This is a genomic window from Pseudomonas sp. Y24-6, assembly GCF_020295325.1.
Classification (GTDB): domain Bacteria; phylum Pseudomonadota; class Gammaproteobacteria; order Pseudomonadales; family Pseudomonadaceae; genus Aquipseudomonas; species Aquipseudomonas gregormendelii.
In genome coordinates this window covers 346,029-461,371 of record NZ_JACBXG010000004.1, presented here as the reverse complement: position 1 = coordinate 461,371, position 115,343 = coordinate 346,029, and the positions used below count along the sequence as shown (strand labels likewise).

General features: G+C 61.0%; 101 protein-coding genes, 4 tRNA genes and 2 pseudogenes (2 of these 107 cut by a window edge). 63 read left to right on the top strand and 44 right to left on the bottom strand.

All coding sequences use genetic code 11. The features are described 5' to 3' along the window. The 4 genes in view from HYI44_RS10855 to HYI44_RS10840 are tightly spaced (at most 24 nt apart) and all read left to right on the top strand, a layout consistent with a single transcriptional unit that may run on beyond the window. A protein-coding gene (locus HYI44_RS10855; RefSeq protein WP_225569396.1) for a type II secretion system F family protein crosses the window boundary here: on the top strand, positions 1–698 show its 3' portion. The gene continues 187 nt to the left of window position 1, outside the view; 698 of the gene's 885 nt are visible here — the last part of the coding sequence; its start codon lies off the left edge, out of view; it ends in the stop codon at positions 696–698. 1 nt (position 699) lies between these two features. Continuing rightward, positions 700–1,590 carry a type II secretion system F family protein gene (locus tag HYI44_RS10850; protein WP_225569395.1) on the top strand — a complete coding sequence of 297 codons (891 nt, stop codon included), beginning with the start codon at positions 700–702 and terminating at the stop codon, positions 1,588–1,590. Positions 1,591–1,614: 24 nt separating this feature from the next. Continuing rightward, positions 1,615–2,325, top strand: coding sequence for a tetratricopeptide repeat protein (locus tag HYI44_RS10845; RefSeq protein ID WP_225569394.1), 711 nt, complete (start codon positions 1,615–1,617; stop codon positions 2,323–2,325). Positions 2,326–2,336: 11 nt separating this feature from the next. Next, entirely contained in the window at positions 2,337–2,597 is a 261-nt protein-coding gene (locus HYI44_RS10840; RefSeq protein WP_225569393.1) for a DUF3613 domain-containing protein, read from the top strand. 73 nt (positions 2,598–2,670) lie between these two features. On the opposite strand, the gene HYI44_RS10835 is transcribed toward HYI44_RS10840, so the two are convergent. Together HYI44_RS10835 and HYI44_RS10830 are read right to left on the bottom strand one after the other, a co-directional pair. Next, complete coding sequence (locus HYI44_RS10835) at positions 2,671–3,462, bottom strand: response regulator (RefSeq protein WP_225569392.1); 792 nt, start codon at positions 3,460–3,462, stop codon at positions 2,671–2,673. Between the two features lie 118 nt (positions 3,463–3,580). Then, complete coding sequence (locus HYI44_RS10830) at positions 3,581–4,051, bottom strand: prepilin peptidase (RefSeq protein ID WP_225569391.1); 471 nt, start codon at positions 4,049–4,051, stop codon at positions 3,581–3,583. A 75-nt stretch (positions 4,052–4,126) separates the two neighbouring features. Between HYI44_RS10830 and HYI44_RS10825 the strand changes: the two genes are divergently transcribed. Together HYI44_RS10825 and HYI44_RS10820 are read left to right on the top strand one after the other, a co-directional pair. Next, positions 4,127–4,567, top strand: a complete 441-nt coding sequence (locus HYI44_RS10825; RefSeq protein ID WP_225569390.1) for a TadE/TadG family type IV pilus assembly protein — start codon at positions 4,127–4,129, stop codon at positions 4,565–4,567. Between the two features lie 14 nt (positions 4,568–4,581). Continuing rightward, positions 4,582–7,305: an ATP-binding protein gene (locus HYI44_RS10820; protein WP_412548478.1), complete on the top strand. Its 2,724-nt coding sequence runs from the start codon at positions 4,582–4,584 to the stop codon at positions 7,303–7,305. Here the strand turns inward: HYI44_RS10820 and HYI44_RS10815 are convergent. From HYI44_RS10815 to HYI44_RS10795, 5 genes are all read right to left on the bottom strand, one after another. Beyond that, positions 7,302–9,293, bottom strand: coding sequence for a pilus assembly protein TadG-related protein (locus HYI44_RS10815; RefSeq protein WP_225569388.1), 1,992 nt, complete (start codon positions 9,291–9,293; stop codon positions 7,302–7,304). The two genes, HYI44_RS10820 and HYI44_RS10815, sit on opposite strands and share 4 nt — an antisense overlap. A 220-nt stretch (positions 9,294–9,513) precedes the next feature. Beyond that, a complete protein-coding gene (locus tag HYI44_RS10810; RefSeq protein WP_225569387.1) occupies positions 9,514–10,071 on the bottom strand; it encodes a DUF4136 domain-containing protein in 558 nt (185 codons plus the stop codon). 53 nt (positions 10,072–10,124) lie between these two features. Continuing rightward, complete coding sequence (locus HYI44_RS10805) at positions 10,125–10,751, bottom strand: DUF4136 domain-containing protein (protein ID WP_225569386.1); 627 nt, start codon at positions 10,749–10,751, stop codon at positions 10,125–10,127. A 12-nt stretch (positions 10,752–10,763) separates the two neighbouring features. Beyond that, positions 10,764–11,513, bottom strand: a complete 750-nt coding sequence (locus tag HYI44_RS10800) for a methyltransferase domain-containing protein (RefSeq protein WP_122841626.1) — start codon at positions 11,511–11,513, stop codon at positions 10,764–10,766. Then, entirely contained in the window at positions 11,513–11,815 is a 303-nt protein-coding gene (locus HYI44_RS10795; RefSeq protein ID WP_045060320.1) for a MazG-like family protein, read from the bottom strand. The genes HYI44_RS10800 and HYI44_RS10795 overlap by 1 nt, the downstream gene beginning before the upstream one ends. A gap of 224 nt (positions 11,816–12,039) precedes the next feature. Between HYI44_RS10795 and HYI44_RS10790 the strand changes: the two genes are divergently transcribed. Together HYI44_RS10790 and HYI44_RS10785 are read left to right on the top strand one after the other, a co-directional pair. Beyond that, positions 12,040–12,333, top strand: a complete 294-nt coding sequence (locus HYI44_RS10790; RefSeq protein WP_045060321.1) for a hypothetical protein — start codon at positions 12,040–12,042, stop codon at positions 12,331–12,333. A gap of 28 nt (positions 12,334–12,361) precedes the next feature. Next, complete coding sequence (locus tag HYI44_RS10785) at positions 12,362–13,711, top strand: MATE family efflux transporter (RefSeq protein WP_225569385.1); 1,350 nt, start codon at positions 12,362–12,364, stop codon at positions 13,709–13,711. Here HYI44_RS10785 and HYI44_RS10780 read toward each other — a convergent pair. From HYI44_RS10780 to HYI44_RS10760, 5 genes are all read right to left on the bottom strand, one after another. Then, on the bottom strand, positions 13,705–14,580 hold the full coding sequence (locus HYI44_RS10780) for an alpha/beta hydrolase (RefSeq protein ID WP_225569384.1): 876 nt from the start codon (positions 14,578–14,580) through the stop codon (positions 13,705–13,707). The two genes, HYI44_RS10785 and HYI44_RS10780, sit on opposite strands and share 7 nt — an antisense overlap. A 212-nt stretch (positions 14,581–14,792) precedes the next feature. Then, positions 14,793–16,706, bottom strand: a complete 1,914-nt coding sequence (gene speA / locus HYI44_RS10775) for an arginine decarboxylase (RefSeq protein ID WP_122841623.1) — start codon at positions 16,704–16,706, stop codon at positions 14,793–14,795. Between the two features lie 214 nt (positions 16,707–16,920). Then, the gene (locus tag HYI44_RS10770) at positions 16,921–17,292 is read right to left on the bottom strand and encodes a translation initiation factor Sui1 (RefSeq protein ID WP_045060325.1); all 372 of its coding nucleotides are present in this window, start codon (positions 17,290–17,292) and stop codon (positions 16,921–16,923) included. A gap of 274 nt (positions 17,293–17,566) precedes the next feature. Further along, entirely contained in the window at positions 17,567–18,124 is a 558-nt protein-coding gene (locus HYI44_RS10765; RefSeq protein ID WP_045060326.1) for an NUDIX hydrolase, read from the bottom strand. 3 nt (positions 18,125–18,127) lie between these two features. Next, positions 18,128–19,195 (bottom strand): DUF2333 family protein, encoded by a 1,068-nt coding sequence (locus HYI44_RS10760; protein WP_122841622.1) that lies wholly within the window; start codon positions 19,193–19,195, stop codon positions 18,128–18,130. A 433-nt stretch (positions 19,196–19,628) separates the two neighbouring features. On the opposite strand from HYI44_RS10760, the gene HYI44_RS10755 reads away from it, so the two are divergent. The 13 genes from HYI44_RS10755 (at position 19,629) to HYI44_RS10695 (ending at position 36,393) form a co-directional block, all read left to right on the top strand. Further along, entirely contained in the window at positions 19,629–21,302 is a 1,674-nt protein-coding gene (locus HYI44_RS10755; RefSeq protein ID WP_225569383.1) for a response regulator, read from the top strand. A gap of 49 nt (positions 21,303–21,351) precedes the next feature. Then, positions 21,352–23,298, top strand: a complete 1,947-nt coding sequence (locus HYI44_RS10750; protein ID WP_225569382.1) for a methyl-accepting chemotaxis protein — start codon at positions 21,352–21,354, stop codon at positions 23,296–23,298. Positions 23,299–23,567: 269 nt separating this feature from the next. Further along, positions 23,568–24,020, top strand: a complete 453-nt coding sequence (aroQ, locus tag HYI44_RS10745) for a type II 3-dehydroquinate dehydratase (protein WP_045060330.1) — start codon at positions 23,568–23,570, stop codon at positions 24,018–24,020. Positions 24,021–24,068: 48 nt separating this feature from the next. Next, positions 24,069–24,527, top strand: a complete 459-nt coding sequence (accB, locus tag HYI44_RS10740) for an acetyl-CoA carboxylase biotin carboxyl carrier protein (protein WP_045060331.1) — start codon at positions 24,069–24,071, stop codon at positions 24,525–24,527. 17 nt (positions 24,528–24,544) lie between these two features. After that, the gene (gene accC, locus HYI44_RS10735; protein WP_045060332.1) at positions 24,545–25,903 is read left to right on the top strand and encodes an acetyl-CoA carboxylase biotin carboxylase subunit; all 1,359 of its coding nucleotides are present in this window, start codon (positions 24,545–24,547) and stop codon (positions 25,901–25,903) included. A 150-nt stretch (positions 25,904–26,053) separates the two neighbouring features. Further along, entirely contained in the window at positions 26,054–26,932 is an 879-nt protein-coding gene (prmA, locus tag HYI44_RS10730; RefSeq protein ID WP_122841618.1) for a 50S ribosomal protein L11 methyltransferase, read from the top strand. 30 nt (positions 26,933–26,962) lie between these two features. Continuing rightward, a complete protein-coding gene (locus HYI44_RS10725; protein ID WP_225569381.1) occupies positions 26,963–28,189 on the top strand; it encodes a DUF3426 domain-containing protein in 1,227 nt (408 codons plus the stop codon). A 185-nt stretch (positions 28,190–28,374) separates the two neighbouring features. After that, positions 28,375–29,385: a tRNA dihydrouridine synthase DusB gene (gene dusB, locus HYI44_RS10720; RefSeq protein ID WP_045060335.1), complete on the top strand. Its 1,011-nt coding sequence runs from the start codon at positions 28,375–28,377 to the stop codon at positions 29,383–29,385. Continuing rightward, entirely contained in the window at positions 29,382–29,702 is a 321-nt protein-coding gene (fis, locus tag HYI44_RS10715; protein WP_007907419.1) for a DNA-binding transcriptional regulator Fis, read from the top strand. The genes dusB and fis overlap by 4 nt, the downstream gene beginning before the upstream one ends. An 81-nt stretch (positions 29,703–29,783) precedes the next feature. Further along, entirely contained in the window at positions 29,784–31,391 is a 1,608-nt protein-coding gene (purH, locus tag HYI44_RS10710) for a bifunctional phosphoribosylaminoimidazolecarboxamide formyltransferase/IMP cyclohydrolase (RefSeq protein ID WP_225569380.1), read from the top strand. Between the two features lie 168 nt (positions 31,392–31,559). Beyond that, on the top strand, positions 31,560–32,855 hold the full coding sequence (purD, locus tag HYI44_RS10705; protein WP_225569379.1) for a phosphoribosylamine--glycine ligase: 1,296 nt from the start codon (positions 31,560–31,562) through the stop codon (positions 32,853–32,855). Positions 32,856–32,954: 99 nt separating this feature from the next. Continuing rightward, the gene (locus HYI44_RS10700; RefSeq protein ID WP_122841614.1) at positions 32,955–35,732 is read left to right on the top strand and encodes a hybrid sensor histidine kinase/response regulator; all 2,778 of its coding nucleotides are present in this window, start codon (positions 32,955–32,957) and stop codon (positions 35,730–35,732) included. A 64-nt stretch (positions 35,733–35,796) separates the two neighbouring features. Further along, positions 35,797–36,393 carry a MarC family protein gene (locus HYI44_RS10695; protein WP_122841613.1) on the top strand — a complete coding sequence of 199 codons (597 nt, stop codon included), beginning with the start codon at positions 35,797–35,799 and terminating at the stop codon, positions 36,391–36,393. A 26-nt stretch (positions 36,394–36,419) separates the two neighbouring features. Here the strand turns inward: HYI44_RS10695 and cobJ are convergent, their stop codons facing one another. From cobJ to cobG, 4 genes are read right to left on the bottom strand one after another with little or no spacing between them, the layout of a single operon-like run. Beyond that, positions 36,420–38,126, bottom strand: a complete 1,707-nt coding sequence (gene cobJ / locus HYI44_RS10690) for a precorrin-3B C(17)-methyltransferase (protein WP_225569378.1) — start codon at positions 38,124–38,126, stop codon at positions 36,420–36,422. Then, entirely contained in the window at positions 38,126–38,857 is a 732-nt protein-coding gene (locus HYI44_RS10685; protein WP_225569409.1) for a precorrin-2 C(20)-methyltransferase, read from the bottom strand. Before HYI44_RS10685 ends, cobJ begins: the two co-directional genes overlap by 1 nt. After that, positions 38,857–39,483, bottom strand: coding sequence for a precorrin-8X methylmutase (locus HYI44_RS10680; RefSeq protein ID WP_122841611.1), 627 nt, complete (start codon positions 39,481–39,483; stop codon positions 38,857–38,859). Before HYI44_RS10680 ends, HYI44_RS10685 begins: the two co-directional genes overlap by 1 nt. Beyond that, entirely contained in the window at positions 39,476–40,795 is a 1,320-nt protein-coding gene (gene cobG, locus HYI44_RS10675; protein ID WP_225569377.1) for a precorrin-3B synthase, read from the bottom strand. The genes HYI44_RS10680 and cobG overlap by 8 nt, the downstream gene beginning before the upstream one ends. A 259-nt stretch (positions 40,796–41,054) precedes the next feature. Here cobG and cbiE point away from each other — a divergent pair, with 259 nt between their 5' ends. From cbiE to HYI44_RS10570, 21 genes and pseudogenes are all read left to right on the top strand, one after another. After that, positions 41,055–42,266 (top strand): precorrin-6y C5,15-methyltransferase (decarboxylating) subunit CbiE, encoded by a 1,212-nt coding sequence (gene cbiE / locus HYI44_RS10670; protein WP_225569376.1) that lies wholly within the window; start codon positions 41,055–41,057, stop codon positions 42,264–42,266. Next, positions 42,259–43,356 (top strand): cobalt-precorrin-5B (C(1))-methyltransferase, encoded by a 1,098-nt coding sequence (locus HYI44_RS10665; protein WP_225569375.1) that lies wholly within the window; start codon positions 42,259–42,261, stop codon positions 43,354–43,356. Before cbiE ends, HYI44_RS10665 begins: the two co-directional genes overlap by 8 nt. After that, positions 43,353–44,069 (top strand): cobalt-precorrin-6A reductase, encoded by a 717-nt coding sequence (locus tag HYI44_RS10660; protein WP_225569374.1) that lies wholly within the window; start codon positions 43,353–43,355, stop codon positions 44,067–44,069. The genes HYI44_RS10665 and HYI44_RS10660 overlap by 4 nt, the downstream gene beginning before the upstream one ends. Before the next feature lie 83 nt (positions 44,070–44,152). Next, a pseudogene (locus tag HYI44_RS10655) lies at positions 44,153–44,254 on the top strand (transcriptional regulator); the annotation flags it as partial. Between the two features lie 94 nt (positions 44,255–44,348). After that, positions 44,349–44,747, top strand: a complete 399-nt coding sequence (locus tag HYI44_RS10650; protein ID WP_122841606.1) for a DUF2946 domain-containing protein — start codon at positions 44,349–44,351, stop codon at positions 44,745–44,747. A gap of 48 nt (positions 44,748–44,795) precedes the next feature. After that, positions 44,796–45,275 carry a copper chaperone PCu(A)C gene (locus HYI44_RS10645; protein WP_225569373.1) on the top strand — a complete coding sequence of 160 codons (480 nt, stop codon included), beginning with the start codon at positions 44,796–44,798 and terminating at the stop codon, positions 45,273–45,275. A 20-nt stretch (positions 45,276–45,295) separates the two neighbouring features. Then, complete coding sequence (locus HYI44_RS10640; RefSeq protein WP_225569372.1) at positions 45,296–45,742, top strand: DUF2946 domain-containing protein; 447 nt, start codon at positions 45,296–45,298, stop codon at positions 45,740–45,742. Positions 45,743–45,931: 189 nt separating this feature from the next. Then, on the top strand, positions 45,932–48,049 hold the full coding sequence (locus HYI44_RS10635) for a TonB-dependent copper receptor (protein ID WP_122841603.1): 2,118 nt from the start codon (positions 45,932–45,934) through the stop codon (positions 48,047–48,049). Positions 48,050–48,187: 138 nt separating this feature from the next. Beyond that, positions 48,188–49,564 (top strand): annotated as a pseudogene (locus HYI44_RS10630) (PepSY-associated TM helix domain-containing protein). 323 nt (positions 49,565–49,887) lie between these two features. After that, complete coding sequence (gene urtA / locus HYI44_RS10625) at positions 49,888–51,153, top strand: urea ABC transporter substrate-binding protein (protein WP_045060352.1); 1,266 nt, start codon at positions 49,888–49,890, stop codon at positions 51,151–51,153. Between the two features lie 156 nt (positions 51,154–51,309). Further along, a complete protein-coding gene (gene urtB, locus HYI44_RS10620) occupies positions 51,310–52,812 on the top strand; it encodes an urea ABC transporter permease subunit UrtB (protein ID WP_225569371.1) in 1,503 nt (500 codons plus the stop codon). Beyond that, on the top strand, positions 52,812–53,891 hold the full coding sequence (gene urtC / locus HYI44_RS10615) for an urea ABC transporter permease subunit UrtC (RefSeq protein WP_225569370.1): 1,080 nt from the start codon (positions 52,812–52,814) through the stop codon (positions 53,889–53,891). The genes urtB and urtC overlap by 1 nt, the downstream gene beginning before the upstream one ends. Continuing rightward, positions 53,888–54,757: an urea ABC transporter ATP-binding protein UrtD gene (gene urtD / locus HYI44_RS10610; RefSeq protein ID WP_045060355.1), complete on the top strand. Its 870-nt coding sequence runs from the start codon at positions 53,888–53,890 to the stop codon at positions 54,755–54,757. Before urtC ends, urtD begins: the two co-directional genes overlap by 4 nt. Before the next feature lie 129 nt (positions 54,758–54,886). Continuing rightward, entirely contained in the window at positions 54,887–55,585 is a 699-nt protein-coding gene (urtE, locus tag HYI44_RS10605; RefSeq protein ID WP_045060356.1) for an urea ABC transporter ATP-binding subunit UrtE, read from the top strand. A gap of 30 nt (positions 55,586–55,615) precedes the next feature. Further along, positions 55,616–56,455 (top strand): urease accessory protein UreD, encoded by an 840-nt coding sequence (locus HYI44_RS10600; RefSeq protein WP_225569369.1) that lies wholly within the window; start codon positions 55,616–55,618, stop codon positions 56,453–56,455. Positions 56,456–56,608: 153 nt separating this feature from the next. Further along, complete coding sequence (locus HYI44_RS10595; RefSeq protein WP_045060358.1) at positions 56,609–56,911, top strand: urease subunit gamma; 303 nt, start codon at positions 56,609–56,611, stop codon at positions 56,909–56,911. Positions 56,912–56,920: 9 nt separating this feature from the next. Further along, entirely contained in the window at positions 56,921–57,454 is a 534-nt protein-coding gene (locus HYI44_RS10590; protein WP_122841598.1) for a GNAT family N-acetyltransferase, read from the top strand. A 6-nt stretch (positions 57,455–57,460) separates the two neighbouring features. Further along, on the top strand, positions 57,461–57,994 hold the full coding sequence (locus tag HYI44_RS10585) for a GNAT family N-acetyltransferase (protein ID WP_045060360.1): 534 nt from the start codon (positions 57,461–57,463) through the stop codon (positions 57,992–57,994). Continuing rightward, the gene (locus tag HYI44_RS10580) at positions 57,994–58,299 is read left to right on the top strand and encodes an urease subunit beta (RefSeq protein WP_122841597.1); all 306 of its coding nucleotides are present in this window, start codon (positions 57,994–57,996) and stop codon (positions 58,297–58,299) included. Before HYI44_RS10585 ends, HYI44_RS10580 begins: the two co-directional genes overlap by 1 nt. 88 nt (positions 58,300–58,387) lie before the next feature. Continuing rightward, a complete protein-coding gene (gene ureC, locus HYI44_RS10575) occupies positions 58,388–60,088 on the top strand; it encodes an urease subunit alpha (protein ID WP_122841681.1) in 1,701 nt (566 codons plus the stop codon). Between the two features lie 210 nt (positions 60,089–60,298). After that, positions 60,299–61,426 carry a sensor histidine kinase gene (locus tag HYI44_RS10570; protein ID WP_225569368.1) on the top strand — a complete coding sequence of 376 codons (1,128 nt, stop codon included), beginning with the start codon at positions 60,299–60,301 and terminating at the stop codon, positions 61,424–61,426. A gap of 63 nt (positions 61,427–61,489) precedes the next feature. Here the strand turns inward: HYI44_RS10570 and HYI44_RS10565 are convergent, their stop codons facing one another. Further along, positions 61,490–61,795, bottom strand: coding sequence for a chaperone modulator CbpM (locus tag HYI44_RS10565; protein ID WP_122841595.1), 306 nt, complete (start codon positions 61,793–61,795; stop codon positions 61,490–61,492). A gap of 23 nt (positions 61,796–61,818) precedes the next feature. Then, positions 61,819–62,766 carry a DnaJ C-terminal domain-containing protein gene (locus HYI44_RS10560; RefSeq protein WP_225569367.1) on the bottom strand — a complete coding sequence of 316 codons (948 nt, stop codon included), beginning with the start codon at positions 62,764–62,766 and terminating at the stop codon, positions 61,819–61,821. Between the two features lie 194 nt (positions 62,767–62,960). Between HYI44_RS10560 and HYI44_RS10555 the strand changes: the two genes are divergently transcribed. After that, positions 62,961–64,235 (top strand): Hsp70 family protein, encoded by a 1,275-nt coding sequence (locus HYI44_RS10555; protein WP_045060365.1) that lies wholly within the window; start codon positions 62,961–62,963, stop codon positions 64,233–64,235. A 121-nt stretch (positions 64,236–64,356) separates the two neighbouring features. On the opposite strand, the gene HYI44_RS10550 is transcribed toward HYI44_RS10555, so the two are convergent. Together HYI44_RS10550 and HYI44_RS10545 are read right to left on the bottom strand one after the other, a co-directional pair. After that, the gene (locus HYI44_RS10550) at positions 64,357–65,370 is read right to left on the bottom strand and encodes an AI-2E family transporter (protein ID WP_225569366.1); all 1,014 of its coding nucleotides are present in this window, start codon (positions 65,368–65,370) and stop codon (positions 64,357–64,359) included. A gap of 243 nt (positions 65,371–65,613) precedes the next feature. Continuing rightward, entirely contained in the window at positions 65,614–65,922 is a 309-nt protein-coding gene (locus tag HYI44_RS10545; protein WP_122841592.1) for a PsiF family protein, read from the bottom strand. Between the two features lie 180 nt (positions 65,923–66,102). Here HYI44_RS10545 and HYI44_RS10540 point away from each other — a divergent pair, with 180 nt between their 5' ends. Further along, positions 66,103–66,990: a DMT family transporter gene (locus HYI44_RS10540; RefSeq protein ID WP_225569365.1), complete on the top strand. Its 888-nt coding sequence runs from the start codon at positions 66,103–66,105 to the stop codon at positions 66,988–66,990. 100 nt (positions 66,991–67,090) lie between these two features. Here the strand turns inward: HYI44_RS10540 and HYI44_RS10535 are convergent, their stop codons facing one another. After that, positions 67,091–67,981 (bottom strand): lipase family alpha/beta hydrolase, encoded by an 891-nt coding sequence (locus HYI44_RS10535; RefSeq protein WP_122841591.1) that lies wholly within the window; start codon positions 67,979–67,981, stop codon positions 67,091–67,093. 316 nt (positions 67,982–68,297) lie between these two features. Between HYI44_RS10535 and HYI44_RS10530 the strand changes: the two genes are divergently transcribed. After that, entirely contained in the window at positions 68,298–68,828 is a 531-nt protein-coding gene (locus HYI44_RS10530; RefSeq protein WP_122841590.1) for a ferritin-like domain-containing protein, read from the top strand. A gap of 58 nt (positions 68,829–68,886) precedes the next feature. On the opposite strand, the gene HYI44_RS10525 is transcribed toward HYI44_RS10530, so the two are convergent. Next, the gene (locus HYI44_RS10525) at positions 68,887–70,956 is read right to left on the bottom strand and encodes an AsmA family protein (protein WP_225569364.1); all 2,070 of its coding nucleotides are present in this window, start codon (positions 70,954–70,956) and stop codon (positions 68,887–68,889) included. A 388-nt stretch (positions 70,957–71,344) separates the two neighbouring features. Here HYI44_RS10525 and HYI44_RS10520 point away from each other — a divergent pair, with 388 nt between their 5' ends. From HYI44_RS10520 to HYI44_RS10490, 7 genes are all read left to right on the top strand, one after another. Next, a complete protein-coding gene (locus tag HYI44_RS10520; protein ID WP_045058950.1) occupies positions 71,345–71,857 on the top strand; it encodes a hypothetical protein in 513 nt (170 codons plus the stop codon). 157 nt (positions 71,858–72,014) lie between these two features. Then, the gene (locus tag HYI44_RS10515) at positions 72,015–72,647 is read left to right on the top strand and encodes a TetR family transcriptional regulator (RefSeq protein WP_225569363.1); all 633 of its coding nucleotides are present in this window, start codon (positions 72,015–72,017) and stop codon (positions 72,645–72,647) included. Between the two features lie 179 nt (positions 72,648–72,826). Then, the gene (gene ureE / locus HYI44_RS10510; RefSeq protein WP_225569362.1) at positions 72,827–73,327 is read left to right on the top strand and encodes an urease accessory protein UreE; all 501 of its coding nucleotides are present in this window, start codon (positions 72,827–72,829) and stop codon (positions 73,325–73,327) included. Beyond that, positions 73,324–73,998, top strand: a complete 675-nt coding sequence (locus HYI44_RS10505) for an urease accessory protein UreF (protein WP_225569361.1) — start codon at positions 73,324–73,326, stop codon at positions 73,996–73,998. Before ureE ends, HYI44_RS10505 begins: the two co-directional genes overlap by 4 nt. 9 nt (positions 73,999–74,007) lie before the next feature. Next, entirely contained in the window at positions 74,008–74,622 is a 615-nt protein-coding gene (gene ureG, locus HYI44_RS10500; protein ID WP_122841580.1) for an urease accessory protein UreG, read from the top strand. 31 nt (positions 74,623–74,653) lie between these two features. After that, positions 74,654–75,226 (top strand): HupE/UreJ family protein, encoded by a 573-nt coding sequence (locus HYI44_RS10495; protein WP_122841579.1) that lies wholly within the window; start codon positions 74,654–74,656, stop codon positions 75,224–75,226. 237 nt (positions 75,227–75,463) lie between these two features. Next, positions 75,464–76,591 (top strand): AGE family epimerase/isomerase, encoded by a 1,128-nt coding sequence (locus HYI44_RS10490; protein WP_225569360.1) that lies wholly within the window; start codon positions 75,464–75,466, stop codon positions 76,589–76,591. A gap of 112 nt (positions 76,592–76,703) precedes the next feature. On the opposite strand, the gene HYI44_RS10485 is transcribed toward HYI44_RS10490, so the two are convergent. The 8 genes from HYI44_RS10485 to HYI44_RS10450 form a co-directional block, all read right to left on the bottom strand. After that, positions 76,704–77,474: an SDR family oxidoreductase gene (locus HYI44_RS10485; RefSeq protein ID WP_225569359.1), complete on the bottom strand. Its 771-nt coding sequence runs from the start codon at positions 77,472–77,474 to the stop codon at positions 76,704–76,706. An 837-nt stretch (positions 77,475–78,311) separates the two neighbouring features. Further along, complete coding sequence (locus HYI44_RS10480) at positions 78,312–79,028, bottom strand: ABC transporter ATP-binding protein (protein WP_122841576.1); 717 nt, start codon at positions 79,026–79,028, stop codon at positions 78,312–78,314. Further along, the gene (locus tag HYI44_RS10475; RefSeq protein ID WP_045058939.1) at positions 79,025–79,897 is read right to left on the bottom strand and encodes an ABC transporter ATP-binding protein; all 873 of its coding nucleotides are present in this window, start codon (positions 79,895–79,897) and stop codon (positions 79,025–79,027) included. Before HYI44_RS10475 ends, HYI44_RS10480 begins: the two co-directional genes overlap by 4 nt. After that, on the bottom strand, positions 79,894–81,177 hold the full coding sequence (gene livM / locus HYI44_RS10470) for a high-affinity branched-chain amino acid ABC transporter permease LivM (RefSeq protein ID WP_045058938.1): 1,284 nt from the start codon (positions 81,175–81,177) through the stop codon (positions 79,894–79,896). The genes HYI44_RS10475 and livM overlap by 4 nt, the downstream gene beginning before the upstream one ends. A 3-nt stretch (positions 81,178–81,180) precedes the next feature. Beyond that, positions 81,181–82,095: an ABC transporter permease subunit gene (locus HYI44_RS10465; protein WP_045058937.1), complete on the bottom strand. Its 915-nt coding sequence runs from the start codon at positions 82,093–82,095 to the stop codon at positions 81,181–81,183. Positions 82,096–82,334: 239 nt separating this feature from the next. Further along, positions 82,335–83,468 carry a branched-chain amino acid ABC transporter substrate-binding protein gene (locus tag HYI44_RS10460; protein ID WP_122841575.1) on the bottom strand — a complete coding sequence of 378 codons (1,134 nt, stop codon included), beginning with the start codon at positions 83,466–83,468 and terminating at the stop codon, positions 82,335–82,337. Between the two features lie 364 nt (positions 83,469–83,832). Next, positions 83,833–85,116 (bottom strand): NAD(P)/FAD-dependent oxidoreductase, encoded by a 1,284-nt coding sequence (locus tag HYI44_RS10455; RefSeq protein ID WP_122841574.1) that lies wholly within the window; start codon positions 85,114–85,116, stop codon positions 83,833–83,835. Between the two features lie 154 nt (positions 85,117–85,270). After that, entirely contained in the window at positions 85,271–86,761 is a 1,491-nt protein-coding gene (locus HYI44_RS10450; protein ID WP_045058934.1) for an aldehyde dehydrogenase family protein, read from the bottom strand. 175 nt (positions 86,762–86,936) lie between these two features. Between HYI44_RS10450 and HYI44_RS10445 the strand changes: the two genes are divergently transcribed. From HYI44_RS10445 to nadE, 3 genes are all read left to right on the top strand, one after another. After that, entirely contained in the window at positions 86,937–87,848 is a 912-nt protein-coding gene (locus tag HYI44_RS10445) for a LysR family transcriptional regulator (protein ID WP_225569358.1), read from the top strand. 227 nt (positions 87,849–88,075) lie between these two features. Next, positions 88,076–89,302: a nicotinate phosphoribosyltransferase gene (pncB, locus tag HYI44_RS10440; protein WP_225569357.1), complete on the top strand. Its 1,227-nt coding sequence runs from the start codon at positions 88,076–88,078 to the stop codon at positions 89,300–89,302. 4 nt (positions 89,303–89,306) lie between these two features. Then, positions 89,307–90,134, top strand: a complete 828-nt coding sequence (gene nadE / locus HYI44_RS10435) for an ammonia-dependent NAD(+) synthetase (RefSeq protein ID WP_122841572.1) — start codon at positions 89,307–89,309, stop codon at positions 90,132–90,134. A 188-nt stretch (positions 90,135–90,322) separates the two neighbouring features. Here nadE and azu read toward each other — a convergent pair whose 3' ends face one another. After that, positions 90,323–90,769 (bottom strand): azurin, encoded by a 447-nt coding sequence (gene azu, locus HYI44_RS10430; protein ID WP_045061819.1) that lies wholly within the window; start codon positions 90,767–90,769, stop codon positions 90,323–90,325. A gap of 341 nt (positions 90,770–91,110) precedes the next feature. On the opposite strand from azu, the gene HYI44_RS10425 reads away from it, so the two are divergent. Together HYI44_RS10425 and HYI44_RS10420 are read left to right on the top strand one after the other, a co-directional pair. Continuing rightward, on the top strand, positions 91,111–91,698 hold the full coding sequence (locus tag HYI44_RS10425) for a TIGR00730 family Rossman fold protein (RefSeq protein ID WP_225569356.1): 588 nt from the start codon (positions 91,111–91,113) through the stop codon (positions 91,696–91,698). A gap of 68 nt (positions 91,699–91,766) precedes the next feature. Next, positions 91,767–91,955 (top strand): hypothetical protein, encoded by a 189-nt coding sequence (locus HYI44_RS10420; RefSeq protein ID WP_045061821.1) that lies wholly within the window; start codon positions 91,767–91,769, stop codon positions 91,953–91,955. Positions 91,956–92,138: 183 nt separating this feature from the next. Here the strand turns inward: HYI44_RS10420 and HYI44_RS10415 are convergent, their stop codons facing one another. The 11 genes from HYI44_RS10415 to rnr all read right to left on the bottom strand — a co-directional run bounded on the left by HYI44_RS10415 (position 92,139) and on the right by rnr (position 108,928). Continuing rightward, a complete protein-coding gene (locus HYI44_RS10415) occupies positions 92,139–93,029 on the bottom strand; it encodes a transglutaminase family protein (RefSeq protein ID WP_225569355.1) in 891 nt (296 codons plus the stop codon). After that, the gene (locus tag HYI44_RS10410; protein ID WP_122841570.1) at positions 93,029–95,515 is read right to left on the bottom strand and encodes a circularly permuted type 2 ATP-grasp protein; all 2,487 of its coding nucleotides are present in this window, start codon (positions 95,513–95,515) and stop codon (positions 93,029–93,031) included. The genes HYI44_RS10415 and HYI44_RS10410 overlap by 1 nt, the downstream gene beginning before the upstream one ends. 88 nt (positions 95,516–95,603) lie before the next feature. Next, positions 95,604–98,879, bottom strand: coding sequence for a DUF2126 domain-containing protein (locus tag HYI44_RS10405; RefSeq protein WP_225569354.1), 3,276 nt, complete (start codon positions 98,877–98,879; stop codon positions 95,604–95,606). A 277-nt stretch (positions 98,880–99,156) separates the two neighbouring features. Next, positions 99,157–101,460 carry a YgiQ family radical SAM protein gene (locus tag HYI44_RS10400; protein WP_225569353.1) on the bottom strand — a complete coding sequence of 768 codons (2,304 nt, stop codon included), beginning with the start codon at positions 101,458–101,460 and terminating at the stop codon, positions 99,157–99,159. Positions 101,461–101,644: 184 nt separating this feature from the next. Beyond that, a complete protein-coding gene (gene dnaB / locus HYI44_RS10395) occupies positions 101,645–103,039 on the bottom strand; it encodes a replicative DNA helicase (protein WP_045061826.1) in 1,395 nt (464 codons plus the stop codon). A 121-nt stretch (positions 103,040–103,160) separates the two neighbouring features. After that, the gene (rplI, locus tag HYI44_RS10390) at positions 103,161–103,607 is read right to left on the bottom strand and encodes a 50S ribosomal protein L9 (RefSeq protein WP_008035347.1); all 447 of its coding nucleotides are present in this window, start codon (positions 103,605–103,607) and stop codon (positions 103,161–103,163) included. 19 nt (positions 103,608–103,626) lie between these two features. Then, positions 103,627–104,520 carry a hypothetical protein gene (locus tag HYI44_RS10385; RefSeq protein WP_122841567.1) on the bottom strand — a complete coding sequence of 298 codons (894 nt, stop codon included), beginning with the start codon at positions 104,518–104,520 and terminating at the stop codon, positions 103,627–103,629. A 36-nt stretch (positions 104,521–104,556) separates the two neighbouring features. After that, positions 104,557–104,787 carry a 30S ribosomal protein S18 gene (rpsR, locus tag HYI44_RS10380; protein WP_002551829.1) on the bottom strand — a complete coding sequence of 77 codons (231 nt, stop codon included), beginning with the start codon at positions 104,785–104,787 and terminating at the stop codon, positions 104,557–104,559. A 28-nt stretch (positions 104,788–104,815) separates the two neighbouring features. Next, on the bottom strand, positions 104,816–105,238 hold the full coding sequence (rpsF, locus tag HYI44_RS10375; protein ID WP_003217491.1) for a 30S ribosomal protein S6: 423 nt from the start codon (positions 105,236–105,238) through the stop codon (positions 104,816–104,818). A 301-nt stretch (positions 105,239–105,539) separates the two neighbouring features. After that, positions 105,540–106,301 carry a 23S rRNA (guanosine(2251)-2'-O)-methyltransferase RlmB gene (gene rlmB / locus HYI44_RS10370; protein ID WP_225569352.1) on the bottom strand — a complete coding sequence of 254 codons (762 nt, stop codon included), beginning with the start codon at positions 106,299–106,301 and terminating at the stop codon, positions 105,540–105,542. Beyond that, positions 106,298–108,928, bottom strand: coding sequence for a ribonuclease R (gene rnr, locus HYI44_RS10365; RefSeq protein WP_205892005.1), 2,631 nt, complete (start codon positions 108,926–108,928; stop codon positions 106,298–106,300). The genes rlmB and rnr overlap by 4 nt, the downstream gene beginning before the upstream one ends. 223 nt (positions 108,929–109,151) lie before the next feature. Between rnr and HYI44_RS10360 the strand changes: the two genes are divergently transcribed. The 6 genes from HYI44_RS10360 (at position 109,152) to HYI44_RS10335 (ending at position 112,895) form a co-directional block, all read left to right on the top strand. Continuing rightward, positions 109,152–109,238: transfer RNA gene (locus HYI44_RS10360), tRNA-Leu, on the top strand. A gap of 166 nt (positions 109,239–109,404) precedes the next feature. After that, positions 109,405–109,491: transfer RNA gene (locus HYI44_RS10355), tRNA-Leu, on the top strand. Between the two features lie 166 nt (positions 109,492–109,657). Beyond that, positions 109,658–109,744, top strand: a tRNA-Leu gene (locus HYI44_RS10350). A 166-nt stretch (positions 109,745–109,910) separates the two neighbouring features. Beyond that, positions 109,911–109,997 (top strand) — tRNA-Leu (locus HYI44_RS10345). 322 nt (positions 109,998–110,319) lie between these two features. Beyond that, positions 110,320–111,330, top strand: a complete 1,011-nt coding sequence (locus tag HYI44_RS10340; protein WP_122841564.1) for an extracellular solute-binding protein — start codon at positions 110,320–110,322, stop codon at positions 111,328–111,330. After that, positions 111,330–112,895: an ABC transporter permease gene (locus tag HYI44_RS10335; protein WP_122841563.1), complete on the top strand. Its 1,566-nt coding sequence runs from the start codon at positions 111,330–111,332 to the stop codon at positions 112,893–112,895. The genes HYI44_RS10340 and HYI44_RS10335 overlap by 1 nt, the downstream gene beginning before the upstream one ends. Positions 112,896–113,018: 123 nt before the next feature. Here the strand turns inward: HYI44_RS10335 and HYI44_RS10330 are convergent, their stop codons facing one another. Together HYI44_RS10330 and HYI44_RS10325 are read right to left on the bottom strand one after the other, a co-directional pair. After that, a complete protein-coding gene (locus HYI44_RS10330) occupies positions 113,019–114,953 on the bottom strand; it encodes a methyl-accepting chemotaxis protein (protein WP_122841562.1) in 1,935 nt (644 codons plus the stop codon). A 149-nt stretch (positions 114,954–115,102) separates the two neighbouring features. Then, positions 115,103–115,343 carry the 3' end of an adenylosuccinate synthase gene (locus HYI44_RS10325; RefSeq protein WP_225569351.1) on the bottom strand. Its footprint extends 1,049 nt past the window's final position, so 241 of the gene's 1,290 nt are visible here — the last part of the coding sequence; the start codon falls outside the window, past its right edge — the gene reads right to left on this strand; its stop codon occupies positions 115,103–115,105.

Below are 115,343 nucleotides of genomic sequence, written 5' to 3'. Positions count from 1 at the left end.
GCCTGGGGCGCCCCACGGACCGCCTGGGTATCTGGCTGGCGCTGTGGGTGGTGTCGATGCTGATGGGTTCTGCCGTCGCCAGCTGGGCCGGTTTCCTGCTGTTGCTGGTGGTGCCACCGTTGGCGCTGCGGGTGTATGTGTCCTGGCGCTACCGCCGGCGGATCCACCGGATCGTCGAGCAGTTACCCCAGATGCTGGACCACACGGTACGCAGCCTGAAGTCCGGTCGTACCCTGGCGGACGCGGTGATGGGCGCGATCGACGCCAGCGAGGATCCATTAAAAACCGCCATGGGCAGGGTTCAACGCAACGTTCAGTTGGGCGTAAACCTGCCCGACGCCGTGAATGACTTTGCCGAGCTGTATGAGCAGGACGAACTGCGCATGTTCGCCCTGGGCCTGAAGGTCAATCACCGCTATGGCGGCAACGCCAGCGAGCTGCTGGAGAACCTGATCAAACTGATTCGCGAGCGCGACCAGGGGGCTCGCCAGTTGCGTGCACTGACGGGTGAAACCCGCATGACCGCCTGGGTCCTGGGTTCGCTGCCGCTGATCCTGGTGAGCTATTTCATGATGAGTAATCCCGGCTACATGCTGGGGATGTGGAACGACGAGGGTGGACGGCAGATGCTGATCATCGCCGTGTGCCTGCAAGTCACCGGTTGCCTGGCGCTGTGGCGCATGTTGCGGAGCGTGTGAAATGGCCGTCGCGATGATTGTCAGCTCGTTGTTGCTGCTGGGCGCCGTGTTATTGATGTTCGCCAGCCTGCTCGAGCGCCACCGCCGTGAACGCCAGGTCAGCCAGCGCCTGCAGGGGCAGATGGTGCGGGACAACCGCCTGGGCACCTGGCTGCGCGCCGTAGGCGACAGCAAGGTGGGGCAACGCAGCGTCAGTCTCGACAACGAAACCCAGGTGTTGCTCAACCGCGTGGGATGGCGCCGCGCCCGCCAGCGCTCGATGTTTGCCGCGCTGCAAATCGGCACGCCGTTCGTGGTAGTGGGCCTGGTGATCGTGCTGCAAACGCTGTTCTATCCACAGGCCAGCAACCACTGGATAGCGCCATTCTTTGCCTTGGCCATTGGCTACCTGCTGCCCAAGCGCCTGCTGGCCTACGCGGCCAAGCGCCGGCAAAAACAGATCGCTGTAGAAATCTCCACGCTTATTCCCTTGCTGCGCATTCTGTTCGAGTCGGGGATGGCCGTTGAGCAGGCCCTGCGGGTTTTAAGCGTCGAAGCCCAGCGGCTGTTGCCGCAGACCACCCAGGAGCTGAGTCTGATTCTGGCCCGGGTCGACTCCGGCCTGGAGCTGGGACAGGAGCTGAACAAGGCGGCCAATGTGCTGGCGATCGACGAGTTCACCGACACCTGCGTGATCTTGCAGCAACTGATCCAGCAGGGCGGCGGTGCGATGAAGTCGCTGCTGGCGCTCAAGCAGCTGCTCGACGACCGGCGCCTGACCAACTTGCAGGAATACATCTCGAAGATGTCGGCGAAGATGTCGGTGGTGATGATGCTGTTTCTGTTTCCTGCGCTGTTGATCGTGTTGGCCGGGCCTGGGTTTACCGCGATTGCCCGGGCGTTCTCGTCCTGATTCAGGCTCTTGAAGAGGTTACTTATGAAAGCACTGATAGCGGTGATGAGCCTGCTGATGTTGAGCGGATGCGCCACCAACGGCCAAGCGCCCTGGTCCGCCCTGACGACCTCCGCCAGTTGCGCCAAACCCAGCGCCGATCAGGAGCTGGCGCTGAACCTGGCCGATGACATGGCCAAGGACGGCAAGCTGCACGCCAGCCTCGCCAACCTGCAGAGCCTGCCGGACAACCTGGCGGATGTACGCCTGCGCAAGGCCCGGGTCTATCGCCTGCTGGGGCGCAGCGACGCCGAACCCTTGTACCGTAGCCTGCTGGGCAGCTGCCGCGCCGCCGAAGCCGAACACGGTCTCGGCCAACTCGCCGCAGGTCGGGGTGACAACGGCCAGGCCCAGGCGCATCTGCAGCGGGCCGCACGACTGGCGCCGACTGACGAAAGAATCCGCAATGACCTGGGCGTGGTCTACATGAACCAGCTGCGCCTGGACGACGCACGCTTCGAGTTCCTGACCGCAATCGAGCTCAAGCAGAGCGATCAACTGGCGGCGGTGAACCTGGTGGCATTGTTGATCTATCAGGACAACTGGCAACAGGCTGGTGAACTCGTCAGCCGCGCTGGCTTGAGCCCGGAACAATTCGGCGACGCCAAGGCCCGCGCCGAATCACTCAAGGCCCCCACCCCGCCACGGCCGTCCACCAGCGGCCAGGTGGCGGTTGTCACTGATGCGTTGAAGTAGAGGAGAACACCATGAAACTGACCATCCTGTGCTACCTGCCCCTGCTGAGCCTGCCAGCCTTGGCCCTCGACGCCGGCCCCTCGTCACCACAACAGCAGGAAACCGAAGGCTGGCTGGTTTTGCAGAGCCGAAACCAGGCGGCGTCCAACATCCCGCAAACGGCCACGGCGGCCGAGCGGGAACGGGCCATGACGCGGTTCCTGAAAAGTTTTGAGTACCCGATACCGGAGTTTTATGAGCAGGATGAGGGCGGTTCGCTGGAAGGGAATTGAGAGGCCTTCGAATACCTTATGCACGTCCGCGTAGGCGCTGCCGAAGGCAGCTCCTACGGTGGATTTGTTTCACTCAGTGGGCTGTGACTCTTTGGCGCAAACCTGAGTTGTTCGGGGACAACGCCAGTGCCAATTGCGTGCGATTGTGCATGTGGGTCAGACGCAAGACCTGCGACACATACAGCTTCACGGTGTTTTCGGTAATCCCCAACTCACAGGCAATCTGATAGTTGGTCTGCCCCTTGCCCACCAGCCGTGCCACGTCCAGCTGCCGAGGGGACAGCTGATTGAAAATCGACGGTATCTGCAGCCGGTCCGGGTCAATGAAAGTATCGTCCGAGGCCTCTGCTCCACCACGGGGTGACGGACTGCGCCGTACCTTGTCCAGGTCCTGATACAGATCATCGATGGACTCGGAAAGGAACTGCAGCTTCTGATTCAAATGCCCCAGCTGCAGACTCTTTTGCCGCTCCTGTAACGCCACTTCCTGGCGGCGCAAACCGTTCAGCAATTCATCCAGGTCGATGGGTTTCTGATAGTAGTCGGCAAAGCCTGCGCGCAACGCCTTGATCACGTCCTGCTTGTCCGCGCGCCCCGTCAACATGATGGCCTCGAACACCCGATGCTTGCCGGACAAGCGTTGCAACTCCTGAACCAGCTGAATGCCATCCATACCGGGCATGTGCAGGTCACACAGCACCAGGCCGACATCGGCGTCATCGGAAAAACGCTCGATCGCTTCCTGACTGGACCCACAGGGTACGCACTGATAACCACTGTTCTCGAGAAACTCGCCAAGTTCTTCCACGATCAACGGCTGATCATCAACGACAAGGACTTTTACTGCCGAGGTGAGCTTGTTCACGTGCTACTCCATGCCAACGCCAAAATCTGGCTATTCCTGTACTGACAGCCACGGGCTGTACAACTACGACTGATTTGAAAATAGACGTACTTTTCGACTCTGTACACACAACTGGCGACTAGCGGAGCCAGGCCAAAGTCAGCACCGCGCCTGCCAGTACGAACGGCGCAAATGGTTGTTTTTTTGACATTTGCGGGCCCATGTAGCGCAATTGCTCCCTAAGTGATTGACTCATATACAGCCAGAGTTTTGGCGAAATCAATAACCACAGCACGCTGGCCATTCCCGCGCCGATGATCGTGCCGAGAACGTGCATACCGTCCGTCGCAAGTGCCAAAGCTGTCACTAATTTCACATCACCGGCGCCCATCCGACCCATCCAGTAGCCCGGCAGCGTGAAGGCCAGCGCCAGCAGGAATGCCAGGCCGCCCTCCACGGCCTCGGCGCCCAGCCAGGTGCTCCCGGTCCACAGCAACCAGGCGAGCGCCACCGCGCCAGCGCCCAAGGTCAGGACATTGGCAATGTGTCGTTCTCGTGCATCCTGCGCGGCACACACCATCAGCCAGATGATCAGGAAAAAACTCTGCATGAGGTAAAAGCCGTCCGTTTTGGCTGAATGATTCTATGCTGATATTACATTGTGATTGTCAGGGTAGACGCACACATGAAAACCGCCCTCCCCCGTAAGCAAAAAGGTGCCGTGGCGATTGAGTTCGCGCTGGTGTTCGTGATCTTTTTCGCGGTGCTGTACGGTCTGCTCAGTTACAGCCTGCCGTTATTGCTGATGCAATCGTTCAACGAGTCGACCGCCGAAGCGGTTAGGCGCAGCGTGGCCGTGGACCCGACCACCGCCGATTACAAACAGACCGTCGAGACACTGGCGACCAGCGTCCTGACTCAACGCCTGTCATGGATCCCGCCGGCGTTGAATTTCAGTGTCGCCACCCACGCGAAGGCGGTGTATGCCGGCGGAGTGTTGACGGTGAGCATCGACTATCCCAGCAGCAAGTTGAACAGCGTGCTGCCTTCGCTGGTGCTGCCCGGGGTCGGCCCGATACCCAAGCTGCCGACCACGCTCAGCGCCCAATCGAGCCTGCAGTTTTGAGTCCCGGCAACACAATGCTCGGTCGCCTGCTGCAACGGCCACCGGCGAAAACCCTCAACACCGAGTACGCCATGAGCGCGCCCGGAGTCGGTTTGCACATCCAGCTGGATGCCGCATCTCGAGTGATGCAACTGGCGGGGCCGCTCAGGCACGCACTCGCCCGTCAGGCCGTGAGCGCCCAGCCGGTACCGTTGCGCGACTACCTGATGCCCCACAGTTGCCTGTCCATCGAAGGTTCGCCCGGGGATTGGCTTGGGCACAGCCTGGACCTGGACTTTCAGGGCCTGGGCGATCAGCCCGTGCACCTGCGCGGCTGGGTGCAGCCTCAAGCCGAAGGCTGGTTATTGCAGCTGCTGGACATCGGTGATCTGCTGCTCGAACGTCGACAGGCACGCAGCCGCGAGCAGTGTCAGCTGCTCGCAACCCAGCTCAGCGAGCAACTGCGCCTGTGCAGTCTGCCGCGCCTGCCCCAGGTGCTGAGCGAACAGCTGCAACTCCTCGCCCAACGTTTGCATGTCCCTTGCATTGCCGTGGCGCTGCTCGACGAGCAGGAACAAGGCTGGCAGGTGCATCAGCATGCCGATGCCTTTGACGCACCGCAGTTATGGCACGCGGGTCAACGCCTGGGCACTGGCCTCGACACCTTGAACGGCGGCGCCCCCCAGCCGTTGATCAGCGGCGAGCATCCGCGCCTGCAGGATATTTTCGGCCATGCCGAAGGCTTCGCCGTACCTTACCAGGACGCCCAGGGTGTCGCGGCCTGGTTGTTGTGCGGTTTTTACCCGGTGCAACAGCGCGCGCCCGACTTGAGCCATCGCGACTGGCTACAGCTGATGGCCGCGCTGGCGGCGCCCTTGCTGGAGCGGTTGCGCGAGCAGCGCCACCATCTGCACCTGGAGCGCCTGGAAGCCCTGCAAACCTTGCTGGGCACCGGCTGGTGGGAGCTTTTCGCTGATCGCCACGAGCTGCAACTGGCCGCATCGCTGGCCAGCGACCTGGGCCTGGACCGGGGGGTTTTACCGGTGCGCGACTGGCTCGAACGGGTACACCCCGCCGATCGCGAAGAACTCAATGCCCGCCTGCTCGACCTGCAGGACAACAGTGCACCCCTGCTGCTGTGCATCCGCGTGCTGCAGGCCGAGGCCGCGCAATCGCCGACCTGGTATCGCCTGCAAGGCCAGGCCGTCGGCGCGGGGACACAGCGGCGAATCATCGGTTTCATGCTCGACATCAGCGACATCAAAAACCAGCAGCAGCACGCGGCAACGGCGCATGCACGGCTGGACAACCTGATCGCCAGTTCACCAGCAGTGATCTATGTTCAGCGTTACGTCGAGGGCGCGCTGCTGCCGACGTTTTTCAGTGACAGCCTGCTGCCGTTACTGGGCTTCACCCTCGCCGACTGCAGTCCCGCGATGCTGGTCGAGCGGGTACACCCGGATGACCGCGACCAGTACTTTGAACGCACCCGACAGCTGCTGCGCCAGGGTTCGGTGCAGGCACGCTATCGACTGCGCGACAGTCGTGGCGATTACCACTGGCTGCTCGATGAAGCCCGCCTGCTGCGCGACGATCTCGGCCTGCCGGTGGAGGCCGTGGGCCTGTGGCTGGATGTCACTGAAGCCACCCAGGCTGCCGAGCAGGTTCGACAAAGCGAGGAACGCTATCGCCTCCTGGTGGAAGACTCCCCGGCGATGATCTGCCGTTACCTGCCCGACCTCACACTGACCTTTGGCAACCGTCCACTGGCGGCCTACCTGGAATGCGAGCCGCAAGCGCTACCCGGTGTAAACCTCGGCAGCTGGATGTCGCCGGAACAGCGCAAGGCGTTTGTATCGCGCCTGGGCCAACTGACCCCCGAGTTTGCGGTGAGTACCGCGGAAATCAATCTGCAACTGCCGGGACGCGAGCATGCATGGTGGGTCTGGTCGGATCGCGGAGTGTTCGATGATCAGGGGCGCCTTCTTGAAATCCAGGCCGTGGGCCGCGACAACACCGAGGTGCGGCGCGCCCAGCAGCAACTCACCCAGAGCGCAAAAATGGCCACCCTGGGCGAGATGGCCACGGGCCTGGCCCATGAAATCAATCAGCCGCTGAATGTGATGCGCATGGCCGTCGTCAATGTGCTCAAGCGCCTGGGCAACGGCGATGTGCAGGTCGATTACCTGACCGAAAAGCTCAAGCGCATCGACGCTCAGGTCCAGCGCGCAGCGCGGGTGGTGGACCACATGCGCGTGTTCGGTCGCCGTTCCGAGATCGAGCAGCAGCCATTCAATCCGTTGCATGCCATTGAAGGTACCCTGGCGTTGCTGGCCGAAGGCATGCGCGGCAAAGGGCTGGAGCTGCGAATCGGCGAGGCCGGCTTCGACGTGCAGGTGCGCGGTCATGTCGATCAGCTGGAACAGGTGCTGATCAACCTGATGGTCAATGCCCGGGATGCCCTGCTGGCCAAACGTGAGGATGATCACCCCTTCCAGCCGTGGATCGCGCTGGACGCCGAGCGGGATGCCCAACACGTGCGCCTGTGGGTCGAGGACAATGGTGGTGGTATCGATCCGCGGCTGATGGAGCGGATCTTCGAACCCTTTTTCACCACCAAGCCGGTGGGTGTTGGCACCGGCCTTGGGTTGTCCGTGAGTTACGGCATTGTCGAGAACATGGGCGGACGGCTCAGTGTGAGCAATTCGGCACACGGCGCGCGCTTCTGCATCGAATTGCCGATATCGCCCCTGTCTTAAATCACCAGCCCGGCGCGACCCGGGGGCTTGCAACTGAGGTTGGCGCCGACGTCGACTTTGTTCAGCGTGATGCCGAGGGCAGCGAGCAGGTTGTCGAGGATGGGGTCGAGGACATTGCTGAGCAGGCCATCAATGACCACGCCCAGCGTGTTGTTAACCGCGTCCAGCGCCCCCGTCACAGTTGTCAGTAAATCACCCAGCACATTTGGAGCCACAGGTTTGTAGGCCTGCACCTGAACACCCGCCAGGGTGGTTTTCAAGCTATCGACAACCCCCTGCGTACCCAGGCTGTAGAACAACGGAGGTTGTTTGATCTCTGGAGGCTGGTTGTAAATGTGCGTGCTCTGGGTGCTGGCGACGGGCGAATCGACCTTGACCCCCAGGCCGCCGCCGTAAAACGGCTTGCGTGTCGACAGATCGCAGGTTTCTGGCCCCAAGCCCAGCAAGGGAATCTTGCAAGTGATGGCGCCAACGTCGATCAGGGGCAACGGCTGCACCGTTACATCTGCCGAAGACGAGAATGCGTTGGCCGTGTCGATTTTGCCGACCTTCAGTTTCACCAGGGCCGTATTGGTTTGGGTCGTCAGCGTTTTGGTGGCATCACTGACGCATGTGTAGTCGGTCACATGGCTGTTGGCACTGCCGACTTCCAGGGCGATATCAATCCTGGAGGTGGGCAGTATCAGCAAGTTGGTACGCTGGCAGGTGCCCCCCAGAACACAGAAGACTGACTGGAGCGCTCCGCCGAGGTTGAGGTGCAACACGTTGTTCAGGGCGTCGGTCACGCCTGAGATCAAAGACGTATTCAAGATGGCAGCGGGCAGACCGGTCACGCCCGTCAACAGCGGCGGCAGATTAAGCGACAGCACGGTGCGCACTTGCGCCGTGCGCACGAAAATACGGTCGGGCCCCATCGGGTTGGCTTTGGCCAGCGCCGGATTACCCACCGCCGACAGCTGCGGCGGCTCGATCACCTTGACCCGTACCGAGCCGTTGACCAATGCAGGAATATTCAGTGGTAGGTCGACCACGATGCCGTTCTGGCTGTTGGCCAGCTGCACAAAGGCTTCCACCAGCTGGAACACTTGCAGATTGGTATTGAGCGCCGACGAAGGCGTGCCGGTCTGCAACTGCAGCAGTTGCCCTAATGCTAGCTCGGTGCTGCCGGCTATCACCTTGAGATCGGTCAGGCCACTGACCGCCACGTTAGCCGTTGTGCCGCCGGCCTGGAGCACGGTGATCGCGGTGTCCAGCAACTGGGTCAGCTTGATTTTCTTGTTGAGCAATTCGGTGTAGTTGCCGGCACTGACGTTGACGTCCACGGCCAGTTGATTCAGGTAGCTCAGCAGATTGATGTTGGTATCGACCAGGCCCTGCCAGCCCACCGCGCTCAGATTAAGGCTGCCGCCGAGCATTTTCCCCAACAACAGGTTCAACGCAGCCGACTTGCTGGAGTCGACCACCAGCGCTGTGCTGCCGATCGTCAACATCGCCAAGGGCGGCAGTACGGCCGGGGCAGCGACTGCTGTCGCGGTGAGCCGTGTGTTGAGGCTGGCCGGGCCGGGACTGAACAGTGCTCCGACGCCGGCGGCGATGCTGGTGGGGACCACTCGGGTGGCGATCACGCGGATGGCTGCTTTTTTACTGGCATCCGGCGTAAAGCTGCGCAGCTTATCGGCGCCGGTTTGCAAGACTCCGCAGGTGGTGCTCAGGGTAATGCCGTCGGCGACGGTCAGGCCGTTGCGGGTGGCGCTTTGAGTGGCGTACCTGGCAGCGGTGAGATTGGCCAGGCAATCGCCGTCGCGCGTCACGGCTTCAAGGGCCGCCACATCGGCGACTCGCTGCAGCTTGCGCTGCTCCAGGTAGAGCCTGCCACTGTCGAGCACCAGCAACATGAACATCAATGCCAGGCCGAGGGTAAGCGCGGCTAACAGACCGATCGCGCCACGTTGCCGGGCGGGGCCGTGAAACTGCAAGCGGGGAGACATTGTGCACTCCTTTGCCGGCGTACTGCCGAGGTTACCTCCATGGGTATGGGAGAGTGTAGACAAGGGTTTTCAGAGCTGCACATGAGCGGTGTGCAGGCGCTGTCGAGTGCAACGAGGCTGCGATCTTTTGATCTCACCTTTAAACAATACAAGGCCAAAAGATCGCAGCCTCGTTGCACTCGACAGTGCCTACGGTTGATTGCGGTGCTGCATCAAGTCTTTATCTAGGCGGGTAATTTGCCAATATCCGCGCCACCGTCTCGCGTATCGCGGTGCTGCGATCAGCCGGGTTCGGCGAGCGGGCGAGCATCTGTTCGTCGCTGCCGCGCCATACCAGCTTGCCGTCCTTGCCATCGAGCAGGTCGATCTGAACCGTCGCGACCTTGTAGGTGATGTTGCGGGTTTCGTTGTAAATCGGCCCGCCCCAGTAACCATTCCACGGGCCGCCCCAACCACCGCCGTAGTTGGTGGTGACCTGCTGCTGGCGCTGCTCGACAATCAGGTAGGTCTGTACGCTCAGGTCACCCTTGGTGCCGGCGGCAGCCGGGCGCAGGCCGCGCTGGTCGAGCTGTTCGGTGACCGCCTGGCGGATGCGCTGCTCGGTCAGATCGCTCTTGATCCGCGGGTCATCAGGGCGATATTGCAGGGCCGGCTCCTTCCAGCTCCAGCTGCGGTAGGCGGCGAAGTCACGACTGGCATCAAAGTCATGGTTGACCTGGTCCGAGGCGCAGGCGCCGAGCAGCGCGACCACGACCAGTAAAGCGAGACGGCGGAACATGATGATTCTCCGAGTGAGGCATGAACCTGCGTAATGCGTCTTGTCTACTGTAGCTAACCGGGAGGATACGCCGACATGGCTTTTTCCACAGCCTCCCTGATCGCATCGGTCCTGGCGCTCTGCTTGCCCTGGTTGCTGGTTTCGGCACTGGCGCTCCACACCGGCTGGCCGCTTTGCGCATCGAACAGGTCGACCCGCACGACCACGACCTGCTCCTGATAGGTGCGCACGATCGGCACTGTGTTGTACATGCCATAGCCGCTGCCGCAGCAGCGGTTATAACCGCCACCGCCGCCGTAATAACCGGCGCCGCCATAGTAGTCATCCCGCACCTGACGCAAGCGGGTTTCCAGGCGCAGGTCAGCGCTGACGAACAGGTCGGCCGGGCGATTGTCATGCAAGGGTCGCAAGCCGCGCTGGTCGAGGGCGTTGCTCACGGCTTCGGCGACCTGCGCCGAATCCGCCCAGGCAGTCCCCGGCGGCAATTGTCCGTTCAACCAGGCCCAACTGCGATACCGGCCGTAGTCGCGCGCAGGTGCCGGATAGGCGCTGCGGTCGAAGGTGGTGGCGGCTTGAGGCGGCGCGGGCGGCAACGGCCTGGAGGTCGCGACATAGGGGTTGCTGCCCTGACAGGCCGCCAATCCCAGGCAGATGATCAGTAAACCCGAACGACTTTTCATTTCATGCTCCGATCAGATCGGCCGGCAGATCCAGTGCAAGTAGCGCCCAAGCCCGGCAAAGCTTGGGTGACGGCGGTGTGCGAGTTCCATTTCAAGCAGGTCCACCAGTTCTGCGCGGGCCTGGAATTCCACCGGCATGTAGTCGTGGAAAACCCGTACCCCGCTCTGGGTTTCGACCTGCCACAGGCCCTCAAGTTGCGTCGCAAGTTCACGCGGGTCCAGAGGCTGTTGTGGGGTCAGGCTCTGTTTTTCCCCCGCCATGTCGTTTTTGCGCATCTTGCGAAAGTGGCCTTTGAGCAGGTTGCGGTAGATCAGCGCATCGCGGTTGTAGAAGGCCAGGGACAACCAGCCGTCCTGCCGGGTCAGTTGATGCAAGACCGGCAATATCGCGTGGGGCTCGGCCAACCATTCCAGCACTGCGTGACACAGCACCAGGTCGTAGGGTTCGGTAAGCTGGCCGAGCAGTTCCTGCCAGGGTGCCTGGATGAAAGTCGCGTGTTGCCCGGCCTCGGCGAAGCGCTGGCGAGCGCCTTCGAGCATCGGTTCGGCAGGTTCGGCAAGCGTGACGTCATGCCCGCGCTGGGCCAGCCATAACGACATGTGGCCCAGGCCCGCGCCGATGTCCAGAACGCGCAAAGGCCGGTCCGGAAGGGTTTCGGCCAGGTCAGCCTGGAGTACGGCCAGACGGATGGCGCCCTTGGCCCCACCGTAGATTTTTTCGGCGAAGCGCGTCGCCAGCTGATCGAAATGACGGTCACTCATCAGCTGAACCGCCGTTCGCTGTCCGCCAGCTTGCTGCGTACCACTTCATTCATGTCCAACCCCAACTCGCTGCACAACAGCAGCAGATAAAGCACAATGTCGCCGACTTCCTGACCGGCATGGGCGAGTTTTTCGGCCGGCAGCTGGCGCGACTGGTCTTCGGTCAGCCACTGGAAGATCTCCACCAGTTCGGACATTTCCACGCTGGCAGCCATGGCCAGGTTTTTGGGGCTGTGAAATTGTCGCCAGTCATTGCGATCGCGGATGGCGTGCAGGCGTTCGGTCAGTTCAACAAGGTTCATCGGGCTCTCCTGAAGACGTATAGCTTCAAGGGGTTGGCCCAGGACTGCAAGCGTATCGATGGCGTGTCGAACTTTGCCCCATAATCAACAGTCGATGCCCTGTACAGGAGCTGCCGCAGGCTGCGATCTTTTGGCATAGTCATGAGCGCCAAGGATCAAGATCAAAAAACCGCAGCCTGCGGCCGCTCCTACGGGGCTCATCATTCTCTCAGGACGAACTACACATGCAGGTAGAAAGCTTTTTCGAATGGCTCGGGCAGGCACTCGGTTCAGTCATCCGTTTTATCGTCGACGGCCTCAGCGGCCTGTTCAATCTGTTGAGCCATGCCGGCGCCAACTTCGTCGAGGGGCTGTCCCGGGCGTTGGGGATGGACACTTCGATCATCAGCATCATCGCGCTGGTCCTGGGCCTGATGTTGCTGTGGTCGGCCATTCGGGCGTTCATGAATGCGTCGATCATCATGGGGATCATCTGGCTGCTGCTCGGGTTGTGGCTGTTGAGCTGGATCATCCACTGACACACAATGGCTCCCCCAAGGAGCCTGCATGTCCAACCTGAGCAACGACTGGCGCGACCGCCTGACCCATCGCCGGGTCTGGGCGCTTGCCGCGCCGATGATTCTGTCCAATATCTCGGTACCGCTGGTGGCGCTGGTCGACAGCACCGTCATCGGCCACCTGCCCCATGCCCATCAACTCGGCGCCGTGGCCGTCGGCGCCAGCCTGTATACCTTCCTGGCATGGGGCATGGGCTTCCTGCGCATGGGCACCACCGGTTTCGCCGCACAGGCGGCCGGCCGAGGTGATGGCGCGGCGTTGCGGCAGATCCTGTTGCAAGGCTTGTTGCTGGCCTTCGGGCTGGCGGTTGTCCTGGGCGCAGCAGGCGTGCCCCTGAGCGGAGTTGCGCTGCACTTCATGCAGCCTTCGGCGGAGCTGGACCAACTGACCCGCGAATTCTTCCACACCCGATTATTCGGCCTGCCGGCAGCGCTGGCCAGTTATGCACTGGTGGGCTGGTTCCTCGGCACGCAGAACGCTCGGGCACCCCTGGCGATACTGCTGAGCACCAACCTGGTCAACATTGCCTTGAACCTGTGGTTCGTTCTGGGCCTGGAATGGGGGGTGGTCGGGGCCGCCCGGGCCTCGGTCATCGCTGAGTGGACCGGAGCAATCATCGGCCTGCTGATGACCCGCAAGGCCCTGCGCGCCTACCCCGGGCACATCGCCTGGGCGGCGCTGGCCATCTGGCAGAGCTGGCGCCCCCTGCTGGCGGTCAATCGCGACATCTTCATTCGCAGCCTGGCGCTGCAGTCGATTTTTTTCCTGATCACCGTGCAAGGTGCGCGGCTGGGCGACGCCACTGTCGCCGCCAACGCACTGCTGCTCAACGGCCTGTTGCTGACGGCTCATGCACTGGATGGCCTGGCCCACGCCGTGGAAGCATTGTGCGGACATGCCATTGGCGCCCGTGACCGGCAGGCGTTGCGCCGCTCCCTGGTGGTGGCCTGCGGCTGGTCGCTGCTGGCGAGCCTGGGTTTTGCCGTGCTGTTCCTGTTTGGCGGGCATCTGTTCATCGAGATGCAGACCGATATCCAGAGCGTGCGCGACACTGCGTTCATCTACCTGCCCTACCTGGCCGCGCTGCCATTGATTGCGGTATGGAGCTACCTGCTCGATGGTCTGTTCATCGGGGCTACGCGCGCCCGGGAAATGCGCAATGGCATGTTGTTGACGGTGGCCGTGCTGCTGCCCTTCGCCTGGGCGCTGCAAGGGTTGGGCAACCATGGTCTATGGCTGACCTTCCTGCTGTTCATGTTGCTGCGCAGCCTGACACTTGGGGCGTTTGCCTGGTATCTGCAACGCAACGACGGCTGGTTTGCCGGCAAAGCTCACTGAGCCGGCGTGGCCTTGATGAAGCCTGCGACTTCATCCAGCACCGGTGCCAGGCCCCGCATTGGCCGGGACAACGCTGCCACCAGGGTGGCATGACCGGTGCGGGAGAAATACAGGTCGCGCACCGGCACCCCGGCTTCGCGCAACTTGCGCGCCAGGCCACCGGTGTTGCGGCCAGGGTCGACCAGTTCATCATCGCTGGACGCCATCAGCAACGCCGGTGGCGCGCCTCGACTGACATGGTTGATCGGTTGTGACAGGGCCGGCGAATTCGGCCAGAAGAACACCGGGCGCACGTCAGGGTTCACGATGGGCAGGAAGTCATAGGGACCGGCCAGGCCGATCCAGCCGCTGATATCATGGGGCGACATGCCAGCAGCCCCCAGTAATTGCGGGTCCAGCGCCAGCATCGCGACGTTGTACGCGCCGGAGCTATGCCCCATCAGGTACAGCCGCTGCGGATTGCCGGAAAACTGCTGGATGTGCGAGCGGGTCCAGGCTACGGCCTTGGCGCCATCCTCGAGAAATGCCGGGTAGCGCACCTGCGGATACAGGCGATAGTCCGCCAGTACGGCCACGATTCCCCGGGATGCCAGGGCCTCACCGACAAAACTGTAATCGCTGCGCGATCCGCTGTTCCAGCTGCCGCCATAGAAAAACACCACCACCGGAGCGTTCTCCATGGGGTGGCGCGGGACGTACACATCGAGTTTTTGCCGCGGGTCGCTGCCATAGGCGATGCCCTCGGTCTTGTCGAAGCCGTCGTCAGGGGTCAGGGCATTAAGCGCCTTGAGCGGAGAACAGGCCGCGAGCGCAGCCAGCACGAGCGCGCCAATGGCCTGTTTGCAAAATAGCCGAATCCAGATCGCCATCGACGCCACACCTCAGGGTTTGTTGTGCTGCCACAGGTAGCGCAGCCACAACCACTCATCGAGCCCTGACGCTCGCTGAACCCCAGCGCCAGGCCTTCCTGAAGATGGGACCACAGGCGCTCGTAATCGGTCCCCGTGGTTTCACTCCACTGCCAGGCTTGCCCGCGCCAGGCCAACCGGCCCCACGCGAATCAAGCCTTGGCGCCAACCCGTCAGGACGACAGGTAAGACGAACGGGTCAGGCCCAGACGCAAGGCGTCGAGGAACTGGGTGCGTTCGGCGGCAGTGATGCGCGCGCTGGCGCATTTGTCGCGGTAGTGGGTCATCAGCTCTTCCGGCGACAAGTGCACGTAGCGCAGCATGTCTTCGATGGTGTCGTGGGTTTCGATACCGGCGTGATACACACTGCCATCCGCATTCTGGTAGATGTTCACCGAGTCGGTGTCACCGAACAGGTTATGCATGTCGCCGAGAATTTCCTGGTAGGCGCCTACCAGGAAGATACCCAACAGGTAATCTTCACCTTCGTTCAGACCGTGTACCGGCAGGCTGGTCTCGATGCTCTGCTCGTCGACGTATTGCTTGATCTTGCCGTCGGAGTCGCAGGTCAGGTCTTGCAGCACGGCACGGCGCAGCGGCTCCTCGTCCAGACGGTGCAGCGGCAGGATCGGCAGGACCTGGCCGATGGCCCAGGTGTCCGGCAGGCTCTGGAATACCGAGAAGTTGCAGATGTACTTGTCTGCCAGCTTGTCGTTGAGTTCGTCGAGCACCTGGCGGTGCGAACGCTGACGCGCCTTCAACGAGTTGTGCAGGCGACGGCAGACCGCGAAGTAGCATTGCTCGGCCAGGGCTTTTTCCGCCAGGGTCAGCTTGCCATCGGCGTACTGGGTAGCCACGTCGCTCATGTAGTGAGTGGCGCGCCAGTAGGTTTCGGTGACCATCTCGATGTCGGTCGGGCCCAGCAGGTCCACCAGCCACTGCACGGTTTCCGGCAGGGCTTCCTTGTTCTCGATCTGCGGCACGTCGTCGTTGTGTTTCTCGACGTCGGTGACCTGCACCACCAGCATGGCGTGGTGCGCCGTCAGCGAGCGACCGCTTTCGGAGAAGATGTTCGGGTGCGGCAGGCTCTGCGCGTCGCAGAATTCCTTGAGCATCCCGACCACGACGCCGGCGTAATCGTCCATGTCGTAGTTGATCGAACTGGCGTTACGCGAGTGGGTACCGTCGTAGTCGACGCCCAGGCCGCCGCCGACGTCGATATGATCCACCGGCAGGCCGAGGTTGCGCAGTTCGCCGTAGTAGCGGATCGCTTCCTTGAAACCGTGCTGGTAGTCCGCCAGGTTGGCGATCTGCGAACCCATGTGGAAGTGCAACAGGCGGATGCCCTGGTCCAGGCCCGCCGCGCGGAAACGCTCGACCACCGACAGCAGCTGCGCCGCCGACAGGCCGAACTTGGATTTCTCACCGCCAGTGTCCGCCCACTTGGACGATGCCAGGGACGACAGGCGCACGCGCAGGCCGACCTGAGGCTTGACCTTCAACGAGGCGGCTTCTTCGATGACCAGCTCAACTTCGGATTCTTTTTCGATCACGATGAACACGTTGTGACCGAGTTTCTGCCCCATCAAGGCCAGGCGGATAAATTCGCGGTCCTTGTAGCCATTGCAAACAATGGTGCCGCCCTTGGGTGCCAGGGCCAGCACGGCCAGCAGCTCGGGCTTGGAACCCGCTTCGAGGCCGATGGAAACATTCTGGGTGGCGATGATGTTTTCGATCACCGCTTCCTGCTGGTTGACCTTGATCGGGTACAGCGCGGTGTACTTGCTCTGGTATTCCAGGCGTTCGATGTTCGAATCGAATGCACCGGTCAGCTGACGCACGCGGTCTTGCAGGATGTCGGGAAAACGAACCAGCAATGGCAGGGACAAGCCGCTCTTGCGCAGCTGGTCAACTTGCTCGAACAGGTCGATAGGCGAACTGGCGGGGCCGTTCGGACGAACCTCGACGCGACCGGCGTCATTGATCGCGAAATACCCGGCCCCCCAATGGCGGATCCCGTAAACACTGCGGCTGTCCGCAACTGTCCATTGGCTGCCATCGTCTTTGCGTGTGCGTCGTACGGACATTGAAGTCCCCTATAAAGAAGTCATAGAGCGTCGCCTGGGTTCAGGCCGGCGCAGTCTAAAGAATGAAAATGACGGTTCGTCAACGAGGGGGTAGACCTCGCCGACCGCAGTGAGTTTAGAAACCGGTCAGAACAGGCTCTGTGAAAACCATGTGGACGACGCCAGACCTGTTGTCAGGACTGGATCAAGTCGAGGGTGGTTTTCACAGAGGCTGCTAGCCGCCGGACTTCTTTGCCTTGAAACCGAGCTTGATCAATTCAGCCAAGAGTAGCTCGACATGATCGCCCTGGATTTCAATGATGCCGTCTTTCAACGCACCCCCGGTCCCGCAACGTTTTTTCAACGTGGTCGCCAGGTCCTTGAGCGCATCTTCAGCCAGGGGCACGCCGGTGATGGTGGTCACCGTCTTGCCGCCACGCCCCTTGCTTTCGCGACGTACGCGAGCAATGCCGTCACCGGCCGGGATCACGGTCTGTTTGCAGATGCAGGCGTCCACCGGTTTACTGCACTCGGGGCAATGACGACCTGCGTCGGTGGAAAATACCAGGCCACCTAGGGCGGCGAAGGATGCGGCTTTTTTGGCCACCGGCAATCCTCTTGGGAGGACAAAGACTGGCCGCAGCGCATGGCTATCGACCGCGAAGCCCCACTCAGGCAGGGGCAGCGCTACTGAAACGAAAAAGCCGGTGTAGGAGCTGACGAGTGCAACGAGGCTGCGATCTTTTGATCTTGATTCAACGGCAAATCAAAAGATCGCAGCCTGCGGCAGCTCCTACGCCGTACTGATGTCGATTCAGTTTGAAAAGGTCGCGCAGTGTAACGGCAAAAACGCCGATTGCTAAGAGCCAATCGGCGCCAATTTATAGCTCTTTTGCGACGTCTTTCCCGCAGGCGCGAAGATAGCGCTTCAAAGCCGCGAGCGAGTCCGGGCAGTAAGGCTTCTGCCGGATTTCCAGCATCACCTGGTCGATGGGGAGAAAGCGCGCTTCAACCACCTCTTCCGGCTGCAGGATCAACGGCCCGTCCCACACGGCCGAGAACGCCGAACACCACAGGCGATTGCCGGTGTCCTCGAAGTAGAAATGGTCGTGAGCGGTCAACTCCACCCCGCCCACGCCCAGCTCTTCTTCCAGTTCACGTGCGGCCGACTCGGCGTACGTTTCGGTGGCAAGCACCATGCCGCCAGCGGCGACGTCCCAGTAACCGGGATAGATCGCCTTGCTCAGGGTGCGGCGGTGCACGCACAGCTCACCCGCCGAATTGAACAGCATGATGTAGGTGCCACGCCCGATCAGGCCCCGCTCGCGCAGGTCGGACCGGACCAGCGCGCCGAGCAGGTTGTCCTGCTCATCGACCCAGGCAATCTGCTCGGCGTCCGAGGCCGCGCGGTGGGCGGCCTCTTTGTCGCTGTCGGCCATGACTCAGCCCTGATTCAGCAATTGACGCAAGTCGATCACTGCGGCGTTCGCCCGGGAAATGTAGTTGGCCATGACCAGCGAGTGGTTGGCCAGAACGCCAAAGCCGCTGCCGTTAAGGATCATCGGACTCCATACCGGCTCCTGCGAAGCTTCCAGCTCACGAATGATCTGGCGCACGCTGACGGTGGCGTTTTTCTTCGCCAGCACGTCAGCGAAGTCGACTTCGATGGCGCGCAGCAGGTGGGACAAGGCCCATGCCTGGCCGCGGGCTTCATAGAACACGTTGTCAATCTGCATCCACGGGGTTTCGACGATTTCCTCGTCAACCTGTGGTACCTGGCCCGGGGCCACGACTTCGGTTTTCAAGGCGGTGTTGAGCTTGACCCTGCCAACGCTGGCCGACAGTCGCTGCGACAACGAACCCAGGCGTGTGCCCACATCGCCCAACCAGTTGTTGAGGTTGTCGGCACGGGCGTAGAACAGCGCATTTTTCTGCGAAGGATCGGACAGGCGAGCCTGGTAGCGGCTCAGAGAATTGATGCCTTCCTGATACTCGGACTCACTGGACGGCAGCACCCAGCTCTTGTTGTCGAAGTTGAAGCGCGGCTCGGCCTTGGCCAGGTCCGAGTCTTCCGCCGATTGCGATTGCGAGCGGGCAAAGTCTTTGCGCAGCGCTCGCGTCAGGTCGCGCACCTGCACCAGCACCCCGTATTCCCAGCTTGGCGTGTTGTCCATCCACAGGCCTGGCGGGAAACGGTCATTGGAAATATAGCCGCCCGGCTTGCTCAGCAAGGTATCGGCCACGGTCTTGAGGGTTTCAACCGTGGTGTAGCCGATGACCATCTGCTTGCCTTCTTTCTCGGCAGCGACCTGGGCATTCTGCTGGACCGGGAACAGTGCCGGCTCCTGGCTCCAATACCAGCCCAGGCCGATCGTCACCAACAGGTACAGGCCGATCAAGGTGACCAGCGCCCGGCTGAACAAAAGTCCACCTATATAGCTGCGGGTCGCTGATTTTGGTTCAGCGGCACGTTCAGGCGCGCTGCCCGCGCGGTTCTTCCAGTCCAGCATGGCGATATCCTTTCAATCACTTGAGTTCATCGGTTCGACCACAACCCTACGCCATCGTGCCTCGTTTGCCGCGCATTAATACGCGCATGCCGCAAGCCACAACCGCACGGTCGATACCGCCACTATAAATGAACACCACGCCTTGTGTTGGTGCGGCGTAGGATGCGTCGAGTGCAACGAGGCTGCGATCTTTCAATCCTGGCGTTTGGCAAAAGCAAGATCAAAAGATCGCAGCCTCGTTGCACTCGACAGCTCCTACCAGCTCCTGGGCATCCCGTACGCATTCCGTACGCAGCAAAGCGACTCGCCAGTCATAAACTGAATGAGCTCGCTATGCACATTATTGACATGCGACACTGATCCACCCTCGGAAGAGATGCTAGCATAGAGCCACCAGTCGATCTCAGCATGCACCCTAACTAGTAGTCAGGATATGACCGAGCCAGAAGACCCCAGCCGTGAGCGCCTCAAGCAGCACTTTGCCCAGCGGGTAATTCATCAGGCACGTCAGATTCTTGAGACATGGCAGCGCCTGCAGCGCAGCGAGTGGTCTGCCACCGACCTGGCGGAACTGAGCGAAGCCAACCTGCGCCTGTTGCGGTTCGCCGAGCGCTTCGAGCAGCCGGAGCACATGCAGCTGGCTCGCCAGATCGGCCAGGCACTTGACGCAGTCGAAACCAATCGCGGTCGCCTCAGCAGCGGTCTGATCACCGACCTCAACCGCCTGATGCAGCGGCTGTCGCGCACCGGCCTGCGCCAGGGCGATCAGCTCGATCAGACGTTCCTGCCGCCCTTGCGCAAACCGATCTACGTGGTGCTGCAGGATCACGACCGCGCGGAGCGCCTGGCCAAACAGCTGGAATTTTTCGGGCTGAGCGCCCAGTCCCTGGACAGTGTGGCGGCGTTTCGCTCCTCGATGGTCGAGCGCCTGCCGGCGGCGATTGTCATGGATGTGGATTTCAGCGGGCCCGGCATCGGCCTCAAACTCGCCGCCGAAGCCCAGGAAGGCCTGGAACAACAACTGCCGCTGCTGTTCTTCAGTCTTAATGAAACCGACACCCCGACCCGCCTCGCCGCCGTGCGTGCCGGCGGCCAGGAGTTCCTCACCGGCACCCTCGAAGCGTCGAGCCTGCTGGAAAAGATCGAAGTGCTGACCTGCGTCGCGCAGTACGAACCGTTCAAAGTGCTGATCATTGACGATTCCCGGGCCCAGGCCATGCACACCGAGCGCCTGCTCAATAGCGCCGGCATTGTCACCCGCACCTTGATCGAGCCTATACAGGCCATGGCGGAACTCGCGGACTTCCAGCCCGACCTGATCATCCTCGACATGTACATGCCGGCCTGCACCGGCACCGAGCTGGCCAAGGTCATCCGTCACAACGACCGATACGTCAGCGTGCCGATCATCTACCTTTCGGCCGAGGATGACCTGGACAAGCAACTCGACGCCATGAGTGAAGGGGGCGACGATTTCCTGACCAAACCGATCAAACCGCGGCACCTGATCACCACCGTGCGCAACCGCGCGGCACGGGCGCGCAACCTGAAGGCGCGGATGGTGCGCGACAGCCTCACCGGCCTGTACAACCACACCCATATCCTGCAGTTGCTGGAAGACTGCAGCTTTCGCGCGCGCCGCGAGAACAAGCCACTGAGCTTTGCCATGCTCGATATCGACCACTTCAAGCGGGTCAATGACAGTCATGGCCATCCGATGGGCGACCGGGTGATCAAGAGCCTGGCGCTGTTCCTCAAGCAGCGCCTGCGCAAGACTGACTTCATCGGCCGCTATGGTGGCGAAGAGTTCGCCATTGTGATGCCCGATACCGATCTGGAGTCGGCCCACAAAGTGCTCGACGAAATCCGCCAGCGCTTCGCCGAAATTCACTATCCGGCGCAGCCCCAGGACCTTTGGTGCACCTTTAGCGCCGGGGTGGTGGATCTCGGTGAGAACTCCGACAGCTTGATGATGGCGAGCCAGGCTGACGAGGCGCTGTACCGCGCCAAGCACGCCGGGCGCAACCGCGTGCAGTCCTCGCGGGAACCAAAGCAAAAGGCCACTATTTCATCTGAATCCATCGAACCGGTCATAACCCTGTCATAGAAACGCAATAACTTCGGGCGCTTACCATTCTGCCGTTGGTAGTCCCGCAATGCGCCTCAAGCTGCTGACCAATCTCAACACCGTCCTTTTAATCGCCGTGTGCGCTGCGCTTGGCGCGACCCTATGGTGGTCGCAAAAAGCCCTCGAACGCCCCTATCTGCTGATGGAGCGTTACCTGAGCCTGTCCCAGCAGTTTCAACGGCAGGTGGCGGGCAACGTGCAGGATTACCTCGTCAGCGGTGATGCCCTGCGCCTGAGCAGTGCGGGCCAGGCGATCGATGAGCTCAAACACGAGCTCGATGAACTGCCGCCCTCCTTGGCCGACGCCGTGCGCCCCAGCCTTGCGGAGCTTGAAGGGTTCAGCAAAACCGAACTGCTCGCCGCCGGCAAGCTTGCAGGCGACCCCCAGGCATTGCTGCTGCAGGCAGAACGGGAGTTGGGCGCAAACCTTGACCAGCTCAGTCAATATGCCAGTGCCAACGCGGACTACCTCAAGCCCTTGCTCAACGCCTCGCAGCACGTGGGCAAGCTGTCGTTGGCCCGGGACAAACTGGTCAGCAGCGGTCGCAGCGAACTGGCTGCGGAGGTGGAGCGAGAAGTCAGCAATATCCGTAACCAGGCCAGTATTCTGGAGGCCCTGCCGTTGCTGGGCGTGACAAGCAGCAGCGAGTCCAATACCGATGATTTCGCCGCCATGATGGGCCTGGAAAGCACTGAGAAGACCGCCGCCGAAGACGCCGGCATTGCCCTCAAACGGGAACTCAACAGCCTGTTGGCCCGCTACCCCGCAGAACTTGCCCGCACCCGCGAACAGATCGAAAAACGCAGCGAGCTCAGCGCTGCGACTCATCAGAAAATGACCGCCGTGCAGCAGTCCCTCGCAGATCTGGAGCCGGCAGTGCGCGCGCAACACGGGCAGATCCAGAGTGAGGTGAGACTGCTGCAGGGGTTGATGATCGGCCTGATCCTGCTGATCGCGCTGCTGATCGACACTCTGCAACGGCGACTGGCTCGCACCCTGACCAACCTCGCACCCGCCCTGTCGACCTGGGCCGAGGGCGATTTCAGCCGGGACATCGAACTGGGCAAGACCAACCGCGAATTGCACGACATCCAGGCCTCGCTCAACCGCCTGCGAGCCTACCTGGTCGACCTGGTGGGAACCATTCGCCTGAACGCCGAGCAAGTGGCCGGCAGCAGTCGCACCCTGGCCGAGTTGAGCAACGACCTGCACGGCGGCGCTGAGGATCAGGCTGGCGACACCGCGATGATCCGCGATTCTCTCGCAGAGCTGGAAGCTACGATCCAGCAAGTGGCCGGCGATGCCAGCCAGGCGGCCGACGCCAGTCGCCATGCGGGGCTGGCAGTAGAGCAAGGACAGAAAGTCATCGGCCTGAGCCTTGCCGGCCTGCATGCCCTGGTCGGCGAAGTGCAAGGCAATGCGCAGATGATTGAACATCTGGCCGAAGAGTCGGCCACGATCGGCGGGGTACTGACGGTCATCCGCTCGATCGCCGACCAGACCAACCTGCTAGCCCTGAACGCCGCCATCGAGGCGGCTCGTGCCGGGGAAATGGGTCGAGGGTTTGCCGTGGTTGCAGAGGAAGTTCGCTCGCTGGCACAACGCACTGCCGGTGCCACGGCGCAGATCCAGACCTTGATTGCCGGGCTGCAAACGGCGGCACGCCAATCGGTCGAAGGCATGCGCGCCCAGGTTGGGCACGCGCAGTCCACCGCCAACCAGGCCCAGGCGGCCGACGGCGCACTGGATAAAATCGTCGATGCAATCCAGACCATTTCCGACACTGCAGTGCGCATTGCCGATGTGACTGCGCAGCAAAGTGGTGCGGTCAGCGAGATTCGCGATCACAGCGAGCGGATTCACCAGCTGGGTGGGGATAATTTGGTGCGAATTGGCGAAGGCCGTGAGCAAGGGGAACACTTGCTGGTGCTGGGCGGACGGTTGCACACGGCGGTACAGGCGTTTCGCGTCTGATCGAACGCTTTCGCGAGCAAGCCCACTCCCACACTGGATCCATGCGCGACGCAGGCCCCAGTGGGAGCGGGCTTGCTCGCGACGACGGCACACCTGCCAACCCCATCATGCCGACCGGGCCCAAATGACCGGATTCAATCGGGCGGTCATATATTTCGCGCAAACATCGGCCATCGTGCTGGCTATTGCATAGAACTGGACAGTCATAAAGTCTTTGCGGCATAGTCGCCGGGTTCTGACAAATGCACTCGGATAACAAGGAACAGCAGATGGCAACCTTTCTGGTTCTGCACGGACCCAACCTGAACTTGCTCGGCACCCGCGAACCGGGCACCTATGGCGCCACGACGCTGGCCCAGATCAACCAGGACCTGGAACGCCGTGCCCGTGAAGCCGGCCACCATTTGCTGCACCTGCAGAGCAATGCCGAGTATGAATTGATCGACCGCATCCACGCTGCCCGCAGCGAAGGTGTGGATTTCATCCTGATCAATCCAGCAGCTTTTACGCACACAAGTGTCGCTTTACGTGACGCGCTGCTGGCGGTGAGCATCCCATTCATCGAAGTGCATTTGTCTAACGTGCACAAACGCGAACCATTCCGCCATCACTCTTACTTCTCCGACGTAGCGGTGGGAGTGATCTGCGGCCTTGGCGCCAGCGGTTATCGACTGGCCCTGGAGGCCGCACTAGAGCAGCTTGAAACACAGGCAACGACTTGAACTACAAGCGTTAAGCGCCCCTGACCGACCCTTGGGAGTTGATGATTCATGGATATCCGTAAAGTTAAGAAACTGATCGAATTGCTGGAAGAGTCCGGCATCGACGAGCTCGAGATCAAGGAAGGCGAAGAGTCCGTACGTATCAGCCGCCACAGCAAGACTCCAGCTCAACAGTACTACGCACCGGCTCCAATGCACGCTCCGGCTCCAGCGCCTGCCGCTGCCGCCCCGGTTGCCGCCGCGCCTGCTGCTGCAGCCGCGCCTGTGCTGAACGGCACCGTTGCCCGCTCGCCGATGGTGGGTACTTTCTATCGCAAATCTTCGCCAAGCTCGCCGTCCTTCGTTGAAGTCGGCCAGACCGTGAAGAAAGGCGACACCCTGTGCATCGTTGAAGCGATGAAGATGATGAACCACATCGAAGCTGAAACCAGCGGTGTGATCGAATCCATCCTCGTCGAAGACGGCCAGCCGGTTGAGTACGACCAACCGCTGTTCACCATCGTTTGAACCGCGGAGAAACTTTGATGACTGCGAAGTTGGAAAAAGTTCTGATCGCCAACCGCGGTGAGATTGCCCTGCGGATCCTGCGTGCCTGTAAGGAAATGGGCATCAAGACTGTCGCCGTATACTCCAAGGCGGACAAGGAGCTGATGCACCTGGGCCTGGCAGACGAATCCGTCTGCATCGGTCCGGCGTCGGCCGCCCATTCTTACCTGCACATTCCGGCCATCATCGCCGCCGCTGAAGTGACTGGCGCTACCGCCATCCACCCAGGCTACGGTTTCCTCGCGGAAAACGCTGATTTTGCTGAACAGGTCGAGAACTCCGGCTTCGCCTTCATCGGTCCGAAAGCCGACACCATTCGCCTGATGGGCGACAAGGTATCGGCCAAGCACGCGATGATCGCTGCTGGCGTTCCAACCGTTCCGGGTTCTGACGGCCCGCTGCCGGAAGACGAAGAAACCGCGCTGCGCATCGGTCGCGAAGTCGGTTACCCGGTGATCATCAAGGCCGCTGGCGGCGGTGGTGGTCGCGGCATGCGCGTTGTGCATAAAGAGGAAGACCTGATCTCCTCGGCGAAACTGACCCGCTCCGAAGCTGGCGCGGCGTTCGGCAACCCGATGGTCTACCTGGAAAAATTCCTGACCAACCCACGTCACGTGGAAGTTCAGGTGCTTTCCGATGGCCAGGGCCACGCCATCCATCTGGGCGACCGCGACTGCTCGCTGCAACGTCGTCACCAGAAGGTTCTCGAAGAAGCACCGGCACCGGGCATCGACGAGAAAGCTCGCCAGGAAGTCCTCGCACGCTGCGTTAAAGCCTGCATCGACATCAACTACCGTGGCGCGGGCACCTTCGAGTTCCTGTACGAGAACGGCGCGTTCTATTTCATCGAAATGAACACCCGCGTTCAGGTCGAGCACCCGGTTACCGAAATGGTCACTGGCATCGACATCGTCAAGGAGATGCTCAGCATCGCCGCTGGCAACAAGCTGTCGTACACCCAGGAAGACGTCGTCATCCGCGGTCACGCACTTGAATGCCGGATCAACGCCGAAGACCCGAAAACCTTCATGCCAAGCCCAGGCACGGTCAAGCACTTCCACGCTCCAGGCGGCAACGGCGTTCGCGTCGATTCGCACCTGTACAGTGGTTATGCCGTTCCGCCGAACTATGATTCGTTGATCGGCAAGCTGATCACCTACGGCGCAACCCGTGACGAAGCCCTGGCGCGCATGCGCAATGCGCTGGATGAAATCGTGGTCGACGGGATCAAGACCAACATCCCGCTGCACCGCGACCTGGTCCGCGACGAAGGCTTCTGCAAAGGTGGAATCAACATCCACTACCTGGAACACAAGCTGGCTGGCGACAAGCACTAAGCTTTAGCCCGATCAACAGAGCCGCCTTCGGGCGGCTTTGTTGTTTCTGAAGCAAAGTCAAAAGATCGTCTTCTTAGCCACGCTCGCGTAAACTTGCGCGCTTCTCGCAGCCCGCTAGGCTGCAACCAATATTTTTCAAAGGTGCCCGCCATGCCTTGGCTGCAAGTCCGTCTCGCCATCAGCCCAGAACAAGCCGAAACCTACGAAGACGCTTTCCTTGAAGTGGGCGCCGTGTCGGTGACCTTCATGGACGCTGAAGATCAGCCGATCTTCGAACCGGAACTCAACACCACGCCACTGTGGTCGCACACGCACCTGCTGGCCCTGTTCGAAGGCGGCACTGAAGCGGCCAGCGTGCTGGCGCATCTTGAATTGCTGACCGGCAGCCCATTGCCCGAGCATCACAGCGAAGTCATCGAAGACCAGGACTGGGAGCGCAGCTGGATGGACGGTTTCCAGCCGATGCGTTTTGGCCAGCGCCTGTGGATTGTCCCGAGCTGGCACGCCGCACCCGAACCTGACGCGGTGAACCTGTTGCTGGATCCGGGCCTGGCGTTTGGCACCGGCACACACCCGACCACCGCACTGTGCCTGGAGTGGCTCGATGGTCAGGACCTGAAGGATTGCAACGTGCTCGACTTCGGTTGCGGCTCGGGCATCCTGGCGATCGCCGCCCTGTTGCTGGGCGCCAGGGAAGCCGTAGGCACTGACATCGACGTGCAGGCGCTGGAAGCTTCCCGGGACAATGCGGGGCGCAACAACATTGCCGAAGCGTTGTTCCCGTTGTATCTGCCAGAAGATCTGCCGCAGGTGAAGGCCGACGTATTGGTCGCCAATATCCTCGCCGGGCCGCTGGTTTCCCTGGCGCCGCAACTGTCCAGCCTGGTCAAGCCGGGTGGCCGCCTGGCACTGTCGGGCATTCTCGCCGAGCAGGGCGAAGACGTCGCCAGGGCCTACGCCCAGGACTTCGACCTGGACCCGATCGCCAATCGCGATGGCTGGGTGCGCATCACTGGCCGTCGGCGCTAGAATGGGCGCCTGCATTCATCGGATCGCCGCATGACCGACAGCTTCGTCACCCAGTGTCCCCATTGCCAAAAGAGCTTCCGCGTCAGCCATGCCCAGTTGAGCGTGGCCCGTGGAGTGGTTCGTTGCGGGTCATGCCTGCAGGTTTTTAATGCCGCCAAGCAGCTGCTGGAGCAACACGCCGGCAAGGAGCCTGTTGCCGCCACGTCCCCAGTCATCGTCGAGCCGCCAGAGCAACGGGCCATCAGCCTGAAGCAATGGACGGCCGCCGAGCTGGACCTGGACCTGGACAGCATGGACCTCGACGAAGAACTTGCGCGCCTGGAGCAGCGGGAGATCCAGCCGACCACCGAATTCGGTCGGCACCGCGAAGATTCACTGAGTGCGCGACGCGACAGCGCCGATCATGAGCAAGCCCCCTGGGCCGACAGCCTGTACAGCGAATCGGCGGCCGAGCGGGCACAGGCCAGCCAGGTCGACGAAGAGGCTGCGGTGCCCTTCACCCCGCTCAAGCCGGCCCGTACCGAACCCTCGCTGACCCTGGAGCTGGTCGAGCTCGACGATGAGCCGCGCCCTCCCCTGGTGCGCCAGGAACTGGTGCTGGAGCCGCCACCCGCGCCCGAACGCCTGTCCCTGTCTGCGGTGGATGACCTGGATGACGACCTGCCTTCGATCGAGCCGTTGCGTAAAAAGCGCAGTGAACCGGCAGTGCGCGCCGAGGTGCTGCAGGACCTGACCGACGACCCGCTGCAACTGGACTGGCAAAAACGTCGTTCCCCCTGGGGCCGCCGTTTGATCTGGATACTGCTGGTGGCGCTCGCCGCCCTCGCGCTGGGCGGCCAATACGTTGCCTATCATTTCGAAGAACTCGCGCGTCAGGACCAGTACCGTCCCTGGTTCCAGCAGCTGTGCCCGCAAATTGGTTGCACCGTGCCGTCCAAGGTCGACATCGCGAAAATCAAGAGCAGCAATCTGGTCGTACGCAGCCACCCGGAATTCAGCGGTGCCCTGGTGGTCGATGCGATCATCTACAATCGCGCGCCGTTCTCCCAGCCGTTTCCCCTGCTGGAGCTGCGTTTTGCCGACCTCAACGGTCACCTGATCGCCAGGCGTCAGTTCAAACCCGGCGAGTACCTCAACGGCGATCTCGAAGGCATGGCAGAAATGCCGCCGCAGACGCCCATCCACATCGCGCTGGATATCCTCGATCCGGGCTCCAAAGCGGTGAACTACAGCCTGAGTTTTCATTCGCCCGAGTGAAACGCTTCACTGATCCGCGATTGACGACGGATTTCTGACTGAGCGTGCCTGGACCAAACCGCTGGCGATAACAGAATAACTGTTCAGATTTTGTTCAATTCAGCCTTTATCCAGTCATCGAGAGCGGGTATCATGCCAACCCTTTTTCGAACTCTCATGATCCGGCCCCACAACAGGGAAGTCCTATGTCGGCGGTACGCATCGGTCCATATACATTGCACAACGGCTTGATTCTCGCCCCCATGGCGGGCGTCACAGACCAACCCTTTCGTCAGCTGTGCAAGCGACTGGGCGCCGGGCTGGTAGTTTCAGAAATGGTCACCAGCGACATGAGCTTGTGGAACACCCGCAAGTCCCGCATGCGCATGATCCACGAAGGTGATCCCGAGCCCCGCTCGGTACAGATCGCCGGTGGCGATGCGCAGATGCTGGCAGATGCGGCACGGGCCAACGTCGAACTGGGTGCACAAATTATTGACATCAACATGGGCTGCCCGGCCAAGAAGGTCTGCAACAAGGCCGCCGGCTCCGCACTGTTGAAGGATGAAGCATTGGTGACCGAGATCCTGCGGGCCGTCGTGGCCGCAGTCGATGTGCCGGTCACCCTGAAGATCCGGACCGGCTGGGACCGGGACAACAAGAACGGCCTGACGGTGGCGAAAATCGCCGAGCAGGCAGGCATCACGGCGCTGGCGGTGCATGGCCGCACCCGTGCCGACCTGTACACCGGTGAAGCCGAGTACGACACCATCGCCGCGATCAAGCAGGCGGTGTCGATACCGGTGTTTGCCAACGGCGATATCGATTCGCCGGAAAAGGCCCGGTATGTGCTCGATGCCACCGGTGCCGATGGCCTGCTGGTAGGGCGGGCTGCCCAAGGGCGACCATGGATTTTTCGCGAGATCGATCATTACCTGCGCACCGGTGAAAAACTTCCGGCGCTGGAACTGATCGAGGTGGAACGCATACTGCTAGAGCATTTGGCCGCGCTGCACGTTTTCTATGGAGACGTCATGGGTGTGCGCATTGCTCGCAAGCATGTGGGCTGGTATCTCGCAACCTTGCCGGGCGCCAGGGAGTTTCGCGCCCACTTCAATCGTTTGGAAGATACGGAAGCACAATGCGCCAACGTTCAGGGCTTCTTCGCCGAACGTTACAAGAGCCTGACAGGGGACGGAGAAGGGGTGGCCGCATGACGATGATGACCGAGACTTTAGTGAGTGGAACAACACCCGTGAGCGACAACGTGAATTTGAAACAGCACCTCAATACGCCTAGCGAAGAAGGCCAGACCCTTCGCGGGAGTGTCGAGAAGGCGCTGCACAATTATTTCGCCCACCTTGAGGGCGCTGCCGTCACGGATGTGTACAACCTGGTGCTCTCCGAAGTCGAGGCTCCCCTGCTCGAGTGCGTGATGAACTACGTCAAGGGCAACCAGACCAAGGCCAGCGAACTGCTCGGACTGAACCGGGGCACGCTGCGCAAGAAACTCAAGCAGTACGATTTGCTGTAAGCATTCAATCAAACCAGAAAGGCGCCCGCGTAAAAACGGTCGCCTTTTTTGCTGACTCCTTTGCTTTTGATGGAAATTGAGATGACCGACCAGACTACCCGCCTGCCGATCCGCCGCGCCTTGATCAGCGTTTCCGACAAGACCGGGATCCTCGAATTCGCCAAGGAGCTTGAAGCCCTGGGCGTCGAGATCCTCTCCACCGGCGGAACGTTCAAGCTGCTGCGCGACAATGGCGTTGCCGCAGTGGAAGTCGCGGATTACACCGGTTTCGCAGAAATGATGGACGGTCGGGTGAAAACCCTGCACCCGAAAATCCACGGCGGGATCCTCGGTCGTCGCGGCATCGATGACGCCATCATGAACGAGCACGGCATCAAGCCGATCGATCTGGTAGCCGTCAACCTGTACCCGTTCGAAGCCACCATCAACAAGCCAGGCTGCGACCTGCCGACCGCGATCGAAAACATCGACATCGGCGGCCCGACCATGGTCCGCTCCGCGGCAAAAAACCACAAAGACGTAGCGATCGTGGTGAATGCCAGCGACTACGCCAGCGTGCTCCAAGGTCTCAAGGCCGGCGGCCTGACCTACGCCCAGCGTTTCGACCTGATGCTCAAGGCCTTCGAACATACGGCCGCCTATGACGGCATGATCGCCAACTACATGGGCACCGTGAACCAGGCTGCCGATACGCTGGGCACTGAAGGTCGCAGCGAATTCCCGCGCACTTTCAACAGCCAGTTCGTCAAGGCCCAGGAAATGCGCTACGGCGAGAACCCGCACCAGAGCGCGGCGTTCTACGTGGAAGCCAAGCCTGCCGAAGTCGGCATCGCCACCGCGACCCAACTGCAAGGTAAAGAGCTGTCGTACAACAACGTGGCGGACACCGACGCCGCGCTGGAATGCGTGAAGAGCTTCGTCAAACCAGCCTGTGTGATCGTCAAGCACGCCAACCCGTGCGGCGTGGCCGTAAGCCCTGACGCCGAAGGCGGTATCCGCCAGGCCTACGAGCTGGCCTATGCCACTGATACCGAGTCTGCGTTCGGCGGCATCATTGCCTTCAACCGCGAACTGGATGCTGAAACGGCCAAGGCCATCGTCGAGCGTCAGTTCGTCGAAGTGATCATTGCCCCGTCCGTCAGTGAAGAAGCTCGCGCCATCGTCGCCGCCAAAGCCAACGTGCGCCTGCTGGCCTGTGGCGAGTGGTCGGCCGATCGCGCTGCTGCGTGGGATTACAAGCGCGTCAATGGCGGCCTGCTGGTGCAGAGCCGTGACATCGGCATGATCGGCAGCGAAGACCTGAAAGTGGTGACCAAGCGCGCACCGACCGAACAGGAAATCAACGACCTGATCTTCGCCTGGAAAGTCGCCAAGTACGTTAAATCCAACGCCATTGTCTACGCCAAGAACCGCCAGACCATCGGCGTCGGCGCTGGCCAGATGAGCCGGGTGAACTCCGCGCGAATCGCCGCGATCAAGGCTGAACACGCTGGTTTGCAGGTGCAGGGTTCGGTGATGGCATCGGACGCGTTCTTCCCGTTCCGCGATGGCCTGGACAATGCGGCCAAGGCCGGTGTCACTGCGGTGATCCAACCAGGCGGCTCGATGCGCGACGCAGAAGTGATTGCCGCCGCTGATGAAGCCGGCATCGCCATGGTGTTCACCGGCATGCGCCACTTCCGTCACTGATACACCGCTCCTCCTGTATGGGAACTCTGTAGGAGCTGTCGAGTGAAACGAGGCTGCGATCTTTTGATTCGTTAAAGATCAAGATCAAAAGATCGCAGCCTTCGGCAGCTCCTACACGGTTTCTACGCAGGGGTTTTGCAGCGCCCCACAGAATTTGAGGTTTTTGAAATGAATGTTTTGATCATTGGCAGCGGTGGCCGTGAACACGCCCTGGCCTGGAAAGTGGCTCAGGATACACGTGTGGAGAAAGTTTTTGTTGCGCCTGGCAACGCCGGCACCGCTATTGAAGCCAAGTGCGAAAACGTTGCGATCGATGTGCTGGCCCTTGAACAGCTCGCCGACTTCGCCGAGAAAAATGTCTCACTGACTATCGTCGGCCCGGAAGTGCCACTGGTGGCCGGTGTAGTCGACCTGTTCCGCACACGTGGCCTCGACTGCTTCGGCCCGACCGCTGGCGCAGCCCAGCTGGAAGGCTCCAAGGCGTTCACCAAGGACTTCCTGGCTCGCCACAAGATCCCGACAGCCGACTATCAGAACTTCACCGAGATCGAGCCTGCCCTGGCTTACCTGCGTGAAAAAGGTGCGCCGATCGTCATCAAGGCCGACGGCCTGGCGGCCGGTAAAGGCGTGATCGTCGCCATGACCCTGGCCGAAGCCGAGGACGCCGTACGCGATATGCTCGCCGGCAATGCCTTCGGCGACGCTGGCTCCCGCGTAGTCATCGAAGAGTTCCTGGATGGTGAAGAAGCCAGCTTCATCGTCATGGTTGACGGCAAGAACGTACTGCCAATGGCCACCAGCCAGGACCACAAACGCGTCGGCGATGGCGATACCGGCCCGAACACAGGCGGCATGGGTGCCTACTCCCCTGCCCCGGTGGTCACCAGCGAAGTGCACCAACGCGTAATGGACCTGGTGATCTGGCCGACCGTTCGCGGCATGGCCGATGAAGGCAACGTTTACACGGGCTTCCTGTACGCCGGCCTGATGATAGACAAAGCCGGCAACCCTAAAGTCATCGAATTCAACTGCCGTTTCGGCGACCCTGAGACCCAGCCGGTCATGCTGCGCCTGCAGTCGAGCCTGGTGTTGCTGGTCGAAGCCGCCCTGGCGCAAGCGCTGGACAAGGTCGAAGCACAGTGGGATCCACGTCCGAGCGTCGGCATCGTGCTGGCAGCGGGCGGCTATCCTGGTGATTACGCCAAAGGCGTGGCCATCAATGGCCTGGACGCGGCTGCCGCACTGGAAGGCAAGGTCTTCCACGCCGGTACCGCGCTCAAGGATGGACAAGTGGTCACCGCCGGTGGTCGAGTGCTCTGTGCGACCGCCATGGGCGCCAGTGTCGATGCGGCTCAACAGCAGGCTTACCAGCTGGCAGGCAAAATCGATTGGGAAGGCTGCTTCTATCGCAAGGACATTGGCTACCGCGCCATTGCCCGTGAGCGTGGCGAAAATCAGGAATAGTCGATCCATTCGGTCGGGCAAGGGCCTCGAGCCCTTGCCGGACTATTCCGGCGCCGCGCATAGTTATATTCTGGCATCAACCTACGAAGGGATTTCGCCGTGCGCTGGCTCAGGATTGCCGTAAGTCTCACCGTCACGCTGCTGACCTTGCTCTGCATGCTCCCGGCCCAGGCCGCGCAAGGCAGTGGCTGGGCCGTATTGCTCGACGAGCAGGGCAACCTGCAGTTGAGCGACATCCGTTCCGCCCGTTATACCAATCAATTCAGCCCTACCGAACTTGAACGCCTGACGGCGGCCGAGCCCGGTGGCGCGCTCTGGCTACGCTTCAGGCTGGCCCCCGGCAAACACGAGCAGGTGTTGAAGGTATTCGCGCCGGATCTCGAAAACCTCAAGCTCTACGTGCTGGACGGCGACAAACTCATCGATCAGACCCAGGCCGGTGCCGATCAGCCGCACGCTGAGCGGCAAATGGCCGGCAGTGATGTCCTGTTGCCGCTGCCACAAAGCGATAACACCCTGGATGTCTACCTGCGCCTGGTTTCCGAACACCAGATGCGCCCCTACATCACCCTGCAATCGGCGATCAGCACCGCCGCCAACCAGACCCAGACACTGATCTACGGCCTGCTGTTCGGCTGCATCGGCATGCTGATCCTGCACAACCTCATCCGTTACGCCTACACGCGATCACGCAGCAGTCTCTGGCTGGCCGGGTGCGAGGCCTTGTTGATGCTGAGCCTGGCCCTGCTGCTGAATCTTGCCGGCCCCTGGTTGCCGGCCTGGCACGCCATCCAGACGCCCGGAGCGTATCTGGCCCTGCTGCTGACCGCGCCCTGCGGACTGATGTTTGCCTATCGCTTTTTTGCCCCCCTGGGTTCGCACCCGCTCAATAAACTGCTACAGGGCGAAATGCTGTTCATCATCGCCTGCGGCCTGTTGCTGTTGTTCGTCAACACGCTGCCGCTGAATATCATTACCTATGGGCTGGTCGCCCTCGCCGGCCTCAGCATGTTGTTCGCCGGGGCCTGGCACCTGCAAAAAGGCTATCGCCCGGCGCGCTTTTTCGTGGTGGCCATGGTGGCGTTCAACCTCGGCACCTTGATCATCCTCCCGGCATTGCTGGGGCTGACACTGGTGGAACCCCAAGGCCTTATCACCACGCTGCTGGCGTTCATCTGCCTCAGTGGCCTGTTGATGAGCATCGCCCTGAGCGAGCGCCAGCGCAGCATCACCGAAAGCCGTTTCAGCATCAGCCGCGACCTGGCGGCCAGCAATGCCGAGATCAATGCCAAGGCCGAATTCCTCGCCAAGATCAGTCACGAAATCCGCACGCCCATGAATGGTGTACTGGGCATGACCGAATTGCTGCTGGGCACCCCGCTTTCAGTCAAGCAACGCGACTACGTCCAGACAATCCACAGTGCTGGCAACGAACTGCTCACACTGATCAACGAAATTCTCGACATCTCCAAACTCGAATCCGGGCAGATTGAACTGGACGATGTGCAGTTCGACCTCAACGCGCTGATCGAGGACTGCCTGAGCATCTTCCGCGCCAAGGCCGAGCAACAGAACGTCGAGCTGATCAGCTTTATCCAGCCGCAAGTCCCGCGGGTCATCAGCGGTGACCCGACGCGCCTGCGCCAGACCCTGCTGAGCTTGCTGGAAAACGCCCTGAAAAAAACCGACGAAGGCGAAATCCTGATCGTCGTTGCCCTGGATGAACGCAGCGCCAAACCGCGGTTGCGCATTGCCGTGCAGGACAGCGGCGAGCCGATGGACGCCGAGGAGCGCGACGCGCTGATGCACGCCGAACTCCACAGCAAGCATTTCCTGTCGGCCAACCGGGTGGGGGGCAACCTGGGCCTGGTGATTGCCCGTCAACTGATCAGGCTGATGCATGGCGAGTTCGGCATCAAGAGCGGCAACAGCCAGGGCAGCACCTTGTGGCTGACCTTGCCGCTGGATCCAGATCGCCTCGAACACCCCACCTCCGATCTCGATGGCCCTCTTCAGGGGGCGCGGGTGCTGGTCGTCGACGACAACGACACGTGCCGCAAGGTCCTGGTGCAACAATGCACCGCCTGGGGCCTGAACGTCAGTGCGGTGCCGTCCGGCAAGGAAGCGCTGGCACTGTTGCGCACCAAGGCGCACCTGCGGGACTATTTCGATGTAGTGCTGCTGGACCAGAACATGCCTGGCATGACCGGCATGCAACTGGCGGCAAAGATCAAGGAAGACCCCAGCCTCAACCACGACATCCTGCTGATCATGCTGACCGGCATCAGCAACGCGCCCAGCAAGATCATCGCGCGCAATTCCGGGATCAAGCGCATCCTCGCCAAGCCGGTAGCCGGCTATACGCTCAAGACCACCCTGGCCGACGAACTGAACCAGCGTAACAAAGGCCTGGCGACCCCCTACCCGTTACCAACGGGGCCGACCCTGCCGGTCAAGGTGCCGGGGGATTTCCGTATCCTGGTGGCCGAGGACAACAGCATTTCCACCAAGGTGATTCGCGGAATGCTGGGCAAACTCAATCTGCAGCCCGACACCGCCAGCAATGGCGAAGAAGCGCTTCAGGCCATGAAGGCCCAGCGATATGACCTGGTGCTGATGGACTGCGAAATGCCGATTCTCGACGGCTTCTCCGCCACCCAGCAACTACGCGCCTGGGAGGTCGGCAACCAACGCGTGCGTACCCCTGTGGTCGCCCTGACGGCGCACATACTGGCCGAACACAAGGAGCGAGCGCGCCAGGCCGGCATGGATGGACACATGGCCAAGCCGGTAGAGCTCTCCCAATTGCGCGAACTGATCGAGCACTGGGTCGCCCAGCGAGATGAACAGAACCGCGCGGCGACGCAAACCACCTGAGCCGACAGACACTGCAACGCCTGTTAGACTTCCCTTCGACTTTTCCCTGCAGTGAGCTCGCACCATGCTCCACGTGTTGTTCAGTGTGTACCTGAAGATGCTGGTGCTCTACAGCCCGTTCTTCGTACTGTCCTGCTTCATCAGCCTGACGCGCGGCTACTCGCGAAAAGAACAACGTCGCCTGGCCTGGAAAGTGGCGACCGCCACGCTGGTTTCGAGTGTGCTGCTGTACTTGTTCGGCCGGGTGATTTTCGATGTGTTCGGGATCACCGTGGACGCCTTCCGCATCGGCGCCGGCAGCGTGCTGTTCATCTCGGCACTGGGCATGGCGCAGGGCAAATCGGTGGTGCAGACTGACAACGTGCAACAGGACGTGACCATCGTCCCGCTCACCATTCCCCTGACGGTCGGCCCCGGGACTATCGGCGCGCTGTTGGTCATGGGCGTGAGCCAGCCGCATTGGGATGACAAGCTGACGGCAATCGTCAGTATCGCCCTGGCCAGTTTCACTGTGGGCGTGGTGCTTTTCCTGTCGAGCCGCATCGAGAGAATCCTGGGCGACCAGGGGCTGCAGATTGTCAGCCGCTTGATGGGGTTGTTCGTGTGTGCGCTGGCGGCGCAAATCATCTTTACCGGGGTCCGAGGGTACCTGGTGCCCTGAACACAGGCCCCCTCAAAACCTGGCGATTACTTGATTTCGACCAGCTTGTCTCCGTAACTGCGCGGCGTATACACCCATGACAAACCCTGGGCTCGAGGGAACACGCGGGTCGTCGAAGAACCAATCAATACCATTGTTCGCATATCAACCTGATCCGCAGTCAACTGCCCCAGGGTAGTCACCCGCAACGTTTGACCTGGCCGCCCGATATCTCGCCCCAGCACGACCGGCGTCTCGGCAATGCGGTACTGCGCGACGATCTCAAGGGCGCGCCCCAGCTGCCAGGGGCGTGATCGTGAAATCGGGTTGTAAAACGCCATGGCCAGGTCGGCTTGGGCGGTCAGCGCCAGGCGTTTCTCGATGATTTCCCATGGTTTGAGATTGTCCGACAGCGACAGTACACAGAAGTCATGCCCCAGCGGAGCACCTGCCTGGGCAGCGGTAGCCAATGACGCTGAAACGCCGGGAAGAATTTCCAGGTCAACGCTGTGCCATGCGGGGTCACGGGATTCATGCAGCGCTTCAAGCACCGCCGCGGCCATCGCAAATACCCCTGGGTCACCGGAAGACACCACGACAACGCTGCGACCTTGCGCCGCCAACTCAAAGGCATGTCGCGCTCGCTGCATTTCCTCACGGTTGTCGGTGCAGTGCAGCACCTGATCGGCACGGAACGGCCCCGCCATGCGCACATAGGTTTCATAACCCAGAACATCATTGGCGCGGGTCAATTCCAGCTTCACTGCAGGCACCATCAAATCCGCAGCGCCCGGGCCAAGCCCGATGACGGCCAGGCGCCCCCGTGCACGACCAATGCGCGAAGGGTCCAACGGGTGTTCGGCGACGGCAATCGTAATCCCGGCATCCCCATGAACGGTCAGCGGTGGCGACGGCAGCTCGGCCAACTGCTCGCCTACAGTGCCCGCCCTGGAAAACCGCAGTGGCACATTGAGTTCGACGGCGGCGTCACGAAGCGCCTGGCTGGCCATCTGCTGTTCACTGGCCAACAAACAGGCCAGCGACTGCACGGCAATATTCGCATTGTGCAGGCGCTTGCGAATGGCATCGACCAGGTCCGCGACCTCTTCGCTTACCAGCACCAGAACGCTCTTGGGGTAAATCAACAGCTCATTGGCGGATGGCTCGCGCTCGGTACTCCCGACATGAATGGCCAGACGCGCCTGCTGATCCTGGGCCAACTGCGCTTGCGCCAGCCACGGCGCATCGCCTTCAATTCGAACCGGTTCACCGCCGAGCAAATCGGAAACAAAGCGTTTACCGAGCTCCAGATCGCCCAAGGCGTAGCCGCTGGGCGGGTTCAGCAAACAGGTGCCAAAGCGCAGTTCGCCGCTGGTAGTGATGGCCGGCGCGATCCCCAGGCTTTCAGCAATTTCGCGGGCCAATACGTTGACACCGCCCAGGCCACCCAACAGCGGCACCACAGCGCTGGCGTCTTCAGCCACGGCCAGTACCGGCGGTTCCACGCCTTTTTCCAGGAGCAGCGGCGCCAGCGTACGGATCACGATACCGGCGGCGCACAGCGCAATGATCGGTGTGTTCGTCGTGTAGAGTTCGCGCAGGGTAGCGCCGAACTCCTGATAGACGACGTCCGCGCCCTCGACCCTTGTGGAGAGTCCGTAGATCAGGGCGCCGGGCAGGGATCGCTGAATCAGGCGTGCAGTCGCGAGGCTGCCATTACCTAGAACGACGATTGCAGGAACGGATCGACTCATCAGCCCTGCCACCTTTCACCCGGAACGATGATCAATGAGAAGTACGGCGAAGACATCGGCTCGACCTGATCCAGCGGTACTATCTTCTGGTTAGCCATGGTGGCGCGCTCAACGTACAGCGCCCGCTCTGCCAGGCCCAGCTCGCCCAGTACTTCACGAACCTTGGGAAAGTTGCGCCCCAGTTTCATGATCACTGCCGCGTCGGCGTCGGCCAGGCGGCGCTTGAGATCTTCACGGGGCAACACGCCGGATAACACCGACAGGCTCTGATTTCGATAGACCAGAGGGGCACCGAGTACCGACGCGCCTCCCAGCATCGAGCAGACACCCGGCACCACTTCGGCTTCGTAGCGCTCGGCCAGGCGATCGTGCAGGTACATGTACGAACCGTAGAAGAACGGGTCGCCTTCACAGATCACCGCCACATCTCGCCCGGCATCCAGGTGCGCGGCCAACTCTTGCGCGGCGGTGTCGTAGAAGTCGCTGATCACTTGCTCATAGGACAACGGTGCCGGCAATGCTTCGGTGGTTACCGGGTACACCAGCGGCAGCAGTGTTTGTGCATCCTGCAGGTGCGCTTCAATGATACCGAACGCATTTCCCTTCTTGCCCTTGGCGACGAAGTACGCGACCACAGGCGATTCACGTAACAGGCGCAGGGCTTTGACAGTGATCAGTTCCGGATCACCAGGGCCGACGCCCAGGCCAATCAAACGTCCAGAAGGCTGCATCATTCGATCTCCGTAGCCAGGGCATTGACGGCGGCGGCAGCCATGGCGCTGCCTCCCAACCGCCCTTGCATGATCACGAACGGTACGCCTCGGCTGTCGGCGGCAAGCGCTGCCTTGGATTCGGCTGCGCCCACGAAACCTACCGGAAAGCCCAGAATCAGCGCCGGTTTCGGCGCGCCGGCATCGAGCATTTCCAGCAAGTAGAACAAGGCCGTCGGCGCGTTACCGATGACGACCACGCTGCCTTCCAGATGCGGGCGCCACAACTCGAGCGCAGCAGCGGAGCGGGTGTTGCCCAACTCACGCGCCAGCTCTGGCACGCTGTCGTCGCGCAACGTACAGATCACCTGATTATTGGCCGGCAAGCGCGCGCGCGTCACGCCTTCGGACACCATCCGCGCATCACAGAGAATCGGCGCCCCGGCCATCAGAGCCTCACGCCCCGCCTTGCCCGCACCCTCGGAATACTGCAGGCCGTCAATGGCCTCGACCATACCGCAAGCGTGGATCACCCGAACCGCGAGTTTTTCCAGGTCAGCCGGGATCCGGTCGAGGTTGGCCTCGGCGCGAATGATCGCGAAGGAGTTGCGATAGATCTCCTGACCGTCGCGGATGTAATCAAGCATCAAGGGGGCTCCGTGGGCGGGCATCAAGCAATGCACCCGCCGCTTCAATAGTGAGATTGCGTGCTTGCAGCGCGCCGAAACCCGGCAGTGCTGCATCGCGAAAATAAACATCGTAGTGACCCGCGCTGGTCGCCAGCAGCGTCACGGGAGCAGGGTGCGCGCAGGCGCAGGAGCGTGGGCAACCTGTCAGGTGAACCTGTTGCCCGCGCGGGCCTGGCTGCAGCGCACCCAACAGCCGGGCATCGCCCTTGGTATCCGACAACCCTTTGGCGCAGCCGCAAGAACCGGTGCAGGCCACCAGATCGGTCAACGGCTCATTGGCGTCGACCAGGAAACCCAGGGCCTGCAATTGCCGGGTGACCCAGGGGGCATCCTCCTGGCGGATGTTGGGCAGCAGCAGGCTTTGCCAGGGCGTCAGGCGCAGGCTGGCGTCGCCGAACTGCTCAGCCAGGTCGGCGGCGCCCTTGAGCATCGACGGATCCAGCCGCCCGAGGGGCGGTGCAACGCCAACATACACAAGGCCATCATGGCGCTGGGCAACGGTGCCAAGGTGCAATTTTGCTCTCGCCGCCGGGCGCTGCCACTCAGTCACGCCCAGTAGCGGCACCCGAGTGGCCAGCATCTGCAGCAACAGCTCTGGTGACCGTTCGGCCAGCACATGGCGCATGCGGGTCTGGTCCGGCCGAGCAAGCTCAAGGAACAGATCCAGGACGGCGATCACCAGCGCATGGGCGTGCTGCAGCTGTACCGCGGCCGCCGGCCTGTCTGCGGGGCAGCCGGCAAAACCGAACGCCAGCACCACTTCTCCCGCCCGGTCAGCCGCGCTCAGCCACAGGTCGTGAGGATGCTCGAGCATGGCCAGCGCCTCACCGCCGTCCAGTTGCAGGGCGAACTTGGCCGACAGCGCATGGAAGCGTGCATGGGTTTGCAGGCTGTCGAGTATTTGCCGGGCCAGTGGACGGGTGTCGAGTAGCATTTTTCGATCGATACCGGCGCCAGGACTGAGCATCACATTGCGCACGTCGTCGCCAGCGGCGGTGGCAGGCCCCAACCCGGCAGCCAGCAAGCTGTCGATCAGTGCGGTTTCCTGCCCGCCAATGCCGCGGATCTGCAGATTGGCCCTGTTGGTCGCTTCCATGACCCCATCGGCATACCGCTGCGCGGCCTGGGCAACCGCCTTGGCCTGAGCGCTGCGGATGGAACCGCCATCGAGTTTGATCCGGCAAATCCCGCCGTCCAGCGCCTGGACGACACGCAGCAATCCGGGGCAAGCCGAAGGACGCAAGGGACTGGAGGTCGGTCGTGATTTCACGGGTTAGCCGGCAAGGGAATGAAGCTCGGCATTATGCCTGCTTTGCCCCGCAGGATGAAAAGCCCGTACGTTTTGACGACGAAACGCGAGGGGCTTTCGAGTGGCAAAAACACCGACAGTGAAGAGCCAGGCCCTCATACCGGCGACTGATAAGGACAACCGGTCACAGGCTACGCCGGGCTATAATGGACGGCCGCACGGGCAACTCAGGCCCGGGTTGCGGTGACGATGTGGCTTTGTTTGAAAAAAGAGGAACGGCATGACCCCTTGGCTGACGGTGGTAGGTATCGGTGAAGACGGCTTCAAGGGCCTTGGCAAGAATGCCCGACGCGCCCTGCTGTCTGCATCGCGGATCTTCGGCAGCCCGCGCCAGCTCGAACTGTTGCCCCTGTGTATCGTCGGCGAACGTCGTCAATGGCCGAGCCCTTTCTCGCTGGATTCACTGCTGGCCCTGCGCGGCGAACCGGTTTGCGTACTGGCCAGCGGCGACCCGATGTTCTTCGGCGTCGGCGCCAGCCTCACCCGGCAACTGTCCACTGACGAAATGCTGATCCTGCCGGCGCCTTCCTCTTGCTCCCTGGCCGCTGCGCGAATGGGCTGGGCACTGCAGGACGTCGTCACCCTGTCCGTCGTCGCCCGCCCGGTCGCTGCGCTCAACGCACATCTATTCAACGGCACGCGCCTGCTGGTACTCAGCAATGACGGCCAGAGCCCTGGTGCCATTGCCGCGTTGTTGCGCGAGCGCGGGTTCGGCCCGAGTCGCCTGAGCGTGCTTGAGCACCTGGGCGGTGACGCCGAACGCCGCATCAACGCAGTGGCCAATGACTGGAACAATCCGGTCATCGCCGATCTCAACCTGGTTGCCATTGAATGCTTCGCAGCAGCCGACGCACCGCGCCTGTCGCGGTTGGCCGGTTTGCCGGACAGCGCCTTCAAGCATGATGGTCAGCTGACCAAGCGTGACGTGCGGGCGATCACCCTCGCTCGCCTGGCGCCGGTACCGGGCGAACTGCTGTGGGACGTCGGCGCTGGCAGTGGTTCGATCGGGATCGAGTGGATGCGTGCGCACCCGAGTTGCCGCGCACTGGCGGTCGAGGCTGACGCAGGGCGCCAACTGTTGATTGAACATAATCGCGATGCCCTCGGCGTGCCCGGCTTGCAGCTGATTCGCGGCAGCGCGCCGCAGGCGCTGGATGGGCTTGAGCGCCCCGACGCCATTTTCATCGGCGGCGGCGTCACCCGCGAAGGCGTGCTGGACGCCTGCTGGGCGGCGCTCAAGCCCGGCGGCCGCCTGGTGGCCAATGCAGTTACGCTGCAGAGCGAAACGACCCTGATGGCGTGGCGCGAGCAGCACGACGGCGAGCTCACGCGAATTCACATCGCCCAGGCGCAACCCCTGGGTGACTTCGACACCTGGCGCCAGGCGCTGCCCATTACCCTGCTGGACGTGGTCAAGCCCTTCCATGCGTGATGAAACTGCGGAGCAACCCGCCCCCCTGCGCAGCGGCCTGACCACCGGCAGCTGCGCCACCGCTACCAGCCTCGCGGCCGCCCGGTTGTTGCTCGGCGGCCTGGGCGCGGACGCTGTGGATATTGTGCTGCCCAAGGGCAAGCAGGTGCAGATGCGCCTGGAGTTCTGCCGTTTGACCGAAGACGGCGCGGAGGCCGGCACTATCAAGGATGCTGGTGACGATCCGGACGTCACCCACGGCGCCCTGCTCTATTCAGGGGTGCGCCTGGACGCCGACCCAGGCGTTCGTTTCAGGGCTGGCCGAGGCGTTGGCACCGTGACACGCCCGGGGCTGGTCCTGGGTGTGGGCGAGCCGGCAATCAACCCGGTGCCGCGCAAGATGATCAGCGATCACCTGACCCAACTGGCCGCCGAATTGGGTTATGGCGGTGGGTTCGAGGTCACGGTCAATGTCGAAGGCGGCGAGGCGTTGGCATTAAAAACCATGAACCCGCGGCTGGGTATTCTCGGCGGGCTGTCGATTCTCGGCACCAGCGGTATCGTCCGGCCGTTCTCCTGCGCCGCGTACATTGCCTCGATCCATCAGGGCATCGACGTCGCCAGGACCAACGGCTACCTGCACATTGCCGCGTGCACCGGCAACGCCAGCGAAGACACCATGCGCCGGGTCTACGACCTGCCGGAAATCGCCCTGATCGAAATGGGCGACTTCGTCGGTGCTGTGCTCAAGCACCTGCGCCGGGTGCCTGTGGATAAACTGAGCCTGTGCGGTGGGTTTGGCAAAATCAGCAAGCTGGCCGCCGGACACATGGACCTGCACAGCCGGCACTCAAGCATCGACCTGGCGCAATTGGCAGACTGGGCCGCCGCCATCGGCGCCGACGAGGCGTTGCAACAGGCGATCCGCGAGGCCAATACCAGCCAGCAAGCCCTGGCCATGGCGAGCGCAGCCGGGATCGCCCTCGGTGATCTTGTGTGCCAGCACGCACTGGAGTTTGCCCGCAGCGTGGTGCCGGCCCAGGTGCAGGTCGAAGTGTTCGCCATCGACCGCCAGGGCGGCGTGGTCGGCCACGCGGGAGCCTTCCAATGAAACGCATCCTGTTGCTGGGCGGCGTCACTGAAGCATTGGCCATTGCTCGAACGCTGGCACCGCAACACATTTACAGCCTGGCCGGCGTAGGCCGCGTGCCCACGGATCTGTCCTGCCAGGTGCGCGTCGGTGGCTATGGCGGTGCGGATGGCCTGGCGCAGTTCATCGGCGATCAAGGCATCGACCTGCTGCTGGACGCCACCCACCCCTACGCTGCCCAAATCAGCCAGAACGCCGCCACTGCTGCGCGTATCAGCGGCATACCCTGCTGGGCCCTCAGGCGCCCGGTCTGGCAGGCCCAGGCCGGTGATGACTGGCGAGAAGTGAACGACTGGGCAGACCTGATCAGCGCCCTGCAACCCTTCAGACGCCCGCTGTTCACCCTCGGCCGCGAGCCTTTGCAACACCTGCACGAAATCCCGCCCGAACAGTTCTGGACGCTGCGTGCACTGGACGTCTACCCCGGCAACGAACGCTGCGAAGTGATCGGCGCCCGCGGGCCCTTCCTGATCGACGACGAACGCCAACTGTTCGAGCGCCGGCAGATCGACGTGCTGATCAGCAAGAACAGCGGCAGCACCGCTACCGAGCCGAAGCTGGAAGTGGCGCGGGAGCGTGGGGTGCCGGTGCTGGTGTTGAAAAGACCGGTGTTGCCGGTGGTGGACAGGGAGTTTGAGTCGGTGATGCAGGTCTTGGCGGCCCTGTCGTCCTAGGATGTCTCCTGCACTCTTTCGAAACTCGTGATTTTGCCGACCAGGTTTTCGGAAAAAGCCGTATATCCAGCCGCTCGCGCAAATCTTATAGTTCGGCATTGAGCAACGCTGGCAATCTGCAATTCGCGACTATCATGAAGGTTATGAAAGCCTTGGGCCTGCGCTTGCATGCCACTGCGCCCTGACTGCTGCGACACCAGACCGCAGGCGGGCTTTTTACTTATCGGCCCTGATCAGGCTAAATAGCCGCGCCTGATCGCCCATCCACCGGATTTCCCCATGTCCCGACAACGGCTCGCAATTGCCTGGATCGCCTGCTTTGCAGTGCTGTTCAACATGCTCGCCATGCCGATGAGCGGGGCGCTGGCGCAGTCGGCTAAATCGCCGGCCGATCAGTTGTTGTGGGGCAGTTTCTGCTCTTCCAGCGGCACGAAGATGGTGGCGATTTCCCTGGGTGACGTCGACCAGAAAACCCCCTCAGGCGACGATCATTCCAACATGCAGCATTGCTGGTGCTGCTCCGGGTCTGCGCCCTTGGTGGCATTGCCCGGGCATGAGCCGCAGCTGTATTTCGCACAGTACCAGGCCAATCGCAGCCTGGCAGTCGGCATCCTGGATACGCCCACACCTCGCCAGCAATGGCCTGCCTTGAACCCCCGCGCGTCCCCTCTGGTGTGATTCCTTCTCGCAATTGACCTGCGTTTTGAATCGTTCCGGAGAACCGCCATGTTGAACAAACTCATCGTCCTGGCCGCCTTGCTGTTGCCTGCCTGCCTTGCCAATGCCCACGATTACAAGGCCGGGCAACTTGAAGTTGCCCACCCCTGGTCCATGGAGCTGCCACCCAATGCACCGACCGTGGCCGCGTATTTCGTGATCACCAACAAAGGCGACAGCGCAGACAGGTTAGTCAGCGTCGACTCGCCGATCGCCGGCAGCGCCCAATTGCATGAGCACGTGCAGCAAGGCGACCTGATGAAAATGCAGCAGGTCCCCAGCGTGGCAATCCCGGCCGGGGGATTCGTCACCTTCGCCCCCATGGCCTATCACGTCATGCTGCTGGACCTCAAAGACCGCGCTCTGTTGAGAGACGGCCAGAAGTTCCCGCTGACGATGCACTTTGAAAAGTCCGGTGAAGTGACGGTCGACGTCACGGTGCAGAAGCAGGCGCCGGATGGCGCGCCAATGCACGCCCACGCCCAATAACCGACCGAGCCCGCACGCCCATGCGCCCGCTTGGCGCCAGGTCCCCAGCTACCCGCCGTCAGCCATTGCGCCTGACTCGCGGCAGCTGGGTCAGCCTGTTCGCCATGTTGATGATCTTTATCGGCCCGCTGATTTCCCAGTCGATGCCGATGGATCAGCGCGCGCCGATGTCCATGGACATGTCCACGAGCATGAGCATGGACATGTCGACGACGGAGCACGCCGAACATGGCGCGCAGGTCGACGCTGAGCATTGCCCGCCGAAAACCGATCATCACGCGCAGTGGGAACGATGCGGCTACTGCAGCCTGTTGTTCAATTGCCCGGCACTGACGGGCGGCCACTCCTTCGCGGCCTTCGACACCCCCAAAACCAGCACTTTCACCACACCCGCAACACGCCTGGGCCATGCCCGGCCAACCTTCTTCCCCGGCGCCCGCACCCGCGCGCCCCCTTCCGTCGCGTAAACACCTGCCCAAACCCACACGGCTATAGGACAGCAAAGGCGCCTGTGGGAGCGGGGCTGCTCGCGAAAGCGTTGTGCCAGATGACATCCATGTGGCTGACATTCCTCTTCGCGAGCACGCCTGCTCCCACAGTTGATTCGAGCTTTGGCTGCCAGCCGTGCCGTTTACGACTGTTCGACGGAAATTTTCATGTCCATGTTTTCTGCAGACACACGCCTGAGCGCCGCCCAGGTTTCTTTCGCCCTGAACCCGACCAGCGTCCGGTTCAGACACGCCACCGCGATCCTTTGCGGCGCTTTGCTCGTGCCCCTGGCGCAAGCCGATGAACACGCCGGGCACAATGAAGAATTGAGCCCCACGGTCATCACCGCCATTGCCCAGAGTTCACCGCTGACCATCGTCACCAACCCCAAGGATCCGCGCCAACCGGTGCCGGCCAGTGATGGCGGTGACTATCTCAAGACCATCCCCGGCTTCGCCCTGGTGCGCAACGGTGGCACCAACGGCGACCCGGTGCTGCGCGGCATGTTCGGTTCACGCCTGAATATCCTCACCAATGGCGGCATGATGCTCGGCGCCTGCCCTGGCCGAATGGACGCACCCACCTCCTACATTTCGCCGGAAACCTACGACAAGCTCACAGTCATCAAGGGTCCGCAAACCGTGCTCTGGGGCCCCGGCGCATCCGCCGGGACCATCCTCTTTGACCGCGAACCGGAAAACTTCGGCGAACTTGGTACCCGGGTAAATGCCAGCCTGCTGGCCGGTTCCAACGGTCGTTTCGACAAAGTGGTGGACGCTGCTGCCGGAGGACCGTTGGGCTATGTGCGAGTGATCGGCAACACGGCCCACTCCGACGACTACCGTGACGGCAACAATGACACCGTGCCCTCGCGCTACGACAAGTGGAACGGCGACGTCGCCGTGGGCTGGACGCCGGATGCCGACACCTTGCTGGAGCTGACCGCCGGCAAGGGTGACGGTGAAGCGCGGTACGCCGGACGCGGCATGGACGGTTCCCAGTTCAAGCGCGAAAGCCTGGGCCTGCGCTTCGAAAAATCGAACATCGGCGAGGTGCTGGACAAGGTCGAGGCACAGATCTACTACAACTACGCCGACCACGTGATGGACAACTACACGCTGCGCACGCCTTCCGGCACCGGGATGATGGCCGGCCCCATGGCCTCGAACGTCGACCGCCGCACCCTCGGCGCGCGTATCAAAGGCACCTGGCGCTGGGCCGACGTGCAATTGATCAGCGGCCTCGATGCGCAGACCAATGAACACCGCCAGAGGAGCGGCATGGGCATCGATACCTACAAGGACGTGCCGTTCACCAAGGACGCCGACTTCCATAACTACGGTGTCTTCAGCGAGCTGACCTGGTTCGCCACGGACAGTGACCGGCTCATCAGCGGCGCCCGCCTGGATCGCGCCTCGGCCAGGGATTTTCGCCAGACCACCGGCTCGGGGATGATGACCCGCCCCAACCCGACCGCCAACGACACCCGCGCCGACACCCTGCCCAGCGGCTTCATCCGCTACGAGCATGACTTGGCCGACAGCCCGACCACTCTCTATGCAGGCCTGGGCCACACCCAGCGCTTCCCGGATTACTGGGAGCTGTTTTCGCCCAACTCAGGCCCAAGCGGGTCGCTCAACGCCTTTGATTCGATCAAGCCGGAAAAAACCACCCAGCTCGATTTCGGCCTGCAGTACAAGAGCGCTGAACTCGAAGCCTGGGCCTCGGGTTACATCGGCCAGGTGCGCGACTACATCCTGTTCGATTACACCCCGGGGATGATGGGAATGACCTCGCAGGCGCAGAACATCGACGCGCGAATCATGGGCGGCGAACTCGGTGCCGCCTACAAGCTGACCGACAACTGGAAGGCTGACGCGACCCTGGCTTATGCCTGGGGCAAGAACAGCAGCGACGGCAACGCACTGCCGCAAATGCCGCCGCTCGATGCCCGTTTCGGCCTGACTTATAGCGAAGACAACTGGAGCGCCGGGGCACTGTGGAGAGTGGTCGCCGCGCAAGACCGTATCGACCGCAACAAGGGCAACGTGGTCGGCAAGGACTTCGACAAGACCGCAGGTTTCGGGGTGTTCTCGCTCAATGGCGCCTACCGGATCAACCAGCACTGGAAGGTCAGCACAGGTGTGGACAACCTGTTCGGCAAGGCTTACGCCGAGCACCTGAACCTGGCCGGCAACGCGGGCTTTGGCTACCCGGCCAACGACCCGCAAGCCATCAAGGAACCGGGGCGAACGCTCTGGACCAAGATTGATATGAGTTTCTAACAAGAAAAGTCAAAAGATCGCAGGCTACGCCAGCTCCTGCATCGCATGCACCCTGTAGGAGCGGCGTAGGAGCTGTCGAGTGAAACGAGGCTGCGATCTTTTTACGGGACAATCGATTCGCCAAGCGGAGCACCCACCATGAAACAGCCCAAAGTGAATTTCTACAACCTGGCCTGGCGCTGGCATTTCTACGCCGGTCTGTTCGTCGCGCCATTTATGGTCATGCTGGCCCTGACCGGGGTCATCTACCTGTTCAAGCCACAGCTTGATCCGTTGATGTACGGCAGCCTGCTGAATGTCCCGGCCGGCCATCACAGCCTGCCGGCCGACGACCTGCTCAAACGGGTGAAAACTGCCTATCCACAAGGTCAGGTCACGCAGTACCTGCCACCGGTCAATGCCGAACGCAGTGCCCAGTTTGTGGTAACCCAGGCCGACCAGGAACTGAACGTCTTCATCGATCCTTATCACGGCGACATCCTCGGCGAGCAAGACGCCAAGATGAACCTGCAAGCCGTGGCCCGGGCGATTCACGGCGAGCTGATGATCGGCACGGTGGGTGATCGCCTGGTCGAACTGGCCGCCGGTTGGGGCATCGTGTTGGTGGTGTCCGGCGTCTTCCTCTGGTGACCGCGGGGCCAGGCAGCCGGCATCCTCTGGCCGCGCCTGAGCAGCCGCGGCCGAGTGCTGTGGCGCGACCTGCACGCGGTCACCGGTTTCTGGGGCGCGACCTTTCTGCTGGTGATGTTGCTCAGCGGCATGACTTGGACCGGGTTCTGGGGCAAGCAATACGCGGGGGTCTGGAACGTCTTTCCGGACGCGATGTGGAATGACATGCCCAAGTCCGATGTCGAGGCGCGCAGTCTCAATACCGCCACTCGCCAGACTGTCCCATGGGCCATGGAAAACACGCCGATGCCGATGTCCGGCGATCATGCCGAACACATGAACCACGGCGATAAACCTGCCGGCCCGGCCGCACCGATCATCAGCCTGCAAGACGTGCAAAACGTCGCCGAACAACGCAAGGTCGAGCCCGGCTACAGCATCACCCTGCCCACCACCGATACCGGCGTGTTCACAATCGCCGTGTTCGCCGACGACCCGCGCAACGATGCCACCCTGCATGTCGATCAATACACCGGCAAGGTGCTCGCCGATGTGCGCTGGGAAGACTACGGCAATGTCGCCCGCGCCACGGAAGTCGGCGTGATGTTGCATGAAGGCAAGATGTTCGGGGTCATCAATCAGATTATCGTGCTGCTGATCTGCCTGATGATTCTGCTGAGCGCGGTCAGTGGCGTGGTGATTTGGTGGAAACGTCGCCCGCAAGGCAAGCTCGGCGTGCCACCGCTGCGCCACGACCTGCCGAAATGGAAAACCGCGATGGTCATCATGCTCGCACTGGCGGTGGCATTTCCCTTGGTGGGGGCCTCGTTGGTCGTGGTCTGGGTTTTGGACCGTGTGCTGTTTTCGCGATTCAACCGGCAGCCTGAATCGGCTTCTACTTCCTGAATCCGGCTTCCTCTGCAGGAGCGGGCTCGCTTGCGATCAACGTCGTGACGCTGCGGTCAGACAGAAACCAGCGTTATCGTTGACGTCCATCGCGGGCGCGCTCGCTCCTACAGCCAGGGGCGGCGCTCCTGCCCTGTTGTGGCGCACCCCGGCGCACCAACGCCCCGACCTCGACCCTTCCTGGTGCGCCGCCCAGGCGCGCACCCTGTCTAAACCGACACTTTCCTGCCTTATGCCGACCAGGCACAGCCCTTGCTAAAGACTCTTCAATAGCCCGCATCTGCCAACCAAGAAAAATATCTAACGTTCATGGAGATTGCACAATGAAGCGTCGTAGCTTGATCAAGGCTTTCACACTCACGGCAAGCATCGCCGCAATGGGCATGACCTGGACTATCCAGGCCGCCGAGACCATCAAGGTCGGGATTCTGCACTCGTTGTCCGGCACCATGGCAATCTCCGAAACTTCGCTCAAAGACATGGCGTTGATGACCATCGACGAGATCAACGCCAAGGGCGGCGTGAACGGCAAGATGCTCGAACCCGTAGTGGTCGACCCTGCGTCGAACTGGCCGCTGTTCGCCGAGAAGGGCCGCCAGTTGCTGACTCAGGACAAGGTCGCCGTGGTCTTCGGTTGCTGGACTTCGGTGTCGCGCAAATCAGTGTTGCCGGTATTCGAGGAGCTCAATGGCCTGCTGTTCTACCCGGTGCAATACGAAGGCGAAGAAATGTCGCCGAACGTGTTCTACACCGGCGCAGCGCCGAACCAGCAGGCGATCCCTGCGGTGGAATACCTGATGAGCGAGGAAGGCGGCAGTGCCAAGCGCTACTTCCTGCTGGGCACCGACTACGTCTACCCGCGCACCACCAACAAGATCCTGCGATCGTTCCTGCACTCCAAAGGCGTGGCGGACAAAGACATCGAAGAGGTCTACACCCCGTTCGGCCACAGCGACTACCAAACCATCGTTGCCAACATCAAGAAATTCTCGGCAGGCGGCAAGACGGCGGTGATCTCCACCGTCAACGGCGACTCCAACGTGCCGTTCTACAAAGAGCTGGCCAACCAGGGCCTGAAGGCTACCGACGTTCCGGTCGTAGCGTTCTCGGTCGGCGAAGAGGAACTGCGCGGCATCGACACCAAACCGCTGGTGGGCAACCTCGCGGCCTGGAACTACTTCGAGTCGGTGGAGAACCCGGCGAACAAGAAATTCGTTGCCGACTGGAAAGCCTATGCGAAGAAACACAACCTGCCGGGTGCCGACAAAGCGGTCACCAACGATCCTATGGAAGCCACCTACGTGGGCATCCACATGTGGGCCCAGGCAGCTGAAAAAGCCAAGTCCACCGACGTCGACAAGGTCCGCGAAGCCCTGGCAGGCCAGACCTTTGCCGCGCCGTCCGGCTACACGCTGACCATGGACAAGACCAACCACCACCTGCACAAGCCGGTGATGATCGGCGAAATTCAGGCGGACGGTCAGTTCAACGTGGTCTGGCAGACCGAAGGCCCGATCCGTGCCCAGCCGTGGAGCCCGTTCATTTCGGGTAACGACAAGAAGCCGGACTATGCGGTGAAGAGCAACTAAGCCATTGGACGTCGGGGCCCGCACTCGGGCCCGACACAAATCCCTGTGGGAGCGAGCTTGCTCGCGAAGGCGGCGGCACATTCAACATCTATGTGGCTGACACACCGCATTTGCGAGCAGGCTCGCTCCCACAATGTCCGCGCAAGGCGACTCTCTATGCCCACCGCCCTTTATCGCTTGATCCTGGCCATCGCGCTGTTGCTGCCGATGGCCACTTTTGCCGGCGACGCCGAAGACTTCGTCGCCGCCAATCCGGTTCAACAAGCCAAGCTTCTGGAAGCCTGGGCCGCGCAGCCCGACCCGGCCCGTGTCGAGCTGATCAACGCCTTGCAACAAGGGCAGTTGACCGTCGACGGCCAGCCGAAAACCCTGCGCCTGAACAACCGCCTGCGGGGTCTGATCGACACCGCACTGGCCAGTCACCAACTGCTCGCCGCCGATGCCAAACTGCGTCTGGCGGCCGCACAACAATTGCAGAAAAGCGCCAAACCGGCGCAACTGAAATTCCTCGACCAGCAACTGGCCGCAGAACCGGACGAAAGCGTCCACGCGGCCCTGAGCCTGGCCCTGGCCAATCTGCAGCTGGTCGACACCGACCCAGCCGTGCGCCTGGCGGCCGTGCGCCTGCTCGGGGAAACCGGCGACCCGCTGGCCCGCACCCGCCTTGAAAGCCTGCTGGAACCGGGCGTCGAGGCCGACGCCGGGGTGCGTACCGCCGCCGAAACCAGCCTGGCCCAAGTGAAACGCAAACTGCTGATCGGCGAGGTCCTCGGCCAGGCGTTCAGCGGCATGTCCCTGGGCTCGATTCTGCTGCTTGCCGCCCTCGGCCTGGCGATTACCTTCGGCCTGCTCGGGGTGATCAACATGGCCCACGGCGAGATGCTGATGCTCGGCGCGTACTCGACCTATGTGGTGCAGCTGATGTTCCAGCGCTACGCCCCGCAAGCCATCGAGTTCTACCCGCTGATTGCCCTGCCGGTGGCGTTTTTTGTCACCGCCGCAATCGGCATGGCACTGGAGCGCACAGTGATCCGCCACCTCTATGGGCGCCCACTGGAAACCCTGCTCGCCACCTGGGGCATCAGCCTGATGCTGATCCAGTTGGTGCGGCTGGTGTTTGGCGCACAGAACGTCGAGGTGGCCAACCCGGCCTGGTTGTCAGGCGGCATTCAGGTGCTGCCAAACCTGGTGCTGCCCTACAACCGCATCGTCATCATCGCGTTTGCGCTGTTCGTGGTCGTGCTGACCTGGCTGCTGCTGAACAAGACGCGCCTGGGGTTGAACGTGCGCGCCGTCACGCAAAATCGCAACATGGCCGCCTGCTGCGGAGTGCCGACCGGTCGCGTCGACATGCTCGCGTTCGGGCTCGGCTCCGGTATCGCCGGGCTCGGCGGCGTGGCCCTGAGCCAGATCGGCAACGTCGGCCCTGACCTTGGCCAGAGCTACATCATCGACTCGTTCCTGGTGGTGGTGCTCGGCGGCGTAGGTCAACTGGCCGGGAGCGTCTTTGCCGCATTCGGCCTGGGCATTGCCAACAAGATTCTCGAACCCCAAATCGGAGCAGTACTCGGCAAGATCCTGATCCTCGCGCTGATCATTCTGTTTATCCAGAAACGTCCGCAAGGCCTCTTTGCACTGAAAGGACGGGTGATCGACTGATGAACCAGCCCCTGATGCTCACGGCTACACAAAAGGCCGGCCCCAAGGTCACGATCGCCGTCGGTGCGGTGATTCTCGTGCTGCTGCTGGCACTGCCTTTGCTTTCGCTGTTGCCACCGGACAGCACGTTCCACGTCTCCGCCTACACCCTGACCCTGGTGGGCAAGATCCTGTGCTACGCCATCGTGGCCCTGGCCCTGGATCTGGTCTGGGGTTACGCCGGCCTGTTGTCCCTGGGCCACGGCCTGTTCTTCGCCCTCGGCGGTTATGCGATGGGCATGTACCTGATGCGCCAGGCCTCGGGCGATGGCTTGCCGGCCTTCATGACGTTCCTGTCGTGGACCGAGTTGCCATGGTACTGGACCGGCACCAGCAGTTTTCTCTGGGCCATGTGCCTGGTGGTGCTGGCGCCGGGACTGCTCGCGCTGGTGTTCGGCTTCTTCGCCTTTCGCTCGCGCATCAAGGGCGTGTATTTCTCGATCATGACCCAAGCGCTGACGTTCGCCGGGATGCTGCTGTTCTTCCGCAATGAAACCGGGTTCGGAGGCAACAACGGCTTCACCAACTTCCGCACCATTCTCGGCTTCGGCATCACCGAACCCGGTACCCGCGCAGTGCTGTTTATTGCCACGGTGCTGTTACTGGTGGCCAGCCTGTACATCGGCTGGCGCCTGGCGCAAAGCAAATTTGGCCGGGTGCTGACCGCGCTGCGCGACGCAGAAAACCGCCTGATGTTCTGCGGCTACGACCCACGCGGCTTCAAGCTGTTTGTGTGGGTACTGAGTGCAGTGCTGTGCGGCCTGGCCGGTGCGCTTTATGTACCGCAAGTCGGCATCATCAACCCGAGTGAAATGTCGCCGACCAACTCCATCGAAGCCGCTGTCTGGGTAGCGCTGGGTGGGCGCGGCACGCTGATCGGGCCGCTGCTGGGCGCCGGCGTGGTGAATGGCATGAAGAGCTGGTTCACCGTGGCCTTCCCCGAGTACTGGCTGTTTTTCCTCGGCGCACTGTTCATCGTCGTGACGCTGTACCTGCCCAAGGGTGTGATCGGCTTGCTGAAGAAAAGGGGCGAACAATGAGAATCACACCGACGGCACAATTCATGCTCGAACCCGCTTTCTTCCCACCGGAACCGAACAAGGATGCTGGCAGCAGCCGGGACGCCATCGGCCTCGGACAGCGCGTGACGCCCGGCCTGAACACCCGTCACGGCACCATCCTGACCCTGGAAGACATCAGCGTCAGCTTCGATGGCTTCCGGGCGCTGAACAACCTGAACCTGTACATCGGCGTCGGCGAGTTGCGCTGCATCATCGGCCCCAACGGTGCAGGCAAGACCACCTTGATGGACGTGATCACCGGCAAGACCCGCCCCAGCCATGGCAAGGCGTGGTTCGGTGAAACCCTTGACCTGACGCAGATGAGCGAAGTGCAGATCGCCCAGGCGGGCATCGGTCGCAAGTTTCAGAAACCGACAGTGTTCGAAGCATTGAGCGTTTTTGAAAACCTTGAACTGGCGCAGAAAACCGACAAGTCGGTGTGGGCCAGCCTGCGGGCTCGCCTGAGCGGTGAACAGAAGGATCGCATCAGCGAGGTGCTGGACACCATTCGCCTGACCAGTTCGGTCAATCGTCCGGCGGGCCTGCTGTCCCATGGTCAGAAGCAGTTCCTGGAAATCGGCATGTTGCTGATGCAGGACCCGCAACTGCTGCTGCTCGACGAACCGGTGGCGGGCATGACCGATGCCGAGACCGAATTCACCGCTGAGCTGTTCAAGCGTCTGGCCGGCAAGCATTCGCTGATGGTGGTCGAGCACGACATGGGTTTTGTCGGCTCGATTGCCGACCACGTCACGGTGCTGCACCAGGGTAGCGTGCTGGCCGAAGGGTCGCTCGCGCAGGTGCAGGAAAACGAGCGGGTGATCGAGGTTTATCTCGGACGCTGATGCACTTCGTAGGAGCGAGCGTGCTCGCGATGGAGATCAACGATTACGCGGGCTGCCTGAATGAACGCTTCGATCTCGGGATCATCGCGAGCAAGCTCGCTCCTACAAGGGTTTTGAGGAGAATTTGGAATGCTGCAAGTCGACAAGCTGCACCAGTACTACGGTGGTAGCCACATCCTGCGCGGCCTGACGTTTGACGTGAAAATCGGCGAAGTCACCTGCCTGCTCGGGCGCAACGGCGTGGGCAAGACCACCTTGCTCAAATGCCTGATGGGCCTGCTACCGGCCAAGGACGGCGCGGTCAACTGGGAAGGGAAACCGATCACTACGTTCAAACCCCACCAGCGGGTGCACGCCGGAATCGCCTACGTTCCCCAGGGTCGGGAAATTTTCGGCCGACTGACCGTCGAAGAAAATCTGCTGATGGGTCTGTCACGCTTTCCCGGCAGCGAAGCGAAGGAAGTCCCGGCGTTCATTTACGAACTGTTCCCGGTGTTGCTGCAAATGAAGCAGCGGCGCGGTGGCGATTTGTCCGGCGGCCAGCAGCAACAGCTGGCCATCGGTCGCGCATTGGCCAGTCGCCCACGCTTGCTGATCCTTGATGAGCCCACTGAAGGTATCCAGCCTTCGGTGATCAAGGAAATCGGCGCGGTCATCAAGAAGCTTGCCGCCCGCGGGGACATGGCGATTTTGCTGGTCGAGCAGTTCTACGATTTTGCTGCCGAACTCGCCGATCAGTACCTGGTGATGTCCCGCGGCGAGATCGTGCAGCAGGGGCGCGGCGAAAACATGGAAGCCGAAGGTGTGCGCGGCCTGGTAACCATCTAACCTGCAGCGTCCAGACGATCATTGGTACTTATGAACTTACCTGTTTCTCCTGCCCTGTTTACCCCGAGCTGGCACGCCGAGCTGGAATTGGGCTATGCCAGATTCGGCGACAGCACGCGCCCGGTACTGCGCCGCCACATGGGCCCGTTGCGGGTGCAAAAACACCTGTATGCCGAAGGCCCCGAAGTGTGCCAGCACATCATCGTGCACCCGCCCGGAGGTATTGCCGGCGGTGATAGGCTGGACATCAGCGCCAGCGTGGGTCGCGATGCCTGGGCGCAAATCACCAGCCCCGGTGCGGCCAAATGGTATCGCGCCGCAGGGCCCGCCTATCAGCAACTCGAATTGAAAGTCAGCGCAGGCGCGACACTGGAGTGGGTGCCCCAGGAGACCATCATTTTCAGCGCCGCGCAGGCAGAGCTCAGCACGTCCATCGACCTGGAAGGCGATGCGCGGCTGTTCTACTGGGACGTCGTGGCACTGGGACGGCCGGCCAGCGGCGAGCGCTTTGACCGGGGGCATTTCCAGGCGCAACTCGACATCCGTCGCGACGGCCAGTTGCTCTGGCACGAACGCCAGCGCATTGTCGGGGATGACGGCTTGCTTGACTCGCCTGTCGGGCTGGACGGGCGACCGGTGTTTGCGACGCTGCTGGTAACGGGTGAGATCGACAATGACCTGCTGGAAAAATGCCGGTCTCTACCCAACGACGTCCGCGGGGATTTAACCCAGTTGCCGGGACTTCTGGTCGCCCGATGCCTGGCCAGCGAAGCCCTGTTGGCCCGCAGCTGGATGATTGATTTATGGCGACTGCTCAGGCCGGCGTTGCTCGGCCGCGAAGCGCTGTCACCGAGAATATGGAGCACCTGAACACATAACCTGGAGGAGCCGGCTTGCCGGCGATGGCGGCCGGTCAGGCGCCTGATCGGGTGAATGTGCCGACGCCATCGCTGGCAAGCCAGCTTCCACAAGGTTACCTGTGAACAGGTTCGAATTTTTTACTGCCCAAGATGGATTCCAACAATGGACCTGACCCCACGCGAAAAAGACAAGCTGCTGATCTTCACCGCCGGCCTGGTGGCCGAGCGACGTTTGGCACGTGGCGTGAAACTCAATTACCCGGAAGCCATGGCCTACATCTCCGCCGCGCTGCTCGAAGGCGCGCGTGACGGTCAGACCGTGGCGCAGCTCATGCATTTCGGCACCACCCTGCTCAGTCGCGAACAAGTGATGGAAGGCATCCCGGAAATGATCCCGGAAATCCAGGTGGAGGCTACGTTTCCCGACGGCACCAAACTGGTGACCGTTCACCAACCCATCGCCTGAGGACGCGTCATGAACTTCCACATCCGCGATGCCGTCCACGCCGACCTGCCTGCGATCCGCGACATTTACAACGATGCCGTACTGAACACCACGGCCATCTGGAACGAGCAGGCGGTCGACCTGGGAAACCGCCAGGCCTGGTTCAGCGCCCGGCAATCACAGGGTTATCCGATTCTGGTCATCGTCGACGGCGACAACACTGTACTGGGCTACGCTTCATTCGGTGACTGGCGGCCGTTCGACGGTTTCCGCCACACGGTGGAACACTCGGTGTATGTGCGCAGCGACCAGCGTGGCAACGGCCTCGGCCCGCAGCTGATGACCGTGCTGATCGAGCGCGCCAAAGGCTGTGACAAGCACATCATGGTGGCCGCCATCGAAAGTGGTAACGCCGCTTCCATTCGTCTGCATGAGCGCGCCGGTTTTATCACCACCGGCCAGATGCCCCAGGTCGGCACCAAGTTCGGCCGTTGGCTGGACCTGACCTTCATGCAACTGACGCTCAATCCTGGCGCGCAACCGCCGATCGCCAGCAAGGAGTAATGCCCGATGAACGCCGCCCAACTGCGCCGCGTCAATGTTGAAAGCTTCGCGCACTATCGCCAGGGACTGATCGATCTGCTGCTCGATGCAGTGGGTTATGGCGCCAGTGTCGGATTCATGGCGAACCTGGACGCGGTGCAGGCCCGCGCCTATTTCGACGAAGTCCAGGACAACCTGAACAAGGGCAATGTACTGCTCTGGGTGGTGGTCAAGGACGAACAGGTGCAAGCCAGCGTACAGCTGACCCTGTGCCAGAAAGCCAATGGCCTGAACCGTGCCGAAGTGCAAAAACTGCTGGTGCGCGAGCACGCACGACGTCGTGGCCTGGGGCAACAGTTGATGACCGCCCTGGAAACCGCCGCGCTGCAGCACAAGCGCGGCATGTTGTACCTCGATACCGAGGCCGGCTCACCGGCCGAAGATTTCTACAAGGCGCTGGGCTACACCCGTGCCGGCCAGATCCCCGACTACGCCTGCGACCCGAGCGGCCAGTACAAGCCGACCGCTCTTTACTACAAGATTCTGCAAGGAGCTCATTGATGATTCCCGGTGAATACCAGATCGAGCCCGGCGACATCGAACTCAACGCAGGCCGCCGCACGATCAGCCTGAAGGTGGCCAACAGCGGCGACCGGCCGATTCAGGTTGGCTCGCACTACCATTTTTTTGAAACCAACGACGCGCTCACCTTCGACCGTGCGGCCAGTCGCGGCATGCGCCTGAACATCCCTGCCGGCACTGCCGTGCGTTTCGAACCGGGGCAGAGTCGGGAGGTCGAGCTGGTCGACCTGGCGGGAAATCGCCGGGTGTTCGGGTTTGCCGGGCGGATCATGGGTGACCTTTGAGCAATGCGGTGCTTGCAGTGGCCCCATCGCGGGCAAGCCTTGCTCCCACAGGTGAGCCTAAAACACAATTGAACCCCAAGGCATGCGCATGAAAATTTCCAAACAAGCCTACGCCGACATGTTCGGCCCCACCGTCGGTGACAAGGTCCGCCTGGCGGACACCGAGCTGTGGATCGAAGTGGAAAAAGACTTCACCACCTACGGCGAAGAAGTGAAGTTCGGCGGCGGCAAAGTCATCCGCGACGGGCAGGGCCAGAGCCAGCTCTTGGCCGCTGAAGTCGCCGACACCGTGATTACCAATGCACTGATCATCGACCATTGGGGCATCGTCAAAGCCGATGTTGGCCTCAAGGATGGACGCATCGCCGGCATCGGCAAAGCGGGCAACCCGGACGTGCAACCCGACGTGACCATCGCCATCGGCGCCAGCACCGAAATCATCGCCGGCGAAGGCATGATCCTCACCGCTGGCGGCATCGACACCCACATCCACTTCATCTGCCCGCAGCAGATCGAAGAGGCGTTGATGAGTGGCGTTACCACCATGATCGGCGGTGGCACAGGCCCGGCCACCGGCACCAACGCCACCACCTGCACCTCCGGGCCGTGGCACCTGGCACGGATGCTTCAGGCGGCGGACGCGTTCCCGATGAACATCGGCCTCACCGGCAAGGGCAACGCCAGCCTGCCGGAGCCGCTGATCGAACAGGTCAAGGCCGGCGCCATCGGCCTCAAGCTGCATGAAGACTGGGGCACCACGCCGGCGAGCATCGACAACTGCCTCAACGTCGCCGACCAGTACGACGTGCAGGTGGCGATCCATACCGACACGCTCAATGAATCGGGCTTCGTCGAAACCACACTCGCCGCGTTCAAGGGGCGCACCATCCACACCTATCACACCGAAGGCGCCGGTGGCGGTCACGCACCCGACATCATCAAGGCCTGCGGCTTTGCCAACGTGTTGCCGAGCTCGACCAACCCGACCCGGCCGTTCACCCGCAATACCATCGACGAACACCTGGACATGCTGATGGTGTGCCACCACCTGGACCCGAGCATCGCCGAAGACGTGGCCTTCGCTGAAAGCCGCATCCGCCGCGAAACCATTGCCGCCGAAGACATCCTCCACGACCTCGGCGCGTTCTCGATGATCAGCTCCGACAGCCAGGCCATGGGGCGCGTCGGTGAAGTGATCACCCGAACCTGGCAGACCGCCGACAAAATGAAAAAGCAACGCGGTGCACTGCCCGGGGATGGTCCCGGCAACGATAACTTCCGCGCCAAGCGCTACATCGCCAAGTACACCATCAACCCGGCGATCACTCACGGCGTCAGCCATGAAGTGGGCTCGATCGAAGTGGGTAAATGGGCCGACCTGGTGCTCTGGCGGCCAGCTTTTTTCGGGGTCAAGCCGACGCTGATCCTCAAAGGCGGTGCGATCGCGGCCAGCCTGATGGGCGACGCCAATGCGTCGATACCCACACCGCAACCGGTGCACTACCGCCCGATGTTCGCCAGCTACGGCGGCTCGCTGCACGCCACCAGCCTGACTTTTATCAGCCAGGCAGCGCACGACGCCGGCCTACCCGAGGCGCTTGGCTTGAAGAAGAAAATCGCCGTGGTCAAAGGCTGCCGTGAGGTGCAGAAAACCGACCTGATCCACAATGATTATCTGCCGACCATCGACGTCGATCCGCAGACCTATCAAGTCAAGGCCGACGGTGTGTTGCTGTGGTGTGAACCAGCGGATGTGCTGCCGATGGCGCAGCGCTATTTCCTGTTCTGACCCCACGTTGAGCAGGCAGGAATCCGGCATGCCAGGTTCCTGCCTGCAGCAACGGCCGATCAGGTGGCCGTTTTAAAGGTGAAAAGGATCTCCAACCGCTGCAGTGACCGCAGAACATTTCCTGATCGAGGCTCGCGCCGCGTAATGGTAGTTTTTAGTGCCCGCCAAAGGGGCTAAGATGCGCCAGACTTCTCCCTCAGGAATCTGGCCATGCGCCTACCCGAATTCATCAGGCAACACGTAGACCGTATCGTCGATGAATGGGAGCAGTTCGCCAGCACCATCACCCCCGCTGCCGAGCACATGGACAGCGTCGCTTTGCGCGACCATGCCCGAGTCATCCTGCTGGCCGCAGCGCGGGACATGACCACCGCACAAAGTGCCAGCGAGCAAATGGCCAAGGCCAAAGGCGAGGGTCCCGAGAAAACCCCAAGCCTGGATGAGGCCGGAGCCAGCCACGGTGAGCTGCGGCACACGGTGGGTTTTGACCTGGTGCAGATGACCAGCGAATTCCGTCACCTGCGCGCCTGCGTGATCCGGCTGTGGGTCGACAGCCTGGACTCACCGGACCTCGCCTACTTCCAGGACATGATCCGTTTCAACGAAGCCATTGACGAAGCCCTGGCGGAGTCCACGGCCGCCTATGCCGAACAGGTCGACCGCTCCAGGGACATCTTCCTGGCGATACTTGGCCATGACCTGCGCGCCCCCTTGCAGGCGGTGAGCATGTCCACGGAATTGTTACTGCGCAAGGCCAAGCTTGAGGGCGACGCTCTGGCCTGCGCCCACAACATCAAGCGTGGCGCCCGGCACATGGCCGTGATGGTCAGCGATCTGCTCGAACTGGTACGTAGCCGCCTGGGCAAGAGCCTGCCGATCGAACCCGCGCCGATGGACCTGGCCGACGCCGCCCACGCGGCCATTGGCGAAGCCTGCGCCGGCAACCCGGAATGTGACCCGAAACTGGTCATCTCGGGCAATACCGAAGGCAACTGGGATCGCGGACGGCTTGATCAACTGTTGCAGAACCTGATCGGCAACGCCCTGCAACACGGCTTGAACAAACGGGATGTCACCATCACCCTGGCCGGCGAACCCGACGCGGTGTGCCTGACGGTGCATAACTTCGGCAAACCGATTTCTGAAGAGGCCATCGGCACCATCTTCGACCCACTGGTACGCAGCGCCGACGAAGAACTGGGCCAGCCGTCCACCAGCCTTGGTTTGGGGCTTTTTATCGTCAATGAAGTGGTGCAAGCCCATTCCGGTACGATCGAGGTGAGTTCCAACGAAACTGACGGCACGCTGTTCACGGTAGTGTTGCCCCGCAACATTTGAGGACTCGCCAGCGTTACGCCAGAACGGGATGCCCTCAAGCGTCCCTGTGCCCAAGCCAGCTACCTACTCAACCACCAACCGCCCCAACCGCTGCTTCAACATCCGGTTTTCCGCCCGAAGCTGCTGCACCTCCTCCAGCAACTCCAGCGCCAGGGCCACCCCTTCCCATTCCAGCTCCAGATCGCGCCGCAGCTTGGCGGCGCGTTTGGCCAGGGCCAGTTCGAAGTCGTTGAATCGCCAATCCTTGGGCGCCGAGCCCTGAGGTTCGAGGATGCCGTGCTCGACGATTTCGATCACGTAGACGTCCGACAAGTCGGTCGCTTCGCAGAATTCGGCCAGGTCCAGATGAACGATCAGGGGGTTGCTCATGATGGGCTACTCCGTCTGTTGACTCAGAAGTTCTCTCTTGGGTTGAACGCAGCTTTGTCTGCCAGTTCCTGCCACAGCGCCTTGACCTCGTCGCTGGCGGCTTTGGGCATCACGGCCTTGAGCTGGATGAACAGGTAGCCGCGTTCGCCGGCCTTGTTCAGCAGGCCGTGGCCCTTGGCGCGCATGCGCTGGCCGTTCTGGCTGCCTGCCGGGACCTTGAGGTTGATCTTGCCGGTGAGGGTCGGCACCGCGACCTCGGTGCCCAGCGCCAACTCCCACGGGGCCAGGGGCAACGTGATGATCAGGTTTTCGCCCTCGACGTCGTACTTGGGGTGCGGGGCAAAACGAATGATCAGGTACAGGTCGCCATTGGCGCCGCCACCCACACCCGGTGCGCCCTGGCCCTTGAGCCGGATGCGCTCGCCGTCGGTCACGCCGGCCGGAATCTTCACGTTCAGGCTCTTGCTGGTGTTACTGACGTGCTGGCCGGCAGCGTTGTACTGCGGCACCTGGAAACTGACCTTCTTCGATTCGTTCGAAAGGGTCTCTTCCAGAAAAACTGGTAATTCCATTTCCACGTCTTGCCCTCGACGCCCGGCACTGCGGCCCGGCTGTGCACCACCAAAACCGGGACCACGGTTGCCGAAGATCGAACTGAAGAAGTCCGAAAAATCGCCCGTGTCCTGACCACCTCCAAAGCCGCCACCCCCACGCCCCTGCCAACCTGGCGGGCCCTGGAATGGCTGGCCATGCTGGCCGTACTTGCGCAAGTCATCATATTCGGCGCGCTTGTCGGCGCTTTTCAGCGCTTCATAGGCCTCCGAGGCGTCTTTGAATTTGGCCTCGGCGTCCTTTTCCTTACTGACATCGGGGTGGTATTTGCGCGCCAGCTTGCGATAGGCCGCCTTGATGGCCTTATCGTCCGCTGTCGGCTCCACACCGAGAATCTTGTAATAGTCTTTGAAGTCCATCTAAGGATCACCATCCGTTATCAATTCGTTCTGCCACCCGCAGCATGCGCCGCCAGGCTCGATGCAGACAAGTTTGGGGCAAAGGATAGTCTTTCAAGGCGCTATTCGCTTTGATTTAGCGGATAGTCGGCCTTCGAATCTGTGCCGCAGTGACATACACTGCGCGGCCGTTTTTTAACCGGAACTCGAAAGACATGAAAAACGCATCTCCAGCTCGTGCCTGTGGTATCGACTTTGGCACGTCCAACTCCACCGTCGGCTGGATTCGGCCCGGCATGGAAACGCTGATCGCGCTGGAGGACGACAAGATCACCCTGCCATCGGTGGTCTTCTTCAATATGGAAGAACGCCGCCCGGTGTACGGCCGGCTGGCCCTGCACGAGTACCTGGAAGGCTACGAAGGCCGGCTGATGCGCTCGCTCAAGAGCCTGCTGGGCTCCAAACTGATCAAGCACGACACCAGCGTCCTCGGCACCGCGATGCCGTTCAAGGACCTGCTCGGGCTGTTTATCGGCCAGTTGAAAAAGCGTGCCGAAACCGCCGCAGGCCGGGAGTTCGAGGAAGTGGTGCTGGGCCGTCCGGTGTTCTTCGTCGATGACGATGAAATGGCCGACCAGGAAGCTGAAAACACCCTGGTCGACGTGGCCCGGGCCATTGGCTTCAAGGATGTGTCGTTCCAGTACGAGCCGATTGCCGCCGCGTTCGACTACGAGTCGACCATCGAGAAAGAAGAACTGGTGCTGATCGTCGACATCGGCGGTGGTACCTCGGACTTCTCGCTGGTGCGCCTGTCGCCCGACCGTCGCCACAACGACAACCGCCACGATGACATTCTCGCCACCGGCGGCGTGCACATCGGCGGTACCGATTTCGACAAGCAGCTCAGCCTGCAAGGCCTGATGCCGCTGTTCGGCTACGGCAGCCGGATGAAGAGCGGCGCGTACATGCCCACCAGCCACCACATGAACCTGGCGACCTGGCACACCATCAACTCGGTGTACTCGCAGAAGTCCACCCTGGCCCTGGGCAGCATGCGCTATGACATCGAGGACACCGGTGGCATTGATCGCCTGTTCAAGTTGATCGACCAGCGCGCCGGGCACTGGCTGGCCATGGAAGTGGAAGAAACCAAGATCCAGCTGACCCATGCCGAGCACCGTCATGTTCCGCTGGACCGCATTGAGCCGGGTTTGAGCGTGGAATTGACCCGGGCGCTGTTCGAATCAGCCATCGAAGCGCTGCTGGAGCGCGTGCGCAACAGCGTGACCCAGATGCTCAACGACGCCAACGTGCGGGTTGATCAAGTGGATACGGTGTTCTTTACCGGGGGTTCGAGCGGGATCCCGGCGTTGCGCACCAGCGTCTCGGACATGCTGCCCAATGCCCGGCACGTCGAAGGGAATATCTTTGGCAGCATTGGTAGCGGATTGGCGATTGAGGCCAGCAAGCGTTACGGCAGCATGGACTGATCAAAAACCGAGTCCCCTGCATCGCGGGCAAGCCACGCTCCCACAGGTTTGTGCCTGACCTGAAACCTGTGGGAGCGGACTTGCCCGCGATGGCGTCAGATCAGGCAACATCCCTACCGGGTCAAACCATCCCCACCTGCTTCAACTCACTTTTCAGATACGCGTAGTAGATCGGCCCCGCCACTACCCCCGGCAGGCCGAATGCGGCCTCGAACACCAGCATTGCCAAGAGCAACTCCCACGACTTGGCGCTGATCTGCCCACCGACGATGCGGGCGTTGAGGAAGTACTCGAGCTTGTGGATAACGATCAGGTAACCCAGCGCTGCCACTGCCACCCAGATTGACAGCGACAGGCCGACGATGGTGATCAGGGTGTTGGACATCAGGTTGCCAATCACCGGCAACAAGCCCAGCAGGAAGGTCAGGACGATCAGGGTCTTGGTCAACGGCAGCTTGATGCCGAACATCGGCAGCACCACCGCCAGGAAGATTCCGGTGAAGAAGGTGTTGAGCAGGGAAATCTTGATCTGCGCGAAGACGATATTGCGGAATGCCTGCACCAGCAGGTGCAGGCGATCGAACAGCGCGGCGGCCAGCGGCTTGCGTTTGGTCAGGTCCGGAACCCGCTGCAGGGCGATGATCGCGCCCAGCACCATGCCGATCAGCAGCGTCACGAACATGTGCGCCGCATCCTTGCCGACCAGTTGCAGATCGCTCAGGTGCTTGCTCATCCACTCGCCGATTGCCACGCGGAATTCGGCGGCACTGGCCGGCAGATAGGCATCGATGAACGGCGGCAACTGCCCGCGGGCCCGATCGACCACGCCCATGAACTTGTCGAGAGAGGCGCCGGGGTTCTCCGCTTCGTGCAACAGGAAGCTGATCGCACCGGCAAATATCAACGCCAGCACACTGACCACCAGCGTGCCCAGCAGCGCCACCGCCAACCAGCGGGCGCGTCGACCTTCGATCAGCCGCTGCAGCTGCGGGGTCAGCATATTGACCAGTTCAAACACCAGTAACCCGGCCAGCAGGCTTGGCAGCAGGCGCAGGGGAATCACCAACAGCAAGCCACCAAAGATGATGACCCAACTGATGACCAGCAAGACTTGGCGTTGAGAAAACGTTGGCATACAGCCTCAAAACGAACGGCGTAAAAAGGATTGGCAGTCTGCCAGCGTTCCGAACCCAGCACTAGGAAATGTGGGGGAGACTTTTGTCGGGGCTGTGTGGGGCCTGCGGGCCTCGGCGCGGGCCAGTCGAACGTCGCTGCGCCGGCTCCGACTACGATCTCCAGTGCCTGCAGATCCGGCGAACATGCAGCGCTCCTGCGGGAACAAGACCTGCCCGCGACGAGGCCATCACCTACCAGCGCATTATTTTTTCTTCAGGCACTCGCTCATGAATGCCTTGCGCGCATCGCCTTTGAGCGCCTGGGTAGCCGCCGTGGCGTTGCAGGTTTTCATCTTTTCCTGCTGCGGGGTCAGCGCCTTGCCGTCATCGTTGGCCGCCGGCGCCGCCTTCAGGCAGGTGCTCATGAAGGCCTTGCGCTCATCCCCTTTCAAGCTCTTGGCCGTAGCGTCGGCGTTGCAAGTGGTCATTTTGTTCTGTTGGGCCGTGGCCGCGAAACCCTGGGAGCAGAGCAGCAAGCCGATCATCAACAAGGGGGCACGCAACATCTTCATGGAGTTCTCTCCTGGTCGCCGCAGGGAGAAACGCGGCCTTGTGCTGGAGTGTAGACAACACCTGTTACACCTTCCTGCTTTCACGTCATGGCGGCCATTTTGCGCCTCAGGGCCGCCGGCATGGATATGCGCCGCGCAGGCGGGGATAATCCCCCCTCATTAATGTTCTGGTTGTTCCTGATGCAATACGCTTACCCCCTGCTCGCGATCTTTATCTGGGCGGGCAATACCGTCATCAACAAACTCGCCGTAGGGGCGATATTTCCGGCCGAGATCGGTTTCTACCGCTGGCTGCTGGCCGGCGTCCTGTTCACTCCATTCATGCTTAAACCGGTCATCGCCCACTGGCCGCTGATTCGTCCGAACCTGGGGCGAATCTTCGTGCTCGGGGTGCTGGGCATGGCTGTTTATCAGAGCCTGGCGTACTTCGCCGCCACGCTGACGTCGGCTACCAACATGGGAATCATCCTGTCGTTGATGCCGTTGATGTCCCTGGCCATGGCGATCGCCAGCCTGGGCCAGCGCCTGACTGCGGGGGCGCTGGCCGGCGCCGTGCTGTCGTTTGCCGGCGTATTGGTCGTGGTGTCCTCCGGCAGTCTCGGGGTGTTGCTGGAGCATGGAGTGAACCTGGGTGATGCAATGATGCTGGTGGCCACCCTGGCTTACGCGATCTACAGCACGCTGCTGAAGAAGTGGCAACTGCGCTTGCCGCCGCTGGTGTTGCTGTATTTGCAGGTGCTGGTGGCGATAGTCGTGCTGTTTCCGCTGTTCATTGCCTCGCCGAAGATCGGCCCGACGCTGCAGAATATCCCGCTGGTGCTGTACGCCTGCCTGCTGGCTTCGATGCTGGCCCCTTTGGCCTGGATGCAGGCCGTAGTACGCCTGGGGCCGAGCCGGACCACCTTGTTTTTCAATTTGCTGCCGTTGATTACTGCATTGATTGCCGCCGTGGTGCTGCATGAGCAGTTGGCGCTGTATCACTTGGTGGGTGGGGTTTTAACGTTGGGTGGGGTGATTCTTTCGGAGCGGTGGACGACTGTTTTGGGGCGCAGACTCAGGGTTGCCTGATTGAAAAAGATCGCAGCCTTCGGCAGCTCCTACGGATCGTACAACCCGTAGGAGCTGCCGAAGGCTCGGGCCGCGTTCGGACGATCCTTTGATCTTGATCTTACAAGCCCGCCGCTTTCAGCCGCGCCGCATGTTCGACGAACAGGCGGATCGGTTCAGCGCCCTTGCCCACCAGTCCCAGCGACTGATTGACGATGTCAAAGTGATCCAGCGGATAGTCGTCGCCAATCACCGTGCCCAGGTGAGAGCTGTAGCGTCCGACCATGCCGTCGCAATGCCCGGCTTCACGGACGAAGGTCCTGGCGAATAACCGGCAGCTGCGATTGGTCCCGTCAATCAGATTGCGCCCACGATCGGTCTTGCCCGGTTGCAGGGTGCCCGACCACGAGTAGTACCGCACGCCATCCACCAGTTCCGGGCCCTGGCCACCCCAAGTCAGCGGCAAGCCCTGGGGATACCGTTGATTGAACAGCGCCACCCCCTCCGTGGTCAGCGACTGGTGGGAAGCCGGGATATCGACCGGCAACTTCGGCCCGCGATAGCCCGTTTCAAGCAGGCTCATCAAGGCACCAATCAACCGCAGCAACACGCTGAGCACTCGCCCCTTGGCGCTCTGCGCCGGATAGTGCCTTTCCAGGTAGTCCGCCAGTTCAGAGCCATGATTGGGCCCCGCCACCGAAGTCACCGACGCCACCCGGTCGGGACGCATGGCAGCGGCATAGCGCGCGGTCAGCGAGCCCTGGCTGTGGCCGATCAGGTTGACCTTCTCTGCCCCTGTTTCCCGCAGAATCTCGTCAATTCGGGCCAGCAACTGTTCACCACGAACTTCGCTGGAATTGAGGGGAGAGACCTGCACCGCGAACACGGTTGCACCACCACGGCGCAACGCCGAGATGATCCCGTACCAGTAGGGATAAAGCAGCAACCGCACAAACCCGAGCATTCCCGGGACCAGCACCAATGGATAGCGCGGGGCTGAACCTTGCGACATGGGCGGACTTCCTTGTGAGGGACAGGTAGGGCAAGCGCAATGCAAGACCTCAGCCAAGCATCACTGCAACAGATGACAACTCGACGACCGAGACCTTTTTGCAGCAGGACGCACGCGGCATCCACCGGTGCGCGCCCTCCTTTTCGTGGCGACAGGACGATGCGCGTCTGTCGGGCCTGCTGTCGCAGCAGAGCGTATCGGACGGACAGCCGACAATCCCATAAAACTTTTCATTGCGCTCATCACTCACACCTTAAGTAGCGATCACGTCCCCCAGAGCCGTGACGCCAACCGGATTAGCCTCCAGGAGAACGAGATGAGCGACATGCATTTATCTGATGTAACCACCCTGCGCGCCCGCGCCCGGCAGAACGTCGAAAACGGTGCGGTGACCGAAAGCTACAGCGCCGACCTCGACGAAGTGCTGCGCCTGCTCAACGAGTCGCTGGCCACTGAACTGGTGTGCGTGTTGCGTTACAAGCGCCACTACTTCATGGCCAACGGCTTGAAAGCCCACGTTGCGGCCGAGGAGTTTCTCGAACACGCCAAACAGGAAGGCCAGCACGCCGACAGGCTTGCCGAGCGCATTGTGCAATTGGGGGGTGAACCGGAATTCAACCCTGACACGCTGTCCCGCAATTCTCATGCGCAATACGTCGCTGGCAACTCACTGAAAGAGATGGTCTATGAAGACTTGGTGGCCGAGCGAATTGCGATAGATAGCTACAGGGAAATCATTCAATACATTGGAGAGAAAGACCCGACTACCCGGCGTATTTTCGAAGACATCCTGGCTCAGGAAGAAGAGCACGCGGATGACATGGCCGATATTTTGAAGGACCTCTAACCCCACGAGCCTTATCGCCCCCAAGCGACGATAAGGCTCGCCCTTCCTTCACACCAGCCTAGTTCTTTACAGTTTTCGGCGCCTTGCCCGCCTTCATCTGCTCAAGCAGTGGCGCGCACTGATTCGGCTCACCCCCGCTAGGTGCAATCAGTGCCAGCAAGCCGGCGGCCGGGGCGGCTATCACACCCAGGGCCACCATGCCGGCACCACGCAATAACAGTGGTACCGCCTTCACACCCGCATCCGGCTTGATGAACTTGCCCCGCACGTACAGGGGAGATCGCAGGGAGATCAAGCGCCAGCCCTTGGATTCCGGGGTAATCGCCAGGTCCAGTTGCTCGGTCGCCATGTTTGCCGTGCCATCGATATAGATGATCGCGTTCTCGGTATCAAATACAAACAGGCGCGTCGTCGCCAGGCCCGTCTTGATATCGAAGTCGGCAGCCGCGCAGTTGATCTTCACTTCTTTATCGCCAAAGATCTTGCCGACTATATAGTTACCCACATTCAACCCGGCCAGCTCCATCAGCTCACGACTGATCGCACCGTCGTTGATCAGCATCTTCAGATTGCCGTTGGAGGTCGCAAGGAGTTTGGCGACCGAATTGCCTCGCCCGGTGATGTCGGCATCGCCATTAAGCTCGCCGAAACTGGTTTTCATCGGTTCGAAGGTCGGGAACAGCTCCTTGAGCTTGAAGCCCCGCGCGGTCAACTTGGCCTGGCCTTCCAGGGGCTCGGTACGGCCGTTCAGGCGAATTTGCGCATCCAGCTTGCCGCCCGCCACGCCGAAACGCAGGGGCTCCAGGCTGAGCACTCCGTCGGTAAGCACCAGGTGGGTATAGAGGTCGTTAAAAGGCAGCTTTTCGCTGTGGACGATGCGCTTGCCGGTGAATTCGACATCCGCGTCCATGTCGCGCCAGCGTTCAGTCTTGAATTCCTCGACCGGCAGCACCTTGTCGGTCGGCTGCTTGCTGTCGCCACCACGTGCTTTCTGTTTGGCGTTGGAATCCGCACCGATCAGCGGCGCGAGGTCGGCAAACAGCAATTGGTTGGAAACCAGTGCGCCGCTGAGTTTAGGCCTTGGCTGTCCGGCCAGATAGGCCAGGCTGCCGTGAATATCGCTTTCGCCGATCTTGCCGTTGAATTCTTCGTAGCGGAACAGCGCACCGCCAGGTTCATGCAGCTTGGCGATCAAATGGCCGTCCGTAGCATAAGGCGGGGTGTCCGGAAGTGTGACGCCCGTCAGTGGATACAGGTTGCCAAGGCTCGCGCCCGCCAGCTTCAGGCGTAGATCCAGTGCGCCAAGGTTCAGCGGATCGGTCAGAGTGCCGGCAAGTTCCACCCGGGTATCGGCAATACTGATCTTGGCCTGCAGTGGAAACGGTCTGTTCGAGTCCTGCAGCGCCAGCAAGCCACCGATCTTGCCTTCGCCGTTGAGCTTCTGCTGGTGATATTGACCTTTGACCTTGATACCGAATGCGTAATCCTGCGGCGCCGCGCCCTTGTCCTGCGCGGTCTTTGCCGCCTTTTCGCCGACGATATCGCTGAACGGGATTGGCTTGCCGAGCGGGTCGATCAGCACATCAAGTTGGGTTTTAAGGCTCTGGTCATCGAGGGTAACGTGACCCTTGTCGAAACCAATGGCGCCAATGTCCACCACCCAACTGGATGGTTCGGCATCCGGATCCTTGGGATCGAACTGGAACGTCCAGTTCGCACGACCGTCGGCCAGGCGCTGCAGATCGGCATTGGGCCCGGTCAGGTCAATTCTCGGGATGACCACACGCTGCGCCAGCAGAGCCAGGGGCGAAATGCGCAACTCCACGCGCTTGAGCGTGACCATCTGTGGCTGCTTTGACCACTCGGGGTTGCCCAGGCTCAGGTCCTCAGCCACCACATGCGGCCACGGCACCCACGCCCGCCAGCCGCCTTCCGCGGGCTCGCGCTGCCAGACCACAGCCAGGTTGCCGTTTATGGCAAACGGACGGTGCAACTCCTCGGACACCTTGGCATTGAGCGGGGGTTTGATCCGGTTCCAATCGAAGAACACGATGATCAGAACCAGCACCGCCAGCAGGACTGACAAGCTGGCGAGGGTCCAGGCAATTACTTTTCGAGTGCGCGTCATTGCACAGGGCTCCTTGATACGACTGAGCGCCCTGACCGCGACGCACGTTTTGAAAGGCAGGCCAGAACCGGCCTGTCATGAGATCTACGACTGAAAAATGGCCCGCAGGTTTAACCAAAATCCCGATTAATCCTCAAATAATCGGCCCGGGACAGACTGCCCCCTCGATAAGGCGTTACCGACACCGCACTTTTACGTGGCACACGTGAGTCGAAAATACCCACCTCGGTGCGAAAACACCCGCCGGAAACGCCCGGTCTAGAGCCATTTCGCAGAACAATCAATTCCGTTGATTATTACCATTGCGTTTATGAACTTTTATATCGACTTATCGAGAGTAGCATTGACCTCGTACCCACTTTATCGCCCCCCCAAGGAGCAACCCATCATGAAACGCCAATTACTGCTTAGCCTTACCCTTTCCATGCTGGCCAGCACCGCTTTCGCTCTGCCAGCTGCTGACCAGGCTACCCCACAAGTCAAAGACAGCCGCTCGGTATTCAGCCAAACCATCGCTGCCGACGGTTCGGATCGCACTCCACAAGGCCAGACCCTGGCTGAAGGCGGTAACGATCGCTTGAAAGAAAAAGGCCTGATCACCCAGGATGGCTCGGACCGCACTCCACAAGGCCAAACCCTGGCTGCTGACGGTTCCGATCGCACCCCACAAGGCCAGACCCTGGCTGCTGACGGTTCCGATCGTACCCCACAAGGCCAGACCCTGGCTGCCGACGGTTCCGATCGCACTCCACAAGGTCAAACCCTGGCTGCTGACGGTTCCGATCGCACTCCACAAGGTCAGACCCTGGCTGCCGACGGTTCCGATCGTACCCCACAAGGCCAGACGCTTGCCGAAGGTGGTGGTGACCGTGTCATCGAACGCAACAGCGCCTTGAGCTGAGCCCATGGCGGCCCTGAAAAAAAGCCCAGTCTGTCGATTGGGCTTTTGACTTTCTGAAAGCAGCAAATCCCCGCCTTACCCCTCGATAGTCGTTCGACGCAGGCAAAGCCGATTTGCTAGAGTGCGTCGCTGTCCCTGTCCAGAAATAACCCTGCCGATGCTGCCCCGCGCCGAACAGAAACAACAAACCCGTAATGCCTTGATGGACGCTGCCCGCCACCTGATGGAATGCGGCCGCGGATTCGGCAGCCTGAGCCTGCGCGAAGTGGCAAAGACCGCCGGGATCGTGCCCACCGGTTTCTACCGGCATTTTGCCGACATGGACGAACTGGGTCTGGTACTGGTCAGCGAAGTCGGCCAGACCTTCCGCGAAACCATCCGCCTGGTGCGCCACAATGAGTTTGTCATGGGCGGCATTATCGATGCGTCGGTGCGCATATTTCTCGACGTAGTGTCAGCCAATCGCTCGCAATTCCTGTTTCTGGCGCGCGAGCAGTATGGCGGTTCGCTACCGGTGCGCCAGGCCATTGGCCGCTTGCGTGAAGACATCAGCTCAGACCTGGCGTTAGATCTTTCGCTGATGCCGAAACTGCAGCATCTTGACCTCGCCGGCCTGAATGTCATGGCCGACCTGATCGTCAAAAGCGTGTTCGCCACTTTGCCGGACATCATCGACCCGCCGGCCGAAGCCCTGCCTGATCACCTGACGCCGCAGGCAAAGATTACCCAGCAATTACGTTTCATCTTTATCGGCCTCAAGCACTGGCAAGGGCTTGGCAGCACGGAGTAAGTGATTCCGCCCATCCGCCACAAGATGGTGCAGCACCAAAATGCGGCGCACCAACATCAGGCAAACCAGTCGACTAATTAGGATATTTCCTACGCTTCCGACAGCTATTTCCTACACGACGCCGATCTGGCAAGCCCCTTGCTCTAGCATGACTATCGTTCATTGCTGGAAGTTTTTCGATGCTGGTGATTCATCGCAGAATCGACCCTCAACCCGTCTGGGCCGCCGAATTGCACCTGAACTTCGAAGCGCGCAGTAAAAGCCGCCTGCGCTGTTTCAGTGCCGAAGGCGAAGACGTCGGGCTGTTCCTGGAGCGCGGTCAGCCGCCACTGTATGACGGCGAATGCCTGCAGGCTGAAGACGGCCGCGTCGTGCGCGTGTGCGCCCGTCCCGAACAACTGCTGCACGTCACCTGCGCCAACGCCTTCGAACTGACCCGTGCGGCCTATCACCTCGGCAATCGCCACGTTGCCCTGCAAGTCGGCGACGGTTGGCTGCGCCTACTCGACGATTACGTGCTCAAGGCCATGCTTGAACAGCTGGATGCCAAGGTCGAAAACATCGAAGCGCCGTTCCAGCCGGAACACGGCGCTTACGGCGGCGGCCATCACCACTCGCGCCACGGCGATGAAGATTTCAACTACCCGCCGAAACTGCACCAGTTCGGCGTGCGTTTATGAATCCGGCCTGGGCGCTGCTGCGCCTGGCCAGTCCGCAATTGCCGATTGGCGGCTACAGCTATTCCCAAGGCCTGGAAATGGCGGTGGACAATGGCCGGGTCAATGACCCGGACACCGCCCGCCAATGGATCAGCGACCAGTTGCTGCTCAACCTGGCTCGTTTTGAAGCGCCGCTGCTACTGGCTCATTGCGAGGCGGCCGCCGCCGACAACTGGAGCGAGTTGCTGCAACGCTGCGAAGAACATCGCGCCAGCCGCGAAACCCGCGAGCTGCATCAGGAAAGTCGGCAGATGGGTTATTCCCTGCAGCAGTTGCTCACTGGCTTGCCCGAGCTTGATTCACCGGCACGGGCCTTTCTTGCACAGCGCCCGGAACCCCACCTGGCCCTCGGCTGGGCCCTGGCCGCTCGCGCCTGGCAAATCAGCCCGCAGGACGCTTTGGCCGCCTGGCTCTGGAGCTGGCTGGAAAACCAGTTGGCGGTGTTGATGAAAACCCTGCCGCTCGGCCAGCAAGCCGCGCAACGCCTGACCAGCCAGCTGCTGCCGTTGCTGCAAGAAGCGCAGCAACACGCAACCCGAATCACCCCCGAACACTTTGGCAGTGCCGCTTTCGGCCTGTCCCTGGCGTGTATGGCCCACGAGCGCCAGTACAGCCGTCTATTCCGTTCCTAGGAGAATCACATGAATACACAACCCTTGCGCGTAGGCATTGGCGGCCCGGTCGGCTCCGGCAAAACGGCCCTGACCCTGGCCCTGTGCCTGGCCCTGCGTGATCGCTACAACCTCGCAGTGGTAACCAACGATATCTATACCCGCGAAGATGCCGATTTCCTGGTGCGCAACGAAGCCTTGGCCCCGGAACGCATCATTGGCGTGGAAACCGGCGGCTGCCCGCACACCGCAATCCGCGAGGACGCTTCGATCAATCTTGAGGCGGTGGATCAGTTGAACCGGCGTTTCCCGGGGCTGGATCTGATCCTGGTGGAGTCCGGCGGCGACAACCTTTCGGCGACCTTCAGCCCGGAGCTGTCCGACCTGACCATCTACGTGATCGACGTATCGGCCGGCGACAAGCTGCCACGCAAGGGCGGGCCGGGGATCTGTAAATCCGACTTGCTGGTGATCAACAAGATCGATCTCGCGCCATTGGTAGGCGCGTCCTTGACGTTGATGGACAGCGATACCACACGCATGCGTAACGGCAAGCCGTTCGTCTTCAGCAACCAGAAAACCGGCCAGGGCCTGGACGAAATCATCGCGTTCATCGAGCGTCAGGGCCTGCTGACCGCCGCCTGACCCTTTCACATTTTCAACAAGGAAGCTTTACATGACACTCAAACGCATTCTCGGCGCGATCGCGCTGCTGCTGGCACCGGCTGTCGCCTTTGCCCACCCGGGCCATGGCGACAATGGATGGATCGCGGGTATCAGCCACCCGATCGGTGGCCTTGATCACTTGCTGGCGATGGTTGCCGTGGGGTTGTGGGCGGCGCAGCAGCAAGGCGCCGCACGCTGGGCACTGCCTTGCACCTTCGTCGGCACCATGTTGCTTGGCGGGATATTGGGCTTTGAAGGTCTGAGTATGCCTGCGCTGGAAAGCGGGATCGCGGCGTCGGTGCTGGCCTTGGGTCTGGCAGTGGCTTTGGCGGTACGCCCACCTTTGGCCATGGCGGTCGGGGCAACGGCTTTGTTTGCACTGTTTCATGGCGTGGCCCATGGCCTGGAACTGCCTGACATGTCCAGCCCATGGGCCTACGCGGCCGGATTTGTCCTGGCGACGGCGGCATTGCATGCCGCAGGTTATGCGGTGGTTCGAGTGTTGCCGCAGGCAGCGGCGCCACTGGTCAGGCTGGCAGGTGCGGCCTCGGCGGTGACCGGGGCCTGGTTGCTGGCGGGCTGAGTTCTGTATGGCCTGGGCAGGCCTCATCGCGAGCAAGCTCGGCTCCCACAGGGTTCGGTGGAGACAGACAATGGGGTACCGGCCCGGATCCCCTAGGGGGTGTGAATACCCCTGACCGGATTCCGGCCTTGGTCCTGTGGGAGCCGGGCTTGCCCGCGATGGCGGCCTGACAGACACCGTGTCTCTCAGGCCTGCTAACATGTCGCGCAATCGCCCCTGCCGTGACGACGCCAGCCAATGCAGCCTGTTTCCCGCTCCGCCTCCCAGCCAGAATTGACCGCCCTGTTCGCCTCGGTGCAGCAGCATTTCCAGAACGTGATCGTGCCACTGTGGCAAGGCCCCGGCTGGAACGCTGAACTGGACCTGCCCTACGAGGCACTGGATGCCGAACACTCGCCACTGCCGCCCCAGCGTTATCGAGCCATGGCGTGCGCGCGGCAGCTGTATGTGTTTTCCAGCCTGATCGGCCAGGTGCCCGCCGCCGAAGAACGCAGCGCGCAGCTGTTCAGTTCTCTGCAACGACACTTCCACGACGCCGAACACGGTGGCTGGTTCTACAGCATCGACGCGCTGGGCGCGCCACTGGACCCGCGCAAGGACCTCTACACCCACGCGTTCATCCTGTTCGCCTGTGCACACTACTGGGACAAGGTGCGCGAGCCTTCAGTCGGGCACGTGCTCGATACCGCGCTGGAGGTGATTGCGCAGCGCTTCGCAACAGGCGACGGCCTGTACGAGGCGTGTCTGGAGCGCGACTGGTCATCGCTGCAAACCGGGCCCTTGCAGAACCCCCTGATGCACCTGGCAGAAGCCTTACTGGCGACGCTGGCGGCACGCCAGGACGACGCTGTGCAAAGCATGCTGGTGACGTTATGCACAGCCATGCAGCAACGCTTCATCGATCCGCAGCAAGGCGTACTGATGGAAAAGCCGCTGGGCGCTGTGGATAACTGGTATGAACCGGGGCACCAGTTTGAATGGTACTTCCTGCTCGAATCGTCACCGCTGCTGCGCGGCTCGCAGCTGCACGCCTCACTGGAGCGGGCGTTCGCCTTCACCGAACAATCGGGGGTGGATCCACACTCAGGCGCCGTCAAGGCCATGCTCGAGCTGAACGGCCAGGCCAGGGACGCCACCCAGCGCATCTGGGCCCAGGCGGAATACCTGCGCGCGCTGACCTTGCGGCCAGACGCCGAAGCCGCAGTGCTGCGTCAACTCCTGGCCTTGCAGCAGAACTTCCTGCATGCCGGAGGCTGGCATGAGTGCCGTGATGAACAGGGCCAGGTGAGCCGCAAGGATATGCCTTCAACCACGCCCTATCACCTGGCGACCTGTTATCGCGGGCTGGCGGAGTATCTGGGCTAACCCGGCAGCCGTCATCGCGAGCAAGCTTTGCTCCGACAGGTGACAGCCTTCACTGCGAGCAGGCTTTCTCCTGTCGGAGCAAAGCTTGCTCGCGATGGCCATCACTCCAGCATCAAGCCTTGCCGCCATCACGATGAATGGCGAACCCAGCCCAGGTCTGGCTCACCGGCATCAGCTCAAGACTATTGATGTTGATGTGCGCCGGCGCATTCAGCACCCAGAAAATAGTATCGGCGATGTCCTGCGGTTGAATCGCCTCGGCGCCGGCGTAAGTCGCGTTGTAGCGCTCCTGGTCACCCGCGAAACGCACCAGCGAAAACTCGCTTTCGCACATGCCCGGCTCAATGTTGCTCACGCGCACGCCAGTGCCTTGGAGGTCGCAGCGCAGGTTCAGCGAGAACTGTTTGACGAAGGCCTTGGTCGCGCCATACACGTGGCTGCCCGGATACGGGTAGTTACCGGCAACGGAACCCACGTTGATGATGCCAGCACCACGACCGTGGGCGATCAGGCGCGGTAGCAGCAGACGGGTGCTGTACATCAGGCCTTTGACGTTGGTGTCGACCATGGTGTCCCAGTCATCGAGATCACACTTGGGCGCAGGATCGACCCCTAAAGCCAGGCCTGCATTGTTGATCAGGCCGCGCAATTTGGCGAAAGACGGAGGCAGGTTGGCAATCGCATCCTCCATGGCCTGGCGATCCCGCACATCCAGCACCAACCCGTGTACCTCGGTCTGCTTGGACAATTCGGCACATAGGGCGTTGAGGCGTTCCTCACGACGGCCGGTCAGCACCAGTTTCCAGCCCGCCTCGGCAAAACGACGGGCACAGGCTTCACCAAAACCGGAAGTAGCACCGGTGATAAACAGGGTGTCGGACATCGTGTTCTCCTAGCTTCGGCTCACTAACAGCCATTGGAATAGATAATCAGCCGGCAGCATGCCCTGCCTAGCAGGCACCGGCAACATCGAGCAACTGTACAAAAAACGACCACCCAGCGCCAAGCCATGGCCCGCCTGGCTTGCAGCCATGTACGCGCACGTTATCCACAGGCAGGTCCACAGTTAACGGGGGCAAGTCAAAAAGCCGCAAGCCGCTGTGTACAAGGCTTTGCGGGCAGATCACAAGTTTTTTAGCTTGACCCTCGACCACGGGCGTTGTAGCCCATGGCATTTTGCACGATCCAGCTGCGTATCAGACGATGGCTCCAAGCCAGTAACTACGGCCCTCAGCCGAGTCTTTCCAGAGTTTAACCACAGACTTATCCACAGGATGACCGGCTTGGATTCAGAGCCATTAAACGTCCAACAAAATAGTTGACAAAGCCGGCCAACCCACCGCCAAAAAAGCCTGATCAAAAAACAACCACATTGCTACAAGCCTTGATTACCGTGGCTCTCAGCCAGCTACTCCCACGTTATTCACAGCCAGTTCCACAGCAAACGGGGACAAGTCAAAAGCGTGACAAAACAACTATTTGCAGCGGCTTTATGTCGCGGTTTAAGAGCTCGTGAATATTGTTTTCCACAATTTCGAAATACCGCGCACCCTGCACCTGCGCGAGCGAGCCTGCTCGCGATAGCGGTCATCCTGCGGGACATTTTTCGACTGACATTTCCCTATCGCGAGCAGGCTCGCTCCCACAGGGTCCGGCGGCAGTGCAGATAAAAAAAGCCCCGACGATCGCTCGTCGGGGCTGTTGATATCTCGGCAACGAATCAATGCCCGCCCAGATAAGCGTTACGCACCTCCTCATTCACCAGCAATTCCTTGCCTGTGCCCGTGAGGCGGATCTCGCCGTTGACCATCACATAGGCCCGGTCCGACAGCTTGAGCGCGTGGTTGGCGTTCTGCTCGACCAGGAAAATGGTCATGCCGGTACTCGCCAACTCTCGCAAGGTCGAGAAGATCTGCTTCACCACAATCGGCGCCAGGCCCAGGCTCGGCTCATCCAGCAGCAGCAACTTCGGCCGGCTCATCAACGCCCGGGCGATGGCGAGCATTTGCTGCTCGCCGCCGGACATGGTCATGGCCCGCTGGGTACGCCGCTCTTCGAGCCGCGGAAACAGCTCGAACATGCGCTGCATGTCTTCTTTGGCGTACTTGTCGCCAATCGGGATGGTGCCCATCAGCAGGTTTTCCTCGACGGTCATGTCGGGGAACACCCGCCGGCCTTCCGGCGACTGCGCAATGCCGTGGGACGCAATGTAGTGGGACGACTTATGGGTGATGTCGACGCCCTGGTAGATGATTTGCCCGTCAGCCGCACGGGGCTGGCCGAAGATTGACATCAGCAGGGTCGACTTGCCGGCACCGTTGGAGCCGATAAGGCTGACGGTTTCACCTTCGTTGATGTGCAGCGAGACTTTTTTCAGGGCCTGGATCGGCCCGTAGAACACGTCCAGCTCCTTTAGCTCGAGGATCGGTTGAGTCATACCAACTCCTCTTCATCGGCGCCCAGGTAGGCCGCAATCACTTTCGGATCGTTGCGAATCGCTTCCGGTCCGCCTTCGGCAATGACGATGCCGTGGTCCAGCACCACAATGTGGTCGGAAATGCTCATTACCATGCCCATGTCGTGTTCGATCAGCACCACGGTCAGATCATGCTCGTCGCGCAGCAGCCGGATCATCGCGCTCAGCGCTTCGGTTTCCTGAGGGTTGAGGCCGGCGGCCGGTTCGTCGAGGCAGATGATCTGCGGCCGCGTGCACATGGCCCGGGCAATTTCCAGACGGCGTTGCTGGCCATAGGACAACTCGCCGGCCAGGCGGTTGGCGCAATCCACCAGGTCCACGACCTCCAACCAGTAGAACGCATGGTCCAGGGCATCACTTTCCGCCTTGCGGTAACCCTTGGTGTTCAGGATGCCGGCCAGCATATTGCGGTTGACCCACATGTGCTGGGCCACCAGGAGGTTTTCCAGCACCGACATTTCCTTGAACAGGCGAATGTTCTGGAAAGTGCGCGCCAGGCCGGCACGGTTTACCAGGTGGGTGCCGCCGAACATCTTGTAGTACATGCGGCTGAGGAAAGATTTTGGCGACACGAAATCGGTCGGTTTGAAGGATTCCCCAAGCAGCTGGATGACGTTGGTGCGCTCACCCCGCACATTGAGCTCGATTTTGCCGCCAGACGCCTTGTAGAAGCCGGTAAGGCAGTTGAACACCGTCGTCTTGCCTGCGCCGTTGGGGCCGATCAGGGCGAAGATCGAGTTGCGGTGCACTTTGAGGCTGACATCGCTCAACGCCTTGATGCCGCCAAAGTGCATCATCAGTTTTTCGACCGAGAGGACGACTTCGCTCATGGCGCTACTCCTTTACGCGGGGTCACACCGGTACGGCTGATCCGTATCAGGCCGCGCGGTCGCCAGATCATCATCAACACCATCAGGATGCCGAACAGCAGCACCCGGTACTCTGCGAACCCACGCAGCAGCTCCGGCGCAACGGTCAGCACGAAGGCTGCAATCACCACGCCGATGGTCGAGCCCATTCCACCCAGGACCACGATGGCCAGGATCAGCGCCGATTCGAAGAAGGTGAACGAGGTCGGGTTGACGAAGCCTTGATAAGTGGCGAAGAACACCCCGGCAAGCCCCGCAGTCGACGCACCGATGGTGAACGCCGAGAGCTTGACCAGTACGTGGTTCAGGCCCATGGACCGGCAGGCGATTTCATCTTCGCGCAAGGCTTCCCAGGCACGGCCGACAGGCATCTTGACCAGCCGATGCTTGATGTACAGCACGGCCAGAACCACCAGGAACAACACCGCATAAATGAAGTAGTACTTCACGTCCGGGTTGTAGGCGATGCCGAAGAACTCGTGGAAAGGCACCCCGCCATCTTTTGCGCGCTTGCCGAACTCCAGGCCGAAGAACGTCGGCAGAGGTGCAGCCATGCCATTCGGGCCACCGGTCAACGACAGCCAGTTGTTGAGGACCAGCCGGATGATTTCACCAAAACCCAGGGTCACGATCGCCAGGTAGTCACCGTGCAGGCGCAATACCGGGAAACCGAGGATGCAACCGGCCAGGCCCGCCATGATCGCCGCCAGCGGCAGTACCGTCCAGAAGCCCAGGCCCAGGTATTGGTAGCCGAGTGCCAGGCCGTAGGCGCCAATGGCGTAGAACGCCACGTAGCCCAGGTCGAGCAGGCCGGCCAGACCGACCACGATGTTCAAGCCGAGGCCGAGCAGCACGTAGATCAGTCCGAGGATGACCACGCCCAGCAGGTAGGAGTTGGAGAAAAACGGGAAGACTACGGCGATGACAATCAACAGCGGGATTATCCAGCGCAACCGTGACTTGTAATCCGGTGGCAGCACGTGCACGCCGGAGCCGGTGCTTTCAAAACCTTCAAGGATTTTCAGGCCTTTGGGCGTCTGCAGGAACAGGCTCAGGGCAAAGCGCCCTGCCATGACGATAGCGACGATCCAGGCCACCCGCGTCGTTTCCAGATTGAAGCCGTACCCGTCAAGGACCACGCCGACAATCGGGCCAAACACAATCAGGGCAACCAGACCGGCAAGAATCGCGTCAACCAGGCTTCTTTTGAGATCAATGGTTTTTTTAGTGGTTGAAGACATCGCTTACACCTTCGACACAAGAGGACGGCCGAGCAGGCCTTGGGGCCGAAAGACCAGAACGAGAACGAGCAGCGAGAAGCTGAAGACGTCTTTGTAGTCCGAGTTGACCAGGCCGGAGAACAGCGACTCGGAGATCCCGAGAATGATCCCGCCGAGCATCGCTCCCGGTAGCGAGCCAATCCCGCCGAGTACCGCAGCGGTAAACGCCTTGATCCCGATGATGAAGCCGGCATAGAAGTCGAAAGTGCCGTAGTTCATGGTGATCAGCACGCCGGCCAGGGCCGCCATGGCTGCACCGATGATGAACACGTAGGAAATCACCCGGTCGGTGTTGATCCCCAGGATCGAGGCCATCTTGCGGTCTTGCTGGGTCGCGCGGCACATGCGGCCGAGCTTGGTGTACTTGATGATGTAGGTCAGCAACGCCATGCCGGCAAATGCTGCGACCAGAATGAACACCTTGGTGTAGGTCAGTTGCACAAAACCGGTGCCGACCTCGACACGCCAGGCTCCAGTCAGCAGGGTGGGTACGCCTTGTTGCTTGGCGCCCTGGGCGATCTGTGCATAGTTTTGCAGGATCAGGGAGATGCCGATGGCGCTGATCAGCGGTGCCAGGCGGGTGGAGTTACGCAGGGGTTTATAGGCGACGCGCTCGATGACCCAGCCATACACCGCCGTGACGATGATGGTGAAGATCAGCGTGCCGAGCATCAGCAGCGGGAAGGATTCAATACCGAAGTATGCCAGCAGAGCCAGACTGATCGCCGCGAGGTAAGCGGAAATCATGTAAACCTCGCCATGGGCGAAGTTGATCATGCCGATGATGCCATAGACCATTGTGTAGCCGATGGCGATCAGGCCATAGACCGACCCGAGGGTCAGGCCGTTGACCAGTTGCTGCAGGAAAATACCATCCATAACGCAATCTCACGCAGTGAGAACCTGCACACCGTCGGCGCGCGGTTCTTCTAAGGAAAATACAGATATACGTCGGAGCAATGTCAGTCAGGATCAACCCGTTCCACACCGTCCCCTGTGGGAGCTGGTTTGCCAGCGATAGCGGTAGGACATTCGACAAATTGTCTCCTGTCAGTCCGTCATCGCGGGCAAGCCCGCTCCCACAAGGGAGATGTGGATTCAGCCGATCGAGTCAGCCCTTACTTCTGTTTTTCCAGCTGGTGGTATTTGCCATCCTTGTCCCACTGGTAAACCACGTAGTCGGAGACTTTCAGGTCGCCCTTGCTGTCCCAGGTCTTTTCACCCATGACAGTCTTGACCGGGTTCTTCTTCAGCCACTCAGCCGCTTTTTCGCCACTGTTGGACTTGGCGCCGTTGAACGCTGCCGCCAGGGTCTGAACCGAAGCGTAGGCGTACAGGGTGTAGCCTTCAGGCTCGGTGCCGGCTTTGCGGAACGCATCCACGACAGCCTTGCTGTCTGGCAGCAGGCGCGGGTCAGCGCCGAAAGTCATCAGCACGCCATCAACGAATTGCGGGCCGCCAGCGGTGGTCACCAGTTCGTCGGTCACGATGCCGTCATCGGACATGAACTTGACGTCTTTCAGGCCTTGCTCACGCAGCTGGCGAACCAGAGGACCGGCTTCAGGGTGCAGGCCACCGAAGTAGACGACATCGGCGCCAGCGCCGCGGATTTTGGTAACAATGGTGCTGAAGTCTTTTTCGCCGCGGGTCAGGCCTTCATACAGCACTGGCGTAACGCCGCGCTTGACCAGTTGAGCCTTGGTAGCATCAGCCAGGCCCTGGCCGTAGGTGTCCTTGTCGTGCAGCACGACCACTTTTTTGCCCTTGAGCACGTCGACAATATAATCGCCAGCGACGATGCCCTGCTGGTCGTCACGCCCGCACATACGGAACATGGCGCTCAAGCCGCGCTCGGTCACCTGTGGGTTGGTGGAACCCGGGGTGATGGCAATGATGCCCGCTTCGTCGTAGATCTCGGAGGCCGGGATTGTCGACGAGGAGCAGAAATGGCCGACCACGCCTGCCACTTTCTGGTTGGTCAGGTCCTTGGCGACCGTCACAGCCTGTTTCGGTTCGCAGGCGTCATCGCCCTTCACCAGTACGATTTTTTCCCCGTTGACGCCGCCTGCTGCGTTGACCGCATCGGCCGCAGCCTGTGCACCCTTCATGTACTGCTCGCCAAATGCCGCGTTGGCGCCAGTCATGGGACCCGCCACACCGATTTTCACATCAGCTTGTGCAAACGCAGAAACACCCAACGCAGCTGCCACTGCGAGGGCCAGAAAGCCTTTCTTGTAAAACGTCTGGGACATGAGGTGGTGCTCCAAGGTTTTTTTTAGTTGGCACTGCGACTTCACTGAATGCTCAGAGCAAGGGCCGTGCCATCGGTTTTTTATTCTTGAAAAAGTCGCTGAGTTATTGTTATTCCGACTGTTTTGAACCCGTCTTCATTGGGCGTGCAACCGTCTAAACCGCAGAAGGTAAAACCATTAATTCCCGAAGGCGCAACCCGCCTGCGCCATCATTGCAACCGCGACTCCAAACGACGTGCAACCAGCCTGTAACATCGTGCGTCACCGAAGTGCACACCGCTGGTGCGGGACTGCTACAACCCGCACCATTACAGGCTAGTCGCTGCTCGAAAAAGCGCCGCTTTTCAGTAACATCTTTCAACAATCAAATAACGATGCGCAGGCACTGGCCTGCGTGATACAGGGAGAAGCCCGCTTCGTAGAGGCAACTGCGTATGCCCACACCTGTCAGGGGTTGCATGGGTGCAAACGGAATCGGCAAAGCCTGAGGATTTCCATTACAGAGATAATCGGCAAACGCTTTGCCGACCACTGTCCCTGTGGTGACCCCGCGCCCGTTGTAACCGGTGACTGCCACTATTCCGGGCGCTGGCTCGAACAGGCGCATCAGGTGGTCCGGGGTGAAAGCGATGCAGCCGGTCCAGGTGCACTCCCACTCCACCGGCTTGAGATAGGGGAAGTAATGCTGCTGTACCCGATCCGCCCACGCCTTGAGAAACCACACCGGCTTTTGATTGCCGTTGCCAAGGCTACCGAGCAGCAGACGCCCGTCCTTGTCGCGACGAATACTGCTGAGCACCTGCCGGGTATCCCAGGACCCCTGGCCACCGGGCAGGATCTGTTGCGCAGCATCTTCAGTCAGCGGCACTGACGCCACCTGGTAGTAATAACCGGGGAAGAAATTACGTCGCAGTTCGGTCCAGTCGCCCTCGGTGTAGGCGTTGGAAGCGATGACCACCTGTTCGGCCAACACCGAACCCTGCGCAGTCTGCACCGACCATTTCTGGCCCTGACGTTCCAGCCGAGTCACCGCTGAGTGGTCGAACAACTGCCCGCCCAGGCCAATGGCTGCCTTGGCCAGGCCACTGGTGTAGGCCATCGGGTTAATCGTACCGGCACGCCGATCCAGCAGTGCAGCGGCAATTTTGCGGGTACCGGTGGCTTGCTCGCAGGCCTGGCCTGTCAACAATTCCACCGGCGCGCCGCGACGCTTCCATTGTTCTTCACGACTGCGCAGATCCGCTTCGCCACGGGCGTTATGCGCCATGTGCAGCGTGCCTTCGCGGCGCAATTGGCAATCGATGTTGTACTTGTCGACCAGGCTGAACACCAGGGACGGCGCGGCACCGAGCATGCGATTGAGCTGACTGCCCACCGCCTGGCCGAACCCGGCTTCGATTTCGTCAGGAGGGATCCACATCCCGGCGTTGACCAGGCCGACGTTACGCCCGGAACCGCCATGCCCGGCCCGATGCGCTTCCAGCACACAGACCGTCTTGCCCTGCTCCAGCAGATGCACCGCCGCCGACAGCCCGGTGAAGCCCGCGCCAATGACGCAGACATCGGCCTTGACCTCGCCTTTGAGCGAAGCATTGTCGGGCCTTTGCGGCGTCAGTTTTTCCCACAGACATTCTTCGCGTAGCGGCATTGCCAGACTCCAACAGAAACCTAACCAACACACTTTTTACCTGTAGGAGCGAGCTTGCTCGCGATGGACGTCAACGATTACGCGTGCTTGCTGCATGAACGCGTTACGTTGACGTTTTTCGCGAGCAAGCTCGCTCCTACAGGGCGATCACCGATCAGTCAAACGTGATCCCCTGAGCCAACGGCAACTCCAGCGAATAGTTCACGGTATTGGTCTGTCGACGCATATAACCGCGCCATGCATCCGAGCCCGACTCGCGTCCGCCGCCGGTCTCTTTCTCGCCACCAAATGCGCCACCGATTTCCGCGCCGCTCGGGCCGATGTTGACGTTGGCAATGCCACAGTCGCTGCCGACCGCCGACATGAATTGCTCGGCTTCGCGCACATCGGTGGTGAAGATGCATGAAGACAGGCCTTGAGGCACTGCATTGTTCAGGCGCAAGGCTTCCTCGAAATCCTTGTAACCGACCACGTAGAGAATCGGTGCGAAGGTTTCACTGCACACCACATCGCTCTGCTCCGGCATCTCGACGATCGCAGGCTGAACGTAGTAGGCGTTCGGGTATTGGTCTTCCAGCTGGCGCTTGCCACCGAATACCCGGCCACCTTCGCTCAAAGCCTGCTCCAGCGCGTCCTGCATATTCTCGAAGCTGTGCTTGTCGATCAGCGGGCCAATCAGATTGCCTTCCAGCGGGTTGCCGATGCGCACTTTTGAGTAAGCGGCTTTGAGGCGGGTCACGATCTCTTCTTTGACCGATTCATGGGCAATCAGGCGGCGCAAGGTGGTGCAGCGCTGGCCGGCGGTGCCGACAGCACTGAACAGGATCGCGCGTACGGCCATGTCCAGGTCGGCACTTGGGCCAAGGATCATCGCATTGTTGCCGCCCAGCTCAAGGATGCTGCGGGCAAAACGCGCAGCGATTTTCGGGGCCACTTCGCGGCCCATGCGGGTGCTGCCGGTGGCGCTGACCAACGCCACGCGCGGGTCATCCACCAAGGCTTCACCGGCATCGCGACCGCCAATGATGACCTGGCTCAAATGCGGCGGTGCGTCGCTGAAGTTTTTCAGCACCCGATCAAACAGCGCCTGGCATGCCAGGGCAGTCAGCGGAGTTTTCTCGGACGGCTTCCAGATCACCGGGTTACCGCACACCAGTGCCAGGGTGGTGTTCCAGGCCCAGACGGCAACCGGGAAGTTGAACGCGCTGATCACCCCGACCACGCCCAGCGGATGCCAGGTCTCACGCATGTGGTGGCCCGGGCGCTCGGAGGCGATGGTCAAACCGTACAGCTGGCGGGACAAACCGACGGCGAAGTCGCAAATATCGATCATTTCCTGAACTTCACCCAGGCCTTCCTGGGTGATCTTGCCCGCTTCCCACGACACCAGCTCGCCGAGGTCGGCCTTGTATTCGCGAAGGATGTCGCCCAGTTGGCGCACCAGTTCGCCCCGGCGCGGTGCCGGCACCTTGCGCCACAATTCGAACGCATGATCTGCACGACTGATGTGCTGCTCGACTTCAGCAGCCCCTTCCCAGTTGACGGCAGCAATCTGGCTGCCATCGATCGGTGAATGCACCGGTACTTTGCCGTTCTGGTACAGGGCCGGGTTTACACCAAGACGATCAAGCAATGCGGCAACCATGGGTCACTCCTCAAACAAAAGACAGAACGTGTGCAGCCGCACGATCACGGCTGATCAGGCCTGTAGTTTTAGCTTTCCGGAGGTTACTCAACAAACGACCTTTAAGAGAGATATCATTCCGTTTATTCATGCTGTGCATTGCTGGCAATAAAGAGACAAGAAGAAAGGATCGCCCATGCTGAACAAACGCTACCTGCCATCGATCACCGCGCTGCAGTGTTTCGAGGCTGTCACCCGGCATTTGAGCTTCACCCGGGCCGCCGAAGAGCTGAACCTGACCCAAAGCGCCGTCAGCAAACAGGTGGCGCAACTCGAAGAGTTGCTGCAACACCTGCTGTTTCGCCGGGTGCGTCGCCGCCTGCAGATGACTCCGGCAGGCGATTTGTACCTGGTGGAGGTACGAAAAATCCTCACCCAGGTCGAGATGTCGACCCATTACCTGCGTTCCTACGGTGGAGAGACCGAAGTCCTGCGGGTCTCGACGCCGCCGACCTTTGGCGCGCGCTGGCTGGTGCCGCGCCTGAAAGGCTGGCGCCTGCGCCATCCCTCGATCCATCTGGACCTGTGCAGCGAACAGGAAGCCGATGATTTGCTGCAAGGCCGCAGCGACCTGGCGTTCTACTTTGGCCAAGGGTCACGCCCAGGCACCGAATGCCTGAAGCTGTTCAGCGAGGAGCTGGTTCCGGTGTGTGCCCCGGGCAGCCTGCCGGCCACGCCTTTCACCGACCCAACCCAGCTCGCCGACCTGGTCCTGCTGCAAAACGCCTCCCGGCCACAAGCCTGGCACGACTGGTTCGACAGTCAGGGCTATCACACCGAACACAGCTACCACGGGCCGCGCTTCGAAACCTTCTACATGTGCATCCGCGCCGCCCAGGTAGGCTGTGGCGTGGCGTTGTTGCCCAGGTTTCTGGTGGAAGAGGAATTGGCCGACGGCAAACTGGTCATACCCTGGCAGCATGCGATGCCCAGCACTGATTCTTACTACCTGGCATACCCTGAACATTCGGCGGACGTGCCGAAGGTGCGCGATTTCGTGAAGTGGATGCTGGAGCAGATTGATAGCCCGGATATGCCGCAAAACTGAGGCATCACAGCGCCTATTGGAGAGCGAGCCTGCTCGCGATAGCGTCGACACATCCGACATTCAGGTGACTGACACACCGCTATCGCGAGCAGGCTCGCTCCCACGGGATCTCCAGCGTCTAAAAAATCGCTGGCAATAACTGCCGTTGATATGCGCCACTAGCCCCATTCATTGAATCAGCTGCAATGTCGCCGCCACAGGCCGCGGCCAGCCTGGAGAACCCCGTTATGAGCGACAGCGTATTTGCCGATCGCATCGTGCAGAACCTGCTCGACACCGACTTCTACAAACTGACGATGATGCAGGCGGTGCTGCACAATTACCCGAATGTGGAAGTGGAATGGGAGTTTCGTTGCCGTAACAGCGAGGATCTGCGCCCGTATCTGGCCGAGATTCGCTTCCAGATCGAGCGCCTCGCCGAGCTGAGCCTGACCGCCGATCAACTGGGTTTCATGGAGCGCATCAGCTTCATGAAACCGGATTTCCTGCGCTTCCTCGGATTGTTTCGTTTCAACCTGCGCTACGTGCACACCGGGATCGAGAACGGCGAGCTGTTCATCCGTCTGCGCGGGCCGTGGCTGCATGTGATTTTGTTCGAAGTACCGCTGCTGTCCATCGTCAGCGAAGTGCGCAACCGCTATCGGTACCGGGAAGTCGTCCTGGAACAGGCGCGCGAGCAGCTTTATCGCAAATTCGACTGGCTGACGGCCAATGCTGGCGCCGATGAGTTATCCGAGCTGCAGGTCGCCGATTTCGGCACCCGGCGCAGGTTTTCCTACCGGGTGCAGGAAGAAGTGGTGAACGTGCTCAAGCACGACTTTCCCGGGCGTTTTGTCGGCACCAGTAACGTCCACCTGTCCCGGGAGCTGGACATGAAGCCCTTGGGCACCATGGCCCACGAATGGATCATGGCGCACCAGCAACTCGGACCGCGCCTGATCGACAGCCAGATTGCCGCGTTGGATTGCTGGGTCCGCGAGTATCGGGGCCTGCTCGGCATCGCACTGACTGACTGCATTACCACCGATGCCTTCCTGCGCGATTTCGACCTGTACTTCGCCAAGCTTTTCGATGGCCTGCGCCACGACTCCGGGGATCCGATAATCTGGGCGGAAAAAGCCATCGCCCACTACCACAAGCTCGGCATCGACCCGATGAGCAAGACCCTGGTGTTCTCCGACAGCCTGACGCTGCCCAAGTCCCTGGAAATATTCCGGGCGCTGCGCGGGCGGATCAACGTCAGTTTTGGCATCGGCACCAACCTGACCTGCGATATCCCAGGGGTTGAACCGATGAGCATCGTGCTTAAAATGGCCGCCTGCAACGGTCAGCCGGTGGCCAAGATTTCCGATGAACCGGGCAAGACCCACTGCAAAGACCCCAACTTCGTCGCTTATTTGCGACACGTTTTCAAAGTTCCTGCCGCCCTTTCCAGCACATCAAGCAAGGAGTGAATTCATGCAAGCCGTACAGCGTGAGATTGCTGAGCAGCTCAAGGTTCAACCACCATTCGCCGACGATGCCGCCCTTGAGGCTGAAGTCGCTCGACGGATCACGTTCATTCAGGATTGCCTGGTCAATTCCGGGCTCAAGGCCCTGGTACTGGGTATCAGCGGCGGCGTTGATTCTCTAACCGCCGGCCTGTTGGCCCAGCGTGCCATGCGCGAGTTGCGCGACAGCACCGGTGACGACAGCTACAAGTTCATTGCCGTCCGCCTGCCCTACGAGACCCAGTTCGACGAACACGATGCCCAGGCGTCGGTGGATTTCATCGAACCGGATGAGCGCCACACCGTGAACATTGGCCCGGCAGTCAAGGCGCTGGCCAGCGAAGTCGCAGCGTTCGAAGGCAAACACGCGGTGTCGGTCGACTTTGTGCTGGGCAACACCAAGGCGCGTATGCGCATGGTCGCCCAGTACACCATCGCCGGCGCGGCCCATGGCCTGGTGATCGGCACTGACCATGCGGCGGAAGCGGTAATGGGATTCTTCACCAAGTTCGGTGACGGCGCCTGCGACCTGGCGCCACTGAGCGGGCTGGTGAAAAACCAGGTGCGCAGCATCGCCCGCAGCTTTGGCGCACCGGAATCGCTGGTGGAGAAGATTCCCACTGCCGATCTCGAAGACCTGTCCCCGGGCAAGCCGGATGAGGCGTCCCATGGGGTGACCTATGCCGAAATTGATGCTTTTCTGCATGGCGAGCCGGTACGTGAGGAAGCGTTCAGAATTATTTGTGACACCTACAACAAGACCCATCACAAGCGAGTGATGCCGTTCGCGCCTTGAATGCGGCGGCGCCTGTACCGGCGCCATCGCGGGCAAGCCTTGCTCCCACAGGTACTGCGCCATGCCATCAGTTGAGGCCGACACAAACCCTGTGGGAGTAAGGCCTGCCCGCGATGAACGCTGACGCGGTCAAAAGCCAGGCACAAAAAAAGCGTCCGCAATGGACGCTTTTTTTGAAGCTGATTCGCTTACTTCAGTGTAACCGTACCTTTCATCATCGAGATGTGGCCCGGGAACGAGCAGAAGAAACCGTATTTCTCATCCGCACTCAGCTTCGACACATCAAAAGTCACCGAATCGGTTTCCTTGGCGCCGATGATCTTGGTGTGGGCGATGATGCGGGTATCGCCGTCTTTCAGGTAGTTCTTGTCGATACCGGCAGCCAGGCCATCGGTGGCGATCGGCTGCATGTCAGCTTCTTTGCTCAGCACCCAGTTATGACCCATCACGTTTTTCGGCAAACTGCCGGAGTGGGTCAACTCGACGGTGAAGGTCTTGCAGCTCTTGTCGATCTCAATGGCCTTGCTGTTGAAGGTCATCTGGTCGGTGGAGTCGATGGTGGTCTTGCACTCGGCAGCCATCAGTTGGCTGCTGGCCAGTGTCAGCAGGGATACCGCAACAAGTTTGGCAAACATGGTGAATCTCCAAGGCAGGGTTAACAAAAGTGCGAATGGACAGAAGACTGCCTGAAAACTGCGCAAGTTCCTATGACCTGAATCAAAAATTGTATACAACTTTCGGGCTATGACACCGATCGAAACAATCTACCAGCCAGATGCCTGGCCCGGCCCTATCATCGGTCCATCGCCATTTACCTGGACTCCGTCATGACCCTCAATAGCCTGTTGTGCAGCCTGCTTGCCGCGTATGCCTGTGGCGCCAGCGGCAGTTACGAAACCGCTGCCCGCGACCTTTAACCCTTTGATCGCTAACGCCGTGCCTTTACCCTGTGGTCATCGTGACCGTGGAGCAAAGCATGTCATTAGCATCCGTTTGTGTTTTCTGCGGTGCCAGCACTGGCACCCACCCGGCTTATCGTGAAGCGGCTATCGCCCTTGGGCGTGCCATCGCCGAACGCAAGCTGACCCTGGTATACGGCGGTGGTGCCGTGGGTTTGATGGGGATAGTCGCGGATGCCGCCCTGGCAGCCGGCGGGGAAGTCATAGGTATCATTCCGCAAAGTCTCAAGGACAAGGAAATCGGCCACAGCAGCCTGACTCGCCTGGAAGTGGTTGACGGCATGCATGCGCGCAAGGCGCGGATGGCCGAGCTGAGCGATGCTTTCATCGCGCTGCCCGGCGGCCTCGGCACTCTGGAAGAACTGTTCGAAGTCTGGACCTGGGGCCAGCTCGGCTATCATGCAAAACCACTCGGCCTGCTCGAAGTGAACGGTTTCTACAGCAAATTGACTGGTTTTCTTGATCATATCGTCGGCGAAGGCTTCGTTCGCGAAGCGCACCGTGACATGCTGCAAACGAGCGAATCGCCGCAAACCCTGCTCGACGCACTGGATGCCTGGCACCCGGTGGTCACGCCAAAATGGGCCGAGCAAAAACCCAGCTAACGGCTCGGGCCCGATACAGGGCAGAATATGCGCCGCTCAACCTCACCTTCGACCCAAGAGGATCGCCCATGGCTAAACCTAATTATTCCTTCGCCAAACGTCAGAGAGACTTGGCCAAGGAGCAGAAGAAAGAGGAAAAGCTTCAGCGCAAGAAAGCTACAGCTGAAGAAGAAGCAGCAGCACTGAACCCGGATGCCGAAGGTGAAGTGGCTACAGACGAAACCGCAGCACCGAAAGATCAGGCGCCCGACGCCTGAGACCCCCAGGGCCGGATGATCTGATCAGGCCCACCGGATCTGTGTCCAGGGTTGGCAGCGCTGCTGCTGACCCTGTAGGAGCTGCCGAAGGCTGCGATCTTTTGATCTAGCTCTGCAAACGCTCTGGAAACGCTCAAGATCAAAAGATCGCAGCCTTCGGCAGCTCCTACCGGGGGATGCGCGTTAATCCAGCGGCATCACCGTGACCCGAACTTCGGGGTCATGATTGCCCCCGCCCAGAATCACCCCGCGCAACGGCGACACGTCCGAGAAATCACGGCCCCAGGCCAGGGTGATGTGCTCCAGTGCCGGCTGCACGTTGTTGGTCGGATCAAAATCGACCCAACCCAGTACCGGACAAAATACCGAAACCCAGGCATGCGAAGCGTCGGCGCCGATCAGGCGTGGCTGGCCGGGTGGTGGCTGAGTCAGCAGGTACCCGCTGATGTAACGCGCTGCCAGGCCTCGGGAGCGCACGCACGCGAGCATCAGGTGGGCGAAGTCCTGGCAAACCCCTCGCCGCCGCTCCAGGACCTCCACAAGAGGCGTGGCGACCTGGGTCGCTTCGGCATCGAAGGTAAACTCGCTGAAAATCTTCTCCATCAATGCCTGAACGCCAAGCAGCAACGGCCTGCCCGGCGCAAAACAACTTTCCGAGAACTCGACGAAGTTGCGCTTCAAGTGCACATAGGGCGATTCGAACCGGTAACGGCAGGCTTCCAGTATCTCGCGGGAAAGCGGCTGGCTGCTGTAGGTCAACGCGCTGCGGGTATGTTCCCATGCGGGGGAGCGGTTGAAGTCCAGCGACGGCCGGGCCGTCACTTCAATGGTCAGGCTGGCATTGACCAGCAATTCGTCGTGGGGGCGCTCGAACGCCAGGCGGGTCAGCGGATTGCCGAACACGTCCAGTTCGTCCCTGCGAGAGGTGGGATCCGGACTGATCTGCAAGCGCTGATCCGTGCAATGCTGCCAGGCGCAAGGCCGGGGCCACAGGTGCGCCAGCTGCTGGGCGAGCGACACCGGGCTGTCGTAGTGATAGTGGGTGTCGTGAAAAATCTGGTAATGGGCGCTCATCAGACGGACACCGTACGCTGGCTGACATCATCGACATGGGCGAAATGCCGCAGTGCCAGGCGATCGGAGGCCTGGCCGCTGGCTTCGGCGATTTCCTGCAGCAGATCGGCCAGTCCTTCGACGGCGGCGCGTACGCTGGCTTCGCCAAACAGCGAGTTCTGCAGGCACCCCAGGTCGAACCGGGCCAGGCGCTCGACCAGTTGCGGCAAACCGGTCTCACGTGGCGCACCGAAATCGTCATTCAGTCGCTTGAGGGTGCGATTGACCAGCTTCAACTGGAACAGCACGGCATGGGGGTTTTGCTCGTCCAGGAGCAACAGGTCCAGCACCGGGAGCAGTTGCGCCACCGCCAGATACCGCGAGCGATAAGTGATGCTGCTGTTGCCCAGTTCCAGCAGCCATTCCAGGCCCGCCTGATCAAAAGGACCGGCGCCGCGCAGGAAGGCGGCAAGGCTGGCGCTGAGAAATTGCAGCCGCTCGATGCGCCGACCGATCATCAGGAAGCGCCATCCCTCATCGCGGGTCATGTCGTCCAGGGCAAAACCCGATAGCGCGGCCAGGGACATCACCAGTCGGTTGAGAAAATCCAGCAGCTCACCGAAGTCAGGCTCGGCGGTTTCCAGTTCCATGGCTTCGCGTTGCAGTTCCACCAGGGCCTGCCAGTTTTCCCGCGAGAGCTTGCCGCGCACCTGCGAGGCTGCCCACTGCAATCGCTGCAGGTTGGAGCGCAGGCTGAACGACCAGTCATCCCCGAGCAGCGCGGCAAGCAGGCGTTCCTGCAGTTCGCCCTCATCGGGCAACAGCATCAGGCGCTCCCCAAGATCGACTGCGGCTTGCAGCGCCTGCGGATCGTCGCCATCGACATAACGAGCGAGCATGATGCGCAGCAACCGGGCGCTGTCATCACACCGCTCGCAATAGCGACCGAACCAGAACAGGTTTTCCACCACCCGCGACGGCAGGTAGGGGTCGCGACGAACCAGGTCATGCACGCCTATCGTGCGTCGGGTTTTCCATTGTTCGCCGGTGGGTGGACGATCGCCCAGCACCCAGGTGTCCTTGCTGGCGCCGCCCCGTTGCATCGACACCACTTCGGCGTCCGCGTCGGCGGCGACCCGGGTCAAACCGCCAGGTAAAACGCGATAACCCTCATGGCTGGCGACCGCATACATGCGCATGCCGATGGCACGAGGTTGCAACTGGCCGTCTTCAGCCTGCCACACCGGGGCCTGGGACAACTGCGCGAGCTCTTGCGCCACATAAGCGTAAGGGCGCGCCTGCATGCGCTCGGCAAGCTCTTCGCGCTGTTTTTCACTCAAGTCGCGGCCAAACACCGGGGTAAAACTCTGGGATGGAAAGGCCGGCTTGATCAGTAGTTCGGGCAGCTTCTCCAGTGCCTGCGCCAGCACCGGCGCCTCGCCGCACCACCAGGTGGCGATGGACGGCAGTATCAGCTCCTCACCAAACAGGAACTGACTGATCCGCGGCAGAAAGCCGAGCAGGCCCGGCGACTCCAGCACGCCGCTGCCGAGCGCATTGGCCACCAGCACCCGGCCCTGCCGCACCGCCTCGAGCAAGCCTGGCACGCCAAGGGCTGAATCGGTGCGCAATTCGAGCGGGTCGCAGAAGTCATCATCCAGCCGGCGCATGATCGCGTGCACGCGGCGCAAACCGCTCAGTGTCTTCAGGTAGACCGTGGCATCGCGCACCGTGAGGTCACCACCTTCCACCAGCGGATAGCCGAGTTGCCGCGCCAGGTAGAGATGCTCGAAATAGCTTTCATTAAAACGGCCGGGCGTCAGCAACACGATCAGCGGTGCCTCGGCATCGCTCGGCGCCTGGCGCGCCAGGGTCTCCTGCAGCGTGCGGAAGAAACCGGCCAGGTGCTGCACCTTCAGGTCACGGTACAACTCCGGGAACGCGCGCGACACGATGGTGCGGTTCTCCAGCGCATAACCCGCGCCAGAAGGTGCCTGGGTGCGGTCCGCCGTTACCCACCAGCGACCATCAGGCGTACGCGCCAGATCGACGGCATACAGGTGCAAAAAAGCCCCGTCGGGCGGCTTGATGCCCTGGCAGGGCCAGAGGAAATTGTTGTGACCGAACACCAGTTCGGCCGGCAACAGCCCCTCGGCAATCAAGCGTTGCGGGCCATACAGGTCTGCCAGCACGGCATTGAGCAGGCGCGCGCGCTGGGCAATGCCGGCCGACAATTGCTGCCACTCATCGACGGCGATCACATGCGGCAGCAAGTCCAGCTCCCACGGCCGATCCGCGCCTTTGGGGTCGGCGTAGACGTTGTAGGTCACACCGTTTTCGTGGATCTGCCGGGTCAACAGGGCCTGACGCTGCACCAGTTGCGCAGGGGTGCTGCGCTGCAATTGGTCGAACAACCGACGCCAATGCGCGCGCACGGCGCCGCTGTCGTCGAGCAGTTCATGGTAATTGCCCGCCGTCGGCGGGTAGCGGTCAAGCAGGTCAGGCATGGAAAGCTCGGCAGACAGCAAGGAACGGTCAGACTAACGCACGCTCATGACACCCGGATAGACGAAAAAGCCGGGCGTCGCGTACGGTTCAAAAACGTCGTAAATCGAGCGTCATTGGCAGCTCGTCGTTGATCTCCAGAAGGGGCACCGGCAGTTTTCCGGGGCTGTGGCCGATACGGAAGAACCGCGCCATGCGCCGGCTCTCGGCTTCGTTCGCGTTCACCGGCAAGCTGTCGTAGTTACGCCCTCCCGGATGAGCCACGTGATACTGGCAACCGCCCAGGGAGCGTTGCATCCAGGTGTCGAGCAAGTCGAACACCAATGGCGCGTGAACCGGGATGGTCGGCTGCAGGCAGTTGGCCGGTTGCCAGGCGCGAAAACGCACGCCGGCGACAAACTCGCCGACTCGTCCGGTCGGTTGCAGCGGCACGGCAACGCCATTGCAGGTCAGCAGGTAGCGCTGCGGCGGCAAGCCGCTGAGCTTGACCTGCAGGCGCTCCAGGGATGAGTCGACATAGCGCACGGTGCCGCCAGGCGCGCCCTCCTCGCCCAGCACATGCCAGGGTTCAAGCGCCTGACGCACCTCCAGTTCGATACCGCTGACCGCGTAATCGCCCACTTTGGGAAAGCGAAATTCCAGGTGTGCGGCGAACCACTCGGCACGCACGGGATAACCGGCCGAATTCAGGTCGACGATAACATCGGCAAAATCCTGTTCGATAAAGTGCGGCAACAGGAAACGGTCGTGCAGTTCGGTACCCCAGCGCGCCAGTTTCGGCGGTGCATAGGGTTCACGCCAGAATCGTGCGACCAGCGCCCGCAGCAACAGCTGTTGGGTCAGGCTCATGCGCGCATGGGGTGGCATTTCAAAGGCGCGCAGCTCCAGCAAGCCCAGGCGACCGGTTGCGCCATCCGGGGAATACAGCTTGTCGACGCAGAACTCGGCACGGTGCGTGTTGCCCGTCACGTCGATCAGCAGGTTGCGCAGCAACCGGTCCACCAGCCACGGCGCACAGTCCTCGCCAGGTTCGGGCATCTGCGCAAAGGCGATCTCCAGTTCATACAACGCATCGTTGCGCGCCTCATCGACTCGCGGCGCTTGCGACGTGGGGCCGATGAACAGTCCCGAGAACAGGTAGGACAGGGAAGGATGGTTATGCCAGTAGCTGATCAGGCTGCGCAGCAGGTCGGGGCGCCGCAGAAATGGCGAGTCGGCCGGCGTCGCACCACCCAGGACAAAATGGTTGCCGCCGCCGGTTCCGGTGTGGCGGCCATCGATCATGAATTTTTCCGTGGTCAGGCGAGTCTGGCGTGCCTGTTCATAAAGAAACTCGGTTCGTTCGACCAGTTCGTCCCAGGTGGCAGAAGGCTGGACGTTGACTTCGATCACACCCGGATCAGGGGTGATGCGAAAGTTGCTCAGGCGCGGATCGCTCGGCGGCTCGTAGCCTTCCAGCAACACAGGGCAATGCAACTCCTCTGCGGTGGCCTCGATGGCGGCGACCAGTTCCAGATAATCCTCGACACGCTCCAGAGGCGGCATGAACAGGTACAAGCGACCCTCGCGCGCTTCGGCACAGAAGGCGGTGCGGGTCAGCCAGTCGGCGGATTCGTCTATCTTTGGCGCGCGCTCCTCGACTACTGCCGGTTGGTCCTGGCTTTGCAACTGTGCCGAGTCGGGCAGCGGCGGGAACTCCTGGTTCGGATCCCGGGGATGGATAAAGGGATACTCTGCAGCCTTGACCCAGGGTTGCGAGCCCAGCGGCAGGCGATACCCCAAGGGCGAGTCACCGGGTACCAGCCGGCAATGCTCGTCGCGCAGGTACCAGCGACCGCTTTGCCATTGGTCCCCCTTGGCAGTACGTGCCAGGGGCAGTACCTGGCCGATGACTTTATCCAGGCCCTGGCTGAAGACCTTGCGCAGGCGCGCCCGCTCCAGGGGCTCTTCCAGGCGCGAATCTTCGGCGCTGACGTTCTGGGGCAATGTGCCTTCGCGCCAGAGGTAATAGAAATTGTCTTCGTAGGCAGGAAACACAAAGCGCGTCGGAATTTTCAGACGTTCAGCCACGCTTGCCAGGAAACGCCCGGCCAGTGCGCCGTCAGCGCCGTAGTCCTCCTGCTCGTCGGCAATCAACGCGCTGTTGCTCCAGATCGGCACACCGTCGCGACGCCAGTAGCAGTTCAACGACCAGCGCGGCAGTTGCTCACCGGGGTACCATTTGCCCTGGCCGAAATGCACCAGGCCATTGGGGGCGTAGTGCTTGCGCATGCGCTCGAACAGTTCGGCCGACAGGCGCCGCTTGTCTGGCCCGAGCGCGGCCGTGTTCCACTCCGCGCCGTCAGGGTCGTCGATGGAGACAAAGGTTGGCTCGCCGCCCATGGTCAGGCGTACGTCACTTTCCAGCAGGTCCGCATCGATCTGGCGACCCAGCGCCTGAATCGCCAGCCATTGGTCTTCAGTGTAGGGCCGGGTGACGCGAGGCGCTTCCCAGACGCGCTCAACGGACATCTCATGGGTAAATTCGCATTCGCACGGTTCCACCAGGCCGCTGATCGGGGCCGCAGAGCCCGGATCGGGACTGCAGGCCAACGGAATGTGGCCTTCGCCGGCAAACAGCCCGGAGGTGGCGTCGAGGCCGATCCAGCCGGCACCCGGCAGATAGACTTCACACCAGGCATGCAGGTCGGTGAAATCCACCTCGGTGCCGGAAGGGCCATCGAGACTTTTCACATCGGCGGTCAGCTGGATCAGGTACCCGGACACGAAACGCGCCGCCAGGCCAAGGTTGCGCAACAGTTGCACCAACAGCCAGGCGGAGTCACGGCAGGAACCGCTCGCGTGTTCGAGCGTGTGCTCGGGCGTCTGCACACCCGGCTCCATGCGAATCAGGTAGCCAATGTCTTCGCTCAGGCGCTGGTTGAGGCCGACCAGGAAGTCGACGCTGGGCAAGGGTGTGCGGTCGATGCCGTCGAGATAGGCCTTGAACTTCGGTGTGAGCGGCAGGGTTTCCAGGTACGGCGCCAGTTCCTTGCGCTCGTCGGCTGCGTAGGTGAACGGGATTTTCTCGGCATAGGGCTCGAGGAAAAAGTCGAAGGGATTGAAGACGGCCATCTCCGCCAGCAGATCGACTTCGATACGCAGCTCTTCGGTTTTTTCCGGAAACACCAACCGCGCCAGGTAATTGCCCTGGGGGTCCTGCTGCCAGTTGATGAAGTGCTGCTCGGGCGAGACTTTCAGCGCATAGGACAAGATCCGCGTGCGACTGTGGGCGGCCGGGCGCAGCCGCACAATCTGCGGTCCGAGTTCGACGGCGCGGTCGTAGCGGTAATGCGTGACGTGATGCAATGCGACATGTATCGACACGGCGTGCCTCCTGCGAGCCTTAAGCGTATTCGAAAGCGCGCAAGACTTATGCCATCCAGCAGCGCTGGCGCTTTCACAGATTTGCTTAGGGCAGTACAGCACCAAAATCGGGCGATGCGCGAATTTGGTTGGGAGTGATTGCACGCAAATGTGGCGAAGATCAAAAGATCGCAGCCTTCGGCAGCTCCTGCGGGAGCTGCCGAAGGCTGCGATCTTTTGATCTTCAAACGCAAAACGCCAACCCGAAGGTTGGCGTTCTGTTAGCTGCTTTTAGCGTTTAGCGCGGCACGACCGGCTTGCGCGCGGGCTTGGGCCCTTTGCCTTTGGCCGCGTCCTTGCGCTCCTTGGCCGCTTGCTGATTGCGGGCAAACGCCGCGGCCTTGGCCTGTTCACGCTTGTCCCACGGGTTGGCGCCATCGCTGGCACGCGGTGGCAGGCCAGTGTGCTGGGTAAGAATCTTGGTGGTCTTCTCCCCCGCCACTTTATGGCTACCCGCCGGCGTCGAGTTCTTGCGACGAGCGCTCTGGTAACTGTCGGTGGCCGGCTGATGCAGCGGGATCAACTGGTTCTTGCCCGGGCCGATCAGGTCGGCGCGGCCCATGCGGGTCAGCGCTTCACGCAGCATCGGCCAGCCCTTCGGGTCGTGGTAACGCAAGAACGCCTTGTGCAGGCGACGCTGCTCTTCGCTTTTGACGATGGTCACGGCGTCGCTTTTGTAGGTGACCTTGCGCAGCGGGTTCTTGCCCGAGTGGTACATCGCGGTGGCGGTGGCCATCGGCGACGGGTAGAACGCCTGCACCTGGTCGGCCCGGAAGCCGTTGCCCTTGAGCCACAGAGCCAGGTTCATCATGTCTTCGTCGGTGGTGCCCGGGTGGGCAGCAATGAAGTACGGAATCAGGTACTGCTCTTTCCCGGCTTCCTTGGAGTACTTCTCGAACATGCGCTTGAACTTGTCATAGCTGCCAATGCCCGGCTTCATCATCTGGTTGAGCGGACCTTCCTCGGTGTGTTCCGGGGCGATCTTCAGGTAACCACCAACGTGGTGGGTCACCAGTTCCTTGACGTATTCCGGCGACTCGACCGCAAGGTCGTAGCGCAGGCCGGAAGCGATCAGGATCTTCTTCACACCCGGCAGCGCACGGGCGCTGCGATACAGCTGAATAAGCGACGAGTGATCGGTGTTCAGGTTCGGACAGATGCCCGGGAACACGCACGACGGCTTGCGGCACGCGGATTCGATTTCCGGTGTCTTGCAGGCAATGCGGTACATGTTCGCAGTCGGACCGCCGAGGTCTGAAATGACGCCGGTGAAACCTGGCACCTTGTCGCGGATCTCTTCGATTTCGCGAATGATCGACTCTTCGGAACGGTTCTGGATGATCCGGCCTTCGTGCTCGGTGATCGAGCAGAAGGTACAGCCGCCGAAGCAGCCACGCATGATGTTCACCGAGAAGCGGATCATGTCGTAGGCGGGAATTTTTTCCTTGCCGTAGGCCGGGTGCGGAATGCGCGCATAGGGCATGCCGAACACGTAGTCCATTTCTTCGGTGGTCATCGGAATCGGCGGCGGGTTGAACCAGACGTCGACTTCGCCGTGCTTCTGTACCAGGGCACGGGCGTTACCCGGGTTGGTTTCCAGGTGCAACACGCGGTTGGCGTGGGCGTACAGAACCGCGTCGCCACGGACTTTTTCTACCGATGGCAGGCGGATGACGGTCTTGTCACGGGTCATGCGCGGGCTGGCCAGGATCTGCACGACCTTGGCTTCACTTGGATCTTCAACCGGCCCTTTTTCCTGCTCGATGGCGCAGGCTTGAGTGTCCTGGGTGTTCACGTACGGGTTGATGATCTTGTCGATCTTGCCCGGCCGGTCAATGCGCGTGGAATCGACTTCGTACCAGTCTTTCGGGGTATCGCGACGGATGAACGCAGTGCCACGCACGTCGGTGATGTCTTCGATCTTGTGACCGTAGGACAGGCGCTGGGCCACTTCGACGATCGCACGCTCGGCGTTGCCGTAGAGCAGGATGTCGGCGCAGGCGTCGATCAGGATCGAGTTGCGTACCCGGTCCTGCCAATAGTCGTAGTGGGCGATGCGGCGCAGGGAGGCTTCGATGCCACCGAGCACGATCGGCACGTTCTTGTAGGCTTCCTTGCAACGCTGGCTGTACACCAGGCTTGCGCGGTCCGGACGTTTGCCCGCCAGGCCACCTGGGGTGTAGGCGTCATCTGAACGGATTTTCTTGTCGGCGGTATAGCGGTTGATCATCGAATCCATGTTGCCGGCCGCGACGCCGAAGAACAGGTTCGGCTCGCCGAGCTTCATGAAATCGTCTTTGGACTGCCAGTTCGGCTGGGCAATGATCCCGACGCGGAAGCCCTGGGACTCCAGCAGCCGGCCGATGATTGCCATGCCGAACGACGGATGGTCAACGTAGGCATCACCGGTGACGATGATGATGTCGCAGGAATCCCAGCCAAGCTGATCCATCTCCTCCCTGCTCATTGGCAGGAATGGCGCTGGGCCGAAACATTCGGCCCAGTACTTGGGATAGTCAAATAACGGCTTGGCTGTTTGCATGACGATGACCGGTGTTGAGATGAAAAATCGCGGGCGCGGAATATAGCACAAAATTTAACCAATTCCGACGGTAATGGTCGGAAATTGCGTCGCCGCCATCGCGGGCAAGCCCGCTCCCTCAGGTTCGGTGAGATTCTCGTGGGAGCAGGCTTGCCCGCGATGAGGCCCTCTCAGGCGCTACAGCTTATTCGTCGTCGAAGTTATAGCTACCCGGCGCGAGGTTTTCGAAGCGGGTGTACTTGCCGATGAACGCCAGGCGCGACGTGCCGATCGGGCCGTTCCGCTGCTTGCCGATGATGATCTCGGCGATGCCTTTGTGCTCGGTCTCCGGGTGATAAACCTCATCCCGGTACACGAACATGATCACGTCAGCATCCTGCTCGATCGCTCCGGATTCCCGGAGGTCGGAGTTGATCGGGCGTTTGTTCGGACGTTGTTCCAAAGACCGGTTGAGCTGGGATAAAGCCACCACCGGGCAATTGAATTCCTTGGCCAGGGCCTTGAGGGAACGGGAAATCTCGGAAATCTCGTTGGTTCGGTTATCGCCACCGGAACCTGGAATCTGCATCAATTGCAGGTAGTCGATCATGATCAGGGCGACATCGCCGTGCTCACGCACCAGGCGCCGGGTACGCGCACGCATCTCCGACGGGCTGATACCGGCCGTATCGTCGATGAACAGCTTGCGGTCGTTGAGCAGGTTGACTGCCGAGGTCAGGCGCGGCCAGTCATCGTCGTCGAGGCGACCGGCACGGACCTTGGTCTGGTCGATACGCCCCAGGGACGACAACATACGCATGATCAGCGATTCACCTGGCATCTCCAGCGAGTACACCAGCACGCATTTGTCGCTGCGCAGCACGGCGTTTTCCACCAGATTCATCGCAAAGGTGGTTTTACCCATGGACGGACGGCCGGCGACGATGATCAAGTCAGATGGCTGCAGGCCGCTGGTCATGCCGTCGAGGTCGGTGTACCCGGTGGACAGGCCGGTGATCGCGTTGTCGGTATTGAACAAGGTGTCGATGCGGTCGATGGCCTTGGTTAGCAGGTCATTCACGCTCACCGGGCCGCCGGTTTTTGGCCGGGCCTCGGCGATCTGGAAGATCTGCCGTTCCGCTTCGTCGAGAATCTCTTCTGCCGTGCGGCCTTCCGGGTTGAAGGCACTGTCGGCAATTTCAGAAGCAATGCCGATCAGTTGACGCAAGGTTGCCCGTGCGCGAACGATCTGCGCGTACGCCTTGATGTTGGCGACAGATGGCGTGTTCTTCGCCAGCTCACCCAGGTATCCGAGACCGCCGACCTGCGAGGTCTGACCCTCCTTGTCCAGTTGCTCGGCAAGGGTCACGACGTCGATCGGCGAATTCTGGTCCGCCAGCTTGGCGATCGCGCGGAAGATCAGGCGGTGGTCATGTCGATAAAAATCGCCATCCGAAACTTGATCGAGCACGCGTTCCCAGGCGTTGTTGTCCAGCATCAAACCACCGAGCACAGCCTGTTCGGCCTCGATGGAATGCGGCGGCACCTTCAGGGCAGCGGTTTGCAGATCGTATTGCTCAGGAGCGGAGATATCGTTCATGGCCACTTGAATAGGTTTGTGAAAAACAGGAACTGCAGAAAGACAAAGGGCACGACCTGTAAACAGGATCGTGCCCGATGTTACCGGCAAGCACCCAAGGGTGCCAGCCGACAAGTGCTGCTTAAGCTGCTACCACGACAACGCGTACGGTGGCTTCAACTTCGGCGTGCAGGTGCACGGCCACGTCGAATTCGCCTACGTTGCGGATGGTGCCGTTCGGCAGACGAACTTCGCTTTTTGCAACTTCAACGCCAGAGGCGGTCAGTGCATCAGCGATGTCGTGGGTGCCGATCGAACCGAACAGCTTGCCTTCGTCACCAGCGGTGGCAGTGATAGTCACTTCCAGCTCAGCCAGTTGGGCGGCACGGCTTTCAGCCGAAGTTTTACGGTCTGCTGCGGCTTTTTCCAGCTCAGCGCGACGCTCTTCGAACGCAGCCAGGTTGGCTGGGGTCGCAGCGGTAGCTTTGCCGTAAGGCAGCAGGTAGTTACGACCGTAACCAGCCTTAACGTTCACTTTGTCACCCAGGTTGCCCAGGTTGGTGACTTTTTCCAGAAGGATCAGTTGCATGTGAAAATCCTCTTAACTTTTAACCTTCACCGTTCGCGTTATCGGCGTCTTTCGGCGCCAGACGACCGCGAAAATCAATCAGGCTGTCGACGATGGCCAAGACCACCAGCAACGGATAGATCAGCTGCATGAACAGCAACAGCGTGACGTACAACCCCACCAGCCAGAACCTGGCCAATCGCTTCTGCGCTACCAGCCCATGCATCAGGGACAGTGCGGCAAACACCAGCGGTACACTGCACAACGGCGTCAGCATGGCCATCTGTGGACCGATGTTCGGCCCCAGAAGCATGCACGCCAGCAGCAACATCGCTGGTAGAAGCGGGAATCGGATGGCGCGAAATTCGCGACCAAAACCACCCGGGTTGTACAACAACGCCTGCCAGTAGCGCCCGACAATCAGGCTCAGCACACTGACGATTTGCAACAAGGCCGCAATCAGGCCGGTCAGGACCGGTGCAATCAGGGACGCAAAATGCGCTTGCTCGTCTACCGACAACTTCTGGTAGACATCACCGAGTAGCGACGGCATGACCTTTATCAAGGCCTGCGCCAGCATCTCGATCTGGGGACCAAAAGCGATCCCCAGCACCACTGAAAACACCACTCCCATCGCTATGCTGACCAGCAGCACGCGGTTCCAGGACTCACTTGCGCGCAAAACCAACGCAAGGCTCCAAGACCCCAGCAGCACCAGAAGTGAGCGAGGGTCATCGGCATAAAGCCACCAGACCAGGGCCGGCAGCAGTCCCAGAGCAAGAACGCTCGTCGCGTCCTTCAATCCGCGCCGCAGGAGCACGAAGCATCCCGCGGCAGCACCCAACCAATACAACAACGGCAATGCCGCGCATCCAGCCACTACCAGAGTGGCCTGCATACGGCCGCGCATGATGAACTCAGCTATGGCACGCATGCATTCAATCCTTTGCTACGAGTCGACTGCCCGGTCTCAGCGGCCGTGGCTGTCGGTGTAGGCCAGCAGGGCCAGGAAGCGGGCGCGCTTGATAGCGGTGGCCAGCTGACGCTGATAACGAGCTTTGGTACCGGTGATGCGGCTTGGAACAATTTTGCCGGTCTCGGATACGTAGGCTTTCAGAGTGTTGAGATCTTTGTAATCGATCTCTTTCACGTCTTCAGCGGTGAAGCGGCAGAATTTACGACGACGGAAGAAACGTGCCATGTAATAGGCTCCTCAAAAGGTCCGTGGATTACTCGTCAGCGTTATCGCTGTTGTCGCTGTCATCACTATCAGCGCTTTCAGCGCCTTCGTGCTCAGGACGGTCGCGACGCTCACGGCGCTCACTGCGGTTTTCTTCAGCCTTGAGCATCTCGGATTGGCCGGTAACGGCTTCTTCGCGACGGATGACCAGGTTACGGATCACTGCATCGTTGTAGCGGAAGTTGTCTTCCAGCTCGGCCAGGGCCTTGCCAGTGCACTCAACGTTCAGCATCACGTAGTGAGCCTTGTGAACATTGTTGATTGCGTAGGCCAGTTGACGACGGCCCCAATCTTCCAGACGGTGGATTTTGCCGCCGTCTTCTTCGATCAGCTTGGTGTAACGCTCAACCATGCCGCCGACTTGCTCGCTTTGATCCGGGTGGACCAAAAAGATGATTTCGTAATGACGCATGAATGCTCCTTACGGGTTGTAGCCTGCCGCTCAAAAGCGGTCAGACAAGGAGTGAATGACACTTATGGACTTGCTTGCGATAGACACATGCGTGCCTGCCGTCACAGCAAGGGGCGCAATTGTAGAGAAGGGGCGCAAGAGGTGCAAGGTAATTGGTGATTATTTGAACAATCACCCGGACGCCGTTCCGAACATCTGTAGGAGCTGCCGAGTGAAGCGAGGCTGCGATCTTTTGATTTTGTTTTTAAAGCAAGATCAGAAGATCGCAGCCTTCGGCAGCTCCTACGGGGCCTGCGGAGTGTCAGGACTTTTTGGTGGCCGCCTTGACGCTACGCTGGCGCTGGGCTTCGAACAGGCATACGCCCGTTGCCACGGATACGTTGAGGCTGCTGACGCTGCCGGCCATCGGCAGGTGCACAAGATAATCGCACAGGTCGCGGGTCAGGCGACGCATGCCGCTGCCTTCTGCACCCATGATCAGGATAGTCGGGCCGGTCATGTCCTGTTGATACAGGCTCTGTTCGGCCTCGCCCGCCGTGCCGACAACCCACAAGCCACGCTGCTTGAGCTTTTCAAGCGTGCGCGCGAGGTTGGTCACTGCAACCAGCGGAATCACTTCCGCTGCGCCACAGGCGACCTTGCGCACTGTCGGGGTCAAGGTGGCTGACTTGTCCTTCGGCACGATCACCGCCAGCGCTCCGGCCGCATCGGCCGAACGCAGGCAGGCGCCAAGGTTGTGCGGGTCGGTTACGCCGTCGAGCACCAGCAGCAGTGGTGCGCCGTCGGTGCGATCGAGCAGCTCGTCCAGCATCGCCTCACCCCAGACCTGGCTCGGACTCACATCCGCCACCACGCCCTGGTGTACACCCTCAACCCAGGCGTCGAGCTCGCGACGCTCGGCATTGCCGACCGCCACGCGATTCTCGGCAGCGAGTTCGATCAGGGTTTTCACCCGCGGGTCGCTGCGACCTTCTGCCAACCAGATCTGCTTGACGCGTTTCGGGTGATGGCGCAGCAGCGCTTCTACGGCATGTACGCCGTAGATTTTTTCCAACTGACTCATGACTTGGCCTTAGGTTTACGCGCCCCGCCGCTTTTGGCTGGGGCCGAGCCCGCTTTTGGCGGGCCTTTACGGTGTTTGCTTGGCTTGCTGCCGGGAGCCTTGTCAGGCGCCGACCGTCCGGTCTTTCCCCCAGACGCCGCTTTACCGCCGCTTTTCGCTTCAGACAGCAATGCCTGCTTCAATTCACGACTTTTACGCAGCTCGGCATTTTTTGCCGCCGCATCGCTCGGACGATAGGCTTCGACAGCCTTCTCCTTCGCTGGACGACGGCCGGTTTTCGCGGCCGCCGGCTCGGCAACGGTTTTAGCCGTGGACTTGCTGGCTGGCTCGGTTTTTTCAGTTCCGCGCTTCTTACGGCCGATTGGCGCGCTGATGGTTTTTTCAGCCATCTCGAAGTCGATCTTGCGCTCGTCGAGGTCAACGCGCATCACGCGCACTTCAACGGTATCGCCAAGGCGGAAGCTGCGACCGGTGCGCTCACCGGCGAGGCGGTGGTGCACGGGATCGAAGTGGTAGTAATCCCCCGGCAGCGCAGTGACGTGCACCAGGCCTTCGACGTAGATATCGGTCAGCTCGACGAACAGGCCAAAACCGGTCACGGCGGTGATCACACCCGGGAACGATTCACCCACGCGATCCTTCATGAACTCGCACTTGAGCCAGTTCACTACGTCGCGGGTCGCTTCGTCGGCGCGGCGCTCACTCATCGAGCATTGCTCGCCGAGCTGCTCGAGGGCGGCTTCGTCGTACGGATAGATCCGCGCTTTCGGAATGGTCATCGCGCCAGCACGGCGAACGTGCGGGGTGTCCTGCTTCGAATGGATGACACTGCGGATCGCCCGGTGCGTGAGCAGGTCCGGGTAGCGACGGATCGGCGAAGTGAAGTGGGTATAGGCTTCGTAATTCAGGCCGAAGTGGCCCTGGTTATCAGCGCTATACACCGCCTGACTCAGGGAACGCAGCATGACGGTCTGGATCAGGTGGAAATCCGGACGGTCCTTGATGCTGGCCAGCAACGCCTGGTAATCCTTCGGCGACGGGCCGTCCTTGCCTTTGTGCAGGGACAGGCCAAGCTCACCCAGAAACGCGCGCAGTTTTTCCAGACGCTCCGGTGGCGGACCGTTGTGAACGCGATACAGAGCCGGAATTTCGTGCTTCTTGAGGAACTCTGCGGTGGCCACGTTGGCCGCCAGCATGCACTCCTCGATCAGCTTGTGCGCATCGTTACGCACGGTAGGACGGATTTCGGCAATCTTGCGCTCGGTGCCGAAGATAATCCGGGTTTCCTGGGTTTCGAAATCGATCGCGCCGCGCACGTGACGCGCGCCCAGCAGCACTTTGTAAAGCGCGTAAAGCTGCTTGAGGTGCGGCAGGACATCGTTGTACTCGCCGCGAAGCTGACGCGCCTCGGTGAGTTTCGGCGTTTCCAGCATCGCGCTGACCTTGTTGTAGGTCAGGCGGGCGTGGGAGTGGATCACGGCCTCGTAGAAGCAGTAGTCAGTCATCTCGCCGGTTTTGGAGATGGTCATCTCGCAAACCATGGCCAGGCGATCGACGTGCGGGTTCAGCGAGCACAGGCCGTTGGACAGCTGCTCCGGCAGCATCGGAATCACGCGCTCGGGGAAGTACACCGAGTTGCCCCGAACCTGGGATTCGTTATCCAGGGCCGAGCCGATTTTCACGTAGCTGGAGACGTCGGCAATTGCCACGTACAACTTCCAGCCGCCGGAGAACAGGCGCAGCTTGCCCGGCTTGGCTTCACAGTAAACGGCATCATCGAAGTCGCGCGCGTCCTCACCGTCAATGGTGACGAACGGCAGATGGCGCAGGTCGATGCGCTTCTCTTTGTCTTTCTCTTCGACTTCAGGCTTGAGCTTGGCGGCTTCTTTCAACACCGCTTCAGGCCAGACGTGCGGGATATCGTACGCACGCAGGGCGACGTCGATTTCCATACCCGGCGCCATGTAGTTGCCCACGACCTCGACCACATCGCCTTGCGGCTGGAAGCGTGGGGTCGGCCAGTGGGTGATCTTCACTTCAACGAACTGACCGATCTTGGCATTGGCATTACGGCCCGGTGTGACCAGCACTTCCTGCTGGATTTTCGGGTTGTCCGCGACCACGAAGCCGATACCACCCTCTTCGAAGTAACGACCGACGATGGTCTCGTGGGCACGGGACACCACTTCGACGATCATGCCTTCGCGGCGACCACGACGATCCAGGCCGGAAACACGGGCCAGTGCACGATCACCGTCGAACACCAGGCGCATTTGCGCCGGGCTCATGAACAGGTCGTCACTGCCGTCATCCGGCACCAGGAAGCCGAAGCCGTCCCGGTGACCACTGATGCGGCCGAGGATCAAGTCGAGCTTGTCCACCGGCGCATAGGTGCCACGACGGGTGTAGATGAGTTGGGCGTCGCGCTCCATGGCGCGCAGGCGGCGGCGCAGGGCTTCGATCTGGTCTTCTGTGGTCAGACCAAACTCTTCGACCAGTTGCTCGCGGTTAGCAGGCGAACCCCGATCAGCAAGATGCTGAAGGATCAGTTCGCGGCTAGGAATAGGGTTTTCATATTTTTCCGCTTCACGAGCGGCCTCGGGATCGAGGGACTGCCAATCGGCCATTAGAGAGTTTTCACCTTGTCTATATGCGGTTAGTTTGGCATAGGCGTAATGAAACGGGAAATTTCAGGCTGCGAGAGCCTGTCCAAAGCCCTTTATCGACACCTCAACGCCGATTTAAATGCCACTGGTAACATTTTGCAGGTTTTTTTGATGCCAGGGGTTTACAGTTAAAAAGACGCTCCGTATAGTGCGCGCCATCGACGACGGAGACGTTGCCGATACTGCCCAGATGGTGAAATTGGTAGACACGCCAGCTTCAGGTGCTGGTGACCGCAAGGTCGTGGAAGTTCGAGTCTTCTTCTGGGCACCAATTTCGAGCTTGAGATTAGATCAATTTCAAGACTCGCACAAAAACCCGCGAAAGCGGGTTTTTTGCATTATAAGCTTTTGATTTATTAAAATTAAATCAGGGGTTTACAGATCAAAAAGCTCTCCGTATAGTGCGCCACATCAACAGCGGCAACGCTGAAGATTATGCCCAGATGGTGAAATTGGTAGACACGCCAGCTTCAGGTGCTGGTGACCGCAAGGTCGTGGAAGTTCGAGTCTTCTTCTGGGCACCAATTTCGAGCTTGAGATTAGATCAATTTCAAGACTCGCACAAAAACCCGCGAAAGCGGGTTTTTTGCATTATAAGCTTTTGATTTATTAAAATTAAATCAGGGGTTTACAGATCAAAAAGCTCTCCGTATAGTGCGCCACATCAACAGCGGCAACGCTGAAGATTATGCCCAGATGGTGAAATTGGTAGACACGCCAGCTTCAGGTGCTGGTGACCGCAAGGTCGTGGAAGTTCGAGTCTTCTTCTGGGCACCAATTTCGAGCTTGAGATTAGATCAATTTCAAGACTCGCACAAAAACCCGCGAAAGCGGGTTTTTTGCATTATAAGCTTTTGATTTATTAAAATTAAATCAGGGGTTTACAGATCAAAAAGCTCTCCGTATAGTGCGCCACATCAACAGCGGCAACGCTGAAGATTATGCCCAGATGGTGAAATTGGTAGACACGCCAGCTTCAGGTGCTGGTGACCGCAAGGTCGTGGAAGTTCGAGTCTTCTTCTGGGCACCAATTCAAATCCAAGGTTTCGGCCTTGGGTTTCACAAAAACCCGCGAAAGCGGGTTTTTGCGTTTCTGGCTTCCAGAAATCTGTATTCGGCATCAATTCCTCTGTAGGAGCTGCCGAAGGCTGCGATCTTTGATCTTGATTGTTGACTGATATGACGGCGCTGAAGATCAAAAGATCGCAGCCTTCGGCAGCTCCTACGGTGGGTCGGCGTGCATTCGCCCTTTTCCAGCACAGGCATTCCCACCCCCGCAAAGCGCACTTGAGAAACAATATCGTTTATCATTGTTTCAAGTTTTTGCAATGCGACAGTGAGGAACCCTGCGAATGATGCTTCGAAATACCCTGCGCCGCGGCCTGACCATCACCCTGCTCGGCCTGGCAATCGCCACTCCCCTCACCCAGGCTGCTGATCCAGTTTCCCTGACACTCTATAACGGTCAACACAAGGAAGTGGGCGACGCCGTCGCCAAGGCCTTCGAAGCCAAGACTGGCATTCACGTCAATGTGCGCAAGGGCAGCAGCAACCAGCTGGCCAGCCAGGTTGTCGAAGAGGGCGAGCGCTCCCCTGCCGACGTGATCTATACCGAAGAATCGCCTCCGCTGAACAAACTCGGGCAACAGGGCGTGCTCGCGCCTGCCGATGCGGCCACCCTCGCCGTGCTGCCCAAGGACTATGTTGCCGCGGACGGCACCTGGATCGGCATCACCGCCCGGGTTCGTGTAGTCGCCTACAACCCCAAGCTGATCGACGAAAAAGACCTGCCCAAGTCGGTGATGGAATTCTCCGACCCGAAATGGCAAGGCAAAGTCGGCTTCGTGCCCACCAGCGGCGCATTCCAGGAACAGGCAGTCGCCATCATCAAGGTGCACGGTATGGACGCCGCCGAAGAATGGCTGACTGGCCTGCGCGCATTCGGCAAGACGTACAGCAACAACATGGTCGCCCTCAAGGCTGTTGAAAACGGCGAAGTCGCTACCGTGCTGGTGAACAACTACTACTGGTTTGCCCTGCAGCGGGAAAAAGGCCAGCTGGACTCCAAACTGCATTACTTCACCGGCGGTGACGTCGGCGGGCTGATCACCGTTTCCAGCGCAGCCGTGCTCAAATCCAGCAAGCATCCCAAGGAAGCCCAGCAGTTGCTGGCCTACATGGCGAGCGAAGAAGGCCAGCGCGTGATCACCCAAACCACCGCCGAGTACCCGCTCCACAAAGGCATGCAATCGGACCGCGGCCTCAAGCCGTTCAGCGAGCTGGAAGCACCGAAAGTCACCCCCGCCGACCTCGGCAATGCCGAAGAAGCACTGGACCTGGAACGTGACGTTGGCTTGAACTGATGAGCGCATCGTTATCCGCCCCCGCCTCGCGCGGGGGTTATGTGCCGCGTCGCAAGCGGCCTTCTATCTGGCTGTTACTGCCGGTTTTGCTACTGGTTGTGCTCAGCCTTCTACCGCTGGTGTATGTCGGCCTCAAAACCTGGCAGGCCGGCTGGGCCGAAGCGCTGCACTTGCTCTGGCGGCCGTATGTGTTCGGCCTGCTGCGCAATACCCTGGCACTGATGGTCGGCGTGACGGTCGCCTGTGGGGTGATCGGCCTGTCGCTGGCCTGGCTGCTGGAGCGCAGCAACCTGCCGGGCCGGCGGCTGTGGGGGGTGATTCTGTGCCTGCCATTCGCGGTACCCGCGTTTGTCAGCAGTTTCACCTGGGTATCTCTGAGCGCAAGCTTTGAAGGCCTGGGCGGGGCAATTCTGGTGATGACCCTGTCCAAGTACCCGCTGATCTTCCTGCCCGTCGCTGCCACCTTGCGCAATCTGGACCCGTCCCTGGAGGAGTCCGCCCGTACCCTCGGGCAGAATCGCTGGGGCGTGTTTTTCCGGGTCACGCTGCCGCTGCTATGGCCGTCTTTACTCGCAGGTTCCCTGCTGATTGCCTTGCACATGCTGGTGGAGTTCGGCGCCCTGTCGATCATTGGCCTGCAGACTTTCACTACAGCGATCTACCAGCAGTTCGAGCTCGAATTCAGCAACGCCAACGCGGCAATGCTTTCGGCGGTACTGCTGGCGCTGTGCCTGATACTGCTCTGGCTCGAGCTTAAAGTGCGCGGCAAGGGTCGACATGTGCGCACCGGCCAGGGCGCGGCGCGACAGGCTGCGCAGGTTCGCCTGGGGCCTTGGGCTGTCGTGGGACAGGCGTACTGCCTGATGCTGGCAATCATTGGCAGCGGCATTCCTTTGGGGATGCTGGCGTACTGGCTGGCGGTAGGTTCGTCGGCGGCCTTTCCCGTAGCAGCGATCAGCGAGGCGCTGCTGTCGTCGCTTGCTCTTTCGCTGGGCGGCGCGGCGCTGTGTCTTGTGCTGGCAGTGCCGGTGGGCTTGCTGGTGGTGCGCTACAAGGGCCGGCTGGCGATCTGGGCCGAGCGCCTGCCCTACCTGCTGCATGCGTTGCCAGGCCTGGTGATCGCACTGACGCTGGTGTATTTCGCCCTGCACTACGTACCGGTGCTGTACCAGACTTCGGCATTGCTGCTGATCGCTTATGCGCTGCTGTTTCTACCGCTGGCCCAGGCACCGATCCGCACGGCATTGAACAAGGCTGCGCCGCAGCTGGAAGAGGCGGCTCGCACGCTGGGAGCGTCGTCCTTCAGCGCGTTTTGCCGGGTGACGTTGCCGATCATTTTCCCGGCGCTGGGGGCGGCGTTTGCCCTGGTGTTCCTGGACGCGATGAAGGAGCTGACGGCCACGTTGCTCTTGAGCCCGACCGGGCTCAACACGCTGGCGACTGAAGTGTGGGCGCATACCGCGAATGTGGAATTCGCGGCGGCGGCGCCTTATGCGGCGTTGTTGATTCTGGTGTCGGGGTTGCCGGTGTATTTGTTAACTACCCGGATGTATCTGAGCCGCTGAGACCGCTATCGCGGGCAAGCCCGCCCCCACAGTGTTCTTCGGTGAACACACAATCTGTGCTCAACAGAAGTCACTGTGGGAGCGGGCTTGCCCGCGATAGCATCAGACCTGCCAGTACAAAACCTAAGCCCTGAACTGCCCCAGGCTTGCCTTCAGCTGCGCCGCCAAACCATCCAGCACCTTGCCGCTGGCCGTGGTCTCGACCACCGCCTGAGCGGCCTTCTCCGCTTGGGCATGAATCGTTTCAACCCGTCCCCGCACCGCCTGCGCGCCTTGCGCCTGGTGCGCCGCCGCCTGCGTTGCCAGGCCGATGGCCGCATGCACCTGTTCAACCGAGGCCTGCACCGACTGCTGCAAACGCGCACTGTCACGCAGTACCAGCAATCCTTCATTGGCCTGGCGCCCAGCCTGGCCAATCGCGGCCACAGCCTCGCGTGCGCCTTGCTGCAGGGCGACGATATGCGCCTGAATGTCGCCGGTTGAGCTCTGGGTCTTGCTGGCCAACGCCCGCACCTCATCTGCCACCACCGCAAACCCGCGACCGGTTTCCCCGGCACGGGCCGCCTCGATGGCCGCATTGAGCGCCAACAGGTTGGTTTGCTCGGCGATCCCGTGGATCACCGTCAATACCACTTCAATCTGCTCGCTCTGCAGCGCCAGGCGCTCGATCACCTTGGCCCCGGTATCGACCTGCCCGGCCAGCGCCTCGATCAGGCTGCCGACTTTTGCCGAGGTCCGGGTGTTCTCATCGGTCGCCGAGCGAATGTCCACCACCTGCTGCAAGGCGGCCTGCATCGCATGACTTTCCGACTGCGCTTCATCGGCCATTTGCGAGAGTGCCCGCAGGCTCTCGGCCACTTCATCGCGCTGCATCCCCGCCGCCGCATCAGCCCCGGCATTGCGCAGGGTCATCGCGCCGATTTCCACGCCAGTGCGCTGAGCCACATCCCCGGCTTCGCGCACGATGGGTTGCAACTTGTCGACGAAGCGGTTGACCGCCGAGGCCATGTCGCCGATTTCATCCCTGCTGCTGATCTGCACGCGCTTGGTCAGGTCGCCCTCACCCGCCGCGAGGTCGTCCATGGCGGCAATCAGCAGCTTCAGACGGTTGACCACACGCCGGCCGAGCACTACCGCCAGTAACAGCAGCACACCAAAGCCAACCACGGCCAGGCTCATGCCTATGCGCCAGCGCAATGTACCCGCCGCCTCCTGCACAGTGGCGGCGGTGTTGGCTTTCATGTCCGATGCGGTCGATTGCGCCGACTGCAGGCGCGCACGCATGGCCGTGGCGCTGTCGGCGGCGGCGCCCTTGAGGCTGTCGGCGACCAGTTGGTCGCTGCTGCCGATCAACGCCGAGAAGCGCTTGTCGAGGGCTGCCAGGTCGGCTTCAACCGAGGCTGTCGAGACGCCCATCAGGACCTTGCCGATTTCCACCCCATTGGGGTTGATCGAGGCTTCGAGGTAGTAAACCGATGGATCGTTCTTTGCCGCATCCAGCACCTTGTCCAGCGCGCGCTCGCCCTGGCCTTTTTCCAGCAGGGCCTTGTTGATCGGGTTCTCACGGTTCAGATAACGCGTGAGGTGCTGCCCGGTGGCGTCGTCATACACCACAAACAGCACGTTGGGGTTGCGCTGCGCCCGGCGGGCGAACTCCGAGAGTGTCGGTACGTCGCTGTCCCACATGGCACGGGGTGCGACCGAGGCCAGCAGCTGAGCCATGTCGTTGGCGGAATCCTTGAGATCCTTTTCCAGGGTTGCGCGCAGCTGCGCCTGTTCCTCTTCCAGTTTCGAGGACAAACCCGCCGTGAGACGCTGACGCGTGCTGGTGGAAAGGTTGTCGAGACTCGACGTGACCTCACGCCCGGCCTGCTCGAGCTCGCCGGACAGCTTTTGACTGTCGGCGCCCAGGCGCACAGCCAAATCAGCTTCCAGCGCAGTCACCGTGCTCCGTGTCAGGGCTACGGCTACCAGTACTTGCACCAAAAGAGCGATACCGAGGGTAACGAACACGGGCCGCAACAAACGGCTTTGTAACAATGAGAGAACGGCTGACACTAGGAATCCCTCTGCTTGACGCCATTAAATTGATGGCACCCCACAAAAGATGCACTTAATGAAGATCACAGCAAAGGTCATGCCGCCGGCAGAGCAGAAACGACAAAGGCCCCAATTAAGGGGCCTTTGTGTTTTACATCAATAGCTTATTAAGCGAACGGGTGACGCAGAACGATGGTTTCGTTGCGGTCCGGACCTGTCGAAATAATGTCGATCGGCGCGCCGATCAGCTCTTCAACACGCTTGATGTAGGCACGGGCGTTAGCTGGCAGTTCTTCAAGGGTTTTGGCACCCACGGTCGACTCGGTCCAGCCCGGCACTTCTTCGTACACAGGCACCAGGCCCACGTAGCTGTCAGCGTCGGTTGGAGCCACGTCCTTACCTTCTGCA

Coding starts and splice junctions, on each gene's coding strand:
- HYI44_RS10600 (WP_225569369.1), top strand. CDS start 55,616: ATGAACTTACCTGTTTCTCCTGCCCTGTTTACCCCGAGCTGGCACGCC.
- HYI44_RS10520 (WP_045058950.1), top strand. CDS start 71,345: ATGAAACGCCAATTACTGCTTAGCCTTACCCTTTCCATGCTGGCCAGC.
- HYI44_RS10545 (WP_122841592.1), bottom strand. CDS start 65,922: ATGAAGATGTTGCGTGCCCCCTTGTTGATGATCGGCTTGCTGCTCTGC.
- dusB (WP_045060335.1), top strand. CDS start 28,375: ATGTCGGCGGTACGCATCGGTCCATATACATTGCACAACGGCTTGATT.
- pncB (WP_225569357.1), top strand. CDS start 88,076: ATGAGCGACAGCGTATTTGCCGATCGCATCGTGCAGAACCTGCTCGAC.
- HYI44_RS10570 (WP_225569368.1), top strand. CDS start 60,299: ATGCGCCTACCCGAATTCATCAGGCAACACGTAGACCGTATCGTCGAT.
- HYI44_RS10830 (WP_225569391.1), bottom strand. CDS start 4,051: ATGCAGAGTTTTTTCCTGATCATCTGGCTGATGGTGTGTGCCGCGCAG.
- HYI44_RS10795 (WP_045060320.1), bottom strand. CDS start 11,815: ATGAACCTTGTTGAACTGACCGAACGCCTGCACGCCATCCGCGATCGC.
- HYI44_RS10680 (WP_122841611.1), bottom strand. CDS start 39,483: ATGCTTGATTACATCCGCGACGGTCAGGAGATCTATCGCAACTCCTTC.
- HYI44_RS10645 (WP_225569373.1), top strand. CDS start 44,796: ATGTTGAACAAACTCATCGTCCTGGCCGCCTTGCTGTTGCCTGCCTGC.
- HYI44_RS10640 (WP_225569372.1), top strand. CDS start 45,296: ATGCGCCCGCTTGGCGCCAGGTCCCCAGCTACCCGCCGTCAGCCATTG.
- accC (WP_045060332.1), top strand. CDS start 24,545: ATGACTGCGAAGTTGGAAAAAGTTCTGATCGCCAACCGCGGTGAGATT.
- rpsR (WP_002551829.1), bottom strand. CDS start 104,787: ATGGCACGTTTCTTCCGTCGTCGTAAATTCTGCCGCTTCACCGCTGAA.
- rplI (WP_008035347.1), bottom strand. CDS start 103,607: ATGCAACTGATCCTTCTGGAAAAAGTCACCAACCTGGGCAACCTGGGT.
- HYI44_RS10415 (WP_225569355.1), bottom strand. CDS start 93,029: ATGAGCGCCCATTACCAGATTTTTCACGACACCCACTATCACTACGAC.
- urtE (WP_045060356.1), top strand. CDS start 54,887: ATGCTGCAAGTCGACAAGCTGCACCAGTACTACGGTGGTAGCCACATC.
- HYI44_RS10400 (WP_225569353.1), bottom strand. CDS start 101,460: ATGCAAACAGCCAAGCCGTTATTTGACTATCCCAAGTACTGGGCCGAA.
- HYI44_RS10445 (WP_225569358.1), top strand. CDS start 86,937: ATGCTGAACAAACGCTACCTGCCATCGATCACCGCGCTGCAGTGTTTC.
- urtC (WP_225569370.1), top strand. CDS start 52,812: ATGAACCAGCCCCTGATGCTCACGGCTACACAAAAGGCCGGCCCCAAG.
- HYI44_RS10535 (WP_122841591.1), bottom strand. CDS start 67,981: ATGTCGCAAGGTTCAGCCCCGCGCTATCCATTGGTGCTGGTCCCGGGA.
- HYI44_RS10525 (WP_225569364.1), bottom strand. CDS start 70,956: ATGACGCGCACTCGAAAAGTAATTGCCTGGACCCTCGCCAGCTTGTCA.
- HYI44_RS10810 (WP_225569387.1), bottom strand. CDS start 10,071: ATGTTCCGCCGTCTCGCTTTACTGGTCGTGGTCGCGCTGCTCGGCGCC.
- HYI44_RS10725 (WP_225569381.1), top strand. CDS start 26,963: ATGACCGACAGCTTCGTCACCCAGTGTCCCCATTGCCAAAAGAGCTTC.
- rpsF (WP_003217491.1), bottom strand. CDS start 105,238: ATGCGTCATTACGAAATCATCTTTTTGGTCCACCCGGATCAAAGCGAG.
- prmA (WP_122841618.1), top strand. CDS start 26,054: ATGCCTTGGCTGCAAGTCCGTCTCGCCATCAGCCCAGAACAAGCCGAA.
- HYI44_RS10800 (WP_122841626.1), bottom strand. CDS start 11,513: ATGAGTGACCGTCATTTCGATCAGCTGGCGACGCGCTTCGCCGAAAAA.
- HYI44_RS10665 (WP_225569375.1), top strand. CDS start 42,259: ATGCGTGATGAAACTGCGGAGCAACCCGCCCCCCTGCGCAGCGGCCTG.
- azu (WP_045061819.1), bottom strand. CDS start 90,769: ATGTTTGCCAAACTTGTTGCGGTATCCCTGCTGACACTGGCCAGCAGC.
- HYI44_RS10590 (WP_122841598.1), top strand. CDS start 56,921: ATGAACTTCCACATCCGCGATGCCGTCCACGCCGACCTGCCTGCGATC.
- HYI44_RS10805 (WP_225569386.1), bottom strand. CDS start 10,751: ATGAAAAGTCGTTCGGGTTTACTGATCATCTGCCTGGGATTGGCGGCC.
- HYI44_RS10595 (WP_045060358.1), top strand. CDS start 56,609: ATGGACCTGACCCCACGCGAAAAAGACAAGCTGCTGATCTTCACCGCC.
- HYI44_RS10555 (WP_045060365.1), top strand. CDS start 62,961: ATGAAAAACGCATCTCCAGCTCGTGCCTGTGGTATCGACTTTGGCACG.
- cobJ (WP_225569378.1), bottom strand. CDS start 38,126: ATGAGTCGATCCGTTCCTGCAATCGTCGTTCTAGGTAATGGCAGCCTC.
- HYI44_RS10585 (WP_045060360.1), top strand. CDS start 57,461: ATGAACGCCGCCCAACTGCGCCGCGTCAATGTTGAAAGCTTCGCGCAC.
- HYI44_RS10820 (WP_412548478.1), top strand. CDS start 4,582: ATGCTCGGTCGCCTGCTGCAACGGCCACCGGCGAAAACCCTCAACACC.
- HYI44_RS10490 (WP_225569360.1), top strand. CDS start 75,464: ATGCAGCCTGTTTCCCGCTCCGCCTCCCAGCCAGAATTGACCGCCCTG.
- HYI44_RS10340 (WP_122841564.1), top strand. CDS start 110,320: ATGATGCTTCGAAATACCCTGCGCCGCGGCCTGACCATCACCCTGCTC.
- HYI44_RS10825 (WP_225569390.1), top strand. CDS start 4,127: ATGAAAACCGCCCTCCCCCGTAAGCAAAAAGGTGCCGTGGCGATTGAG.
- HYI44_RS10505 (WP_225569361.1), top strand. CDS start 73,324: ATGAATCCGGCCTGGGCGCTGCTGCGCCTGGCCAGTCCGCAATTGCCG.
- HYI44_RS10515 (WP_225569363.1), top strand. CDS start 72,015: ATGCTGCCCCGCGCCGAACAGAAACAACAAACCCGTAATGCCTTGATG.
- HYI44_RS10845 (WP_225569394.1), top strand. CDS start 1,615: ATGAAAGCACTGATAGCGGTGATGAGCCTGCTGATGTTGAGCGGATGC.
- HYI44_RS10685 (WP_225569409.1), bottom strand. CDS start 38,857: ATGCAGCCTTCTGGACGTTTGATTGGCCTGGGCGTCGGCCCTGGTGAT.
- HYI44_RS10455 (WP_122841574.1), bottom strand. CDS start 85,116: ATGCCGCTACGCGAAGAATGTCTGTGGGAAAAACTGACGCCGCAAAGG.
- HYI44_RS10765 (WP_045060326.1), bottom strand. CDS start 18,124: ATGGCCGACAGCGACAAAGAGGCCGCCCACCGCGCGGCCTCGGACGCC.
- livM (WP_045058938.1), bottom strand. CDS start 81,177: ATGTCTTCAACCACTAAAAAAACCATTGATCTCAAAAGAAGCCTGGTT.
- HYI44_RS10485 (WP_225569359.1), bottom strand. CDS start 77,474: ATGTCCGACACCCTGTTTATCACCGGTGCTACTTCCGGTTTTGGTGAA.
- HYI44_RS10760 (WP_122841622.1), bottom strand. CDS start 19,195: ATGCTGGACTGGAAGAACCGCGCGGGCAGCGCGCCTGAACGTGCCGCT.
- HYI44_RS10785 (WP_225569385.1), top strand. CDS start 12,362: ATGTCCAACCTGAGCAACGACTGGCGCGACCGCCTGACCCATCGCCGG.
- HYI44_RS10755 (WP_225569383.1), top strand. CDS start 19,629: ATGACCGAGCCAGAAGACCCCAGCCGTGAGCGCCTCAAGCAGCACTTT.
- nadE (WP_122841572.1), top strand. CDS start 89,307: ATGCAAGCCGTACAGCGTGAGATTGCTGAGCAGCTCAAGGTTCAACCA.
- HYI44_RS10450 (WP_045058934.1), bottom strand. CDS start 86,761: ATGGTTGCCGCATTGCTTGATCGTCTTGGTGTAAACCCGGCCCTGTAC.
- aroQ (WP_045060330.1), top strand. CDS start 23,568: ATGGCAACCTTTCTGGTTCTGCACGGACCCAACCTGAACTTGCTCGGC.
- fis (WP_007907419.1), top strand. CDS start 29,382: ATGACGATGATGACCGAGACTTTAGTGAGTGGAACAACACCCGTGAGC.
- HYI44_RS10695 (WP_122841613.1), top strand. CDS start 35,797: ATGCTCCACGTGTTGTTCAGTGTGTACCTGAAGATGCTGGTGCTCTAC.
- accB (WP_045060331.1), top strand. CDS start 24,069: ATGGATATCCGTAAAGTTAAGAAACTGATCGAATTGCTGGAAGAGTCC.
- HYI44_RS10540 (WP_225569365.1), top strand. CDS start 66,103: ATGCAATACGCTTACCCCCTGCTCGCGATCTTTATCTGGGCGGGCAAT.
- HYI44_RS10465 (WP_045058937.1), bottom strand. CDS start 82,095: ATGGATGGTATTTTCCTGCAGCAACTGGTCAACGGCCTGACCCTCGGG.
- rlmB (WP_225569352.1), bottom strand. CDS start 106,301: ATGAGTCAGTTGGAAAAAATCTACGGCGTACATGCCGTAGAAGCGCTG.
- HYI44_RS10530 (WP_122841590.1), top strand. CDS start 68,298: ATGAGCGACATGCATTTATCTGATGTAACCACCCTGCGCGCCCGCGCC.
- HYI44_RS10495 (WP_122841579.1), top strand. CDS start 74,654: ATGACACTCAAACGCATTCTCGGCGCGATCGCGCTGCTGCTGGCACCG.
- HYI44_RS10410 (WP_122841570.1), bottom strand. CDS start 95,515: ATGCCTGACCTGCTTGACCGCTACCCGCCGACGGCGGGCAATTACCAT.
- HYI44_RS10815 (WP_225569388.1), bottom strand. CDS start 9,293: ATGTCTCCCCGCTTGCAGTTTCACGGCCCCGCCCGGCAACGTGGCGCG.
- HYI44_RS10550 (WP_225569366.1), bottom strand. CDS start 65,370: ATGCCAACGTTTTCTCAACGCCAAGTCTTGCTGGTCATCAGTTGGGTC.
- HYI44_RS10460 (WP_122841575.1), bottom strand. CDS start 83,468: ATGTCCCAGACGTTTTACAAGAAAGGCTTTCTGGCCCTCGCAGTGGCA.
- urtB (WP_225569371.1), top strand. CDS start 51,310: ATGCCCACCGCCCTTTATCGCTTGATCCTGGCCATCGCGCTGTTGCTG.
- urtD (WP_045060355.1), top strand. CDS start 53,888: ATGAGAATCACACCGACGGCACAATTCATGCTCGAACCCGCTTTCTTC.
- HYI44_RS10580 (WP_122841597.1), top strand. CDS start 57,994: ATGATTCCCGGTGAATACCAGATCGAGCCCGGCGACATCGAACTCAAC.
- speA (WP_122841623.1), bottom strand. CDS start 16,706: ATGTCCGTACGACGCACACGCAAAGACGATGGCAGCCAATGGACAGTT.
- rnr (WP_205892005.1), bottom strand. CDS start 108,928: ATGGCCGATTGGCAGTCCCTCGATCCCGAGGCCGCTCGTGAAGCGGAA.
- cbiE (WP_225569376.1), top strand. CDS start 41,055: ATGACCCCTTGGCTGACGGTGGTAGGTATCGGTGAAGACGGCTTCAAG.
- purH (WP_225569380.1), top strand. CDS start 29,784: ATGACCGACCAGACTACCCGCCTGCCGATCCGCCGCGCCTTGATCAGC.
- HYI44_RS10480 (WP_122841576.1), bottom strand. CDS start 79,028: ATGACTCAACCGATCCTCGAGCTAAAGGAGCTGGACGTGTTCTACGGG.
- HYI44_RS10475 (WP_045058939.1), bottom strand. CDS start 79,897: ATGAGCGAAGTCGTCCTCTCGGTCGAAAAACTGATGATGCACTTTGGC.
- HYI44_RS10420 (WP_045061821.1), top strand. CDS start 91,767: ATGGCTAAACCTAATTATTCCTTCGCCAAACGTCAGAGAGACTTGGCC.
- HYI44_RS10660 (WP_225569374.1), top strand. CDS start 43,353: ATGAAACGCATCCTGTTGCTGGGCGGCGTCACTGAAGCATTGGCCATT.
- HYI44_RS10335 (WP_122841563.1), top strand. CDS start 111,330: ATGAGCGCATCGTTATCCGCCCCCGCCTCGCGCGGGGGTTATGTGCCG.
- urtA (WP_045060352.1), top strand. CDS start 49,888: ATGAAGCGTCGTAGCTTGATCAAGGCTTTCACACTCACGGCAAGCATC.
- ureG (WP_122841580.1), top strand. CDS start 74,008: ATGAATACACAACCCTTGCGCGTAGGCATTGGCGGCCCGGTCGGCTCC.
- HYI44_RS10650 (WP_122841606.1), top strand. CDS start 44,349: ATGTCCCGACAACGGCTCGCAATTGCCTGGATCGCCTGCTTTGCAGTG.
- HYI44_RS10425 (WP_225569356.1), top strand. CDS start 91,111: ATGTCATTAGCATCCGTTTGTGTTTTCTGCGGTGCCAGCACTGGCACC.
- HYI44_RS10635 (WP_122841603.1), top strand. CDS start 45,932: ATGTCCATGTTTTCTGCAGACACACGCCTGAGCGCCGCCCAGGTTTCT.
- purD (WP_225569379.1), top strand. CDS start 31,560: ATGAATGTTTTGATCATTGGCAGCGGTGGCCGTGAACACGCCCTGGCC.
- ureC (WP_122841681.1), top strand. CDS start 58,388: ATGAAAATTTCCAAACAAGCCTACGCCGACATGTTCGGCCCCACCGTC.
- HYI44_RS10560 (WP_225569367.1), bottom strand. CDS start 62,766: ATGGACTTCAAAGACTATTACAAGATTCTCGGTGTGGAGCCGACAGCG.
- HYI44_RS10790 (WP_045060321.1), top strand. CDS start 12,040: ATGCAGGTAGAAAGCTTTTTCGAATGGCTCGGGCAGGCACTCGGTTCA.
- HYI44_RS10750 (WP_225569382.1), top strand. CDS start 21,352: ATGCGCCTCAAGCTGCTGACCAATCTCAACACCGTCCTTTTAATCGCC.
- HYI44_RS10565 (WP_122841595.1), bottom strand. CDS start 61,795: ATGAGCAACCCCCTGATCGTTCATCTGGACCTGGCCGAATTCTGCGAA.
- HYI44_RS10850 (WP_225569395.1), top strand. CDS start 700: ATGGCCGTCGCGATGATTGTCAGCTCGTTGTTGCTGCTGGGCGCCGTG.
- dnaB (WP_045061826.1), bottom strand. CDS start 103,039: ATGAACGATATCTCCGCTCCTGAGCAATACGATCTGCAAACCGCTGCC.
- ureE (WP_225569362.1), top strand. CDS start 72,827: ATGCTGGTGATTCATCGCAGAATCGACCCTCAACCCGTCTGGGCCGCC.
- HYI44_RS10385 (WP_122841567.1), bottom strand. CDS start 104,520: ATGCGTGCCATAGCTGAGTTCATCATGCGCGGCCGTATGCAGGCCACT.
- HYI44_RS10780 (WP_225569384.1), bottom strand. CDS start 14,580: ATGGCGATCTGGATTCGGCTATTTTGCAAACAGGCCATTGGCGCGCTC.
- HYI44_RS10840 (WP_225569393.1), top strand. CDS start 2,337: ATGAAACTGACCATCCTGTGCTACCTGCCCCTGCTGAGCCTGCCAGCC.